The sequence below is a fragment of the Pseudomonas wadenswilerensis genome, from assembly GCF_900497695.1.
GTDB lineage: Bacteria > Pseudomonadota > Gammaproteobacteria > Pseudomonadales > Pseudomonadaceae > Aquipseudomonas > Aquipseudomonas wadenswilerensis.
The window spans coordinates 59592-173746 of record NZ_UIDD01000012.1 but is presented as its reverse complement, the minus strand read 5'-3'; the positions used below and the strand labels follow the sequence as shown (position 1 = coordinate 173746).

At 63.3% G+C, this 114155-nt stretch carries 100 protein-coding genes, 2 tRNA genes and 1 pseudogene (2 of these 103 cut by a window edge); 51 read left to right on the top strand and 52 right to left on the bottom strand.

The genetic code is table 11. The features are described from left to right. Positions 1–800, bottom strand: partial view of a tRNA epoxyqueuosine(34) reductase QueG gene (gene queG / locus CCOS864_RS25575; RefSeq protein ID WP_115089107.1) — the 5' portion only. The gene continues 274 nt to the left of window position 1, outside the view; only the first 800 of its 1074 coding nucleotides appear in the window; it begins with the start codon at positions 798–800; its stop codon lies beyond the left edge, outside the window. Between the two features lie 62 nt (positions 801–862). Between queG and CCOS864_RS25570 the strand changes: the two genes are divergently transcribed. The 13 genes and pseudogenes from CCOS864_RS25570 (at position 863) to CCOS864_RS28865 (ending at position 15160) form a co-directional block, all read left to right on the top strand. After that, a complete protein-coding gene (locus CCOS864_RS25570) occupies positions 863–1723 on the top strand; it encodes an NAD(P)H-hydrate dehydratase (RefSeq protein WP_115089105.1) in 861 nt (286 codons plus the stop codon). Further along, positions 1711–2181, top strand: a complete 471-nt coding sequence (tsaE, locus tag CCOS864_RS25565; RefSeq protein WP_115089103.1) for a tRNA (adenosine(37)-N6)-threonylcarbamoyltransferase complex ATPase subunit type 1 TsaE — start codon at positions 1711–1713, stop codon at positions 2179–2181. The genes CCOS864_RS25570 and tsaE overlap by 13 nt, the downstream gene beginning before the upstream one ends. A gap of 3 nt (positions 2182–2184) precedes the next feature. Further along, positions 2185–3609 carry an N-acetylmuramoyl-L-alanine amidase gene (locus CCOS864_RS25560; protein ID WP_205125920.1) on the top strand — a complete coding sequence of 475 codons (1425 nt, stop codon included), beginning with the start codon at positions 2185–2187 and terminating at the stop codon, positions 3607–3609. Then, complete coding sequence (gene mutL / locus CCOS864_RS25555; protein WP_115089099.1) at positions 3606–5507, top strand: DNA mismatch repair endonuclease MutL; 1902 nt, start codon at positions 3606–3608, stop codon at positions 5505–5507. The genes CCOS864_RS25560 and mutL overlap by 4 nt, the downstream gene beginning before the upstream one ends. A 1-nt stretch (position 5508) precedes the next feature. Then, positions 5509–6480 (top strand): tRNA (adenosine(37)-N6)-dimethylallyltransferase MiaA, encoded by a 972-nt coding sequence (gene miaA, locus CCOS864_RS25550; RefSeq protein ID WP_115089097.1) that lies wholly within the window; start codon positions 5509–5511, stop codon positions 6478–6480. Positions 6481–6576: 96 nt separating this feature from the next. Further along, positions 6577–6837 carry an RNA chaperone Hfq gene (hfq, locus tag CCOS864_RS25545; protein ID WP_010221594.1) on the top strand — a complete coding sequence of 87 codons (261 nt, stop codon included), beginning with the start codon at positions 6577–6579 and terminating at the stop codon, positions 6835–6837. Between the two features lie 12 nt (positions 6838–6849). Beyond that, on the top strand, positions 6850–8151 hold the full coding sequence (gene hflX / locus CCOS864_RS25540) for a ribosome rescue GTPase HflX (RefSeq protein ID WP_010221595.1): 1302 nt from the start codon (positions 6850–6852) through the stop codon (positions 8149–8151). 96 nt (positions 8152–8247) lie between these two features. Then, the gene (gene hflK, locus CCOS864_RS25535) at positions 8248–9408 is read left to right on the top strand and encodes an FtsH protease activity modulator HflK (protein ID WP_115089095.1); all 1161 of its coding nucleotides are present in this window, start codon (positions 8248–8250) and stop codon (positions 9406–9408) included. Further along, positions 9408–10277, top strand: a complete 870-nt coding sequence (hflC, locus tag CCOS864_RS25530; protein WP_010221597.1) for a protease modulator HflC — start codon at positions 9408–9410, stop codon at positions 10275–10277. Before hflK ends, hflC begins: the two co-directional genes overlap by 1 nt. A 275-nt stretch (positions 10278–10552) precedes the next feature. Further along, positions 10553–11740, top strand: coding sequence for an ATP phosphoribosyltransferase regulatory subunit (locus tag CCOS864_RS25525; RefSeq protein WP_038997444.1), 1188 nt, complete (start codon positions 10553–10555; stop codon positions 11738–11740). 54 nt (positions 11741–11794) lie between these two features. Then, positions 11795–13087, top strand: a complete 1293-nt coding sequence (locus CCOS864_RS25520) for an adenylosuccinate synthase (protein WP_010221599.1) — start codon at positions 11795–11797, stop codon at positions 13085–13087. Positions 13088–13198: 111 nt separating this feature from the next. Further along, positions 13199–14254, top strand: a pseudogene (locus tag CCOS864_RS28870) (methyl-accepting chemotaxis protein); the annotation flags it as partial. 21 nt (positions 14255–14275) lie between these two features. After that, positions 14276–15160, top strand: coding sequence for a methyl-accepting chemotaxis protein (locus CCOS864_RS28865; RefSeq protein ID WP_415842493.1), 885 nt, complete (start codon positions 14276–14278; stop codon positions 15158–15160). A 180-nt stretch (positions 15161–15340) separates the two neighbouring features. On the opposite strand, the gene CCOS864_RS25510 is transcribed toward CCOS864_RS28865, so the two are convergent. The 4 genes from CCOS864_RS25510 to CCOS864_RS25495 all read right to left on the bottom strand — a co-directional run bounded on the left by CCOS864_RS25510 (position 15341) and on the right by CCOS864_RS25495 (position 18359). Continuing rightward, positions 15341–16909 carry an ABC transporter permease gene (locus tag CCOS864_RS25510; RefSeq protein ID WP_115089093.1) on the bottom strand — a complete coding sequence of 523 codons (1569 nt, stop codon included), beginning with the start codon at positions 16907–16909 and terminating at the stop codon, positions 15341–15343. Further along, a complete protein-coding gene (locus CCOS864_RS25505) occupies positions 16909–17922 on the bottom strand; it encodes an extracellular solute-binding protein (RefSeq protein WP_115089091.1) in 1014 nt (337 codons plus the stop codon). The genes CCOS864_RS25510 and CCOS864_RS25505 overlap by 1 nt, the downstream gene beginning before the upstream one ends. Before the next feature lie 176 nt (positions 17923–18098). Further along, positions 18099–18185: transfer RNA gene (locus CCOS864_RS25500), tRNA-Leu, on the bottom strand. A gap of 87 nt (positions 18186–18272) precedes the next feature. Next, positions 18273–18359, bottom strand: a tRNA-Leu gene (locus tag CCOS864_RS25495). Positions 18360–18625: 266 nt separating this feature from the next. Between CCOS864_RS25495 and rnr the strand changes: the two genes are divergently transcribed. The 7 genes from rnr (at position 18626) to dnaB (ending at position 25846) form a co-directional block, all read left to right on the top strand. Beyond that, positions 18626–21223 carry a ribonuclease R gene (rnr, locus tag CCOS864_RS25490; protein ID WP_115089090.1) on the top strand — a complete coding sequence of 866 codons (2598 nt, stop codon included), beginning with the start codon at positions 18626–18628 and terminating at the stop codon, positions 21221–21223. Then, on the top strand, positions 21220–21972 hold the full coding sequence (gene rlmB, locus CCOS864_RS25485) for a 23S rRNA (guanosine(2251)-2'-O)-methyltransferase RlmB (RefSeq protein WP_115089088.1): 753 nt from the start codon (positions 21220–21222) through the stop codon (positions 21970–21972). Before rnr ends, rlmB begins: the two co-directional genes overlap by 4 nt. A gap of 277 nt (positions 21973–22249) precedes the next feature. Continuing rightward, entirely contained in the window at positions 22250–22675 is a 426-nt protein-coding gene (gene rpsF / locus CCOS864_RS25480) for a 30S ribosomal protein S6 (RefSeq protein ID WP_115089086.1), read from the top strand. 28 nt (positions 22676–22703) lie between these two features. Continuing rightward, a complete protein-coding gene (gene rpsR, locus CCOS864_RS25475; RefSeq protein ID WP_009403887.1) occupies positions 22704–22934 on the top strand; it encodes a 30S ribosomal protein S18 in 231 nt (76 codons plus the stop codon). 36 nt (positions 22935–22970) lie between these two features. Next, positions 22971–23870, top strand: a complete 900-nt coding sequence (locus CCOS864_RS25470; RefSeq protein WP_115089084.1) for a hypothetical protein — start codon at positions 22971–22973, stop codon at positions 23868–23870. A gap of 21 nt (positions 23871–23891) precedes the next feature. Then, positions 23892–24338, top strand: coding sequence for a 50S ribosomal protein L9 (rplI, locus tag CCOS864_RS25465; protein WP_045196876.1), 447 nt, complete (start codon positions 23892–23894; stop codon positions 24336–24338). A 110-nt stretch (positions 24339–24448) separates the two neighbouring features. After that, positions 24449–25846: a replicative DNA helicase gene (dnaB, locus tag CCOS864_RS25460; protein WP_115089082.1), complete on the top strand. Its 1398-nt coding sequence runs from the start codon at positions 24449–24451 to the stop codon at positions 25844–25846. 5 nt (positions 25847–25851) lie between these two features. Here dnaB and CCOS864_RS25455 read toward each other — a convergent pair whose 3' ends face one another. Continuing rightward, positions 25852–30381: a hypothetical protein gene (locus CCOS864_RS25455; protein WP_115089080.1), complete on the bottom strand. Its 4530-nt coding sequence runs from the start codon at positions 30379–30381 to the stop codon at positions 25852–25854. Positions 30382–30549: 168 nt separating this feature from the next. Here CCOS864_RS25455 and CCOS864_RS25450 point away from each other — a divergent pair, with 168 nt between their 5' ends. The 4 genes from CCOS864_RS25450 to CCOS864_RS25435 all read left to right on the top strand — a co-directional run bounded on the left by CCOS864_RS25450 (position 30550) and on the right by CCOS864_RS25435 (position 39781). Beyond that, positions 30550–32853: a YgiQ family radical SAM protein gene (locus CCOS864_RS25450; RefSeq protein WP_115089078.1), complete on the top strand. Its 2304-nt coding sequence runs from the start codon at positions 30550–30552 to the stop codon at positions 32851–32853. Between the two features lie 200 nt (positions 32854–33053). Further along, complete coding sequence (locus CCOS864_RS25445; RefSeq protein WP_115089076.1) at positions 33054–36338, top strand: transglutaminase family protein; 3285 nt, start codon at positions 33054–33056, stop codon at positions 36336–36338. Between the two features lie 39 nt (positions 36339–36377). Continuing rightward, on the top strand, positions 36378–38864 hold the full coding sequence (locus CCOS864_RS25440; protein WP_115089515.1) for a circularly permuted type 2 ATP-grasp protein: 2487 nt from the start codon (positions 36378–36380) through the stop codon (positions 38862–38864). Beyond that, positions 38864–39781 carry a transglutaminase family protein gene (locus CCOS864_RS25435; RefSeq protein ID WP_115089073.1) on the top strand — a complete coding sequence of 306 codons (918 nt, stop codon included), beginning with the start codon at positions 38864–38866 and terminating at the stop codon, positions 39779–39781. The genes CCOS864_RS25440 and CCOS864_RS25435 overlap by 1 nt, the downstream gene beginning before the upstream one ends. A 116-nt stretch (positions 39782–39897) precedes the next feature. On the opposite strand, the gene CCOS864_RS25430 is transcribed toward CCOS864_RS25435, so the two are convergent. Further along, positions 39898–40485 (bottom strand): LOG family protein, encoded by a 588-nt coding sequence (locus tag CCOS864_RS25430; protein ID WP_115089071.1) that lies wholly within the window; start codon positions 40483–40485, stop codon positions 39898–39900. 354 nt (positions 40486–40839) lie between these two features. On the opposite strand from CCOS864_RS25430, the gene azu reads away from it, so the two are divergent. Beyond that, a complete protein-coding gene (gene azu, locus CCOS864_RS25425) occupies positions 40840–41286 on the top strand; it encodes an azurin (RefSeq protein WP_115089069.1) in 447 nt (148 codons plus the stop codon). 95 nt (positions 41287–41381) lie between these two features. On the opposite strand, the gene nadE is transcribed toward azu, so the two are convergent. Both nadE and pncB read right to left on the bottom strand, forming a co-directional pair. Continuing rightward, on the bottom strand, positions 41382–42209 hold the full coding sequence (gene nadE, locus CCOS864_RS25420) for an ammonia-dependent NAD(+) synthetase (protein WP_115089067.1): 828 nt from the start codon (positions 42207–42209) through the stop codon (positions 41382–41384). Positions 42210–42212: 3 nt separating this feature from the next. Then, entirely contained in the window at positions 42213–43415 is a 1203-nt protein-coding gene (pncB, locus tag CCOS864_RS25415; protein ID WP_038997430.1) for a nicotinate phosphoribosyltransferase, read from the bottom strand. Positions 43416–43885: 470 nt separating this feature from the next. Here pncB and CCOS864_RS25410 point away from each other — a divergent pair, with 470 nt between their 5' ends. The 7 genes from CCOS864_RS25410 (at position 43886) to CCOS864_RS25380 (ending at position 50412) form a co-directional block, all read left to right on the top strand. Then, complete coding sequence (locus CCOS864_RS25410) at positions 43886–45022, top strand: branched-chain amino acid ABC transporter substrate-binding protein (protein WP_115089065.1); 1137 nt, start codon at positions 43886–43888, stop codon at positions 45020–45022. Positions 45023–45182: 160 nt separating this feature from the next. After that, the gene (locus CCOS864_RS25405) at positions 45183–46097 is read left to right on the top strand and encodes an ABC transporter permease subunit (protein ID WP_010221625.1); all 915 of its coding nucleotides are present in this window, start codon (positions 45183–45185) and stop codon (positions 46095–46097) included. A gap of 2 nt (positions 46098–46099) precedes the next feature. Beyond that, positions 46100–47383: a high-affinity branched-chain amino acid ABC transporter permease LivM gene (gene livM, locus CCOS864_RS25400; protein WP_115089064.1), complete on the top strand. Its 1284-nt coding sequence runs from the start codon at positions 46100–46102 to the stop codon at positions 47381–47383. Continuing rightward, positions 47380–48255 carry an ABC transporter ATP-binding protein gene (locus CCOS864_RS25395; RefSeq protein WP_038997426.1) on the top strand — a complete coding sequence of 292 codons (876 nt, stop codon included), beginning with the start codon at positions 47380–47382 and terminating at the stop codon, positions 48253–48255. The genes livM and CCOS864_RS25395 overlap by 4 nt, the downstream gene beginning before the upstream one ends. Next, positions 48252–48968 carry an ABC transporter ATP-binding protein gene (locus CCOS864_RS25390; protein ID WP_115089062.1) on the top strand — a complete coding sequence of 239 codons (717 nt, stop codon included), beginning with the start codon at positions 48252–48254 and terminating at the stop codon, positions 48966–48968. Before CCOS864_RS25395 ends, CCOS864_RS25390 begins: the two co-directional genes overlap by 4 nt. A 383-nt stretch (positions 48969–49351) precedes the next feature. Further along, positions 49352–49621 carry a hypothetical protein gene (locus CCOS864_RS25385; protein ID WP_115089060.1) on the top strand — a complete coding sequence of 90 codons (270 nt, stop codon included), beginning with the start codon at positions 49352–49354 and terminating at the stop codon, positions 49619–49621. A 23-nt stretch (positions 49622–49644) separates the two neighbouring features. Next, a complete protein-coding gene (locus CCOS864_RS25380) occupies positions 49645–50412 on the top strand; it encodes an SDR family oxidoreductase (RefSeq protein ID WP_115089514.1) in 768 nt (255 codons plus the stop codon). A gap of 83 nt (positions 50413–50495) precedes the next feature. Here CCOS864_RS25380 and CCOS864_RS25375 read toward each other — a convergent pair whose 3' ends face one another. The 3 genes from CCOS864_RS25375 to CCOS864_RS25365 all read right to left on the bottom strand — a co-directional run bounded on the left by CCOS864_RS25375 (position 50496) and on the right by CCOS864_RS25365 (position 52948). After that, the gene (locus CCOS864_RS25375; protein ID WP_115089058.1) at positions 50496–51605 is read right to left on the bottom strand and encodes an AGE family epimerase/isomerase; all 1110 of its coding nucleotides are present in this window, start codon (positions 51603–51605) and stop codon (positions 50496–50498) included. Between the two features lie 177 nt (positions 51606–51782). Beyond that, on the bottom strand, positions 51783–52412 hold the full coding sequence (locus CCOS864_RS25370) for a TetR family transcriptional regulator (RefSeq protein ID WP_115089055.1): 630 nt from the start codon (positions 52410–52412) through the stop codon (positions 51783–51785). A gap of 134 nt (positions 52413–52546) precedes the next feature. Then, the gene (locus CCOS864_RS25365; protein ID WP_115089053.1) at positions 52547–52948 is read right to left on the bottom strand and encodes a hypothetical protein; all 402 of its coding nucleotides are present in this window, start codon (positions 52946–52948) and stop codon (positions 52547–52549) included. 341 nt (positions 52949–53289) lie between these two features. Here CCOS864_RS25365 and CCOS864_RS25360 point away from each other — a divergent pair, with 341 nt between their 5' ends. Continuing rightward, the gene (locus tag CCOS864_RS25360; RefSeq protein WP_115089051.1) at positions 53290–55350 is read left to right on the top strand and encodes an AsmA family protein; all 2061 of its coding nucleotides are present in this window, start codon (positions 53290–53292) and stop codon (positions 55348–55350) included. Positions 55351–55451: 101 nt separating this feature from the next. On the opposite strand, the gene CCOS864_RS25355 is transcribed toward CCOS864_RS25360, so the two are convergent. After that, complete coding sequence (locus tag CCOS864_RS25355; RefSeq protein WP_010221634.1) at positions 55452–55982, bottom strand: ferritin-like domain-containing protein; 531 nt, start codon at positions 55980–55982, stop codon at positions 55452–55454. Between the two features lie 90 nt (positions 55983–56072). Beyond that, complete coding sequence (gene osmE, locus CCOS864_RS25350; protein ID WP_038997418.1) at positions 56073–56426, bottom strand: osmotically-inducible lipoprotein OsmE; 354 nt, start codon at positions 56424–56426, stop codon at positions 56073–56075. A 123-nt stretch (positions 56427–56549) separates the two neighbouring features. On the opposite strand from osmE, the gene CCOS864_RS25345 reads away from it, so the two are divergent. Further along, the gene (locus CCOS864_RS25345) at positions 56550–57440 is read left to right on the top strand and encodes a lipase family alpha/beta hydrolase (RefSeq protein ID WP_115089049.1); all 891 of its coding nucleotides are present in this window, start codon (positions 56550–56552) and stop codon (positions 57438–57440) included. Here CCOS864_RS25345 and CCOS864_RS25340 read toward each other — a convergent pair. Continuing rightward, positions 57421–58314, bottom strand: coding sequence for a DMT family transporter (locus CCOS864_RS25340; protein WP_115089047.1), 894 nt, complete (start codon positions 58312–58314; stop codon positions 57421–57423). The genes CCOS864_RS25345 and CCOS864_RS25340 overlap by 20 nt on opposite strands. Before the next feature lie 98 nt (positions 58315–58412). On the opposite strand from CCOS864_RS25340, the gene CCOS864_RS25335 reads away from it, so the two are divergent. The 3 genes from CCOS864_RS25335 (at position 58413) to CCOS864_RS25325 (ending at position 60070) form a co-directional block, all read left to right on the top strand. Then, positions 58413–59204 carry an AraC family transcriptional regulator gene (locus tag CCOS864_RS25335; RefSeq protein WP_115089045.1) on the top strand — a complete coding sequence of 264 codons (792 nt, stop codon included), beginning with the start codon at positions 58413–58415 and terminating at the stop codon, positions 59202–59204. A gap of 62 nt (positions 59205–59266) precedes the next feature. Continuing rightward, entirely contained in the window at positions 59267–59548 is a 282-nt protein-coding gene (locus CCOS864_RS25330; RefSeq protein WP_115089043.1) for a PsiF family protein, read from the top strand. Positions 59549–59659: 111 nt separating this feature from the next. Then, the gene (locus CCOS864_RS25325) at positions 59660–60070 is read left to right on the top strand and encodes a hypothetical protein (RefSeq protein ID WP_115089041.1); all 411 of its coding nucleotides are present in this window, start codon (positions 59660–59662) and stop codon (positions 60068–60070) included. Here the strand turns inward: CCOS864_RS25325 and CCOS864_RS25320 are convergent. Beyond that, on the bottom strand, positions 60052–60978 hold the full coding sequence (locus CCOS864_RS25320; protein ID WP_148708574.1) for a hypothetical protein: 927 nt from the start codon (positions 60976–60978) through the stop codon (positions 60052–60054). The two genes, CCOS864_RS25325 and CCOS864_RS25320, sit on opposite strands and share 19 nt — an antisense overlap. Before the next feature lie 219 nt (positions 60979–61197). On the opposite strand from CCOS864_RS25320, the gene CCOS864_RS25315 reads away from it, so the two are divergent. Beyond that, positions 61198–62205, top strand: a complete 1008-nt coding sequence (locus CCOS864_RS25315) for an AI-2E family transporter (protein ID WP_115089037.1) — start codon at positions 61198–61200, stop codon at positions 62203–62205. Positions 62206–62313: 108 nt separating this feature from the next. Here the strand turns inward: CCOS864_RS25315 and CCOS864_RS25310 are convergent, their stop codons facing one another. Continuing rightward, positions 62314–63579 carry an Hsp70 family protein gene (locus tag CCOS864_RS25310; protein ID WP_115089035.1) on the bottom strand — a complete coding sequence of 422 codons (1266 nt, stop codon included), beginning with the start codon at positions 63577–63579 and terminating at the stop codon, positions 62314–62316. Between the two features lie 159 nt (positions 63580–63738). Between CCOS864_RS25310 and cbpA the strand changes: the two genes are divergently transcribed. Continuing rightward, entirely contained in the window at positions 63739–64698 is a 960-nt protein-coding gene (gene cbpA, locus CCOS864_RS25305; protein WP_115089032.1) for a curved DNA-binding protein, read from the top strand. Positions 64699–64700: 2 nt separating this feature from the next. Beyond that, the gene (locus CCOS864_RS25300; RefSeq protein WP_045196932.1) at positions 64701–65006 is read left to right on the top strand and encodes a chaperone modulator CbpM; all 306 of its coding nucleotides are present in this window, start codon (positions 64701–64703) and stop codon (positions 65004–65006) included. Between the two features lie 111 nt (positions 65007–65117). Here CCOS864_RS25300 and CCOS864_RS25295 read toward each other — a convergent pair whose 3' ends face one another. From CCOS864_RS25295 to urtA, 7 genes are all read right to left on the bottom strand, one after another. Beyond that, entirely contained in the window at positions 65118–65639 is a 522-nt protein-coding gene (locus CCOS864_RS25295) for a GNAT family N-acetyltransferase (protein WP_115089030.1), read from the bottom strand. A 5-nt stretch (positions 65640–65644) separates the two neighbouring features. Beyond that, positions 65645–66172 carry a GNAT family N-acetyltransferase gene (locus CCOS864_RS25290; RefSeq protein WP_115089028.1) on the bottom strand — a complete coding sequence of 176 codons (528 nt, stop codon included), beginning with the start codon at positions 66170–66172 and terminating at the stop codon, positions 65645–65647. A 38-nt stretch (positions 66173–66210) separates the two neighbouring features. Then, complete coding sequence (gene urtE, locus CCOS864_RS25285) at positions 66211–66909, bottom strand: urea ABC transporter ATP-binding subunit UrtE (RefSeq protein ID WP_115089026.1); 699 nt, start codon at positions 66907–66909, stop codon at positions 66211–66213. 69 nt (positions 66910–66978) lie between these two features. Beyond that, positions 66979–67800: an urea ABC transporter ATP-binding protein UrtD gene (gene urtD / locus CCOS864_RS25280; protein WP_115089024.1), complete on the bottom strand. Its 822-nt coding sequence runs from the start codon at positions 67798–67800 to the stop codon at positions 66979–66981. A 35-nt stretch (positions 67801–67835) separates the two neighbouring features. Continuing rightward, the gene (gene urtC / locus CCOS864_RS25275; protein ID WP_115089023.1) at positions 67836–68915 is read right to left on the bottom strand and encodes an urea ABC transporter permease subunit UrtC; all 1080 of its coding nucleotides are present in this window, start codon (positions 68913–68915) and stop codon (positions 67836–67838) included. Beyond that, on the bottom strand, positions 68915–70414 hold the full coding sequence (urtB, locus tag CCOS864_RS25270) for an urea ABC transporter permease subunit UrtB (RefSeq protein ID WP_115089021.1): 1500 nt from the start codon (positions 70412–70414) through the stop codon (positions 68915–68917). The genes urtC and urtB overlap by 1 nt, the downstream gene beginning before the upstream one ends. 144 nt (positions 70415–70558) lie before the next feature. After that, positions 70559–71824 carry an urea ABC transporter substrate-binding protein gene (gene urtA / locus CCOS864_RS25265; RefSeq protein WP_115089019.1) on the bottom strand — a complete coding sequence of 422 codons (1266 nt, stop codon included), beginning with the start codon at positions 71822–71824 and terminating at the stop codon, positions 70559–70561. A 245-nt stretch (positions 71825–72069) separates the two neighbouring features. Between urtA and CCOS864_RS25260 the strand changes: the two genes are divergently transcribed. Next, positions 72070–72645: a hypothetical protein gene (locus tag CCOS864_RS25260; RefSeq protein ID WP_233673523.1), complete on the top strand. Its 576-nt coding sequence runs from the start codon at positions 72070–72072 to the stop codon at positions 72643–72645. On the opposite strand, the gene cycA is transcribed toward CCOS864_RS25260, so the two are convergent. From cycA to cbiE, 14 genes are all read right to left on the bottom strand, one after another. Then, positions 72646–74073: a D-serine/D-alanine/glycine transporter gene (cycA, locus tag CCOS864_RS25255; RefSeq protein WP_115089015.1), complete on the bottom strand. Its 1428-nt coding sequence runs from the start codon at positions 74071–74073 to the stop codon at positions 72646–72648. Positions 74074–74183: 110 nt separating this feature from the next. Continuing rightward, complete coding sequence (locus CCOS864_RS25250; protein ID WP_115089013.1) at positions 74184–75206, bottom strand: FecCD family ABC transporter permease; 1023 nt, start codon at positions 75204–75206, stop codon at positions 74184–74186. Continuing rightward, positions 75203–76153 carry an ABC transporter substrate-binding protein gene (locus CCOS864_RS25245; RefSeq protein WP_115089010.1) on the bottom strand — a complete coding sequence of 317 codons (951 nt, stop codon included), beginning with the start codon at positions 76151–76153 and terminating at the stop codon, positions 75203–75205. Before CCOS864_RS25245 ends, CCOS864_RS25250 begins: the two co-directional genes overlap by 4 nt. After that, positions 76150–76938, bottom strand: a complete 789-nt coding sequence (locus CCOS864_RS25240; RefSeq protein ID WP_115089007.1) for an ABC transporter ATP-binding protein — start codon at positions 76936–76938, stop codon at positions 76150–76152. Before CCOS864_RS25240 ends, CCOS864_RS25245 begins: the two co-directional genes overlap by 4 nt. Positions 76939–76999: 61 nt before the next feature. Next, on the bottom strand, positions 77000–78367 hold the full coding sequence (locus tag CCOS864_RS25235; RefSeq protein ID WP_115089006.1) for a PepSY-associated TM helix domain-containing protein: 1368 nt from the start codon (positions 78365–78367) through the stop codon (positions 77000–77002). Between the two features lie 56 nt (positions 78368–78423). Beyond that, positions 78424–80490: a TonB-dependent copper receptor gene (locus tag CCOS864_RS25230; protein ID WP_115089004.1), complete on the bottom strand. Its 2067-nt coding sequence runs from the start codon at positions 80488–80490 to the stop codon at positions 78424–78426. Between the two features lie 78 nt (positions 80491–80568). Beyond that, positions 80569–80991: a DUF2946 domain-containing protein gene (locus CCOS864_RS25225; RefSeq protein WP_115089002.1), complete on the bottom strand. Its 423-nt coding sequence runs from the start codon at positions 80989–80991 to the stop codon at positions 80569–80571. 22 nt (positions 80992–81013) lie between these two features. Then, entirely contained in the window at positions 81014–81484 is a 471-nt protein-coding gene (locus CCOS864_RS25220; RefSeq protein ID WP_115089001.1) for a copper chaperone PCu(A)C, read from the bottom strand. 47 nt (positions 81485–81531) lie between these two features. Continuing rightward, positions 81532–81924 (bottom strand): DUF2946 domain-containing protein, encoded by a 393-nt coding sequence (locus tag CCOS864_RS25215; RefSeq protein ID WP_115088999.1) that lies wholly within the window; start codon positions 81922–81924, stop codon positions 81532–81534. Positions 81925–82020: 96 nt separating this feature from the next. Next, on the bottom strand, positions 82021–82878 hold the full coding sequence (locus CCOS864_RS25210; RefSeq protein ID WP_115088997.1) for an SPFH domain-containing protein: 858 nt from the start codon (positions 82876–82878) through the stop codon (positions 82021–82023). Between the two features lie 25 nt (positions 82879–82903). Then, positions 82904–83341 carry an NfeD family protein gene (locus CCOS864_RS25205; RefSeq protein WP_115088995.1) on the bottom strand — a complete coding sequence of 146 codons (438 nt, stop codon included), beginning with the start codon at positions 83339–83341 and terminating at the stop codon, positions 82904–82906. Between the two features lie 140 nt (positions 83342–83481). Further along, positions 83482–84195 carry a cobalt-precorrin-6A reductase gene (locus CCOS864_RS25200; protein WP_115088993.1) on the bottom strand — a complete coding sequence of 238 codons (714 nt, stop codon included), beginning with the start codon at positions 84193–84195 and terminating at the stop codon, positions 83482–83484. After that, positions 84192–85289, bottom strand: a complete 1098-nt coding sequence (locus tag CCOS864_RS25195; protein WP_115088991.1) for a cobalt-precorrin-5B (C(1))-methyltransferase — start codon at positions 85287–85289, stop codon at positions 84192–84194. Before CCOS864_RS25195 ends, CCOS864_RS25200 begins: the two co-directional genes overlap by 4 nt. Then, on the bottom strand, positions 85282–86493 hold the full coding sequence (cbiE, locus tag CCOS864_RS25190) for a precorrin-6y C5,15-methyltransferase (decarboxylating) subunit CbiE (RefSeq protein ID WP_115088989.1): 1212 nt from the start codon (positions 86491–86493) through the stop codon (positions 85282–85284). Before cbiE ends, CCOS864_RS25195 begins: the two co-directional genes overlap by 8 nt. A 116-nt stretch (positions 86494–86609) precedes the next feature. Between cbiE and cobG the strand changes: the two genes are divergently transcribed. The 7 genes from cobG to CCOS864_RS25155 all read left to right on the top strand — a co-directional run bounded on the left by cobG (position 86610) and on the right by CCOS864_RS25155 (position 93141). Next, positions 86610–87944 (top strand): precorrin-3B synthase, encoded by a 1335-nt coding sequence (gene cobG, locus CCOS864_RS25185; RefSeq protein ID WP_276330497.1) that lies wholly within the window; start codon positions 86610–86612, stop codon positions 87942–87944. Continuing rightward, positions 87937–88563 (top strand): precorrin-8X methylmutase, encoded by a 627-nt coding sequence (locus tag CCOS864_RS25180; protein WP_115088987.1) that lies wholly within the window; start codon positions 87937–87939, stop codon positions 88561–88563. Before cobG ends, CCOS864_RS25180 begins: the two co-directional genes overlap by 8 nt. Further along, a complete protein-coding gene (locus CCOS864_RS25175) occupies positions 88560–89294 on the top strand; it encodes a precorrin-2 C(20)-methyltransferase (protein WP_374045236.1) in 735 nt (244 codons plus the stop codon). The genes CCOS864_RS25180 and CCOS864_RS25175 overlap by 4 nt, the downstream gene beginning before the upstream one ends. Continuing rightward, a complete protein-coding gene (gene cobJ, locus CCOS864_RS25170; protein ID WP_115088984.1) occupies positions 89294–90994 on the top strand; it encodes a precorrin-3B C(17)-methyltransferase in 1701 nt (566 codons plus the stop codon). The genes CCOS864_RS25175 and cobJ overlap by 1 nt, the downstream gene beginning before the upstream one ends. A gap of 103 nt (positions 90995–91097) precedes the next feature. Then, positions 91098–91787, top strand: coding sequence for a hypothetical protein (locus tag CCOS864_RS25165; RefSeq protein ID WP_115088982.1), 690 nt, complete (start codon positions 91098–91100; stop codon positions 91785–91787). A 54-nt stretch (positions 91788–91841) separates the two neighbouring features. Beyond that, positions 91842–92525 (top strand): hypothetical protein, encoded by a 684-nt coding sequence (locus tag CCOS864_RS25160; protein ID WP_115088981.1) that lies wholly within the window; start codon positions 91842–91844, stop codon positions 92523–92525. After that, positions 92518–93141 (top strand): hypothetical protein, encoded by a 624-nt coding sequence (locus CCOS864_RS25155; RefSeq protein ID WP_115088978.1) that lies wholly within the window; start codon positions 92518–92520, stop codon positions 93139–93141. Before CCOS864_RS25160 ends, CCOS864_RS25155 begins: the two co-directional genes overlap by 8 nt. Here CCOS864_RS25155 and CCOS864_RS25150 read toward each other — a convergent pair. The 14 genes from CCOS864_RS25150 to CCOS864_RS25085 form a co-directional block, all read right to left on the bottom strand. Then, on the bottom strand, positions 93138–93734 hold the full coding sequence (locus CCOS864_RS25150; RefSeq protein WP_115088976.1) for a MarC family protein: 597 nt from the start codon (positions 93732–93734) through the stop codon (positions 93138–93140). The genes CCOS864_RS25155 and CCOS864_RS25150 overlap by 4 nt on opposite strands. Before the next feature lie 45 nt (positions 93735–93779). Next, positions 93780–96551 (bottom strand): hybrid sensor histidine kinase/response regulator, encoded by a 2772-nt coding sequence (locus tag CCOS864_RS25145; protein ID WP_115088974.1) that lies wholly within the window; start codon positions 96549–96551, stop codon positions 93780–93782. Positions 96552–96686: 135 nt separating this feature from the next. Further along, positions 96687–97982 carry a phosphoribosylamine--glycine ligase gene (gene purD, locus CCOS864_RS25140; RefSeq protein WP_115088973.1) on the bottom strand — a complete coding sequence of 432 codons (1296 nt, stop codon included), beginning with the start codon at positions 97980–97982 and terminating at the stop codon, positions 96687–96689. Between the two features lie 168 nt (positions 97983–98150). Beyond that, positions 98151–99758 (bottom strand): bifunctional phosphoribosylaminoimidazolecarboxamide formyltransferase/IMP cyclohydrolase, encoded by a 1608-nt coding sequence (gene purH / locus CCOS864_RS25135; protein ID WP_115088971.1) that lies wholly within the window; start codon positions 99756–99758, stop codon positions 98151–98153. 82 nt (positions 99759–99840) lie between these two features. Then, positions 99841–100161 (bottom strand): DNA-binding transcriptional regulator Fis, encoded by a 321-nt coding sequence (fis, locus tag CCOS864_RS25130; RefSeq protein ID WP_003186237.1) that lies wholly within the window; start codon positions 100159–100161, stop codon positions 99841–99843. Further along, a complete protein-coding gene (gene dusB, locus CCOS864_RS25125; protein WP_115088970.1) occupies positions 100158–101171 on the bottom strand; it encodes a tRNA dihydrouridine synthase DusB in 1014 nt (337 codons plus the stop codon). The genes fis and dusB overlap by 4 nt, the downstream gene beginning before the upstream one ends. Positions 101172–101384: 213 nt before the next feature. After that, positions 101385–102650 carry a DUF3426 domain-containing protein gene (locus CCOS864_RS25120; RefSeq protein WP_115088968.1) on the bottom strand — a complete coding sequence of 422 codons (1266 nt, stop codon included), beginning with the start codon at positions 102648–102650 and terminating at the stop codon, positions 101385–101387. A 40-nt stretch (positions 102651–102690) separates the two neighbouring features. Further along, positions 102691–103569 (bottom strand): 50S ribosomal protein L11 methyltransferase, encoded by an 879-nt coding sequence (prmA, locus tag CCOS864_RS25115; RefSeq protein WP_115088967.1) that lies wholly within the window; start codon positions 103567–103569, stop codon positions 102691–102693. A 153-nt stretch (positions 103570–103722) separates the two neighbouring features. Further along, positions 103723–105078, bottom strand: coding sequence for an acetyl-CoA carboxylase biotin carboxylase subunit (accC, locus tag CCOS864_RS25110; RefSeq protein WP_038997371.1), 1356 nt, complete (start codon positions 105076–105078; stop codon positions 103723–103725). Between the two features lie 17 nt (positions 105079–105095). Continuing rightward, a complete protein-coding gene (gene accB, locus CCOS864_RS25105; RefSeq protein ID WP_093376528.1) occupies positions 105096–105554 on the bottom strand; it encodes an acetyl-CoA carboxylase biotin carboxyl carrier protein in 459 nt (152 codons plus the stop codon). A 99-nt stretch (positions 105555–105653) separates the two neighbouring features. Then, entirely contained in the window at positions 105654–106106 is a 453-nt protein-coding gene (gene aroQ, locus CCOS864_RS25100; RefSeq protein WP_045182308.1) for a type II 3-dehydroquinate dehydratase, read from the bottom strand. A gap of 171 nt (positions 106107–106277) precedes the next feature. Beyond that, positions 106278–108068, bottom strand: a complete 1791-nt coding sequence (locus tag CCOS864_RS25095) for a protein-disulfide reductase DsbD (RefSeq protein WP_115088965.1) — start codon at positions 108066–108068, stop codon at positions 106278–106280. Between the two features lie 164 nt (positions 108069–108232). Then, positions 108233–109012: a methyl-accepting chemotaxis protein gene (locus tag CCOS864_RS28860; protein WP_415842512.1), complete on the bottom strand. Its 780-nt coding sequence runs from the start codon at positions 109010–109012 to the stop codon at positions 108233–108235. Between the two features lie 1290 nt (positions 109013–110302). Next, the gene (locus tag CCOS864_RS25085; RefSeq protein WP_115088963.1) at positions 110303–111919 is read right to left on the bottom strand and encodes a response regulator; all 1617 of its coding nucleotides are present in this window, start codon (positions 111917–111919) and stop codon (positions 110303–110305) included. Positions 111920–112201: 282 nt separating this feature from the next. On the opposite strand from CCOS864_RS25085, the gene CCOS864_RS25080 reads away from it, so the two are divergent. From CCOS864_RS25080 to CCOS864_RS25070, 3 genes are all read left to right on the top strand, one after another. Then, complete coding sequence (locus CCOS864_RS25080; RefSeq protein ID WP_115088962.1) at positions 112202–113275, top strand: DUF2333 family protein; 1074 nt, start codon at positions 112202–112204, stop codon at positions 113273–113275. A gap of 4 nt (positions 113276–113279) precedes the next feature. Beyond that, complete coding sequence (locus CCOS864_RS25075; protein WP_115088961.1) at positions 113280–113816, top strand: NUDIX hydrolase; 537 nt, start codon at positions 113280–113282, stop codon at positions 113814–113816. 194 nt (positions 113817–114010) lie between these two features. Next, positions 114011–114155, top strand: the 5' portion of a protein-coding gene (locus CCOS864_RS25070; protein WP_010221702.1) for a translation initiation factor Sui1. Its footprint extends 227 nt past the window's final position; only the first 145 of its 372 coding nucleotides appear in the window; it begins with the start codon at positions 114011–114013; the stop codon falls past the right edge of the window.

The following is a 114155-nucleotide window of genomic DNA, read 5'->3' as shown; positions in this document are numbered from 1 at the left end:
CTCTCGCCGGTAGGGCGGGCAAAACGGTTCCACGGGCAGACAATCTGGCAGTCGTCGCAACCGAACACCCGATTACCGATCAACGGTCGCAGCTCTTCGGGGATCGCGCTTTTCAGCTCGATGGTCAGGTACGAGATACAGCGCCTGGCATCCAGCACATACGGGCCAACAAAGGCCTGGGTCGGGCAGATGTCCAGGCAGGCGCTGCAGCGCCCGCAATGTTCGCTGGCCTGCGGTGGGTCGACCGGCAGCGGCATATCGACGAACAGTTCGGCGAGAAAGAAGTAACTCCCGGCCTTGCGATTGAGCAGCAGGGTGTTCTTGCCGATCCAGCCCAGCCCGGCCTGCTCGGCAATGGCCTTTTCCAGCACCGGGGCGCTGTCGACAAAAGCACGAAAGCCAAACGGGCCTATGTCCTTCTGGATGCGCTCGGCCAGGTGTTGCACGCGTTTGCGCACCAGCTTGTGGTAATCGCGACCCAGGGCGTAACGGGAGATGTAGGCCTTCTCCGGTTGGGCCAGTTGCTGGGCCATGCGCGTGTCGCCCGGCAGGTAGTCCATGCGCAGCGAGACCACGCGCAAGGTGCCTGGCACCAGCTCATCCGGGTGCGAGCGCTTGCTGCCGTGGGCGCCCATGTAGTCCATTTCGCCGTGGTAGCCGGCTTCGAGCCAGCGTTCCAGGTGTTTTTCGTGCTCGCCCAGGTCTACCCCGGCGATGCCGACATGGGCAAAGCCAAGCTCTCGGCCCCAATCCTTGATCGATTGGGCCAGCGTGGGTAGGTCGGGGGCGGAAGCAGACATGGGAATAAGGCAATACGGACTCAGGTGCGTATAATTCTGCCAGACATCAGAGCCTTTGACCCATGCCTCAGACCAAACACCCCACAAACGAGCCGCATCGGCTCACCAGCGTCACCCTTGCGCCCCTGGCACCACGTCATGCCGGCGCTCATAAAGGCGACTTCGGCCATGTGCTGGTGGTCGGTGGTGATCGCGGTACCGGCGGCGCGGCGCTGCTCAGTGCCGAAGCCGCTTTGCGCTGCGGCGCCGGGCTGGTGTCGCTGGTCACCCGGCCTGAGCATGTGCCCGCGGCCATGGCCCGCTTGCCCGAGGTGATGAGCCTGGGCGTGCATTCGGCCAATCAATTGATGACGCCGATCGAGCGGGCTTCGGTGCTGGTGGTTGGCCCTGGCCTCGGCCAAGCGGCCTGGGGGCGCAGCCTGTTGTCGGCGGTGGCCAGCAGCCAGGTGCCACAGGTGTGGGACGCCGATGCCCTCAACCTGCTGGCTTGCACGCCCTTGCCGCTGCCCAAAGGCAGCATCATTACCCCGCATCCGGGGGAGGCCGCTCGTCTGCTTGGTGTATCCACCGAAGCCGTGCAGGCCGACCGGCCTGGCGCGGCGCGCAAACTCGCGCGTAAATATGCGGTCGTATGTGTGCTGAAAGGCTCTGGCTCCCTGGTGGCCGATCCGGCGGGGCAACTGGCGCTCTGCTCGCGCGGTCATCCGGCGATGGCTGGCGCCGGCCTGGGTGATGTGCTCAGTGGTGTGCTCGGCGCCTTGCTGGCCCAGGGCATGTCGGCCTGGGAAGCGGCCTGCCTGGGCGTCTGGCTGCATGCCTGCGCCGGCGAGCGCCTGGGCGTTCAGGGCCGTGGCCTGGCGGCCAGCGACATGGTCCCGGCAATTCGTCAGTTATTGGAGGAGCATTCAGCGTGTCTGGCATAACCCTGTTTTTGGCCGATGAAGAGGCCATGGTCCACTTCGGCAACCGCATTGCCGAAGTGACCCAAGGTCACGGCGTGATTTTTCTTGAAGGGGACCTGGGGGCCGGCAAGACCACCCTGTCGCGAGGCATTATTCGTGGCCTTGGGCACCAAGGCGCAGTAAAAAGTCCTACCTTTACAGTGGTTGAGCCTTACGAGATTGGCGACATCCGCGCCTTCCATTTCGACCTCTACCGTCTGGTCGATCCGGAGGAGCTGGAGTTCATGGGCATCCGCGATTACTTCGAAGATGACGCCCTGTGCCTGTTCGAATGGCCCCAAAAAGGGGCGGGCATTTTGCCAAAGCCCGACCTGACCATTACCATAAGCCCCCAGGCGAGCGGTCGTTCGCTCAACCTGTCGCCGCAGGGGGCACGTGGCGAAGCCTGGTGTGCCGCTCTGGCCTTGGAATTCAAATAGAAAATGGGGATAGGTATGCGCATTCGCGCACTGGTTTCTGTCGTAGGACTGCTGCTTACGGCAGTAGCCGTGGACGCTCTGGCCGTTACGCAAGTCAAAAGTATGCGTTTATGGCGAGCGCCGGATAACACACGGCTGGTCTTCGACCTCTCGGGCCCTGTGCAGCACAGCGTATTTACCCTGACCGCCCCGGATCGCCTGGTGATCGACATCAATGGCGCGACCCTGGCCGCGCCGCTTTCAGTGTCCACCTCCAACACCCCGATTACCAGCGTGCGCTCGGCCCAGCGTACGCCCACCGACCTGCGCGTGGTGGTTGACCTCAAGAAGTCGGTGACGCCCAAGAGCTTCACCCTGGCGCCCAACGCGCAGTACGGCAACCGCCTGGTGGTCGATCTGTTCGACCAGGAGGCCGACGCCGTCACCCCGCCGCCGACCCCGCCGGTCGCCACCACGCCTGCGGTGCCGGTGACCCCGGCGCAACCGGCGATCAAGCTGACCCCGGTGCCCAATGGCAAGCGTGACATCGTCATCGCCATCGACGCCGGTCACGGCGGTGAAGACCCGGGGGCTTCCGGCTCGCGCGGCCAACACGAAAAAGACATCGTCCTGGCCATCGCCAAGGAACTGCAGCGCCAGATCAACTCCGAGAAGGGCTTCCGCGCCGAGCTGACGCGTACCGGCGACTACTTCATCCCGCTGCGTAAACGCACCGAGATTGCCCGCAAGAAGGGCGCCGACCTGTTCATTTCGATCCACGCTGACGCCGCGCCGTCCAAGGCCGCGTTTGGTGCCTCGGTGTTCGCCTTGTCCGATCGCGGTGCCACCTCGGAAACCGCGCGCTGGCTGGCCGACAGCGAAAACCGCTCCGACCTGATCGGTGGTGCCGGCAACGTCAGCCTCGATGACAAGGACCGCATGCTCGCCGGTGTGCTGCTCGACCTGTCGATGACCGCTTCGCTGAGCTCCAGCCTCAACGTCGGGCAGAAGGTCCTGGGCAACATGGGCCGTATCACGCCGCTGCACAAGCAGCGCGTCGAACAGGCCGGGTTCATGGTGCTGAAATCGCCGGACATCCCGTCGATCCTGGTGGAAACCGGCTTTATCTCCAACGCCAACGAGGCCGCCAAGCTGGCGACCCCGAGCCACCAGCAGTCCCTCGCCCGCTCGATTCACAGTGGCGTGCGCCAGTTCTTCCAGCAGAACCCGCCGCCGGGCACTTATGTCGCCTGGCTGCGTGACAGCGGCAAGATTGCCCAGGGCCCACGCGAGCATTCGGTGCGCCCGGGCGAGACCTTGGCGATGATCGCCGTGCGCTATCAGGTCAGCGTTGCCAGCCTGCGCAGTGCCAACAGCCTGAAGACCGATGAGCTGAAAGTCGGCCAGCACCTGAACATCCCGACCACGGCACTGGCGGCCCAGCAATGAGCAGCAGTGCCCGGATCGAGCTGCTCAGCCCGCGGCTGGCCAACCAGATTGCTGCTGGTGAGGTAGTCGAGCGCCCGGCTTCGGTAATCAAGGAGCTGCTGGAAAACAGCCTGGACTCCGGTGCCAAACGCATCGACGTCGAAGTCGAGCAGGGCGGCGTCAAGTTGCTGCGGGTGCGCGACGACGGTGGTGGTATCGCTGCCGATGACCTGCCGCTGGCCCTGGCCCGGCACGCCACCAGCAAGATCCGCGACCTGGAAGACCTCGAGCGGGTCATGAGCCTGGGCTTTCGTGGTGAGGCCCTGGCCTCGATCAGTTCGGTCGCCCGCCTGACCCTGACCTCGCGCACCCGTGACGCCGAGCAGGCCTGGCAGGTGGAAACCGAAGGCCGCGACATGGCCCCGCGGGTGCAGCCTGCGGCGCATCCGGTCGGCACCTCGGTGGAAGTGCGCGACCTGTTCTTCAATACTCCAGCCCGGCGCAAGTTCCTCAAGACCGAGAAAACTGAATTCGATCACCTGCAGGAAGTGATCCGGCGCCTGGCGCTGGCGCGTTTCGACGTGGGTTTTCACCTGCGTCACAACGGCAAAAGCATTCTCAGCCTGCACGAAGCCCATGACGACACTGCTCGCGCTCGCCGCGTAGCCGCTATTTGTGGCCCGGGCTTCCTTGAGCAGGCGCTGCCGATCGAAGTCGAGCGCAACGGCTTGCACCTGTGGGGCTGGGTCGGCCTGCCGACCTTCTCGCGCAGTCAGGCCGACCTTCAGTACTTCTTCGTCAACGGCCGCGCAGTGCGCGACAAGCTAGTCGCCCACGCCGTGCGCCAGGCTTATCGCGACGTGCTGTTCAACGGTCGGCACCCGACCTTTGTGCTGTTTCTCGAAGTCGACCCGACAGGCGTCGACGTCAACGTGCACCCGACCAAGCACGAAGTGCGCTTCCGTGACGGGCGCATGGTTCACGACTTTCTATACGGCACCTTGCACCGCGCCCTGGCCGATGTGCGCCCGGAAGACCAGTTGGCCGCGCCTGCTGCGACCGGCGAGATCGTCCGTCCCAGCGGCATTCAGGCGGGTGAGTTCGGACCTCAGGGCGAGATGCGCCTGGCCGCCAATCTGCTCGAGCAGCCGCCTGCCGAGCCAGGCCTGCGCCCGTCCCTGGGCAGCAATGGCAGTGGTGCTGGCTATCAGTATCAGTACACACCGCGGCCAGCCCAGGCATTGCCTGCGGCCGAAGCCCAGGGTGTGTACCGTGAGTTCTTTGCCCCACTGAACGATGCCGCGCCTGCTGCATTGCCCGAAGGCCAGGGCGACATCCCGCCTCTGGGTTACGCCCTGGCTCAGCTCAAGGGCATCTATATCCTTGCCGAAAACGCCGTCGGCCTGGTGCTGGTTGACATGCACGCCGCCCATGAGCGGATCATGTACGAGCGCCTCAAGGTGGCCATGGCCAGCGAAGGCCTCAGCGGCCAACCGCTGCTGGTGCCGGAATCCCTGGCTTTGAGCCAGCGCGAAGCCGATTGCGCCGAAGAGCACGCCGAGTGGTTCCAGCGCCTGGGCTTCGAGTTGCAGCGCCTGGGCCCGGAAAGCCTGGCGATCCGGCAGATTCCGGCGCTGCTCAAGCAAGCCGAGGCCAATCGCCTGGTTCAGGATGTACTGGCGGACCTGATGGAATACGGCACCAGCGACCGTATTCAGGCGCACCTGAACGAACTGCTCGGGACCATGGCCTGCCACGGCGCGATCCGCGCCAACCGGCGCCTGGCCATCCCGGAAATGAACGGCCTGCTGCGCGACATGGAAAACACCGAGCGCAGCGGTCAATGCAACCATGGCCGACCGACCTGGACCCAGATGGGCCTGGACGATCTGGACAAACTGTTCCTGCGCGGTCGATGACATGAGTGGCAAACCTCCAGCGATATTCCTCATGGGCCCGACTGCGGCGGGCAAGACCGACCTTGCCATCGAGCTGACCAAGGTCCTGCCATGCGAGCTGATCAGTGTCGACTCGGCGCTGGTCTACTGTGGCATGGACATTGGCACCGCCAAGCCATCCAAAGAGATTCTGGCTGCCCATCCGCATCGCTTGATCGACATCCTTGACCCGGCTGAAAGCTATTCGGCCGCCGATTTTCGTCGCGATGCGCTGGAGGCCATGGCCGATATCACCGCGCGCGGCAAAATCCCCCTGCTGGTCGGCGGCACCATGCTTTATTACAAGGCATTGCTCGAAGGCCTGGCAGACATGCCGGCGGCTGACCCGCAGGTGCGTGCCGAACTCGAAGACGAGGTCCAGCGCCTCGGCTTGCACGCCCTGCACCAGCAACTGGCGGCGGTCGATCCGGAATCGGCGGCGCGTATTCATCCCAATGACCCGCAGCGGCTGATCCGCGCGCTGGAGGTCTACCGGGTCAGCGGCCTGACGATGACGTCACATCGCCAGCGTCAATCCGCGGAAAGTAGCGCCGCAGGCACGTCCGCAGCGGGCCAATTGCCCTATACTGTCGCCAGCCTGGCCATTGCGCCTGCCGATCGACACGTATTGCACGAGCGGATTGCGCTAAGATTCGGGCAAATGCTGGAACAGGGCTTCGTTGACGAGGTCCGATTGCTGCGAGCCAGAAGTGACTTGCATGCGGGGCTGCCGTCTATACGGGCGGTTGGTTATCGCCAGGTCTGGGATCACCTTGATGGCAAGTTGACTTCAGTGGAAATGCAGGAGCGCGGCATTATTGCCACTCGCCAATTGGCGAAGCGGCAGTTCACCTGGTTGCGTAGTTGGGCTGACCTGCACTGGTTGGACAGCCTGGCCTGCGACAATCTGTCTCGCACCTTGAAATACCTTGGATCGGTCTCCATATTGAGCTGAGTCCTTGCAATAGCCGTCTATCCTTGGGGTGGGGCGGCTTGAGCCATCAGTTTTTCTTTGATTTTTTTACTATTGATCCTTACAGGAGTGCGGCATATGTCAAAAGGGCATTCGCTACAAGACCCTTACTTGAATACTTTGAGAAAAGAAAAAGTTGGGGTTTCGATCTATCTGGTTAACGGTATCAAGCTGCAAGGCACGATCGAATCCTTCGACCAGTTCGTGATTCTGCTGAAGAACACCGTCAGCCAGATGGTTTACAAGCACGCCATCTCGACAGTTGTCCCTGTGCGTCCGATCCGTCTGCCTAGCGCAACCGAATCAGAGCAAGGCGACGCTGAGCCAGGTAACGCCTGATAGGAGTCTGCTTTGTTCTTTGAGCGCCACGGTGGTGGTGAACGGGCAGTCCTCGTTCACTTGGAAGGTCAGAACCCTGAGGCGCGCGAAGATCCGCAGGAGTTTCAGGAGCTGGCACTGTCGGCTGGGGCCGATATTGTCGCGTTCGCCAATGTGGCGCGACATCAGCCCACCGCCAAATACCTGATTGGCAGCGGCAAGGTCGAAGAGTTACGCGACCTGGTCAACGCCGAACAGGTAGATTTGGTGATTTTCAATCACACCCTCACCCCCAGTCAGGAACGTAACCTCGAACGAGTCTTCGAGTGTCGCGTGCTTGACCGCACCGGTCTGATTCTCGACATCTTCGCCCAGCGGGCGCGTACCCATGAAGGCAAGCTGCAGGTCGAACTGGCCCAGCTCGAGCACATGAGCACGCGGCTGGTGCGTGGCTGGACTCACCTTGAGCGGCAAAAAGGCGGTATCGGCCTGCGCGGCCCGGGTGAAACCCAGCTGGAAACCGACCGCCGCCTGCTGCGGGTACGCCTGCGCCAGATCAAGGCGCGCCTGGAGAAGGTCCGCAGCCAGCGTGAACAAGCTCGCCGTGGCCGTAAACGGGCGGATATCCCCTCGGTTTCCCTGGTCGGCTACACCAACGCCGGCAAGTCCACCCTGTTCAACGCCCTGACCCAGTCCGAGGTCTATGCCGCCGACCAGTTGTTCGCGACCCTCGACCCGACCCTGCGCCGGCTTGAGCTCGACGACCTCGGGCCGATCGTGCTGGCCGACACCGTGGGCTTCATTCGTCACCTGCCGCACAAGCTGGTCGAGGCATTTCGGGCTACGCTCGAAGAGTCGAGCAACTCCGACCTGCTGCTGCACGTGATCGACGCCCATGAGCCTGAGCGCATGGCGCAGATCGAGCAGGTCATGGCGGTACTGGGAGAGATCGGTGCAGAAGGCTTGCCGATCCTCGAGGTCTATAACAAACTCGACCTGCTTGAAGGTGTCGAGCCGCAGATTCAGCGCGATGCCGATGGCAAGCCGCAACGGGTCTGGGTCTCGGCCCGCGATGGTCGGGGGCTGGAGCTGGTGGGGCAGGCGGTCGCCGAATTGCTGGGGGATGACCTGTTTGTCGGTACCTTGCGCCTTGAGCAGCGTTTCGCCCGGCTGCGCGCGCAGTTCTTTGAACTGGGTGCGGTGCAGAGCGAAGAGCATGACGATGAAGGCAGCAGCCTGCTGGCTGTGCGATTGCCGCGGGTGGAGTTGAACCGCCTGGTCAGCCGCGAAGGTTTGCAGCCGCTGGAGTTCATCGAGCAACATACTTTGCAATAAATGCCCGGCGACGCGGTCGGGCAGCCGTGACAGGCATTCTGTAGCATTGGACGGCGCGCCGTGGGCGCGTCTTTGCTTTATCAGATGGAGAGCGCTATGGCTTGGAATGAGCCGGGTGGCAACTCGAACAATCAGGATCCGTGGGGCGGGCGCCGTGGTGGCGACAAGAAAGGGCCACCGGATCTCGACGAGGCCTTCCGCAAGCTGCAGGACAGCCTGAACGGCATGTTCGGCAGTGGCAAGAAACGCGGTGGTGATGGCGGCATCGGCAAGGGCGGTGGCTTCGGCCTGCTCGGTATCGGTCTCGCCGTGCTTGCAGCTATCTGGCTGTACAGCGCCGTGTACGTGGTCGACGAACAGGAGCAGGCAGTCGTGCTGCGCTTCGGCAAATACTACGAAACCGTAGGGCCGGGCCTGAACATCTACTTCCCGCCGATCGATCGCAAGTACATGGAGAACGTTACTCGCGAACGTGCCTATACCAAGCAGGGGCAGATGCTGACCGAAGACGAGAACATCGTCGAGGTGCCGCTGACCGTGCAGTACAAGATCACCAACCTGCAGGATTTCGTGCTGAACGTTGATCAGCCTGAAATCAGCCTGCAGCACGCGACCGACAGTGCCTTGCGTCACGTGGTGGGTTCCACCGCGATGGACAAGGTGCTGACCGAAGGTCGTGAGCAGATGGCCGTGGAAATCAAGGAGCGCCTGCAGCGTTTCCTCGATACCTACCGTACCGGTATCACCGTCACCCAGGTCAACGTACAGAGCGCGGCAGCCCCGCGTGAAGTGCAGGAAGCCTTCGATGACGTGATCCGTGCCCGTGAAGACGAGCAGCGTGCCCGCAACCAGGCCGAGTCCTACGCCAATGGCGTGGTGCCGGAAGCCCGTGGTCAGGCCCAGCGGATCATCGAGGATGCCAACGGTTACCGCGACGAAGTCGTCTCGCGCGCCAAGGGTGAGGCCGACCGCTTCACCAAACTGGTCGCCGAGTACCGCAAGGCCCCTGAAGTGACCCGTCAGCGCCTGTACCTGGACACCATGCAGGAAGTCTACAGCAACACCAGCAAGGTCCTGGTTTCCGGCAAGGACGGCCAGAGCAACCTGCTGTACCTGCCGCTGGACAAGATGGTGCAGGGCAGCCGTTCCGGCTCTGCCCCGGTCACCGTTGCGCCGTCGGCCAACGCCGATGCGGCCAACCGCGCGGCGGAGCTGCAACAGCAGCAAACACAGTTGCGTACTAGGGAGAGCCGCTGATGAGCAATAAATCGCTGATCGCCCTGATCGTGGCCGTGGTGCTGGCGATCGTGGCCTGGAACAGCTTCTACATCGTGGCCCAGACCGAGCGTGCGGTACTCCTGCAATTTGGTCGTGTGGTCCAGGCTGATGTCCAGCCCGGCCTGCATGTGAAGGTTCCTTACGTCAACCAGGTGCGCAAGTTCGACGCCCGCCTGATGACCCTGGACGCCCCGACCCAGCGCTTCCTGACCCTGGAAAAGAAAGCGGTGATGGTCGACGCCTACGCCAAATGGCGGGTCAAGGACGCCGAGCGCTTCTATACCGCGACCTCGGGCCTCAAGCAGATCGCCGACGAACGTCTGTCGCGCCGTCTGGAAAGCGGCCTGCGTGACCAGTTCGGTAAGCGCACCCTGCACGAAGTGGTCTCCGGTGAACGTGACGCGCTGATGGCTGACATCACTGCATCGCTGAACCGCATGGCCAGCAAGGAACTGGGTATCGAAGTGGTCGACGTTCGCGTCAAGGCCATCGACCTGCCCAAGGAAGTCAACCGCAGCGTGTTCGAGCGGATGAGCACCGAGCGTGAGCGTGAAGCCCGCGAGCACCGCGCCAAGGGTAACGAGCTGGCCGAAGGCATCCGTGCCGACGCCGATCGTCAGCGCCGTGTACTGCTGGCTGAAGCCTACCGGGAATCGGAAGAAACCCGCGGTGACGGCGATGCCCAGGCCGCGTCGATCTACGCCAAGGCCTACGGTCAGGACCAGGAGTTCTACGCGTTCTACCGTAGCCTCAAGGCCTACCGCGAGAGCTTTGCCGACAAGAGCGATGTACTGGTGCTTGATCCGAGCAGCGAGTTCTTCCGCTTCATGGGCAAGACCAAGCCATAAGCATCTACCCCGCCGGGCGGCTAAAACGCCTGGCGGGGTGATCCCGCGAGAAAACGGGTGTATGATGCGGCAGCCGGGAAATTCCCGGCTTTTTTGCGTCTGCAAGATCGAACGGTTCAAACCCGGCTCGGGTCTACAGAGCAGCCCAAGGTATTCGAGGGTATAGGCACGGCGGTAGCGCTGGAATCGGTGCTGCGCGCCATTGTTTGCCGATACCTGCTTCACTCAAGGCTCGCCCGCGGGCAGGCCGCCCGGACCATAGGGGAAATGGCGAAATGGCAACGGTAGACCGCTGGCTGCTGCCAGATGGCATCGAAGAAGTACTGCCACCTGAGGCGGCGCGCATCGAGATCGCGCGTCGGCAGGTGTTGGATCTGTTCCAGAGCTGGGGTTATGACTTCGTCGTGACCCCGCATATCGAGTACCTGGAATCGCTGCTCACCGGTGCCGGCCAGGACCTGGACCTGCGGACCTTCAAGGTCATCGACCCGCAATCGGGCCGGCAGATGGGTTTCCGTGCCGACATCACCCCGCAGGTTGCGCGCATCGATGCGCACACCCTGCGTCGTGAAGGGCCGAGCCGCCTGTGCTATGCCGGCAGCGTGCTGCACGCTTTGCCGCGGGCGCTGTCGACTTCGCGCAGCCCGATCCAGCTCGGTGCCGAGCTGTACGGCGACGCCAGCCCGGTCAGCGACGTCGAGGTGATCAGCCTGATGCTGGCCATGCTGCAACTGGCCGATGTGCCGGATGTGCACATGGACCTTGGCCATGTCGGTATCTACCGTGGCCTGGCCCGTGCTGCCGGCCTGTCGGGTGCGATCGAGCAACAACTGTTCGATGCCTTGCAGCGCAAGGCCGTCGACGAAGTGATCGAGCTGACCGCCAAGCTGCCAGCGGACCTGGCCGGCATGCTGCGCTCGCTCACCGAGCTGTGCGGTGGCCGTGAAGTGCTGGCCGAGGCGCGTGTGCGTCTTGGCCGTGCACCGGCTGCGGTACTGGCGGCACTGGATGACCTGATGGCGATCGCCGAGCGGCTGGCCACGCGTTACCCCGAGCTGCCACTGTATTTTGACCTGGGCGAGTTGCGTGGCTACCACTACCACACCGGTGTGGTGTTTGCCGCGTTCGTCCCGGGTGTCGGTCAGTCGATCGCCCAGGGCGGTCGTTACGACGACATCGGAGCGGACTTTGGCCGGGCACGCCCGGCTACCGGTTTCTCCACGGATTTGAAGACCCTGGTCACACTGGGGCGAGCCGAGGTGGTATTGCCGTCTGGCGGGATCTGGATGCCCGACAGCAGCGATGCGGCACTCTGGCAGTTGGTCTGCCAATTGCGCAGTGAAGGTCAGCGGGTGGTTCAGGCCTTGCCTGGGCAGCCATTGACTGCCGCCGTCGAGGCGGATTGCGATCGGCAATTGATTCAGCAAAACGGGCTTTGGCAGGTTCTGCCGCTGGCCATTTGAGATTCCCCGCCGGTACGAGCCGGCGCCAAGTTTGCGCGAATGAGGACAAGTGTTATGGGTAAGAATGTCGTAGTCCTGGGCACCCAGTGGGGTGATGAGGGCAAAGGCAAGATCGTTGATCTGCTGACCGAACATGCTGCCGCCGTAGTGCGCTACCAGGGTGGCCACAACGCTGGTCACACCCTGGTGATCGACGGTGAGAAAACCGTGCTGCACCTGATCCCTTCGGGCGTGCTGCGCGAAGGCGTGCAGTGCCTGATCGGCAACGGCGTGGTGGTTGCACCTGACGCCCTGCTGCGTGAAATCAACAAGCTGGAAGAGAAAGGCGTACCGGTGCGCGAGCGCCTGCGCATCAGCCCTTCCTGCCCGCTGATCCTGTCCTACCACGTGGCCCTCGACCAGGCTCGTGAAAAAGCCCGTGGCGAGCAGAAGATCGGCACCACCGGTCGCGGCATCGGCCCGGCCTACGAAGACAAGGTTGCCCGTCGGGGCCTGCGCATCGGTGACCTGTTCCACCGCGAGCGTTTCGCTGCCAAGCTCGGCGAGCTGCTGGACTACCACAACTTCGTGCTGGTCAATTACTACAAAGAGCCTGCAATCGACTTCCAGAAGACCCTGGACGAGTGCATGGAATACGCCGAGCTGCTCAAGCCGATGATGCTCGACGTCACCGCCGAGCTGCACAACCTGCGTCGCGCTGGCAAGGACATCATGTTCGAAGGCGCCCAGGGCTCGCTGCTGGACATCGACCACGGTACCTACCCGTTCGTGACCAGCTCCAACACCACCGCTGGCGGCATCGCTACCGGTTCGGGCGTTGGCCCTATGTACCTGGACTACATCCTCGGTATCACCAAGGCCTACACCACCCGCGTTGGCTCGGGCCCTTTCCCGACCGAACTGTTCGATGACGTCGGTGCCTTCCTGGCCAAGCGTGGTCACGAGTTCGGCGCCACCACCGGTCGTGCCCGTCGTTGCGGCTGGTTCGATGCCGTGATCCTGCGTCGCGCCATCGACGTCAACAGCATCTCCGGCCTGTGCCTGACCAAGCTGGACGTGCTCGACGGCCTGGAAACCATCCGTATCTGCGTTGGCTACAAGAACGAGAACGGTGCCGTTATCGATGCCCCGACCGACGCCGACAGCTACATCGGCCTGGAGCCGGTGTACGAAGAAATGCCGGGCTGGAGCGAGTCGACCCTGGGTGCCAAGACCCTGGAAGAACTGCCGGCCAACGCCCGTGCCTACATCAAGCGTGTGGAAGAGCTGGTCGGCGCGCCGATCGACATCATCTCCACCGGCCCGGACCGCAACGAGACCATCGTGCTGCGTCATCCGTTCGCCTGATCCGCGACTGATGTAAAGACAAAGGCCCCTTGATAGGGGCCTTTGTCGTTTCTGTCGGCTGATCGGCACAACCTTTGCTGTAAGAATCACTCCAGCGGTGCCATCACTTTAATGGCCCCAGAAGTAGAGGGTTCTTTCGTGTCCGCCGTTCTCTCACTGTTACGAAGCCGCCTGTTGCGGCCTGTCTTTGTTGCTCTCGGTATCGCTCTTTTGGTGCAGGTGCTGGTCGCGGTCGCGCTGACCCGGAGCACGGTGACTGCCCTGGAGGCCGATCTGGGCAACCGTCTGGCTGCCGACAGCCAGAAGCTTTCTGCCGAACTCGAGCAGGCCGGCCAGGAGGTAAGCTCCGGGCTCGACAGCTTGTCTGCCAGTACCCGCCAGCGTCTGGCTGCAGGCCTTTCCACGCGCCTGCAGGATGAGCAGGCGCAGTTGCGGGCAACGCTGGAGAAGAATCTCAAGGATTCGGCCAACGACATGGCTGAGTTGCTTGCCTCGGTGGCGCCGCGGGCCATGTGGGACAACGACGTGCCGACCCTGTCGGAGTTTTCCCGTCGGGCCCAGCGCAACCCTAACGTGCTGTTCGTCATCTACGACGACGCCCAGGGGCAGCACCTGACCCGTTATCTCAACCGGCAGAACCCGATCAACCAGGCGCTGCTGGAAAAGGGCAAGGGTGAGCGGGCGCTGGACAAGGTGCTGGATGCTGCGCGCAACGATCCGTCGGTGTATTTCGTCGAGGCCCCTATCAACCCCAATGGTGTCGAGATCGGCAAGGTGCTGATGGGCGTTTCCACTGCCGTGGTCGACCACGAGCTGGTGGCGCTGGACAAACGCTTCTCGGCGTTGATTGCCAGTGGCGATCAGCTGGTCGGCGACAGCCTGGTGGGCGCCGCGGCAGACAGCAACAAGGCCCTGCGCGCGCGTCTGGAGGCGGCTCAGGCCAGCGCTGCCGGCATGCAGGCCAATACCTCGCAAAGCGTCCAGGACGCCGCGGCAACCCTGCGCTGGAACATCGGTGTGGGGCTGGCCCTGGTCGGCCTGGGTGTACTGCTGGTGGTCGCGGTGGTGCTCGGCCGGCGCGTGGTCAACAAGCTGCGCCTGTTGATCGCTGCGCTGAACGACCTGGCGGCGGGTGAGGGTGACCTGACCAAGCGCGTTTCCATCGACAGTCGCGACGAGATCGGCGACATGGCTGCGGCGGTCAACCAGTTCGTTGCCAAGCTGCAGCCTATCGTGCGCGAAGCCGGTGAGGTGGCTCAGCGTACTGGCATCGAGATCGGTGCCATGACCCAGCGCAATGCCGGCGCCGACGCCGCTGCCGAACTGCAGCGCGACGAAGTCGCTGCCAGCCTGCGCGACCTGTCGAGCATGGCCGATGAGGCTCAGGCCGAAAGCCAGGCCATGCAATCGGCCTTGCAGCAAGTGGTGGATATTCGCCAGGCCACCGACGAGAACAGCCGTACTTCAACCCAGGTGGCCAAGCTCATCGAAGACCTGGCCGGACAGGTCGAGACCGGCTCCAAGGTCATCGAACGCCTGGCCCAGCAGAGCGAGCAGATCGAGGTGGTGCTGACGGTGATCCACGGTATTGCCGAGCAGACCAACCTATTGGCACTCAACGCCGCCATCGAAGCGGCGCGGGCCGGGGAAACCGGGCGTGGCTTTGCCGTGGTGGCCGATGAAGTCAGGGCGCTGGCGAGCAAGACCCAGAGTTCGACCGGTGACATCCAGGCGCATATCGGTGCCTTGCAGCAAGGAGCAAAAGAAGCGGTGGCGGCAATCAGCCTGGCTGGGCGCCAGGCCAGCGAAGGCTTGCTGGTGCTGCGCGACAATGCGCGGGTGCAGCAGTCGGTGCAGGCTTCGGTGGAGCAGGTGCATGCGGCTATCGGCCTGGCTACCCGTGCGGCTGAGCAGCAGGCGCATGGGGCGCAGGCGGTGCGTGGCAGGGTGCAGACCATCCATGCTCAGGCCGAGCGGGCTGCCGAAGTGGTGATGCAAACCACCGCCAGCAGCAAGGTGCTCGACGACCTGGCGGCGCAGCTCAAGGCCAGCCTGGGGCAGTTCCGGGCCTAGTGTGGGAGCCGGCCTAGCCGGCGATGAGTTCGGTGCAGCCAGCACATCATGTGTTGCCTGAATTACGACCGCTTCGCGCTCGATTGCTGGCAAGTGCAGCTCCCACGGGTCTGTTGCATGCAGGTCCATTGTGGGAGCCGGCCTTGCCGGCGATGGGCTGCGAAAGCAGCCCCAAAGGCCTCACGCGCGGTTCAGGTACATCCGCGTAGTGAGCAGATACACCGGCAACCCCGAGACCAGAATCAGCAATGCCGCATACGGCGCTGCCGCTGCGAACTCGACGTTGGCGGTATGCGCCCACACCTCGGTCGCCAGGGTGGTCATGCCGGTCGGGCTGAGCAGCAGGGTTGCCGTCAGCTCCTTCATGGCATCCAGGAACACCAGCGCGAACGCCGCCGCCAGGGCCGGGAAGATGATCGGCAGGGTCACCCGGCAGAACGCCGTGAACTGCGTCGCGCCAAGGGTGCGCGCTGCTTCTTCAAGCTGCGGCGCCGCCTTGTTCAAGGCTGTGCGCACCGGTGCCTGGGCCAGCGGCAGGAACAACAGGGCGTAGGCCAGCAACAGCAAACCGGTGGTCTGGTACAGCGCCGGCACATAGTGCAGGGCGAAGTACACCAGGGTCAGTGCAATCACCAGGCCGGGCAGGGCATGCAGCAGGTACGGCAGGCGCTCGGCCCAGATCGCCAGACGACCTTTGTAGCGCACCACCAGGAAGCTTACCGGCAGCGCCAGCAACAAGCTCAAGCCGGCGCCACCCAGTGACAGCGACAGCGACGAGAACAGGGCGCGGCTGATATCAGCCACCGGAAAGGCTGCCGACGAACCAACGCTCAGCCAGTAGCCGAGCATGCCCAGCGGAATGCCGCTGCCCAGCAGGGCCAGGATCAGGCAGTACAGCTGCCCTGCCGGCATCCATGCCCGCAGGCGAATCGGCGCACCGCGCCGGGCCACGCCCTGGCCGATCCGCACATGCCGGGCCTTGCCGCGCACGCGCAGTTCCAGCCAGAGCATCAGCAGGCACATGAACAGCAGCACCGCCGAGAGCATGGCGGCGTTGGCGTTGCTGAACTCCAGTTCGAACTGCTGGTAGATCGCCGTGGTGAACGTCTGCAGGCCGAGAATCGACAGGGCGCCGAACTCCACCAGCATGTGCAGGGCAATCAGCAGGCTGCCGCCAATGATCGACGGCCACAGCAGCGGCAGGGTGATGCGCCAGAACACGCCCCAGCGCGTCTGCCCCAGGGTGCGCGCCGACTCTTCCAGCGAGGTATCGAGGTTACGCAGGGTCGCGGCTACCGGCAGGAACACCAGCGGGTACTTGGACAGGCTCATCACCAGGATGGCGCCGCCCAGGCCTTCGAAGCGCGGGCTCAGCGACACCCAGGTAAAGCCGCTGACAAAGGCCGGCACGGCGAACGGCAGGCACAGGATCACACCCCACAGGCGCCGCCCGGGCAGGTCACTGCGCTCCAGCAGCCAGGCCAGGGATACGCCCAGGGCCATGCAGGCCAGGGTGACTCCGGCCATCAGCATCAGGGTGTTGCGCATCAGGCCCCAAACGAAAGGGCGCCAGAGCAGGTGCAAGGCTTCGCGCCAGCCGGCTTCCCAGGTTTTCAAGGCCACATACAGCAGGGGTAACAGGCTTAGCCCGACCAGCAGCAACACTGGCAGTACCACCCAGATCGACGGGCGCTTGCGCTTGGGGATGTAGCGGCTGGCCAGTGCTGCCGCGGGCAGGGCTGCGCTCATTACAGCAGGCCAACTTCGCGTTCGAGCTCCAGGGCTTCTTCGGCATTACCCAGGTCGGCCGGAGTGATTTTCGGCGGGCGCAGGTCTTCGAATGGTTTCAGGCCCTGATCCGAGACCATGCCTTTATGCAGCGGATACTCTGCAGTGGTCTGGGTGATTACCCGCTGGCCTTCTTCGCTGGCCATCCAGGCCAGCAGGGCCTGGGCTTCTTTCGGGTGTTTGCTGGCTTTTACCGCAGCGGCGCTGGAAATGGTCACCAAGCCACCGACGTCGCCATCGGCCAGGTAGTAGAGCTTCGAATCCAGCTGGCCGCGCTCTTTCTTCAGGGCGTACCAGTAGTAGTTGTTCACCAGCACGGCAGCCACTTCGCCATTTTCGACGGCTTTGAGCGCAACCATGTTGTTGGTGTAGGTCTTGCCGAAGGCCTTGAGGCCGGTCAGCCATTCTTCGGCGGCGTCACGGCCGTGCAGCTTGAGGATGGCCACGGCCTGTTCCTGGAACGCGCCGCTGGTCGGCACGAAGCCGATCTTGCCGTCCCATTGTGGGTCGGCGAAATCCATCACTGAGGGCGGCAGGTCTTTTTCGTCGATCACCTTGGGGTTGAAAGCGACCACGCGGGTGCGTGCGGTGACGCCCATCCAGCTGCCGTTGGCGGCGACGTATTCCTTGGGCAGGACCTGCAGGGTCGAGTCATCGATCTTGGCCAGCAGGCCCAGTTCGCCGAGGTTGTTCAGCGGTGGCGACTCTTCGGTGTAGATGACATCGGCAGGGGAGCGATCACCCTCTTCGATGATCTGGCTGGCCAGCTGGTTGCTGCTGCCCTTGCGAATATTGATGTGGATGCCGGTCTTGGCCTCGTAGGCCTTGGCGATGGCTTCACCGATTTCCTTGTGCTGGCCGTTGTACAGGGTCAGCGCCACAGGGTCGGCGGCCATGGCGGCTGGCGTACCCAGCACCATGGCAAAAACAGAAACGGCCAGGCCGCGCAACAGGGGGTTATTGCGGAACGTCATGCGGGTGCTTCCTCGCTTGCGGCTACATATCTGGAAACAATGATAATCGATATTGCTTCTCAAATGCCCTTGTGAGGGAAAATTCATGAGCAGGCTATCGGTCGTTTCTGGATTGCAGGCGAGGAAAAGGGGAGGGCAGAAACGAAAAAACCCGCTTTCGCGGGTTTGATCTGAATTGGTGCCCAGAAGAAGACTCGAACTTCCACGACCGTAAGGTCACCAGCACCTGAAGCTGGCGTGTCTACCAATTTCACCATCTGGGCAAAATGAAGCGGTGTAGCTTGTAATGAAAACAGTGTAGCGTGTTGCAGTAAATCTCAGATGCCGGAGGCGATTCTAAGATTTGAAATTGGTGCCCAGAAGAAGACTCGAACTTCCACGACCGTAAGGTCACCAGCACCTGAAGCTGGCGTGTCTACCAATTTCACCATCTGGGCATTTCGCTGAGGAACATGATGCTTCACATCGTGCTGCATCTCAACTATAACGACGGTGTCCGTCGTTGTGGTGCGCACTATACGGATGCCTCTGAGAGCTGTAAACCCCCGTTCTGAAAAAATCTTAAAAAATTCAAGTCGTTGTTCCTTATGATGGTTTTGGCAGCATCCAGGGGGCTCTGACAGGGCTGTCCAAGCCTGAAATTTCCGGTTTCAATACGCCTATGCCAAACTAACCCTTATATAGACAAGGTGAACCCCTCCTAATGGCCGATTGGCAGACCCTCGATCCCGAGGCCGCTCGTGAAGCGGAAAAATACGAAAACCCTATTCCTAGCCGTGAGCTGATCCTCCAGCGTCTGGACGAGCGCGGTTCGCCGGCAGCCCGTGAGCAGCTGGTCGAAGAGTTCGGCCTGACCACCGAAGACCAGATCGAAGCCCTGCGCCGCCGCCTGCGCGCGATGGAGCGTGACGGCCAGCTGATCTATACCCGGCGCGGCACTTATGCCCCGGTAGACAAGCTCGACCTGATCCTCGGCCGCATCGCCGGCCACCGCGACGGCTTCGGTTTCCTGATCCCGGATGACGGCAGCGACGACCTGTTCCTCAGCCCCGCGCAAATGCGCCTGGTGTTCGACGGCGACCGCGCCCTGGCCCGGGTTTCCGGCCTGGATCGCCGTGGCCGCCGCGAAGGCGTGGTGGTCGAAGTAATCTCCCGTGCCCACGAAAGCATCGTTGGCCGCTACTTCGAAGAAGGCGGTATCGGCTTTGTCACCCCCGACAACCCCAAGGTCCAGCAAGAAGTGCTGATCACCCCGGGTCGCAACGGCGGTGCCCGGGTCGGTCAGTTCGTCGAGGTCAAGATCACCCACTGGCCGACCCCGCGCTTCCAGCCTCAGGGCGACGTTACCGAAGTGATCGGCAACTACATGGCCCCGGGTATGGAAATCGACGTTGCCCTGCGCAGCTACGATATTCCGCACGTCTGGCCAGAAGCCGTGATCAAGGAAGCGCGCAAGCTCAAGCCGGAAGTCGAAGATAAAGACAAAGAGCACCGCGTCGACCTGCGCCATCTGCCGTTCGTCACCATCGACGGTGAAGATGCCCGCGACTTCGACGATGCGGTGTACTGCGAGAGCCTGGGCAAATTGCGCCTGTTCTCCGGTGGCTGGCGCCTGTACGTGGCGATCGCCGACGTCTCCAGCTACGTGCGCCTGGGTTCTGCCCTGGATGCCGAAGCCCAGGTGCGCGGCAACTCGGTGTACTTCCCCGAGCGCGTGGTGCCGATGCTGCCCGAAGAGCTGTCCAACGGCCTGTGCTCGCTGAACCCGCACGTCGACCGCCTGGCGATGGTCTGTGAAATGACCATCAACAAGTCCGGGCAGATGGTCGATTACCAGTTCTACGAAGCGGTGATCCACTCCCATGCGCGCCTGACCTACAACAAGGTCAGCAGCATGCTCGAGCACGCCCGTACCCGCGAAGGCAAGGCACTGCGCGAGCAGTACAGCGAAGTGGTGCCGGACCTCAAGCAGCTCTATGCGCTGTACAAGGTGCTGCTGGCGGCCCGTCATACCCGTGGCGCGATCGACTTCGAAACCCAGGAAACCCGGATCATCTTCGGTGCCGAGCGCAAGATCGCCGAAATCCGGCCGACCGTGCGCAACGACGCGCACAAGCTGATCGAGGAATGCATGCTGGCGGCCAACGTGGCCACCGCCGAGTTCCTCAAGAAGCACGAAATCCCGGCCCTGTACCGTGTTCACGACGGTCCGCCACCGGAGCGTCTGGAAAAACTGCGGGCCTTCCTTGGCGAGCTGGGCCTGTCCCTGCACAAGGGCAAGGATGGTCCGTCGCCGAAGGATTACCAGGCGCTGCTGGCGAGCATCGCCGACCGCCCGGATTTCCACCTGATCCAGACCGTGATGCTGCGCTCCCTGAGCCAGGCGGTGTACAGCGCCGACAACAATGGCCACTTCGGTCTGAACTACGAGGCATACACCCACTTCACGTCGCCGATTCGTCGCTACCCGGACCTGCTGACCCACCGGGCCATCCGCAGCGTGATCCGTTCGCGCCAGGAAACCCCGCACGTCAAGCGTGCCGGTGCGATGAGCATCCCCAAGGCGCGCATCTACCCGTACGACGAGGCGACCCTGGAGCAGCTCGGCGAGCAATGCTCGATGAGCGAGCGGCGTGCCGACGAGGCCACCCGCGACGTGGTCAACTGGCTCAAGTGCGAGTACATGAAAGACCGCGTCGGCGAGAGCTTCCCGGGTGTGATCACCGCGGTGACCGGTTTTGGCCTGTTCGTCGAGCTGACCGACATCTACGTCGAAGGCATGGTCCATGTCAGCGCGTTGCCGGGCGACTACTACCACTTCGACCCTGTGCACCATCGCCTGGCCGGTGAGCGTACCGGTCGCAGCTTCCGCCTGGGCGATACCGTTGAAGTACGGGTAATGCGCGTTGACCTCGAGCAGCGCAAGATCGACTTCGAGATGGCCGAGAACACCCTGAAGGCGCCGATTGGTCGCAAGCAGCGAGGCGAAGGCGTGCGTCCGCAAGACGGCAAGCCGGTACCGGTGCTCGACAAGAAGGCTGAAGCGTCGCCCAAGGCTGCAGAGCCTGCGCGCCGGAGCAAGAAGAACGAAACCGCCGAAGCCTATTTCCCTTCCCATGCCGCGGCGAAAAACGCCGAAGTGCGCAAGAGCCGGGAAATGAAAAAGGCCTTGATGACCGACGCCAAGCACGCAGGCAGCAAGCCGGCGGCCAAGTCGGGCAAGTCGGAAAAACCGAGCAAGCACCGTAAAGGGCCGCCGAAAGCTGGCTCCGCGTCACGTAAACCCAAGGCCAAGTCATGAGTCAGTTGGAAAAGATCTACGGCGTACATGCCGTGGAAGCCCTGTTGCGTCATCACCCCAAGCGGGTCAAGCAGATCTGGTTGTCCGAAGGGCGCAGCGAACCGCGCCTGCAGCCGCTGCTCGAGCTTGCCGCGCAGAACCGCGTGGCGGTCGGCCAAGCCGAGCGTCGCGAGATGGATGCCTGGGTTGAGGGCGTGCACCAGGGCGTGGTGGCTGAAGTCAGCCCGAGCCAGGTCTGGGGCGAGGCAATGCTCGAAGAGCTGCTCGATCGCACCGAGGGCGCACCGCTGATTCTGGTGCTCGATGGCGTTACCGACCCGCACAACCTCGGCGCCTGCCTGCGCACCGCCGATGCGGCCGGTGCCCTGGCGGTGGTCGTGCCCAAGGACAAGTCGGCGACCCTGACCCCCGCGGTACGTAAAGTGGCCTGCGGCGCGGCCGAAGTCATCCCGCTGGTAGCGGTCACCAACCTGGCGCGGACCCTGGAGAAACTCCAGCAACGCGGCCTGTGGGTGGTCGGTACCGCTGGCGAGGCCGAGCAGGAGTTGTATCAGCAGGACCTGACCGGGCCGACCATCCTGATCATGGGCGCCGAGGGCAAGGGCATGCGCCGCTTGACCCGCGAGCACTGTGATTTTCTGGTCAAGCTGCCGATGGCCGGTAGCGTCAGCAGCCTCAACGTGTCGGTGGCGACAGGCGTGTGCCTGTTCGAGGCCGTTCGTCAGCGGCAGGCTAAAGCCAAGGGCTGATCTCTGCGGGGCTGCTTCTCAGCCCATCGCCGGCAAGGCCGGCTCCCACAGGTGTTGTGCCAGTCTGTGGGAGCCGGCCTTGCCGGCGATTGCAGCACCGCGGTGCTGCTCAATAATTCACCAATTACCTTGCTTGTCCCCCGGGGCTTCTCTACAATTGCGCCCCTTGCCATGTTGGCAGGCGTTCATGCGCCTTTTCCCAGGGCAAGACATACAAGTGTCATTCACTCCTTGTCTGACCACTCTGGTGGCAGACTACAACCCGTAAGGAGCATTCATGCGTCATTACGAAATCATCTTTCTGGTCCACCCTGACCAGAGCGAGCAAGTCGGCGGCATGGTTGAGCGTTACACCAAGCTGATCGAAGAAGACGGCGGCAAAATCCACCGTCTGGAAGATTGGGGCCGTCGTCAACTGGCCTACGCAATCAACAATGTTCACAAGGCTCACTACGTGATGCTGAACGTTGAGTGCACCGGCAAGGCCCTGGCCGAGCTGGAAGACAACTTCCGCTACAACGATGCCGTGATCCGTAACCTGGTCATCCGTCGCGACGAAGCCGTTACCGGCCAGTCCGAGATGCTCAAGGCTGAAGAAAACCGCAGTGAGCGCCGTGAGCGTCGCGACCGTCCTGAGCATGCTGATGGCGCCGAAGGCGACGACAGCAATGACAGCGACAACAGCGATAACGCTGACGAGTAATCCACGGACCTTTTGAGGAGCCTATTACATGGCACGTTTCTTCCGTCGTCGTAAATTCTGCCGCTTCACTGCTGAAGACGTGAAAGAGATCGATTACAAAGATCTCAACACCCTGAAAGCTTACGTATCCGAAACCGGCAAAATCGTTCCAAGCCGTATCACCGGTACCAAAGCTCGTTATCAGCGTCAGCTGGCTACCGCTATCAAGCGCGCCCGCTTCCTGGCCCTGCTGCCCTACACCGACAGCCACGGCCGCTGAGACCGGGTCGTCGACAAGTAGCAAAGGATAAAATGCATGCGCGCCTTGGCTGATTTCATCATGCGCGGTCGCGTGCAGGCCACCCTCGTGGTGGTGGGTTGTGCGGCATTGCCGCTGTTGTTCTGGTTGAGTGCCGCCGCCGGGAGCCTGGTGTTCCTGCGGCGCGGTTTCAAGGATGCCTCCGGTGTCCTCGCCTGGGCTTTGTTGCCGGCGATGGCCTGGTGGTTCTTCGGCGAGCCGCGCACCTTGATGGTGTTGCTGGGTACGCTGGGTCTGGCTGCGCTGTTGCGCGCCGGGCAGTCCTGGAACCGGGTGCTGTTGTTCAGCATCGGCATGGGCCTGGTGTATGGGGTTGTACTGGGTTCGGTGTTCCGCGAACCGATTGAAGCTCTGGCTGGAGCGCTTGAAAAAGCCCTGCCGCAGATGCTCGACGGTCTCTACCAACAGTTATCGGTAGAGGAGCGGGCCCGCCTTGGTGGCCTGATTGCGCCAGTGCTCGTTGGCCTGATAGCGGCGTTGTTGCAAGCCGTCAGTGTGCTGGCCCTGATGTTGGGTCGTTACTGGCAGGCGTCGTTGTATAACCCGGGTGGTTTTGGTCGCGAGTTTCAAGCGGTCAGGCTCCCCCTGGTGCCGGCGCTGGTACTGTTGGTGCTCATGCTGGTGGGGCCGAACTTCGGTCCTGAACTGGCGATGTTGACGCCACTGTGCAGCGTACCGCTGATGTTTGCAGGGCTTGCCCTGATGCATGGGCTGGTGGCGCAAGGTCGATTGGCCAAATTCTGGCTGGTCGGGTTGTACGTGACGCTGGTGCTGTTCATGCAGCTGACTTATCCGTTGCTCGTGGTCCTGGCCATTGTCGACAGCCTGATTGATTTTCGCGGTCGCAAGGTACCCCCCAAAGGTGCCGATAACGATTCCGCGAACGGTGAAGGTTAAAAGTTAAGAGGTTATTACCAAATGGAACTGATCCTGCTGGAAAAAGTCGCCAACCTGGGCAACCTGGGCGACAAGGTAAATGTTAAGGCCGGTTACGGTCGTAACTTCCTGCTGCCATTCGGCAAAGCCACCGCTGCTACCGCTGCCAACCTGGCTGCGTTCGAAGAGCGTCGTGCTGAGCTGGAAAAACTGGCTGCAGAGAAAAAAGCTTCGGCTGAAACCCGCGCTGCCCAACTGGCCGAGCTGGAAGTGACCATCACTGCCACCGCCGGTGACGAAGGCAAGCTGTTCGGTTCGATCGGCACCCACGACATCGCTGACGCCCTGACCGCCTCCGGCGTTGAAGTGGCCAAAGCTGAAGTTCGTCTGCCGAACGGCACCATCCGTAACGTCGGCGAATACGACGTTGCCGTGCACCTGCACAGCGACGTTGAAGCCACCGTTCGCGTGGTTGTTGTCGCAGCCTAAGCTGTACCGATCGGCTGGCACCTTGGGTGTCAGCCGGTTAACATCGGGCACGATCCTGCTTTGCAGGTCGTGCCCTTTGTCTTTTTCATCACCCTGATTCCTGCGTGGCCATGAACGAGATAACCGCCCCCGAGCAATATGATCTGCAAACCGCTGCCCTGAAGGTGCCGCCGCATTCCATCGAGGCCGAACAGGCCGTGCTCGGTGGCTTGATGCTGGACAACAACGCCTGGGAGCGGGTGCTTGATCAAGTCTCCGATGGCGACTTCTACCGGCATGACCACCGCCTGATCTTCCGCGCCATCCACAAGCTCGCCGACCAGAACGCCCCGTTCGACGTGGTGACACTGCACGAACAACTGGACAAGGAAGGGCTGAGCTCGCAAATCGGCGGCCTCGGCTACCTCGGCGAGCTGGCCAAGAACACCCCGTCGGTGGCCAACATCAAGGCCTATGCGGGGATCATCCGCGAGCGGGCGACCCTGCGCCAGCTGATCAGCATCAGCAACGAGATCGCCGACAGCGCCTTCAACCCCCAAGGGCGCAATGCCGCGGAGATCCTCGATGAAGCCGAACGGCAGATCTTCCAGATCGCCGAAGCACGGCCGAAAACCGGCGGCCCGGTGGGCGTCAACGACCTGCTGACCAAGGCCATCGACCGTATTGACACGCTGTTCAACACCGACAGCGCGATCACCGGCCTGTCCACCGGCTACACCGACCTTGACGAGAAGACCAGCGGCCTGCAGCCAGCCGACCTGATCATCGTCGCCGGCCGTCCATCGATGGGTAAGACCACCTTCGCCATGAACCTGGTGGAAAACGCGGTACTGCGCAGCGACAAGGCGGTACTGGTGTACTCCCTGGAGATGCCAGGCGAATCGCTGATCATGCGTATGCTGTCCTCGCTCGGCCGCATCGACCAGACCAAAGTACGTTCCGGCCAGCTGGAAGACGACGACTGGCCGCGCCTGACCTCGGCGGTCAACCTGCTCAACGACCGCAAGCTGTTCATCGACGATACCGCCGGCATCAGCCCGTCGGAAATGCGCGCGCGGACCCGCCGCCTGGTGCGCGAGCACGGCGAAGTCGGCCTGATCATGATCGACTACCTGCAGCTGATGCAGATCCCGGGCTCCAGCGGCGACAACCGCACCAACGAGATTTCCGAGATTTCCCGCTCGCTCAAGGCCCTGGCCAAAGAGTTCAACTGCCCGGTAGTGGCCCTGTCGCAGCTCAACCGCTCCCTCGAGCAGCGGCCGAACAAGCGCCCGGTGAACTCCGACTTGCGTGAATCCGGTGCAATCGAGCAGGACGCCGACGTGATCATGTTCGTTTACCGGGATGAGGTGTACCACCCGGAGACCGAGCACAAAGGCATTGCCGAAATCATCATCGGCAAGCAGCGGAACGGCCCGATCGGCTTTATCCGCCTGGCCTTCATCGGCAAGTACACCCGCTTCGAAAACCTCGCGCCGGGCAGTTACAACTTCGACGACGACGAGTAAACCGCTCAGCCATCACTGGCGGCCCTGAACAGTTCACGCGCCGCTTGAGGGCTAAAAGCGGCACGCCAGATCGGCACATGGGCTTGCCCTTCACGCTCGGCCTGAGCCTGTGATGCCGCGCCCAGGCGGCTTTGTGCCAAGGTCTTCAAGTGCGCGCCCTTGAGCTGGAACTGGTCCAGGGCGGTCGTTGTCGCATCGTAGTGAAAATGCGCCTCCCAAAGCGTTGAGCGACTGCCTTGGGCGTCGCGGATCTGGTAAATGTCGAGGAAGTACTTGTTCCGCCCTTTACCGCGTGGCGCTCGCATCAGTGTCTTGTGCACGCTCACTTGCCGGTGCTCGATCAGGTACAGCAGACGATTGATGTCGAGTGTTTCCGGTGATTTGTACAGCATCAGGCGCAATGCCTCGCCATGCTGGCGCAAGCGCTGGGCGGCGCCGTGCAGGCGATCGAGCAGGGAACTTTGTTCAGCCGCCGTGCTTGATGACTCAATGCCTTGTGCCAACACCTCCAGAGCCCCGGCGTGACGTTCAAGGGCTTCGACGATGTTGGTCGGGTTTTGTTTTTTCGCGGCATCCTGGCGTGCGCTGTCCAGTTGCTGCTCGACGTTGCCCAGTAACGTATTGGCCTGGGACAGCTGCGTTGCCAGCGACGCAGCGCCGCCAACCTGGCGTTCAGTGGCAAGCGGCTGCCAGTAGCCGGCCACTGGGTTGACATAGCGTTGCACCCGGGGGGCGGAAACGATGCCAGGGCTGATGATATCGACCACCTCCCGACCCTGCTCGTCGGTGTGTGCTTCCCCCACCTTAAATGCCGTAGTGCCCTGCTGCCTGACTTTGATCACCCGCTTGCGTGGCCCGGCGACAGGCTGCTGCAGCGACAGGGCGGGCAGAAAATCAGTGTCCAGGGCCTGCGAGTCAAGGCTCAACAGGGTATTGCTGGTCAGGTCTTGGTACATCGACTCAAGTCGCTGTTGTATCTGCTGCACCAGGTTGACCAGCGCCTGGTCGATGTCGCGCAGATGGGCTTTATCCAGCATGGCAGCGGTGTCCTGCATGGATTTGAGCCCTTGCTGGTGGTTGTCGAATTGGCGTTGCAGGTCATCGAGCAGTGACAGCTGATAGTGTTCCGGGAGGCTGTCCAGGTCGGTATAGGTGCTCAGGGCGTCGTGCAGTTGCACCAGGCGCAGCGCCGCCTCGGTATTGAGCTGGATCGGGGCTTGCGGGTCCGGGGTGTCGCTGATAACCAGCAAGTCCATCTTGAACAGGATCACCGCCGCTTGGTGCATCAGCACAGTTGCGGGGAAATGTTCCCTGGCCCGGGCGAGATAGGCGTCGGTGCGAGGGCCGGGAAAGCTGCTGGTGAGGGCTTTGATATAGGCCGCGTGCTTGTCGAGGAAGGGGCGCTTTTCGTCCAGGTGCTGGAGGATACGCCGGTGTTGCAGGCGATAGCGGCCATGCTCGCCCTGATGGGGGTCGGCCAGCAACTCCCCGGTTTCACTGGTGAAGGCGAGGTCCTGGCTGAGCATGATCTTTTCCAGGCAGTGAAGGCGATATTCGTGCATCTCTCGTTGCTGACTCAGTGTCTGCGGCTCGCCCAGGGTTTCAAGCAGGTCGATCTTCGTCGAAATGTATTTGATGGTTTTCCAGTAGGTCAGGACCAGGGCAGAGATGGCTTGTAGCTGTGCGTCTGAGCCACTAATCGTGGCGTTGACCCGGGCAGTCGCTTGCGTCATCTGGCCGGCGGTCGTCAGCAGTGCCTGGTTGACTTCAAGGAGTTGCTGGCGAGTGTTGTATTGCTGCTGAAATTGGGCATCACGCTCGGCTGTGGCGGCTGCACGGTTCTGCTCCTGCATTTGCGCCAGACGCCCGCCTCGGCGGGGCATGCCGGCGGCGCCAGGAACCTGGGCGTAGTACCAGTGCTGGCGATACAGCACAATCGCAGGGCTATCGGCGCGTGGACCATCTGCCAGTCGCCATACCCGCCATTCTGGAGTTGATGCCGAGGCCTCAGGCACTATCGGGTATGCGGCTCCCTCGATCATGGCGTAGGTCGTTCCCTGGTAACGATGAATGCCGCTCCCAGGCGGGCTGGCAGTACCGGCCAATGGATGGGCGCTAACCCTCAAACGTCCGGCTGAGACCGCCTGCAGCGGGGGCTCGGCCAGCAGTGCCGGCAGCAGGTCACGGTTACGCAGCGCGATGTCGAGCAGATGTTCGCGCAACATGGCAACGCTATTGTCTTTGGCTAACGGGTTGTGCGGGTGCTCGTGCAAGGCCTGCAGTAACCCAACACCTGGCATGTCCTGGAAGTGATAGCGGCTACCGGTGCGGGTCAGGCTCAGGTAGCCCGTGGTGTCGGGTGAACCGAAGTGTTGAACGGGCACTGCGGGGGTGAAGCCTGTGCCTGGCGGGGCTTGAAGGTTCTCTTCGATGCGGATGCCTAATGTAGCTGGCCACTCAGGGCGGGTGGCGAACAACTGGCAGCACAGGGCTTCGAGATCCCGGTCGGGGCCAGCCCGTTCATCGTCCAGTTTGCACAGTGCCAACAGGCTGCGGCTTTCCTGCGCAAGCCCGAGCAAGGTCGAAATGGGGCCGGGTTCGATGAGACTGTCCGTTGCTAGCCGCATCAGCTCGGGGTGGCGGCGCAGCGCTTCGCGCGCGGCCGCAACAGACAAACCGGGGAAGCGCAGGGTCAGGGCGGCAATGGCCGGGTTGCCCTCTGCGTTGGCCGATGGTTGCCCTTCAATCACGCAGCGCAGTTGCCAAGGCAGCTCCGCCCCCGCGCTCCATGCCGCCTCCAGCTGTTCGCGCGTTACACCGCTCAGCCGCACTACGGAGGTAGCGGACTTGGTAGGGAGCTGAGGCTGCAGGTGTTCCAGCAACCTGGCGTCGCTCCAGTTTCGCGAATCCAGCTGCTGCGCTATTCGTGCCTCAATTGCCGGTGCACGGCCAAGGGCTGCCACCAGGTGCCTTGAGCGGCGAGCCGAGAGCCGTGCGCCGAGGCCCTGAAGCCTGGCGCTGATGATCAGGTCGGCGATATCGGCCGCGGCCTGGACTGCTTCGTTGATGCGACCGGACAGCAGTGCGTTGGCTGCTGAAATCGACTGAAAACCAAGGCTGGCGAAGGTGGCGGTGAGCATGGCGCGGTTGAGGCCGGTAACGCCGCCGGGAACCGAGAGTGTCAGCAACTCCAGCACCTCGCTGACCACGAACAGTGCGCCTCTCTGGAAGGTGTCGAAATCCACGCTGTTGTTGCTGATCGCCATCAGCGCCAGGTCGGCGGCAATCCCGTGCTGCTGTTCCTGGGCGATAACCTGGAGCAGTGATTGCGATTTCCACGGGCTGTTCGGGTTCTCGACGACATCGAGCAGGGCGGTGGAGGGCTGGTTGGCAAAGGTGTCGTACAGTAATTTGGCCAACGTATTGAGCTGGTTGCGGTCAACGTTGTCAGGCTTGAGCAGTGCCGAGAGCTTTTGTTGTAGCGCAAGCGGCAGCCATTGATAGAGCCAATGCAATGCGCTGGTGTTTTGGCCCTCGTGGATCTGCTGGCGTAACGAGTCCACAGCGTCGACGGCCGAGGCGTGAGAGCGCCAGGCGCCGCCCGGGCGTTCGGGAAAATAGCTGAAAATCCCATCGCCCAACTTGACCACGAAAAACGGCAGCGGAATCAAGTTACCCATCAGGGTCTGGCTCATGCGTTGGCTGGCCACTGAGTCCAGTGCCTGTTTCAGTGGCCTGAACAACGGCTGAGACCCGGCCAGCCCGAGCAGATGTTCGATGACCCCGTCCGGCAACTTCAGGCTGAAGTATTTCCACTGCAGGGCCCCCGGTCGCTCGCAGGCTGTTTGCAAGCTGGCCAGTTGCTCACGGTTGAACTCGTGGTCTTCGGTGCTGCGATAGGCTTCCAGCAGGGCAAATTGCAACAGGGCACGCTGATAGTCGTTGACCGCTGGTGCGCTCAGGGCGGGCAGCTTTTGCTGCAAGTCGTCTTGCAAGCGCTTGCCCAGGTTCAAATTGCGCACGACATCGACGAAGGTGCTCACCGGGATCAGCGAATGACGCCCGCCAGGCTCGCGGGTGTTGATGCTACTGGCCTTGAGGAAGTCCTGCCCTGAGCCGCTTTGCAGCGCAATGTTAAAGCCAAAATTGTCCTGGGCTGCCTGCCAGAGACTGCGAGTCTGCAGGTGTTCGACTTCCTGGTGGGGGAACTCGTGCTGAACCTCCAGCGAGTAGGTGTGCAGGTAGGTGCTCAGAGGGTCCAGCGCCTGGCCGGACGCCAGGGCCAGTTGTTGGCGCAGGTCATTCAGAGCCTGGTGCTCGAAAGCACTGCGAAACTGGTGCAGGGCGTCACTCAGACGCTGGCGCAGTTGCGGGCCGAGACGGGCCAGTAGCAGGTAGCGGCGCTGCTCATGTTCATCCAGGGTGTGCAAACTTTGCTTCAGATGCTCTTCGATCAGCTCCAGGGTCAGGCGATCTGACCAGCGTTGCAGGTCGTTGGCTGCCAGTGGGACCTGGTCGACAATTGAGGGGGGCATGGTGTGCGTCTCCATTGGTGGAAAACGCAGATCAGAGCGCGGCGCTGGCGGCGATGGGCGGTAAATAATTGTCGGGGGCGGATTCCGACCACCACCGTCGGATTTGGTCAATTTTTGTGCTATATTCCGCGCCCGCGATTTTTCATCGATTAGCCACCGGTCACTGACATGCAAGCAGCCAAACCACTTTTCGACTATCCCAAATACTGGGCCGAATGCTTCGGGCCAGCACCGTTCCTGCCGATGAGCAGGGAGGAGATGGATCAGCTCGGCTGGGATTCCTGCGACATCATCATCGTGACCGGTGATGCCTACGTCGACCATCCGTCGTTCGGCATGGCCATTATCGGCCGCCTGCTGGAAGCCCAGGGTTTCCGCGTGGGCATCATTGCCCAGCCGAACTGGCAGTCCAAAGACGACTTCATGAAGCTCGGCGAGCCAAACCTGTTCTTCGGCGTCGCGGCCGGCAACATGGACTCGATGATCAACCGCTACACCGCCGACAAGAAGATCCGCTCCGACGACGCCTATACTCCGAGTGGCCTGGCCGGCAAGCGTCCGGATCGCGCCAGCCTGGTCTACAGCCAGCGCTGCAAGGAAGCCTACAAGCATGTGCCAATCGTCCTTGGCGGCATTGAAGCTTCTCTGCGCCGTATCGCTCACTACGACTACTGGCAGGACAAGGTCCGTCATTCGATCCTGATCGACGCCTGCGCCGACATCCTGCTGTATGGCAACGCCGAGCGGGCCATTGTCGAAGTGGCCCAGCGCCTGTCTTTTGGCCAGAAGATTGAAGACATTACCGACATCCGCGGTACTGCTTTCATTCGCCGTGACACGCCGCAAGGCTGGTACGAGGTCGACTCGACCCGTATCGACCGTCCGGGCAAGATCGACAAGATCATCAACCCGTACGTCAACACCCAGGACACCCAGGCCTGCGCCATCGAGCAGGAGAAGGGCGAGGTCGAGGACCCGAACGAAGCCAAGGTTGTGCAGATTCTCGCCAGCCCGCGCATGACCCGTGACAAGACGGTCATCCGCCTGCCGTCGTTCGAGAAGGTCCGTGGTGATGCCGTGCTCTATGCCCACGCCAACCGCGTGTTGCACCTGGAGACCAACCCGGGCAACGCCCGTGCCCTGGTGCAGAAGCATGGCGAAGTGGACGTGTGGTTCAACCCGCCACCCATTCCGATGACCACCGAAGAAATGGACTACGTGTTCGGCATGCCCTATGCGCGCATCCCGCACCCGGCGTACGGCAAGGAGAAAATTCCGGCCTACGACATGATCCGTTTCTCGGTGAACATCATGCGCGGCTGCTTCGGTGGTTGTACCTTCTGCTCGATCACCGAGCACGAAGGGCGCATCATCCAGAACCGTTCGCACGAGTCGATCATTCGCGAAATCGAAGAGATCCGCGACAAGGTGCCGGGCTTTACCGGCGTCATCTCCGACCTTGGCGGCCCGACCGCGAACATGTACCGCATTGCCTGCAAGAGCCCCGAGATCGAATCGGCGTGCCGCAAGCCATCGTGCGTGTTCCCGGGCATCTGCCCGAACCTGAACACCGACCACTCGGCGCTGATCAAGCTGTACCGCAGCGCCCGTGACCTGCCGGGAGTGAAGAAGATCCTCATCGCTTCGGGTCTGCGTTACGACCTGGCGGTGGAATCGCCGGAGTACGTCAAGGAACTGGTGACCCACCACGTCGGCGGTTACCTGAAGATTGCCCCGGAGCACACCGAGGAAGGCCCGCTGAATCAGATGATGAAGCCGGGCATCGGTAGCTATGACCGCTTCAAGCGCATGTTCGAGAAGTATTCGAAAGAGGCGGGCAAGGAGCAGTACCTGATCCCGTACTTCATCGCCGCGCACCCGGGCACTACCGACGAAGACATGATGAACCTGGCCTTGTGGCTCAAGGGCAACGGTTTCCGCGCCGACCAGGTGCAGGCGTTCTACCCCTCGCCAATGGCGTCGGCCACGGCCATGTACCACTCGGGCAAGAACCCGCTGCGCAAGGTCACCTACAAGAGCGACCCGGTGACCATCGTCAAGAGCGAGCAACAGCGTCGCCTGCACAAGGCGTTCTTGCGTTACCACGATCCGAAGGGCTGGCCGATGCTGCGTGAAGCCCTGGAACGCATGGGCCGTGCCGACTTGATCGGCCCGGGCAAGCACCAGCTGATCCCGCTGCACCAGCCGGCGACCGACAGCTACCAGAGTGCCCGGCGCAAGAACTCGACCCCGGCCGGCAGCCACAAGGTGGCCAAGGAACAGAAGATCCTCACCCAGCACAACGGCTTGCCGCCGCGTGCCAGCGACGGTTCCAAGCCGTGGGACAAGCGCGAACAGGCCAAGGCTGCGGCGTTTGCCCGCAACCAGGAAGCGGCCAAGGCGCGCAAGGATGCCGCCAAGGGCGGCAAGGGCAAGAAAAAGCCCGCCCGCCAGCCGGCGCTGCCGCGCTAACTGAAACGCCAGCCTTCGGGCTGGCGTTTTTGTTTGTGTCGCTGGCAAAGCCTCAAATCTGTGCAAGGCTTGCACGGCGGCCTCGCTACGGTGCGCTTTTGCTGCGACCGTAGGGGCTGCATGCAGGGAATCGCAGGCCTGGGCCCATGGCACAAGTCTTGCGCGGTTCCGCTACCGCCCAGGCTCGCAGGAGGCCCGCCGTGTCGATTCATGTCGCCTTGCACCATGTCACCGAGTACCGCTACGACCGTGCAGTTGAACTGGGCCCGCAAATCGTTCGCCTGCGCCCGGCCGCCCACAGCCGTACACGGATCCTCTCCTACGCGCTGAAGGTGCAGCCGGGTGGGCATTTCATTAATTGGCAGCAGGACCCACAGGGCAATTACCTGGCGCGCCTGGTGTTCCCGGAGAAAACCGACAGCCTGCGGGTGGAAGTCGACCTGGTCGCCGAGATGGCGGTGTTCAACCCGTTCGACTTCTTCCTCGAACCCTACGCCGAGCAGATGCCCTTCAGTTATGGCCGTGACGAACGCCACGAACTGCTGCCCTACCTGGAGCAACTGCCGCTGACGCCGAAGTTCGCCACCTACCTGGACAGCATCGAGCGTACGCCGCAAGCCAGCGTCGATTTCCTGGTTGCCCTGAACCAGCGCCTGAGCGAAGACATCAGTTACCTGATCCGCCTCGAACCTGGTGTGCAAACCCCGGAGCAAACCCTGGAACTGGGCTCCGGCTCTTGCCGTGATTCGGCCTGGCTGCTGGTGCAGTTGCTGCGTCACCTGGGCCTGGCGGCGCGGTTTGTCTCCGGCTATCTGATTCAACTGACCGCCGACATCAAGTCGCTGGACGGGCCGGCGGGTACCGAAGAAGATTTCACCGACCTGCATGCCTGGTGCGAGGTGTACCTGCCCGGCGCCGGCTGGATCGGCCTGGATGCCACCTCAGGGCTGTTTGCCGGCGAAGGTCATATCCCATTGGCCTGTAGCCCCGATCCGACTTCAGCGGCGCCGATCAGCGGCTTGGTCGAGCCCTGCGAATGCACCTTTGAACATGAAATGAGCGTCGAGCGCCTGTGGGAATCACCACGGGTGACGCTGCCCTACAGCGATGAGCAATGGCAGGCCATCGTCGCCCTCGGGCGCCAGGTGGATAGCGATCTGAAAGCGGCGGATGTGCGCCTGACCATGGGCGGCGAGCCGACCTTCGTTGCCATCGACGACCCTGACGGCGCCGAGTGGAACACGGCAGCGTTGGGCGCGAACAAGCGGCGCCTCGCTGGCGAGCTGTTCCAGCGTCTGTACAAGCATTACGCGCCCAGCGCCCTGGTGCATTTCGGTCAGGGCAAGTGGTACCCGGGTGAGCAGTTGCCGCGCTGGTCGCTCAACTGCTTCTGGCGGCGTGACGGTGTGCCGCTGTGGAGCAACCCGGCGTTGATTGCCGACGAACAGGAAGACCTTGGCGCCGACAGCGACTTGGCCGGGCGCTTCCTGGCCAGCGTTGCCGAGCGTTTGAAGTTGCCGCCGCGCTATGTCTTCGCCGCCTACGAGGACCAGCTCTATTACCTGTGGCGCGAGGGCGGCCTGCCGTCCAATGTGCGCGTCGACGATGCACGGCTGGACGACGAGATGGAGCGCGCTCGATTGCGCAAAGTGTTCAGCCAGGGCCTGGACAAGGTCATCGGCCAGGTTCTGCCGTTGGCTCGCAGTGCCGACGAAGAGCGCTGGCAAAGCGGGCGCTGGTACTTGCGCGATGAGCATTGCCGGTTGGTGCCTGGCGATTCACCACTGGGTTACCGCCTGCCGCTGGCCGCGCAGCCCTGGGTCAAGGCCGCTGAATACCCCTATGTGCATCCGACCGACCCGAACCAGGTGCTGGGCGATTTGCCCGCCGGCGATGCGTTGGCCCGGGCGAGCGCTGGGCATGCAGTGGACGAAAAGGAACGCACAGCCCCCGAGATCGATGCCTCGGCCGACTGGCTGACCCGAACGGCCCTGTGCGCCGAACCGCGTGAAGGGCGCCTGTACCTGTTCATGCCGCCGTTATCACGGCTGGAGGATTACCTGGAGCTGGTCACGGCGATCGAAGCCACCGCCGCCGAGCTGCATTGCCCGGTCATCCTCGAAGGCTACGAACCGCCGGCCGACCCGCGCCTGGCCAACTTCAAGATCACGCCAGATCCCGGTGTCATTGAGGTCAACGTGCAGCCTTCGGCCAGTTGGGACGAGTTGGTGGAGCGTACCGAGTTCCTCTACGAACAGGCGCGCCTGAGCCGCCTGAGCAGCGAAAAATTCATGATCGACGGTCGCCACACCGGTACCGGCGGCGGCAACCATTTTGTGCTCGGCGGCGCGACTCCGGCCGACTCGCCGTTCCTGCGCCGGCCCGATCTGCTACGCAGCCTGATCAGCTATTGGCACAACCATCCATCGCTGTCCTACCTGTTTTCCGGCCTGTTCATCGGTCCGACTTCCCAGGCGCCGCGGGTGGATGAAGCGCGTAACGACGCCCTCTATGAACTGGAAATTGCCTTCGCGCAGATGCCCGCGCCTGACGAGGAGTGTCCGCCCTGGCTGGTCGACCGGCTACTGCGTAACCTGCTGATCGACGTCACCGGCAATACCCACCGCGCCGAGTTCTGCATCGACAAGCTGTACTCCCCGGATGGTCCGGCCGGGCGCCTGGGGTTGCTGGAACTGCGCGCCTTCGAGATGCCGCCTCATGCGCGCATGAGCCTGGTCCAGCAGCTTTTGCTGCGCGCCTTGGTCGCGCGTTTCTGGCGTGAACCCTATGCGCCCAAGCGCCTGGCCCGCTGGGGGACCGAGCTGCACGACCGCTTCATGCTGCCGTACTTTATCGAGCAGGACTTCGCTGATGTACTGGTCGAGCTCAATGCCGCAGGCTACCCGCTGCGTGCCGAGTGGTTCGCAGCGCACCTGGAGTTTCGCTTTCCCAAGGTCGGCGACTATGCCGTCAACGGTATCGAGCTGGAGCTGCGCCAGGCCCTGGAGCCCTGGCATGTATTGGGCGAGGAGGGCAGTGGCGGTGCCACCGTACGTTATGTCGATTCGTCGCTGGAACGCCTGCAGGTCAAGGTCAGCGGCATGCCGCCGGAGCGTTATCAGCTGACTTGTAATGGCCGGGCGCTACCCTTGCAGCCAACCGGGCGGGTCGGTGAGTTTGTCGCCGCCGTGCGTTATCGCGCCTGGCAGCCGGCCAATTGTTTGCAGCCGACCATCGCGGTGCATGCGCCGCTGGTGTTCGACCTGCTCGACACCTGGATGGGCCGGTCGCTGGGCGGCTGCCAATACCATGTCGCCCATCCGGGCGGGCGCAATTACCAGACCCTGCCGGTCAATGCCAACGAAGCCCAGAGCCGGCGTCAGGCGCGCTTTTTCCGCCTTGGGCATAGCCCGGGCGTAGTGGACGTACCTGTGCTGCAGGTAAACCCGGAACTACCCTTTACCCTGGATTTGCGCCGCAGCTGAGCGTTACTCTGAACTGACTTGTGGCCTTCGAGCATTGCCATGCCTGACCTGTTTGATGCTTACCCGCTGAGTGCGGGGACCTATCACGAGATGCTCGAAAGCCAAGGCGCGGTGCGTGAGCATTGGCAGCCCTTGTGTGCCTACCTGCAGCGCAGCGGGCCGGCGCAACTGGCCCAGCGCCAGGCCTCGTTGACCCGCCAGTTACGCGAGAACGGCGTCACCTACAATGTCTATGCCGACCCCAAGGGTGCCGACCGGCCGTGGGAGCTGGACCTGTTGCCGCACCTGCTGCCCGCCGCCGAATGGCAGCAGCTGGCGGCGGGTGTTGAACAGCGCGCACGATTGCTCAATGCGGTGCTGGCCGATATCTACGGGCCGCAACAGTTGATCCGTGAAGGCCTGCTGCCGGCCGAACTGGTCTATGGCCATAACAATTTTCTCTGGCCCTGCCAGGGTATCGCTCCACCTGAAGGGACCTATCTGCATGTCTATGCGGTGGACCTTGCCCGCGCCCCGGACGGTCGCTGGTGGGTCACTGCCGACCGTACCCAGGCGCCGTCGGGCGCAGGTTTCGCGCTGGAGAACCGCACCATCGTCTCGCGAGCCCTGCCCGAGCTGTACCGCGACCTGCAGGTGCAGCACCTGGCTGGTTTTTTCCGTACCCTGCAACAGACCCTGGCGCGGCTGGCGCCCAGTGCCAAGGACGCGCCGCTGGTGGTGTTGCTGACCCCGGGGCGCTTCAACGAGAGCTATTTCGAGCACCTGTACCTGGCCCGGCAACTGGGTTATCCACTGGTCGAGGGCAGCGACCTGACCGTGCGCGATGCCACGGTGTACCTCAAGACCTTGAGCGGCCTGCGCCGGGTGCACGCGATCATGCGGCGTCTGGACGATGATTTCTGCGACCCACTGGAGCTGCGCACCGATTCGGCCCTGGGCGTGCCCGGTTTGCTTGATGCCGTGCGCCAGGGCCGGGTACTGGTGGCCAATGCGCTGGGCAGCGGCGTGCTCGAGTCGCCAGGGCTGCTCGGCTTTTTACCGGCGATCAACCAGCGCCTGTTCGCTGAAGACCTGAGCCTGCCGTCCATCGCCACCTGGTGGTGCGGTGAGCCACCGGTGATGGCGCGGGCGCTGGAGCAGTTGCCCAAGCTGTTGGTCAAGCCGGCGTTCCCCTCGCAGAGCTTCAGCCCGGTATTCGGTCGTGATCTCGACCCGGCCCAGCGCCAGGCCCTGGCCGCTCGCATCCAGGCCCGGCCGTACGCCTACGTGGCCCAGGAGCTGGCACAACTGTCCCAGGCGCCGGTATGGCAGGCCGAGAAGGGCCAGTTGCAGCCGCGGGCCATCGGCATGCGCGTGTACGCCGTGGCCTCGGCCGAGGGTTATCGGGTACTGCCCGGTGGCCTGACCCGGGTTGCCGCCCAGGCCGATGCCGAAGTGGTGTCGATGCAGCGCGGTGGTGCCAGCAAGGACACCTGGGTGCTTGGCGACGCTGTGCCAGCGGGCGAGCAATGGCGGACCCAGCGCAGCATCGGCGTGGCCGAGCTGATCCGCCAGGACCCTTATCTGCCGTCACGGGTAGTGGAGAACCTGTACTGGTTCGGGCGTTACTGCGAGCGCTGCGATGCCAGTGCGCGTTTGCTGCGGATCATTCTCACCCGTTACCTGGACGGCGACGACCCGCTGGCCTTGCAGGCCGCGGTGGAACTGGCCGATGAGTTGTCGTTGTTGCCGGAGGAGGGCGAATTGCCCGAGCGCCTGCGTGCGGCGCTGGATGATGCCGACTGGGCCTTCAGCCTGCGCGCCAACTTGCAGCGCCTGCAATGGGCGGCCTCCCAGGTGCGCGGCAAGCTCTCGCGGGAGAACTGGCAGGCGCTGGTCGAGCTGCAGCGTGAGGCGCAATGCCTGGAGGATGCCGAGGCGGATTTCGGTGAGCGGGTGGATTTTCTCAACCGCCTGGTGATGTCGCTGGCGGCACTGTCGGGTTTTGCCCTCGACGACATGACCCGCGACGAGGGCTGGCGTTTCTTGATGATCGGTCGACGCATCGAGCGCCTGCAGTCGCTGTGCAGCAGCCTGGCGGCGTTTCTGCGCGGGCCGGCGGTGTACGACCAGGCCGGGCTCGAATGGTTGCTGGAGCTGGGCAACAGCAGCATCACCTATCGTTCGCGCTATCTGGCCGTCGCGCAGTTGATCCCGGTGCTCGATTTGCTCCTGCTCGATGAACAGAACCCCCATGCCGTGCTGTTTCAGCTCAAGCTGCTGGTGCGCGCCAATCAGCGCTTGAGCGAGGAGTTCGACAGCCCCTGCGATCCGGCCCTGGCCCTGCTGGCCGAGCAGTTGCGTCACTTCGACCTGCGCAGCCTGGAAGATCCCTTGTTCGGCAGCGCCAGCGTGCAGGCAGTGCTGTCCGGCCTTGCCGATCTGCTGCAAGCGGTCGCCCTCGCCAGTGGCGAGATCTCCGAGCGCCTGGCCTTGCGCCATTTCGCTCACGTCGATGATGTCAGCCAACAGACGGTGTCACTGTGATGAGTGCGCACTACCAGATCATTCACGACACCCATTACCGCTACGACAGCCCGGTGTCCCTGGCCCAGCAGCTGGCGCACCTGTGGCCACGGCCTTGCGCCTGGCAACGCTGCACGGCCCAGGCCCTGCAGGTCAGCCCGCAGCCAACCCAGCGGCGTGATGAGTGGGATGTATTCGGCAACCCGCTGACCCGCCTGGCCTTCGAGCGCCAGCATGAGCAATTGCGGGTGGTGGCGCGCTTGCAGGTTGAAGTGCTGGAGCGGGACGCGCCGGACTTTGCCGCCTCGCCCGCCTGGGAGCGGGTGCGCGATGCCCTGACCTATGCCAGTCAGCCGTTGGTGGCGGAGTTTTTCGAAGCCTGTCGCTACCGTTTTGAGTCGCCTTATGTGCGTCTCAAGCAGCGCTTCGTTGTTTTCAGCGAATCCTGTTTCGAACCCGGGCGGGCGTTGCTGGAAGGCGTGCAGGCGTTGATGGAGAAGATCTTCAGCGAATTCACCTTCGACGCCGACGCCACCCAGGTCGCCACGCCACTGGTAGAGGTGCTGGAGCGCCGTCGCGGGGTGTGCCAGGATTTTGCCCACCTGATGCTCGCCTGCCTGCGTTCGCGTGGTCTGGCTGCGCGTTATGTCAGCGGCTACCTGTTGACCCGACCGCCACCTGGTCAGCCTCGGCTGATTGGCGCCGATGCCTCGCATGCGTGGGTTTCGGTGTTCTGCCCGGGGCAGGGCTGGATTGATTTCGACCCCACCAACAACCTGCGGCCGGCGCTGGAGCACATCACCCTGGCCTGGGGCCGGGATTTTTCCGATGTGTCGCCGTTGCGCGGGGTGATCCTTGGAGGCGGCAGCCATGACCCGGAGGTGCAGGTCACGGTGATGCCGCTGGATGAAGCTGCTGCTTTGCAGGAGCGGGCTTGACCCGCGATGAAGCCATGTCGCCTGGATAGCGACCGCTTCGCGCTCGATCGCGGGCAAGTCCCGCTCCCACAGGATCTGCGCGGTGTGGGAGCTGGCTTGCCAGCGATGAGGCCGGGTCAATCAGGCTTCTTGTCGACCCACTTGGGTAGCACGGGGGCTTCGAAGCTGTCCATGGCGTCGAGCAACTCGGCCGGTGAGTCGGCCAGTTGCAGCATGGCGCGGTGTTGCGGGCGCACGAAGCCTTCTTCCACCACATGGTCAAGGAAGCTGCCCAGCTTGCTGTAGAAGCCGTTGACGTCGAGCAGGCCCAGCGGCTTGGCGTGGTAGCCCAACTGGCCCCAGGTCCAGACTTCGAACAATTCTTCCAGGGTGCCCAGGCCACCTGGCAAGGCGACGAAGGCGTCGCTCAGCTCGGCCATGCGCGCTTTGCGCGCGTGCATGCCGTCGACCACTTCCAGGCGGGTCAGGCCGGTGTGGCCAATCTCGGCGTTTTTCAGCGCCTCGGGAATGATGCCGATCACCTCGCCACCCGCAGCCATGGCCGCATCGGCAACGATACCCATCAGGCCCACGGCGCCACCGCCGTAGACCAGGGTCAGGCCGCGCGCGGCGATGGCCTGGCCGAGGGCGATGGCCGCCTCGCGGTAGGCTGGGTTGACGCCGGTGCTGGCGCCACAGAACACACAAACGGAACGTACGGGCATTGCTTCTCTCCGGTTACAAGCGCACACAGAGTAAGGCGCTGGCCGCTCGCTTCCAAGCCCGCAGCATTCATTCTGGCCGGGCAAACTCGCACGACGCGCCCGCAGCACCGCAGGCGTAGGCGGCCAGGAGGCCGTTGAGGAAAGTACCAAAGGACATGATCATTTACTCCTAAATGAGAGGTTGTCTCATCCTCCCTCAAAGGTGCATGATGGGCACTTAGATTTCCTGTATACAATCCATAGAACAAATTTACTGCCTGGCTCTTCGGCCAGCGCTTGACCCACATCATGGGCCGGCCTTGCGGTTTCAGGCAGTCTTCAAACTGATAAAAACCCCTGCCATGGAGATTCACGATGTTTGCCAAAGTTGTTGCAGTATCCTTGCTGACCCTCGCCAGCACTCAGGTATTTGCCGCTGAGTGCAAGGCGACGATCGACTCCACCGACCAGATGTCGTTCAACACCAAGGCTCTGGAAATCGACAAGAGCTGCAAGACCTTCACCGTCGAGCTGACCCACTCCGGTTCGTTGCCGAAGAACGTCATGGGCCACAACCTGGTCATCAGCAAAGAAGCTGACATGCAGCCGATCGCCACCGAAGGCCTGGCTGCCGGCATCGACAAGAGCTACCTGAAAGAAGGCGACGCGCGCGTGATCGCCCACACCAAGATCATTGGCGCTGGCGAGAAGGATTCGCTGACCATCGACGTGTCCAAGCTCAAGGCGGACGAGAAGTACGGCTTCTTCTGCTCGTTCCCTGGCCACATCTCGATGATGAAAGGCACCATTACCCTGAAGTAATTGCCCTGGGGCTGCTTTGCAGCCCATCGCCGGCAACGCCGGCTCCCACACCGATTACCGTGGGAGCCGGCGTTGCCGGCGATTCAATCAGCGCCTCAAGGCGCGAATGGCATCTCGCGCTTGTGCTGGGTCTTGCGGTACGTGGCACTGATGATGTCGAAGGCTTCCTGGCTCACCGGCTCGCCATGCAAAAACGCATCGATCTGCGCATAGGTCACGCCGTGGGACGCTTCGTCCGGCTTGCCGGGCGCCAGGTCTTCCAGGTCTGCGGTCGGGACCTTCTCCACCAGTGATTCCGGCGTGCCAAAGCTGCGGGCGATGGCCCGTACCTGGTTCTTCACCAGGCCACTGAGCGGCGCCAGGTCGCAGGAACCATCACCAAATTTGGTAAAGAAACCCATCACCGCTTCGGCGGCATGGTCGGTGCCGATCACCAGGCCCTGACGGGCGCCGGCGATGGTGTACTGGGCAACCATGCGCATGCGCGCCTTGGTGTTGCCGACGACGAAGTCGACCATCGCCGGCGAGCCGTTCTCCAGGGCCTTGACCTCGGCTGCCAGGGCGCGCACGGCTGGGGCGATGTCGACGGTGTGCACCTCGTCGGCCTTGATCACCTCCAGGCAGGCCTGGGCGTCGTGTTCGTCGTGCTGCACCTGATAGGGCAGGCGCACGGCAATGAAGCGGTACTGCGCGTCACCGCTCTCGCTGCGCAATTCATTGATCGCCCGTTGTGCCATCAGCGCGGCGGTCAGCGAGTCGACGCCGCCACTGATGCCCAGCACCAGGGTCTTTAGCCGTGCGTTGTTCAGGCAGGTCTTGATGAAGGCCACGCGCCGGGTCACTTCGGCTTCGAGCGCGGCGCTGTCGGCGAACGGCGGCTGGACCTTGAGCGCTTGGGCAATCTCTCGCTGGACGGCTTGCATGAATTACTCCTTGGACACTTTGAAGACGTGGCGCAGGTAGGCGACGAAGTTTTCGTCGCGGCATTGGGTCTTGGCCGCCTCATCGGAAATCTTGGCGACGGGCTGGCCGTTACAGTCGGTCATTTTAAGCACGATGCTCATCGGCGCCACCCCGGGCAGGTCGCAGGTGAGGTTGGTGCCGATGCCGAAGCTGACGTTGATCCGCCCGCGCAGGGCACGGAAGATCTCCAGCGACTTGGTCAGGTTCAGGCCGTCGGAGAACACCAGGGTCTTGGTCATCGGGTCGATTCCCAGCTTGCGGTAGTGGGCGATGGCCTTTTCCGCCCATTGCACCGGGTCGCCCGAGTCATGGCGCAGGCCATCGAACAGTTTGGCGAAGTACAGGTCGAAATCGGTCAGGAAGGCATCCATGGTGATGCAATCGGTCAGGGCGATGCCAAGCAGTCCGCGGTATTCGCGCACCCAGCAGTCGAGCGCGGCGATCTGGCTGTCGATCAGCCGCGGCCCCAGTTGCTGGTGGGCCATGATCCATTCATGGGCCATGGTCCCCAGCGGCTTGATATCCAGTTTCCGTGCCAGGTGCACGTTGCTGGTGCCGACGAAGCGCGCCGGGAAATCATCCTTGAGTACCCGTACCACTTCTTCCTGAACCTTGTAGGAGAAGCGTCGGCGGGTGCCGAAGTCGGCCACCTGCAGCTCGGCCAGTTCCTCGCTGCTGGCATTGGCCTTGAGCCAGTCGAACTTGCGATACAACTGGTCGCGGGCATCGCTCAGTTTTGCCTGGGGATGACGATGGCGGTTGCGCACTTCGCTGATGATCGCCAGCAATGGCACTTCAAACAGGATCACGTGCAGCCAGGGCCCGCGCAGGCGCAGGTACAGCTGATCGTTCTCGACCCCCAGTTGCAGGTAGCGCAGGTTGAAGCGAAACAGCCCGAGAAAGCGCAGGAAGTCCGGCTTCATGAAGCTGATCTGTTCAAGGAAGCCCAGCTGGCCATTACCCAGGCTCAGTTCGCACAGCTGCTCGATCTGTTCGCGGATCTGCGCCAGATAAGGGCGCAGGTCTTCACCGTTGCGGCAGCGGAATTCCCACTCGACGTCGACGTTGGGGTAGTTGTGCAGCACGGCCTGCATCATGGTCAGCTTGTAGAAATCGGTGTCGAGCAGGTTCTGCACGATGCGATCGGCAAATGCACTCTCGCTCATAGGGGGCTCCAAAGGGGGCGCACGCCATCACCGCCAGTGATGACGCACAGACTTGCGCATTGTGCCAGCCTTTGTCGCCATGAGGGCAGGCCGGGGCAGGGGTAATTCGGTAGCAGGCTACAGGTAGCGGCGCTTTTAGCGGTCAGCGACTAGCCTGTAATGGTGCCCGCTGTAGCAGTCGCGCACCAAGGATGTGCAGTTCGGTTACGCATCCTGTTACAGGCTGGTTGCACGTAACCAAAACCCAGGGTTGCAATGATGGCACTTCGTGGTTGCTCTTTTTTGTCGGGGCGGGTGGCGCTTTCCGTAAGGCAGACGGTTGCACGACCAGTAAAAAAAGGCCGCGAATCCTTGCTGCGCAACTTGTTCACGAGTTTTTCCAGAATAAAAAACCAATGGCACGGCCCTTGCTCAGAGCAATTGCTGAAAGTTGTAGTGCCAACCAAAAAAAACTCCAGGAGCACCACCTCATGTCGCAGACGTTTTACAAGAAAGGCTTTCTGGCCCTCGCCGTGGCTACGGCGCTGGGCATTTCTTCGTATGTTCAGGCCGACATCAAGATCGGCGTAGCAGGCCCGATGACCGGTGCCAACGCAGCGTTTGGCGAGCAGTACATGAAAGGTGCACAGGCGGCAGCCGACAAGGTCAATGCCGCGGGCGGGGTCAACGGCGAGAAGATCGTGCTGGTCAAGGGTGACGACGCCTGCGAGCCGAAACAGGCCGTGGCCGTGGCCAACCGCCTGGTTGACCAGGACAAGGTCATCGGTGTGGTCGGGCACTTCTGCTCGTCCAACACCATTCCGGCCTCTGAGGTGTATGACGAGGCCGGTGTCATCGCAATCACCCCGGGTTCGACCAACCCGGCAGTTACCGAACGCGGCCTGACCGGCATGTTCCGCATGTGCGGGCGTGACGATCAGCAGGGTATCGTCGCCGGCGACTACATCGTCGACGTGCTCAAAGGCAAGAAGGTCGTGGTCCTGCATGACAAGGACACTTACGGCCAGGGCCTGGCGGATGCCACCAAGGCCCAGCTTGAGAAGCGTGGCGTGAAACCCGTTCTTTACGAAGGCCTGACCCGGGGCGAGAAAGACTTCAGTGCCGTGGTCACCAAGATTCGCGGCGCTGGTGCCGATGTCGTCTACTTCGGTGGCCTGCATCCGGAAGCGGGTCCTCTGGTGCGGCAACTACGTGAGGCGGGTCTGAAAGACGTCAAGTTCATGTCCGATGACGGCATCGTAACCGACGAACTGGTCTCCACCGCTGGTGGCCCACAGTACGTCGATGGCGTGTACATGACCTTCGGCGCCGACCCGCGCCTGCTGCCAGACAGCAAGGCCGTGGTCGAGGAGTTCCGCAAAGGCGGTACCGAGCCAGAAGGCTACACCCTGTACGCCTACGCCTCGGTCCAGGCCCTGGCTGCAGCGTTCAACGGCGCCAAGTCGAACAAGGGCGAAGACGCTGCCAAGTGGCTCAAGGCCAATCCGGTGCAAACCGTGATGGGCGAGAAGAAGTGGGACACCAAGGGCGACCTGACGGTCTCCGACTACGTGGTCTACCAGTGGGACAAGGACGGCAAGTATCACCAACTGGAAAAACAAAAATAACAACGGTAGGCGACCCGGGCTTGTGCCCGGGTCGCTACCCGGTTTTGCGCCGTACCTGTCTTTTCTCGTAGATCTGCACAACCCTGCGCTGCGAGGGCCGCTTCATCCGGGGCTCACCGTAGTCGGCGCTTGTGCAATCTCAAATACGTGAGATTGCGTTATGGATGGTATTTTCCTGCAGCAACTGGTCAACGGGCTGACCCTCGGGTCTGTCTATGGCCTGATCGCCATCGGCTACACAATGGTCTATGGCATTATCGGCATGATCAACTTCGCGCACGGCGAGGTGTATATGATTTCCGCGTATCTCGCGGCAATCAGCCTGGCATTGCTGGCGTATTTCGGTATCGAATCCTTCCCCTTGCTGATGCTCGGGACGCTGATCTTCACGGTGGTGGTCACCGGTGTCTACGGCTGGACCATCGAACGCATCGCCTACAAACCCCTGCGTAACTCCACCCGCCTGGCGCCGCTGATCAGTGCCATCGGCATCTCGCTGATCCTGCAGAACTACGCGCAGATCAGCCAGGGCGCACGCCAGCAAGGCGTACCGACCCTGCTCGAAGGCGCCTGGCGCGTCGAGGTGGGCACCGGATTCGTCCAACTGACCTACACCAAGATCTTCATCCTGGTGGCAGCCTTCGTCGGCATGGCCGCACTCACCTACATCATCAAGTTCACCAAGCTCGGGCGCATGTGCCGGGCCACCCAGCAGGATCGCAAGATGGCCTCGATCCTCGGTATCAACACTGACCGGGTGATCTCCTATGTGTTTGTCATCGGTGCAGTCATGGCGGCCCTGGCCGGCGTGCTGATCACCATGAACTATGGCACCTTCGACTTCTATGCCGGCTTCATCATCGGCATCAAGGCCTTCACCGCTGCGGTCCTCGGTGGCATCGGCTCATTACCGGGCGCCATGCTCGGCGGGATCATCCTCGGGATTTCCGAGTCGTTGTTCTCCGGGCTGATCAACTCCGACTACAAGGACGTGTTCAGCTTCTCGCTGCTGGTGCTGATTCTGATCTTCCGTCCCCAAGGCCTGCTGGGTCGCCCACTCGTGGCGAAGGTGTAAGTATGTCTGCTGCCAATACAACTACATTCGATATCAAGCGCAGCCTGATCGATGCGATTCTCGCCGGGCTGATTTCCCTGATCGTATTCGGGCCCATCGTCGGCGTGGTGCTCGACGGCTACAGCTTCAACCTTGAACCCACCCGCGTTGCCTGGCTGGTGGCCGGGGTCATGGCCGGGCGTTTCTTGCTCAGCTTGTTCCTGCAGACACCCAAGGGCCAGTCGATCCTCCAGGGCTTCGAGGGCAGCGGCTCCGGCGTGCACGTGCTGGCGCCAGACTACAAATCGCGGCTGCGCTGGATCATCCCGGCACTGATCGTGATTGCCATCGTCTTTCCGTTCTTCGCCAACAAGTACCTGCTGACCGTGGTCATCCTCGGCCTGATCTACGTGCTGCTGGGCCTGGGCCTGAACATCGTGGTGGGCCTTGCCGGCCTGCTCGACCTGGGCTACGTGGCCTTCTACGCCATCGGCGCCTATGGCCTGGCCCTGGGTTACCAGTACCTGGGCCTGGGCTTCTGGACTGTGTTGCCACTGGCGGCGATCGCGGCGGCGCTGGCCGGGTGCATATTGGGCTTTCCGGTGCTGAGGATGCATGGCGACTACCTGGCCATCGTCACCCTGGGCTTTGGCGAAATCATCCGGCTGATACTGAACAACTGGTTGTCGTTTACCGGTGGCCCCAATGGCATGCCGGTGCCGTCGCCAACGTTCATGGGCCTGGAGTTTGGCCGCCGGGCCAAGGACGGCGGGGTGCCTTTCCATGAGTTTTTCGGCATCGCCTACAACCCCAATGTGAAATTCCTGTTCATCTACATCGTGCTGTTCCTGGTGGTGCTGGCGGTGCTGTACATCAAGCACCGGCTGACCCGCATGCCGGTCGGCCGCGCCTGGGAAGCGTTGCGCGAAGATGAGATCGCCTGCCGCTCCATGGGCTTGAATCATGTGTTGGTGAAACTCTCGGCCTTCACCCTCGGCGCCTCCACCGCCGGCCTTGCCGGGGTGTTCTTTGCCAGTTACCAGGGTTTCGTCAACCCGTCGTCGTTCACCTTTTTCGAGTCGGCGCTGATCCTCGCCATTGTCGTGCTCGGCGGCATGGGCTCGACCGTCGGCGTGGTGATCGCCGCGTTCGTGCTGACGGTGGCGCCGGAACTGCTGCGCAGCTTCTCCGAATACCGGGTGCTGCTGTTCGGCGTGCTGATGGTGTTGATGATGATCTGGAGACCGCGCGGCCTGATTCGCATCAGCCGTACCGGTGTAGTCCCGCGTAAAGGAGTGGCGCCATGAGCGATGACGTGATTCTCTCGGTTGAAAACCTGATGATGCAGTTCGGCGGCATCAAGGCGCTCAGCGATGTCAGCCTCAAGGTCAGACGCAACCAGATCTTCGCCCTGATCGGCCCCAACGGTGCAGGCAAGACCACGGTGTTCAACTGCCTGACCGGCTTCTACAAGGCCAGTGGCGGCAAGATCGAACTGAACCTGCGCGGCACCCGCACCAACGTCATCCAGCTGTTGGGCGAACGCTTCCAGCTGGGCGATTTCGTCTCGCCCAAGCGCTTCATCAACCGCCTGCACTACAAGATGTTCGGCGGTACCCACCTGGTCAACCGCGCCGGGCTGGCGCGGACCTTCCAGAACATCCGCCTGTTCCGGGAAATGTCGGTGGTCGAGAACCTGCTGGTGGCCCAGCACATGTGGGTCAACCGCAACCTGCTGGCCGGCGTGCTCAACACCAAGGGCTACCGCAAGGCCGAAAGCGATGCCCTGGACCATGCCTTCTACTGGCTGGAAGTGGTCGACCTGGTCGACTGTGCCAACCGCCTGGCCGGTGAGCTGTCGTACGGGCAGCAACGTCGCCTGGAAATTGCCCGGGCCATGTGCACGCGCCCGCAGATCATCTGCCTGGACGAACCGGCCGCCGGCCTCAACCCGCAGGAAACCGAAGCGCTGAGCAAGATGATCCGTGTGCTGCGCGACGAGCATGACCTGACCGTGGTGCTGATCGAGCACGACATGGGCATGGTCATGAGCATTTCCGACCATATCGTGGTGCTTGACCACGGCAACGTGATCGCTGAGGGCGCGCCACAGGACATCCGTCACAACCCGACGGTGATTGCCGCCTACCTGGGCGCCGATGAAGAGGAACTGGTATGAGTACACCGATCCTCGAACTGAAAGAGATCGACGTGTTCTACGGGCCGATCCAGGCCCTGAAGAAAGTCTCGCTGCACATCGATGAAGGTGAAACGGTGAGCCTGATCGGCTCCAACGGCGCCGGCAAGTCGACCCTGCTGATGTCGATCTTCGGCCAGCCGCGGGCAGCGGCCGGGCAGATCATCTACCGTGGCACCGACATTACCCACAAGTCATCGCACTACATCGCTTCCAACGGTATTGCCCAGTCGCCGGAAGGCCGCCGGGTGTTCCCCGATATGTCGGTGGAAGAGAACCTGATGATGGGCACCATCCCCATTGGCGACAAGTTCGCCAGCGAGGACATGCAGCGTATGTTCGAGCTGTTCCCGCGGCTCAAAGAGCGGCGCAACCAGCGCGCCATGACCATGTCCGGCGGCGAGCAGCAAATGCTCGCCATCGCCCGGGCGCTGATGAGCCGGCCCAAGTTGCTGCTGCTCGATGAGCCGTCGCTGGGCCTGGCACCGATTGTGGTCAAGCAGATCTTTTCCACCTTGCGTGAGCTGGCGCAGACCGGCATGACCATCTTCCTGGTGGAGCAGAACGCCAACCATGCGCTGAAACTCTCGGACCGCGCCTACGTGATGGTCAACGGCCATATCCGTATGACCGGCACGGGCAAGGAGCTGTTGGTCAACGAGGAGGTGCGTAACGCCTATCTGGGCGGGCACTGATCGGTAGCTGAAAAAAACGCCCCGCTTGACGGGGCGTTTTTTTGTCCACAGTTTTGTGGAAAACCTTGCGGCGACTTTCTTTTGGGCGCGACAGAAAGTCGCTTTAACTGGCTGTTTTATCAGCTTTTGAGTTGTCCACTATTGGTGTGGAAGCGACTGTGGGTAACTTGGGTGCAGCTTGCTGGAAGCCTTTATCTACAAGGCTTTCAGGCTTGTGATTGTTTTTTGATCAGGTTTTTTTCCGGCGTTCGCATCGGGGTTTGTCAAGTGTTTTGTCCTTAGCGCAAATGGCGATTAAACGGCTCCAACAGCCTGTGGATAACTCTGTGGGCAAGCCTTGGAAAGATCGACGTAGACAGCGTCGTTACAGGCCTGGAGCCATCATGGAAATCCGCGCCTTGGGCGACTGCTACCACCCTGAGGTCAAGGCCAGCGCCCAAGGTCAAGGAAAATACTTGCTCAAGGCCCGGATTACGCGGCTTGCAGGGTTTTCAAGTTGCCCCCGGATTTTGTGGAAGGGCTTGTGGATAAGATGCGCAAAGCTTGCTACAGGCCGCCTATACCGGGGCTTACACAGGTTTGATCGTTTTTTGTACAGTGTCCTGAATGGCTTGCTGCCGAACGCGGCGGCGGGCATGCTGCAAACCCTGTGATCAGCCTCATCAAGGAGACCCGCATGACCTCTACCGTATTCATCACTGGCGCAACCTCCGGCTTCGGCGAAGCCTGCGCCCGTCGTTTTGCTGAAGCCGGCTGGTCGCTGGTGCTGACCGGTCGCCGTCAGGAGCGCCTGGAAGCGCTGTGTGCCGAGCTGTCGCAACAAACCGAAGTGCACGGCCTGGTGCTCGATGTGCGTGACCGCAAGGCCATGGAAGAGGCCATCGCCAACCTGCCACCGGCGTTCGCCAAGCTGCGCGGGCTGATCAACAACGCAGGCCTGGCCCTGGGCGCTGACCCGGCGCCCAAGTGCGACCTCGATGACTGGGAAACCATGGTCGACACCAACATCAAGGGCCTGATGTACAGCACCCGCCTGCTGCTGCCACGGCTGATCGCCCATGGCCGTGGCGCGACCATCCTCAACGTCGGCTCGGTGGCGGGTAACTATCCGTATCCGGGCAGTCATGTGTATGGCGGCACCAAGGCGTTTGTCGGGCAGTTCTCGCTGAGCCTGCGCTGCGACCTGCAGGGGACTGGCGTGCGGGTGAGCAATATCGAGCCGGGCCTGTGCGAGAGCGAGTTCTCGCTGGTGCGTTTCGGTGGTGACCAGGCGCGTTACGACGCCACCTATGCCGGGGCCGAGCCGATTCAGCCGCAGGATATCGCCGAGACCATCTTCTGGATCATGAACCAGCCGGCGCACATCAACATCAACAGCCTCGAGCTGATGCCGGTGAGTCAGGCGTGGGCGGGTTTTTCGATCGATCGTTCAGGCAAGGCTTGAGGGCCTCTCGCTGGCAAGCCAGCTCCCACACGGATTTCAGGCCACCAGGGCCATTGCGGGAGCCGGCCTTGCCGGCGATAGCGTCAAAGCTGACGCTGCAGCCCTTCCAGGCAAGTCGCCAGATGGTAAGGCGTAGTCGACGGCATATCGAAGCGGCTGACCTTGCCATTGGCATCCCGGCACTCATACCAGCCTCCGGCATGCAGGAAATTCTGCTGCAGCGCCTTGAACTGGGCCAGCACCGTGGCGGCGCTCGCCGGGCGCAAGGTCAGGGCGCGCAGGTATTCGGCCTGGGCCCAGATGCGCTGGGTTGCGTCGCGCACCTGGCCATCGGCGCTGAGCATTGCCAGCACCGCCGTGTCTTTCACGCCGCAGTGTTCGGCATAGGCGAATGCCCGGCTGAGCGACCCATGCAACTCGCCACCGCGTAACAGCGGCGAAGACTCCAGCAAGTAGAACCATTCGAACTGGTGACCCGGTTCGAACCAGTTATCCACAGCCCCGCGCGGCTTTTCCAGCATCACCCCGTGTTCAGGGTCGATGAAGTGCGTCTGCATGGCCGCTGCCAGGGTTTCCAGCGCTTGCTGAACAGTTTCATCGTCACGCACCGACAGGGTGGCGAGGAAGGCTTCGGCTAGGTGCATCAGCGGGTTCTGCAGCGGGCCGCTGGCCAGGTCCGACCAGTCTTCGCCAAGGCTCGCCTCGTACAGGCCGTCATCACGGGCGAACTGCACGGCCACCACTTCCAGCGCAGCGTTGAGGGTCGACTCGACCAGCGGCTCGCGGACCTTGCCCCAGTAATGCGCGCAGGCGAAGACGATAAAGGCGTGGGTGTAGAGGTCCTTGCGTCGGTCCAGCGGCTTGCCCTGGGCATCGATGCTGTAGAACCAGCCGCCGTGCTCGGCATCATGGAAGTGCCGCTGCAAGGAGCGAAACAGAGCCGCGGCGCGCTCGCTGGCGCCGGGCTGCTCGATACGGCTGCTGAACAGGTACAGCTGGCGTGCGCAGGCCATGGCCCGGTAGCGCTGCACCGGCATGGGTTGCTGCTGTGGGTCGAGGGCTTCGAAGGGCAGGGCCATGTCTGCATTCCAGCCCGGGCCTTGCCACAGCGGCACGATGCGCTGGTCAAAGTGCGTCTGGACCTCGGCGAGCAGGGCGGGCAGTTCAGGCTGGGCAGTACGAAGGTCGGGCATGGAAAAAGTTCGTCGCGGTCGGTGCGTTTGCGCGCAATGGTAGCAGGAAACGGCGGCGACTTTGCCGGCCTCATCGCTGGCAAGGCCAGCTCCCACAGGACTTCGGTGGGGTCAGTGATCTCTGTGGGAGCCGGCCTTGCCGGCGATGGGCTGCGAAGCAGCCCCGGAACAGACTGCCTACAGGGTGCTGAGCCCCTGCCAGTGCTTGGCGCCGACAAAGATGAAGCGCAGCTGCTGGGTGATTTTTTCCTGGGCGCTGATCGGTTCGACGGCGCTGGCGCTTGGTTCGTCGATCAGTTCCGGCAGGGTGGCGAACACGGTTTTCACCACCAGGTCGGCCATCACCGCCAGGGCTGCGGCGTCCAGGTGCTGCCAGCGCGGCATGCGCGCAAGGTCGGTGGCCAGGTCCGAGCTGATGCCCTGGCGCAGGGTACCGATAGCCTGGCGTACCGGCTGCGAACCACCATATTGCTCGCGGGCCAGGAACAGGAACTGGGCGCGGTTGGCCGCCACCACGTCGAGAAAGATCCGCACCGAGGCATCGGTGATGCCGCCGAGCTCGAATTCGTTCTGGCGCACCAGGCGGATGGTCTGGCGAAAGGTTTCGCCGACTTCATTGACCAGGGCCAGGCCCAGTTGGTCCATGTCGGAGAAATGCCGGTAAAAGCCGGTAGGGACGATGCCTGCGGTTTTCGCCACTTCGCGCAGGCTGATGCTGCCGAAGCCTCGACCGCTTTCCATCAGGTGGCGGGCGGCATCCAGCAGGGCGTGGCGGGTCTGTTGCTTTTGTTCGGCGCGCGGCAGCATGGCAAGTATCGGCAGGCAGTGAAACAGCCCTGCACTCTAATAGCCTGGCGCCAGAAAAACAAAGCCCGGTCAATGGACCGGGCTGGGAGGGGAGCTACTACAGCGCTGGTGTCTCTTGTTGTCTGGCATAGGCTTCAGCTCGCGCGTTGGATTTCGATCAGACGATCAGAACCACCTTCTGCGACCTCGAAGCGTGCTTTCAGACGGTCAGAACCACCTTCGGCTACCTTGTAGTACTGTTTCAGGCGATCAGCACCACCCTCGGCAACCTTGACCCGGTCATTCAGGCGATCAGCACCACCTTCGGCAACGCGGTTGTTGCGGTCAAGTACGCGATCCGAGCCACCTTCGGCAACACGGTTGTTGCGCTCCAGCAGTCGATCCGAACCGCCTTCGGCCAGCGGGTTCAGCGGTTGCGAAATCACCGTCGAGCTGGAACGCGATTCGGCGGTCAGGGCTTGTTCGGCGGCGGGAACGGCAAAGGCGTTGGCGGCCAGGATGGACAGGGACAGGCTCAGCAGTAATTGGCGTTTCATGATTCGGTGCTCCTCGGCGGGGCTGGAAAGTGGGTACGGAGCCAATGCTACGCCGGGAAACGCCAGATAAAAGTTCATAAAGATAATGGTAACAATCAACGGAATTGATGCTTTGCAGCGGCCGCTCTAAACCGCAGTTTACGGCGCGATGAGCGACGGCGCCGAGGTCGTTACCGGGGCAGCCGGATGAGGTAACGATCGACAAAAGTTGAGAAAAAGGTCAGAAAAAACCTCGTTATCATGGCTGATCAATTAAACCCCTCGGGTTTTCATCAGTCCGAAGAGATAAGTGCCATCAACGCGCCCGCTTTTTGCCATGCAGTCATCAGGAGAATCGTGCAATGACGCGCCCCGCCAAAATCATCACCTGGACCCTCGCCAGCCTGCTGCTGGTCCTGGCCGTAGTGGTGATCGTCATCGCCACCTTCGACTGGAACCGGGTCAAGCCCACCCTCAATGCCAAGGTCTCCGAAGCACTGCATCGGCCCTTCGCCATCAACGGCAACCTGGCGGTGCGTTGGCAGCGTGAGCCGGAGCAAGGCGGTTGGCGCGCCTGGCTGCCATGGCCGCACTTCATCGCCGAAGACCTGACCCTGGGCAACCCCGATTGGCTCAAGGAGCCGCAGATGGTCGGCCTCAAGCGCGTCGAGTTCCGCCTGGCGCCGCTGCCGCTGCTGGTGCAGCAGATCGTCATTCCACGCATCGATCTCAACCAGCCGACCGCCAGCCTCAAGCGCCTGGCCGATGGCCGTGCCAACTGGACCTTCGACTTCGGCCCCAAGGACGAGCAGGCCGAACCGTCGAAATGGGTGCTCGACATCGGCGCCATCGGCTTTGACAAGGGCCAGGTAAGTCTCGATGACCAGACCCTGAAAACCCGCCTGGAGGTGTTGATCGACCCGTTGGGCAAGCCGATCCCGTTCAGCGACATCGTCGGCAAGGCCTCGGCGCAGAAGGCCGGTGCTGCCCAGGACTACGCCTTCGGCCTCAAGGTCAAGGGCCGCTACAAAGGCCAGGCGCTGGCCGGCACCGGCAAGATCGGCGGCCTGCTGGCCCTGCAGGACGCTTCGCAGCCGTTCCCGCTGCAGGCCGACATGGCCATTGGCGAAACCCGCATCGCCGTCGCCGGCACCCTGACCGACCCGCGCAATCTCGGCGCCCTCGACCTGCGCCTGCGTCTGTCAGGAGCGAGCCTGGGCAACCTGTATCCGCTCACCGGCGTGACCCTGCCCGATTCACCGCCCTATGCCACCGATGGTCATCTCACGGCCAAACTGCATGAACCTGGCGGCGCGGCGTTTCGCTATGAAGGCTTCAACGGCAAGATCGGCGACAGCGATATCCATGGTGACCTGGCGTTCGTCGCCAGCCAGCCGCGGCCAAAGCTGAGCGGCAAGCTGGTTTCCAACCAATTGCTGTTCAAGGACCTGGCGCCGCTGATCGGGGCCGACTCCAATGCCCAACAGAAAGCCCGAGGCGGTGCCAGCAAGCAACCCGCGGGCAAGGTGTTGCCGGTCGAGGAATTTCGCACCGAACGCTGGCGGACCATGGACGCGGACGTGACCTTCAGCGGCAAGCGCATCGTGCACAGTGCCGAGCTGCCGTTCACCGATCTTTCCAGCCACTTCGTCCTCGAGGATGGCGTGCTGCGCCTGGCACCACTGCGCTTTGGCATCGCCGGCGGCAAGCTCGACGCCCAGGTGCGCCTCGATGGCCGTAGCGTGCCGTTGCAGGGACGGGCGCAACTGAGTGCGCGTAACTTCAAGCTCAAGCAGCTGTTCCCGACCTTCGAGCCGATGAAGACCAGCTTCGGCGAACTCAATGGCGACGCCGACCTGAGTGGTCGTGGCAACTCGGTGGCAGCGCTGCTGGCGACCGCCAATGGCGACTTGAAAATGCTGATCAACGATGGCGCCATCAGCCGTGGATTGATGGAGATCGCCGGGCTCAACGTTGGCAACTATGTGGTCGGCAAGCTGTTTGGTGACAAGGAAGTGAAGATCAATTGCGCGGCAGCCGACTTCGGTATCAAGGATGGCCTGGCGACAACGCGGGTGTTCGTCTTCGATACCGAGAACGCGATCATCTACATCAACGGTACCGCCAACTTCGCCAGCGAGCAGCTGGATTTGAAGATCAACCCCGAGTCCAAGGGCGTGCGCCTTATTTCGCTGCGCTCGCCGCTGTATGTGCGCGGGCCGTTCGCCAAGCCAAGCGCTGGCGTACAGGCCTTGCCGCTGGCCTTGCGTGGGGTGGGGATGGTGGCTCTGGGGGTGACAGTGGGGCCGGCGGCGGGGTTGCTGGCACTGATAGCGCCAAGTGGGGATGTGCCGAACCAGTGCACGCCGTTGCTGGAGCAAATGAAGGCTGGCAAGGCGCCGCGAGCAGTGAAGGCGGGTTGAGAGGAAGCAATCGCGGGTCAAGTCGAGCCGTCGCACCGCCGCTCCCACAATGGAACTGTGTGCACCAGACCTGTGGGAGCGGGCTTGACCCGCGATAAGGTCTACAGGCCTTGCAGCAAATCCGCCATGTCGTCGGCGTGCTCCTCTTCCTGGGCCAGGATGTCTTCGAAGATCCGCCGCGTGGTCGGGTCGCTCTCGCCGATGTACTGGATGATCTCGCGGTAGCTGTCGATGGCAATCCGCTCGGCGATCAGGTCTTCCAGGACCATCTCCTTGAGGTTGCTGCCGGCGACGTACTGGGCATGGGAATTCTTGCTCAGGTTGTCCGGGTTCAGGTCCGGTTCGCCGCCCAGCTGGACGATGCGTTCGGCCAGTTTATCGGCGTGCTCCAGCTCCTGGGTGGCGTGCTCGAGGAATTCGTCAGCTGCGACACTGGCCTTGATCCCGCTGGCCATGTAGTAGTGGCGCTTGTAGCGCAGGGCGCAGACCCACTCGGTGGCCAGCGACTCGTTGAGCAGGCGCAGGATTTTTTCCCGGTCGGCGCTGTAGCCTTCGGTCACGGCGCCCTGCTCGACATGCTGGCGGGCGCGCTCACGCAGGGTTTTAACATCGGTCAGTTCAACGTTGCTCATCATCATCTCCAGGCTGAAAACGGATAGATCTTCACGCTCTGTCGGCGCGCTGGTTACTAAAGCTGTGAGTCGCCAGCACGGGGAAAAGTTTTATAGCTTGGCCTTGGCCTTTTCGACGGCCTCGTCATCGACCTGGCGTTGTTCGCAGGTCTTGAAGCCCTTGGCGTCGACATGGCCGGTGGCATCGAAGCGCACGTAATAGGCCTGCTGCTTTCCGTCACGGTTGAGGATGTAGTTGTTGCAGGTACCGCCGTGGGGCAGGTCGATCACCGTCGATGGGCTGCCGCCAATGGCAATCACCCGCTGCATGGTCATGCCGTTCTCGACCTGCTTGACCAGCGGCTCTTCGTGATAGGTGACGTAGTCCACCGGGTTTTCCGGGCGGCTGCCGCAGGCGGCCAGGGTGGCGGTGGTCAGGAGGATGGCCAGGGTCTGTTTGTACATGGTTGAGCTCCTTGCTGAGGGTCTATTGGCTTGGAACCCCAGCGAGCGGCGGGAGTTCGATTGCGATTGCCATCGAAGAGCCTGTAGTGTTGGGCGACTGTCCACGGAACGGGGAATGCAGCCATGGCCCAAGGGCTCGCCACGCGTTATCCACTGGTGCTGGTGCCAGGCATGCTCGGGTTTGTCCGCCTGCTGCTGTATCCCTACTGGTTCGGGATCGTTTCGGCGTTGCGCCGGGGCGGGGCGACGGTGTTTGCCGTGCAGGTGTCGCCGCTCAACTCCTGCGAGGTGCGCGGCGAGCAGTTGTTGCTGATCATCGAGGACCTGCGTCGGCGCACTGGCGCCGACAAGGTCAACCTGCTTGGCCACAGCCAGGGCGCCCTGACGGCGCGCTATGCGGCCGCCAAACGGCCGGAATGGGTGGCGTCCGTCACCTCGATTGCCGGGCCCAATCACGGCTCGGAGCTGGCCGATCACCTGCATGACTATTACCCCGCCGACTCCGCGCGCGGCCGTGTGCTCAAGGCTCTGCTGCATGGGCTGGGGGTTTTGATGGGCTGGCTGGAGACCGGCTGGCGCGGGCCGAAACTGCCGATTGACGTCCACGCCTCGCACCAGTCGCTCACCAGTGCCGGCGTGGCGCGCTTCAACCAGGCTTATCCACAGGGCCTGCCGACCACCTGGGGCGGCGAGGGACCGGCCGAGGTGAATGGCGTGCGTTACTACTCCTGGTCCGGCACCCTGCAACCGGGCCGGACCGATCGCGGCCTCAACCGCCTGGACGGCAGCAATCGCTTCTGCCGCCTGTTCGCCCGCACCTTCGTGCGGGAAAAGGGCCAGTGCGACGGCATGGTCGGGCGCTTCAGCTCGCACCTGGGCCAGGTGATCGGCGATGACTATCCGCTCGATCACCTGGACATCGTCAATCAGTCGCTAGGTGCGGTGGGCAAGGGCGCAGAGCCTGTGCGGCTGTTCACCGAACATGCTGCCAGGCTCAAGGCTGCGGGACTGTAGCGCTGCGGCGCAGGGGTGTTTTCCAGCGTTCGGCGAGGATCACCCCGACCAGGGTCAGCACCCCGCCCACCAGGTGATAGAGGGCCAGCTGCTCGCCCAGCACCATGGCAGCGATCACCGCTGTCACCGCTGGCAGCAGGTTAAAGAACAGCGTCGTGCGACTCGGGCCCAGACGGCTGACCCCCTGCATCCAGGCCAGCGGCGCGATCATCGAGGCCAGTACGCAGGCGTAGATCACCAGGCCGATGTTGCCCGCGCCCAGGCCGGTCTTTTCCGAGAACAGGAACAGCGGAAACAGCACGATGATCGCCACCAGCACCTGCAGATACAGCAGCTGCAGCGGTGGGATGCGCAACTGCCACTTTTTCAGCAGGGTGCTGTACACCGCATAAGCCAGGGTGGCGATCAGCATCAGCGCATCACCGCCGTTGACCCCGTGTTGCACCAGCACCGCCAGATCGCCAGCCGACACCACAACCAGCACGCCGATGAACGACACCACCGCGCCAATCAGCGCACCGATGGTCAGGCGCTGGCCGAGGCTGATGATTGCCAAGGCCAGGGACATCAGCGGCATCAGCGAGAGGATGATGCCCATGTTGGTAGCGCTGGTGATGGCGGCGGCGAAGTAGGCCAGGCTCTGGTACACCGCCATGCCGAGTACGCCGAGAATGAAAATCTTGCCCAGGTTCGGGCCAATCGCCGCCCAGTTGCGCAACACCGGCCGCAAAAGAAAGGGCGTGAACAGCAGGCCGGCGAGCAGCCAGCGATAGAAGCCGATCTCGGCCGGGAAGATCGCCCCGGCAGACATCTTGGTGACCACGGTATTGCCGGCCCAGATGAAGATTGCCAGCAATGGAAACGCATAATTCATGAAACAGGAACTCTTGAGGGTACAGGCAGCTATTATCCGCTTGTCTGTCTTGTTGTTTATACTTGCATCCAGACAACCTGCCCATAGATCCAGACAGCATGTCGATAAAGTACGTAAAAATTCCGCAATTCGAGGCTTTGCCGGCCCCGGTGTATTTTCGCTACGACGAGTTCGGCGCCGATACCCACAGCGCCGCCCATCGGCATGCCTGGGGCCAGCTCAACTATGCGGCGCACGGCATCATGCACCTGGATATCGACGGCCAGCGCTTCATCTCGCCGCCGCATTATGCGGTGTGGGTGCCGCCCGATACCGAGCACAGCTGCTACAACCCGCAGGCCATCGTCTATCGCTCGGTGTACCTGGATCGCGCCCTGTGCCAGGGCCTGCCTGGCGAACCGTGCACCCTGGTGATCAGCGACATTCTCAAGGCCATTCTTGGCGATTTTGCCGCCCGTGACGTCAAGGTCCCTGAAGATGAAGCCGACCAGCGCCTGGCCCGGGTGCTGGTCGACCAGTTGCGCCGCGCACCGACCCAGACCTGCTACCTGCCCTACGCACGCAGTGCCGGTCTGGGCGATGTGCTGCAGGCTCTGCATGCCGAGCCCGGCGACAATCGCCCGCTCGGCCATTGGGCCGCCAGCGTCCATGTCAGCGAACGCACCCTGGCCCGGCAGTTCATCCGCGAGCTGGGCATGAGCTTTGGCGAGTGGCGCCTGCGCCTGCGATTTCTGCGCGCCATCGAGGCGCTGGAGCAGAACCTGCCGATCCAGCAGATTGCCTTCGATCTGGGTTACAGCAGCGCCTCGGCGTTCATCGCCATGTTCCAGCGCCAGGCCCACTGCACGCCTGAGCAGTACCGGCGCCGGGCTCGCGCTGGAGGTTTGTAAGAGTATTTGTCTACACTCTCGCCAAGGCTGCGCGTGGTGCGCGGCGACCAGGAGAAAACGCCATGAAGATGGTGCGTGTGCCGTTGCTGTTGCTGGGATTGCTGATGTGTTCCCAAGGTTTTGCCGCTACGGCGCAACAGGAAAAAATGAAGACCTGTAACGCCGACGCCACGGCCAAGGCGCTCAAGGGCGATGAACGCAAGGCGTTCATGAGCACCTGCCTGAAAGCCAAACCTGCGACCCAGCAGGACAAAATGAAAACCTGCAACGCCGACGCCACCACCAAGGCGCTCAAGGGCGACGAGCGCAAGGCGTACATGAGCGACTGCCTGAAGAAAAAGTAACGTCTGCTGCTGGCGGCAGGCCCGCGGTTCTTGCGAGCCTGTCGCCACCCCCCTATGATCCGCGGCCCGGGCAGGGTGGTTCATCCTGCACACTTCATCGCCAGGATCTTCATGAAAACGGACTTCAACTTCTCGCGCCAGCATCTGTTGCTCGGCTGCTCGGCGTTCTTTGCCGCAGCGTTTTTCCTCTACTCGATTGCCACGATCAACTACTGGATCGACGGCAGGGACCTGGCCTTTTTCAGCCTGCTGACCCTGTTGTCGGTCACCGCGCTGTTCAACATGATCTGCGGCAAGGAGATTGCCACCAGCCTGAGCCTGGAAGAGGGCAAGGTGCACTATTTCGACGGCAAACAGTACCGGGTGGCGGTGCCGGTGGAGGAGATCACCGAGGTCAAGGTGCAGAACCTGTTGCTGTGCAATCGCCTGATCGTCGACTTCAGCGGCTCGCGCCGCCTCAGTCGCTTCAATGTCGAGAACGCCGAAGCCTTTCGCGACCAGCTTCAGTCGTCGGCGGCGTAAGTCACCGACTCGAGCCGGTCCAGGCCCTCGCCGATAAACAGCGAGAACGGCCGGCCGGCGCGGTTGGCCAGGTCCCGGCAGTCGCTCTGGAGCATGCCGATACGCAGGTCCTTGCCCGGATTCAAGTTCAGGCTCTGCTTGCCCAGCGAGCCGATCTCGAAGGCCATCTCGAAGGGGCGCCACGGGCTGCGCTGCGGCGTCCCCTCGGCTTGCCAGGCCTTGACCTGGCCGTTGTGGATTCTCTCCCGCAGGGTCGGGTCCTTGAAGTCGAAGCGTGCCGGCAGTTGGGCGAAATGCATCGGCGCGTACTCGATAATGACCTGCGCGCGTTCCGGCGGGCCATCGTCGCGCTGCACGATCGACCTGAACTTGAATGGGCCACCGGACACCTCGGCCAGCACGTGACAGGTGATGATGCTCGACACTTCACTGTTGTTCTCGGCGGCAAGCGTGCGCTCGCGCAGCGTGGCACTGGAAAGCGCTTCGATACGATTGCCAAGCTTGAGCTGCAGGGTGACTGGCCCCTGGATGCTTTTGACCGCCTCGCTAAAACCGTCGAACCTGGCGCCCGGCGCGTGCGGTTCAAGGGTGACATCGACTTCCCAGGAAGCGGCGGCACGAGCCCGGGGAATTTCGTCGAACAACTCGCGCAGGGCTTGGCGCTTACCGGCATCGAGCGAGCGTGAGACGTTGATCCGCAAGTTCTGCCGGTGGTCATCGTCAAGCTCGACCTCGATGTCTTTTGGATCGATTTTCAGTGCCAGGATGGCCTGGTACAGGTCATCGCCGTATTGCGGCCTGAGGTCGCCATAGTAGGCGCTTACCGGCTGCGCGAAATGCAGGGTGGCGAAATCTTCCGAACAGCCGCCAAGCAGCATCAGCGGAAGCAGGACAAGCAGTTTGCGCATGGTCTGGAACTCTTTGCCTTGAAGGTGGGAAGGCACAGAGGGATTCCTGTTTCGCCTACCTGCGAAAGCGCCTGCGCGGCGCCACCATTCCATTGGGGGCGGCAATCATAGAAACATCACAACGGCATTGCCAGCCGCAGCGCCGCTGCGTGCCACTATGCCTGCCGGACGAAGGCTGGCAGACTGCCGGTTTTCCATGCCGTCGCCTTTCGAGGTTGTATGACCTTTACTCAGCGCCAGATCACCCTGGCCAGTTGGATCATCGTCTTCACCGGCCTGTTGCTGGTGTTGCCGCTCAAGTTGTTGCCGAGCCTGCTGGCCGGGCTGCTGGTGTTCGAACTGGTCAACATGCTCACCCCCAAGCTGCAGCACCTGATTGCCGGGCAACGGGCACGCTGGCTGGCGGTAGCGTTGCTGGGCACCCTGGTGGTCAGCACCCTGACGTTGCTGTTCGCCGGTGCCATCAGCTTCCTGCTGCACGAAGCAGAAAACCCCGGGGCGTCCCTGGACAAGTTCATGTTGTTGGTGGATCAGGCTCGCGGACAGCTGCCGCCGTTCATCGACGCCTACCTGCCGGCCAGTGCCTCCGAGTTCAAGGTAGCCATCGGCGACTGGCTCAAAACCCACCTGGGTGAGCTGCAACTGGTGGGCAAGGGCGCGGCGCACATGTTCGTCACCCTGCTGATCGGCATGATCCTCGGCGCCATCGTCGCGCTGCAGCGTATTCCCGACATCTCCAAGCGCAAGCCCCTGGCGGCGGCGCTGTTCAACCGCTTGGCGCTGCTGGTGCAGGCGTTTCGCAACATCGTCTTCGCGCAGATCAAGATTTCCCTGCTCAACACCTTCTTCACCGGCATCTTCCTCGCCGTGGTGCTGCCGCTGTTCGGCGTGCATCTGCCACTGACCAAGACCCTGATCGTGCTGACCTTCCTGCTCGGCTTGCTACCGGTGATCGGCAACCTGATGTCCAACACCCTGATCACCATCGTCGGCCTGTCGTTGTCGATCTGGGTGGCGATGGCGGCGCTGGGCTATCTGATTGTTATCCACAAGGTCGAGTACTTCCTCAACGCGCGGATCGTTGGCGGGCAGATCAGCGCCAAGTCGTGGGAGCTACTGTTGGCGATGCTGGTGTGCGAGGCGGCGTTCGGACTGCCTGGGGTAGTGGCGGGGCCGATCTATTACGCCTATCTGAAGAGTGAGTTGCGCCAGCAAGAGCTGGTGTGAACTGAAGGCTATCGCCGGCAAGGCCGGCTCCCACAGGGATAGTGTGCAGCAATACTTTGTGGGAGCCGGCGTTGCCGGCGAAAGGGCCGCAACGCGGCCCCGGCTATCTCAACCGTAACGCTTGCGCGCCTCGATCGCCAAACCGCTGCCAATGCTGCCAAAGATGTTGCCTTCGACATGCCGGGCATTCGGCAGCATCGCCGCCACGCTCTGGCGCAATGCCGGGATGCCGCTGGAACCGCCGGTGAAGAACACCGTATCGACCTGCGCGACACCCACGCCAGCCTTGGTCAGCAGTTCGCTGACACTGCCGCGCACGCGCTCGAGCAGGTTGTCGATCGACTCTTCGAACAGCGCCCGGCTCAGTTCGACGCTGAGCCCCGGCTCGACCCGCTTGAGATCGACCAGGCGGCGATCGTTGTGGGTCAGTTCGATCTTGGTCTCTTCCACTTCCATCGCCAGCCAGTGCCCGGCGCGCTGCTCGATCAGCTTGAACAGGCGGTCGATGCCGTCGGTGTCTTCGATGTCGTAGCGCATGCTGCCCAGGGCCAGCTGGGATTTTTGCGAGTACACCGAGTTGATGGTGTGCCAGGTGGCCAGGTTCATGTGGTGGCTGGTCGGCATGAAGGCACCGCTCTTCATCCGGCTGCCGTAGCCGAACAGCGGCATCACGCCCTGCAGGCTCAGCTGCTTGTCGAAGTCGGTACCGCCGATGTGCACGCCGCCGGTGGCGAGGATGTCCTGCTGGCGGTCGTCGAGCATGTGCCGCTCAGGGGCCAGGCGCACCAGCGAGAAGTCCGAAGTACCACCGCCGATGTCGACGATCAGCACCAGCTCTTCGCCCTGGATGTTCGACTCGTAGTCGAAGGCCGCGGCAATCGGTTCGTACTGGAAGGAGACTTCCTTGAAGCCGATTTTCTTTGCCACTTCGGCCAGGGTGTCTTCGGCTTCCTGGTCGGCGGCCTGGTCGTCATCGACGAAATGCACCGGGCGGCCCAGCACCACCTCGTCGAAGGCGCGGCCGGCGTTGGCTTCGGCGCGCTTTTTCAGCTCGCCGATGAACATCCCCAGCAGGTCCTTGAACGGCAGCGCGGTGCCCAGCACGCTGGTGTCGTGCTTGATCAGCTTGGACCCCAGCAGGCTCTTGAGCGAGCGCATCAGGCGGCCTTCATAGCCTTCGAGGTATTCGTGCAGGGCCAGGCGGCCGTACACCGGGCGGCGCTCCTCGATATTGAAGAACACCACCGACGGCAGGGTGATCTTGCCGTCTTCCAGGGCGATCAACGACTCCACGCCCGGGCGATGCCAGCCGACGGTGGAGTTGGAGGTGCCGAAGTCGATGCCGCAGGCACGGGCCGGGGATGCTTGACTCATGGATTGTACTTCCGGGGGAAAAACGGCCGCGCAGTTTATGCCAGCTGGCAGCAGAATCAAGACCGATTATCTGCTTTGCAGCAAACCCATGAGCACCTTGAAAGGCTATGCTTGACCCCAATCTACAAAGCATTCGATTAACCCATGGTGATTCCTTAGATGGACTTCAAAGACTATTACAAGATTCTTGGCGTAGAGCCCACTGCGGATGACAAGGCGATCAAGACCGCCTACCGCAAGCTCGCGCGCAAGTATCACCCCGACGTCAGCAAAGAGCGTGACGCCGAGGAGAAATTCAAGGAGGCCAACGAGGCCTATGAAGCCCTGAGCAATCCGGAAAAACGCGCCGAGTACGACGAGCTGCGCAAATACGGCCAGCATGGCCGGCCGTTCCAGGGCCCGCCGGGCTGGGAAAGCCGCGGCTCGGCCGGTGCCGGCGGTTTTGGCGACGGTGGCGATTTTTCCGATTTCTTCAGCTCGATCTTCGGTTCGCGCGGTGGCAACGGCAATCCTTTTGGCCGCGGCCAGCAACGCAGCGCCGGACGGCGGGGGCAGGACGTGGAAATGGAACTGGCGATTTTCCTTGAGGAAACCCTGTCCAGCGAATCCAAGCAGATCAGCTTCCAGGTGCCGCAGCACAACGCCCACGGCCAGCGCACGGGCTTTACCACCAAGACCCTGAACGTGAAGATCCCGGCCGGCGTCAGCGACGGCGAGAAGATCCGCCTCAAGGGCCAGGGCGCGCCGGGCGTCGGTGGCGGCGCCAATGGCGACCTGTTCCTGACCATTCGCATGGCACCGCACCCGCTGTTCGATGTCGAAGGTCATGACTTGATCATCACCGTGCCGCTGGCACCGTGGGAGGCCGCCCTGGGCACCAAGGTGGCGATGCCGACCCTGACCGGCAAGGTCAACCTGACCATCCGTCCGGACAGCCAGAACGGCCAGCGCCTGCGCATCAAGGGCATGGGCCTGAGCAACAAGCAGGGCCAGCGTGGCGACCTGTATGCGCAATTGAAAGTGGTGATGCCGAGCCACTCCGATGCCGCAGCCCGTGAGCTGTGGACCAAGCTGTCGGAAAAGGCCGCGTTCAACCCGAGGACACAATGGAGTAGCTGATCATGAGCAGTACCCTGATCGTTCAACTGGACATGCAGACCCTCTGTCAGGAAGCCGATCTGCCGGCGGCCTACGTGATCGAAATCGTCGAACACGGCATTGTCGAGCCTTCTGGGCGAACGCCGGAAGACTGGCTGTTTGACGATCAGGCGCCGGTGCTGGCCAAGCGCGCGGCGAAGCTGCATCACGATCTGCAACTGGAGTGGGAAGGGGTGGCGCTGGCCCTGGAGCTGCTGGAGGAAGTGCAGCAACTGCGCAGCGAGAACAGCATGCTCAGGCAACGTTTGGGGCGGTTTGTGCAGGGCTGAGTTCATTGCGTCCGCTGCGCGACCGATCGCCGGCAACGCCGGCTCCCACACTGGCCCTGTGCATGCAGTACCCTGTGGGAGCCGGCCTTGCCGGCGATTGGCCCTGAAGACCTAGAGCAACTTGTAGTACAACGCCGTCGCCCGATAAACCCCGTCCGGCCCGCAGGCGTAATCCGGAATCTCGCCCGCCTTGCTGTAGCCCAGCGATCGATAAAAAGCTTCGGCCCCCGAGCCGGCCTCGGTATCCAGGTAAAGCATGCCGCGTTGCTTCTGTCGCGCCGCCAGTTCCAGCGCGTGCATCAACTGCTGGCCCAGGCCACGGCGCCGTGCCGCGCTATGCACCAGCAGCTTCTGTACTTCCGCCCGGTTCAAACCGTTGGGCTTGAGGCACAAGCCCAGCTGGACACTGCCCAGCACTTCCTTGTCCTTGCCCACCACCCACAGCAACAGCTCGCCGCTGACCAGGCGCTGCCTTACCTCCTCGAAGTAACGCTCGGCCTGCTGCACATCGATAGCCGCCAGAAACCCCACCGAGGCGCCGTGTTGCACGGCATCAAGCAGCAACGCCACCAGGCCGTCGCGGTAATAGGCAAGGCTTTCATGGGTTACACGATTAAGCTGCGCAGCATTCACAGGCGTCACTCCATTGTCGGGGGCAGGGCATCCGGGTTGAGGATCAACTGCATGAAGGTCAGGTCCAGCCAGCGGCCAAACTTCACCCCGACCTGGGGCATCTGCCCGTTGAGGGTGAAGCCCAGGCGCTGGTGCAGGCGAATCGAGGCGGCGTTGCCGCTTTCGATGGCAGCGACCATCACGTGTTTGTTGCAGGCGCGGGCCCGTTCGATCAGCGCGTGCATCAGCTTGGGGCCCAGGCCGTTGCCGCGCTGGTCGTTGCGGATGTACACCGAATGCTCGACGGTATGGCGAAAACCTTCGAACGGCCGCCAGTCGCCAAACGAAGCATAGCCGAGGACTTGATCGGCAGCGTCCACCGCCACCAGGATCGGATAACCCTGGGCCTGGCGGGCTTCGAACCAGGCCTGGCGGTTGCCCAGGTCGACCGCTTGCTCGTTCCAGATCGCCGTGGTGTTGAGCACGGCATCGTTGTAGATCTCGCGAATGCCCGGCAGGTCGGCAGGCACGGCATCGCGCAGCAGGTAAGTCATGGCAGGTTCTCGAACAGGGGCACGGTGATCGGCTCAGGTTAAATGGTTACCAGGCCGCGCACACCCTCGGCTTCCATATTTTCGCCACGCCCGGACTGGATGATTTCACCGCGCGACATCACCAGGTACTGGTCGGCAAGCTCAGCGGCAAAGTCGTAGAACTGCTCGACCAACAGGATGGCCATGTCGCCCCGGGCGGCAAGTTTGCCGATCACCGCGCCGATCTCCTTGATAACCGAAGGCTGAATGCCCTCGGTGGGCTCGTCGAGGATCAACAAGCGTGGCTGGCTGGCCAGGGCGCGGCCGATGGCCAGTTGTTGTTGCTGGCCGCCGGAGAGGTCGCCGCCACGGCGCTGTTTCATCTGCAGCAGCACCGGGAACAGCTCGTAGATGAAGCCCGGCACGCTTTTGGCCTGGCTGGCGCCAAAGCGCGACAGGCCCATCAGCAGGTTCTCCTCGACGCTCAGGCGCGGGAAGATCTCGCGGCCCTGGGGCACGTAGGCGATGCCGGCGTGCACCCGCTGGTGCGGCTTGAGTGCGGTGATCGCCTGGCCTTCCCAGTGCACGCTGCCTTCGCGGGTGGGCAGCAGGCCCATCAGGCAGCGCAGCAGGGTGGTCTTGCCGACGCCGTTACGGCCGAGCAGGCAGGTGACTTCACCGACCCTGGCCTCGAAGGACAGGCCGCGCAGGATGTGACTGCCGCCGTAGTATTGGTGCAGGGAGTCGATTTTCAGCATGTCTGATGTCCTTTGTTGGTCTTATCGCGGGGCCTGTGGGAGCGGGCTTGCCCCGCGATGCTCTGCAAGTCACCTTCCCAGATAAACCTCGATCACCCGGTCATCCGCCTGCACCTGCTCCAGCGACCCTTCAGCCAGCACACCCCCCTGATGCAGCACGGTGACGTGGTCGGCGATGCTGCCGACAAAGCCCATGTCATGCTCGACCACCATCAGCGAATGCTTGCCGGCCAGGCTTTTGAACAGTTCGGCGGTGAATTCGGTTTCGGCATCGGTCATGCCCGCGACCGGTTCATCGAGCAGCAGCAATTGCGGGTCCTGCATCAGCAGCATGCCGATCTCCAGGAACTGCTTCTGGCCGTGGGACAGCAAGCCGGCCTGACGCTGGGCCGAGCCGCTCAGGCGAATGGTCTGCAGGATCTCGTCGATGCGGTCGCGCTGCTCGCCACTCAGGCGCGCAACCAGGCTGGCCAGCACTGACTTGTCGGCTTTCTGCGCCAGCTCCAGGTTCTCGAACACGCTCAAGGCCTCGAACACCGTCGGCTTTTGGAATTTGCGACCGATCCCGGCCTGGGCGATCTGCACCTCGCTCATGCGCGTCAGGTCCAGGGTGTCGCCGAACCAGGCCTTGCCGCTGGTGGGGCGAGTCTTGCCGGTGATCACATCCATCAGCGTGGTCTTGCCGGCGCCGTTGGGGCCGATGATGCAGCGCAGTTCACCGACGCCGATGTACAGGTTGAGGCTGTTCAGTGCCTTGAAGCCGTCGAAGCTGACGTTGATGTCTTCCAGGGTCAGCACCGTGCCGTGGCGCACGTCCAGGCCTTCGCCGCGGCGCTGGCCAAGGCCGATGGCATCGCGGCCGCTGCCGGCGTCGAGGATCGGTTCAAGCATGAATTCCGGGTGCACCGGCGGTAGCGGGATGGCTCTCATTGTTCGCCCCTTTTCTTCAGCAGACCGACCACGCCCCGTGGCAGGTACAGGGTCACCAGGATGAACAGCGCACCGAGGCAGAACAACCAGTACTCGGGAAAGGCCACGGTGAACCAGCTCTTCATGCCGTTGACCAGGCCGGCGCCCAGCAGCGGTCCGATCAGCGTGCCGCGCCCGCCGAGAGCGACCCACACTGCGGCTTCGATGGAGTTGGTCGGCGACATTTCGCTGGGGTTGATGATGCCCACCTGCGGCACGTACAAGGCCCCGGCCAGACCGCACAGCACCGCGCTCAAGACCCAGACGAACAACTTGAAACCGCGCGGGTCGTAGCCGCAGAACATCAGGCGGTTCTCGGCATCGCGCAGGGCAGTCAGCACCCGGCCGAACTTGCTCCGGGCCAGGCGCCAGCCCAGGTACAGGCTGGCTACCAGCAAGGCGACGGTGAGCAGGAACAGCACCGCACGGGTGCTTTGCGCGGTGATTTCAAAGCCGAGGATGCTGCGAAAATGGGTGAAACCGTTGTTGCCGCCAAAGCCGGTCTCGTTGCGAAAGAACAGCAGCATGCCGGCGAAAGTCAGGGCCTGGGTCATGATCGAGAAGTACACGCCCTTGATCCGCGAGCGGAAGGCAAAGAAGCCGAACACCAGCGCCAGCAGCCCCGGCGCCAGCACCACCAGGCACAGGGCCCAGGCAAAGTGCTGGGTGCCGACCCAGTACCAGGGCAGCTCGCTCCACGACAGGAAGGTCATGAATGCTGGCAGGCCATCACCAGACGCTTCGCGCATCAGGTACATGCCCATGGCATAGCCGCCGATGGCGAAGAACAGGCCGTGACCCAGCGACAGCAGCCCGGCATAGCCCCAGACCAGGTCCAGGGCCAGGGCGACGATGGCGTAGCAGAGGATCTTGCCGACCAGGGTCAGGGTGTAGGCCGAGACCTGCAGGCTGTGCCCGGCCGGCAGCAGCGACAGCAGTGGCAGGGCCAGCAGCACCAGCAGTACCACGGCGCCGATAGCCAGGGTCCAGCGCGGGCCGGCCTTCTGGCTGGCGGTAACAAGCAGAGGCTGGTTCATCAGTCGATTACCCGTCCCTTGAGCGCGAAGAGGCCTTGCGGGCGTTTCTGGATGAACAGAATGATCAGCGCAAGGATGAGGATCTTGCCGAGCACCGCACCGATCTGCGGCTCCAGCAGCTTGTTGGCGATGCCGAGGCCAAAGGCCGCCCAGAGGCTGCCGGCCAGCTGGCCGACGCCGCCAAGCACCACCACCAGGAACGAGTCGATGATGTAGCTCTGGCCCAGGTCCGGGCCGACGTTGCCGATCTGGCTCAGGGCCACGCCACCGAGCCCGGCGATACCGGAGCCGAGGCCAAAGGCAAGCATGTCCACCCGCCCGGTAGGCACGCCGCAGCAGGCGGCCATGTTGCGGTTCTGGGTGACTGCACGCACGTTCAGGCCCAGGCGCGTGCGGTTGAGCAGCAACCAGGTCAGCAGCACCACGAACAGGGCGAAGGCGATGATCACCAGGCGGCTGTAGGGCAGCACCAGGTTGGGCAGCACCTGGAGGCCACCGGAGAGCCAGGCCGGGTTGGCCACTTCGACGTTCTGTGCGCCGAACAGCAGGCGGATGGCCTGGATCAGGATCAGGCTGATACCCCAGGTGGCCAGCAGGGTTTCCAGCGGGCGGCCGTACAGGTGGCGGATCACTGTGCGCTCCAGGAGCATGCCGACCCCGGCGCTGACGGCGAAGGCCACCGGCAGGGCGATCAGCGGGTAGAACTCGATGGCCCCGGGCGCGTAGCGTTGCACCAGGATCTGCACCACGTAAGTGGCATAGGCGCCGAGCATGAGCATCTCGCCGTGGGCCATGTTGATCACTCCGAGCAGGCCGAAAGTGATGGCCAGGCCCAGGGCGGCAAGCAACAGGATCGAACCCAGCGACAGGCCGCTGAAGGCCTGGCCGAGCAGCTCGCCGAACAGCAGCTTGCGTTTGACCTGGGCCAGGCTGGTTTCGGCGGCGGTGCGCACGCCGGCGTTGCTTTCGACACCGGGTTCGAGCAGGGCTTGCAGACGCGTGCGGGCCATGGGGTCGCCGGTTTCGCCGAGCAGGCGCACCGCAGCCAGGCGTACGGCCGGATCGCTGTCGACCAGTTGCAGGTTGGCCAGTGCCAGGCCGAGGGCGGCATGCACGGCGGCGTCGGCTTCGCTGGCGAAGCGCCGGTCGAGGAAGGCGACCTGTGCCGGCTGGGCGCTTTTTTGCAGTTGCTGGGCAGCAGCCAGGCGCACCTCGGCATCGGCACTGAGCAACTGATGGCTGGCCAGGGCGTTATCCACAAGTCCGCGCAGGCGGTTGTTCAGGCGCAGATTGCGGGTGTCGTCGGGGGCAATGCGGCCTTGTTGCAGGGAACTCAGCAGTTCAAGGCGGGCCGGGTCCGGTTGCGCCGCCCAGTCCTGGAGCAGGCGCGCCTGCTCATTGGCCTTGGCGGCGATGAAGTAGTCGGCGTCGGCTGCCTGGGCGGCTAGCGGCAAGAGCAGGAGCAAGCCGAGGAAGAGGCGCTGGAGGGCCTTGGGCATAGCGGGATCCGTCGCGGTTGTGGAATGTCTCAGGGCCTCATCGCTGGCAAGCCAGCTCCCACAGGCATTGCAGTGTCTGTGGGTATGCGCGGTCCTTGTGGGAGCTGGCTTGCCAGCGATGGGCCGCAAAGCGGCCCCGACAACTCAGTTGCCCTTCACCGCATAATCCGGCCGCTTGTCGTTGCCCGGAATGAACGGGCTCCACGGCTGTGCGCGCAGCGGTTGTTCGGTTTCCCAGACCACATTGAACTGCCCGTCATCCTGGATCTCGCCGATCATCACCGGCTTGTGCAAGTGGTGATTGGTCTTGTCCATGGTCAGGGTGTAGCCGGACGGCGCCTTGAAGGTCTGCCCGGCCAGGGCCTCGCGGACTTTGTCGACATCGGTGGACTTGGCCTTCTCCGCCGCCTGGGCCCACATGTGGATGCCGACGTAGGTGGCTTCCATCGGGTCGTTGGTCACCGCCTTGTCGGCGCCCGGCAGGTTCTTGGCCTTGGCGTAGGCCTTCCAGTCGGCGACGAACTGGCTGTTGACCGGGTTATCCACCGATTCGAAGTAGTTCCACGCCGCCAGGTGCCCCACCAGCGGCTTGGTGTCGATGCCGCGCAGTTCCTCCTCGCCTACCGAGAAGGCCACCACCGGCACGTCGGTGGCTTTCAGGCCCTGGTTGGCCAGCTCCTTGTAGAACGGCACGTTGGAGTCGCCGTTGACCGTGGAGATGACCGCGGTCTTGCCGCCGGCGGAGAACTTCTTGATGTTGGCGACGATGGTCTGGTAATCGCTGTGGCCAAACGGCGTGTAGACCTCTTCGATGTCCTTGTCGGCCACGCCCTTGCTGTGCAGGAAGGCGCGCAGGATCTTGTTGGTGGTGCGCGGGTAGACGTAGTCGGTACCCAGCAGGAAGTAGCGCTTGGCGGCGCCGCCGTCTTCGCTCATCAGGTATTCCACTGCCGGGATCGCCTGCTGGTTGGGCGCGGCACCGGTGTAGAAGACGTTCGGCGACATCTCTTCGCCCTCATACTGCACCGGGTAGAACAGCAGGCCGTTGAGCTCTTCGAACACCGGCAGTACCGACTTGCGCGACACCGAGGTCCAGCAGCCGAACACCACCGCGACCTTGTCCTGGGTCAGCAGCTGGCGGCCCTTCTCGGCGAACAGCGGCCAGTTCGATGCGGGGTCGACCACCACCGGCTCCAGCAGCTTGCCGTTGACCCCGCCCTTGGCATTGATCTGTTCGATGGTCATCAGGGCCATGTCCTTGAGCGAGGTCTCGGAAATCGCCATGGTCCCCGACAGCGAATGCAGGATACCGACCTTGATGGTCTCGGCGGCCTGGATGCTCCAGCTCAGGCCCATCGCCGCGATGGACGCGCTGAGGGTAAAGGCCTTGATCAGACTGCGACGCTTCATAGTGCTCTCTCCATGGAATCGGATGTTCTGTTGGGCAGATGGCGACTTCGCCAAGAGCGTTAGCAAGGGCTGTGCCGAGTGGTGCGAGGCGCTCTGGGGCGCGGTTTGCACGATGAATCGCGGCTGCTGGCAAGCAGGCTTGCACCGTGATGGCGCTGTGGCCGGTGCGCGGCAAACGGGTCTGCACAGCTTTGGTTCGTGCAGGTATCATCGCCGCCTTCGAAAGCAGTTCAGGGACGACGACAGTGAGCAAGCTCGCGTGTGCAGGGATGATGATGGCCGGCGTGTGGGCCGCAATGGGGCAGGTGCAGGCCAGCGAGCCGTCCTCGCTGTATTTTCGTTGCACCATGACCGCTGCCCAGTACGCCGAGGTCAAGGCCGCGCCGCCGGGTGGTGCGCCAGCCTTCGACGATTGGCAGCAATGGTTCGACAGCCAGGGGATGTATGGCCCGGGCAAGGTCAGGAGTGAAGACCTGCGGCCGCTGGTAGCGCGAAACCTGAGCGAGCTGGTCGGTGTCAGTGGCTGGGGCACGTACTCCGAGTACGACGAGAAGGCGGGCGCCTGGCGCTTCGCCCTGTTGCAGTTCAGCGAGAACTACGGCGAGATGATCTCGCTACTGGCGCCACTGCGCAGCGTCGCGCCGTACTGCGCCGCCGACTCCGACAGCTTCATGCTGGTCTATTCGTACATCTGGGGCGACGGCGATAACGCCTACCTGACCCTCAACGGCCGCAGCCAGTTCGCCAAGGCACCGACGCCGGCCCAGCGCGAGGAGGCCGACGCGGTGCTGGCCGAACTGCTCAAGGCCAGCGAGGGTTGATCAGCCCTGGCGGGAGCTGACGCTTTCAAGCTGGGCTTGACGATTGCGCCGCACGAACTGGTAAGTGACGGTCAGCAGCACGAACCACAAAGGCGTGACAATCAGCGCCTGGCGGGTATCGTGCTCAAGGCTCAGCAGCACCAGGATGAAGGCGAAGAACGCCAGGCACACCCAGCACATCAAACGCCCGCCGGGCATCTTGTACTTCGAGGCCTGGTGCAGCGCGGCGCGCTGTTTGCGGTAGTTCAGGTACGACAGCAAGATCAGCGACCAGACGAACATGAACAGGATCGCCGACACCGTGGTCACCAGGGTGAAGGCTTCGACCAGATCCGGAATCACGTACATCAGCAGCGCCCCGGCCAGCAGGCAGGTGCACGAGAACAGCAGGCCGCTGGCCGGCACGCTGCGCTTGGACAGCTGCTCGAAACGCTTAGGCGCATTACCCTGCTGGGCCAGGCCGAAGAGCATGCGGCTGGTGGAGAACACGCCGCTGTTGGCCGACGAGGCCGCCGAGGTCAGCACCACGAAGTTGATGATGCTGGCCGCCGCCGGCAGGCCGGCAAGCACGAACAGTTCCACGAACGGGCTCTTGCCCGGCACCACGTCACGCCACGGTGTCACCGCCATGATGGTGATCAGCGCCAGCACGTAGAAGACGATGATGCGGATCGGGATCGAGTTGATTGCCCGCGGCAGGTTGCGCTCCGGGTTCTTCGCTTCGGCAGCGGTGGTGCCCACCAGTTCGATGCCGACGAAGGCGAACACGGCAATCTGGAAGCCGGCAAAAAAGCCCATCAGGCCATGGGGGAACATGCCCTGGTCGTTCCACAGGTTGGCAAGGTCGGCGGTGCGCCCGGCGGGCGACTGGAAGCCGGCCATGACCATGTACAGGCCGGTGCCGACCAGGGCGACGATGGCGATGATCTTGATCATGGCGAACCAGAACTCGATCTCGCCGAACATCTTCACCGTGATCAGGTTCAGCGACAGCAGCAGGCCGACACAGGCAATCGCCGGCGCCCACTGCGGCAGGTCGGGGAACCAGAACTGCGAATAGGCCGAGATCGCGATGACGTCGGCGATGCCGGTGATGATCCAGCAGAACCAGTAGGTCCAGCCGGTGAAGTAGCCGGCCCAGGGGCCGAGCAGGTCGGCGGAGAAATCGATGAACGACTTGTAGTTGAGGTTCGACAGCAGCAGTTCGCCCATGGCACGCATGACGAAGAACAGCATGAAACCGATGATCATGTAGACAAAGATGATCGACGGGCCGGCCAGGCTGATGGTCTTGCCCGAACCCATGAACAGCCCGGTGCCGATGGCGCCACCGATGGCGATCAGCTGGATGTGGCGGTTGGACAGGCTGCGTTGCAGGTGGTCATGGTCAGTGGGTGCGGGGTGTTGCGGGGGCAGGTTCGCGGTCATAGGCAGGCATTCCGTTGAGGTCGGTCTTGTTGTGCGCCGCTAGGCTAACACGCGCCTTCCTGGCGCTAGCGCGACAATACGTCTCAAGGCGCGGGCGGTGTTGACCGTGATCAACGTCGGCGCATCAGGCCGATAAAGAACAAGCCGCCAATGGCCGCGGTGGCGATGCCGATGGGCAGGTCCTCGGGCGAAATCAGCGTGCGCGCGGCAACGTCGACCCAGATCAGGAACAGGCTGCCCAGCAGCAGGCACACCGGAAGCAGGCGGCTGTGCTCGGCACCGACCAGGCGCCGGGCGATGTGCGGCACCATCAGGCCGACAAAGCCGATCGAGCCGCTGATCGCCACCAGCACGCCGGTCAGCAACGAACAGATCAGAAACGCCAGCAGGCGCACCTTGCGTGCATTCAGGCCAAGGGTCACGGCGGTCTGCTCGCCGGCCATCAACGCGTTCAGCGAGCGGGCCATGCCCAGCAGCAAGGCCAGGCCCAGCAACACGCTGATGGCCGGGATCGGCAGCAGCTCCCAGCGCGCCAGGCCCAGGCCGCCGAGCATCCAGAACATCACCGCCGAGCTTGCCCGGTGATCACCGAGAAACAGCAGCAGATTGGCCGCCGCCATCATCACAAAGGCCACCGCCACGCCGCACAGCAGCAGGCGGTCGCTGTCCAGGCGGCCGTGGCGGCTGGCGATGGCCAGCACCAGCAGCATGCTGCACAGCGCGCCGATAAAGGCTGCCAGGGGCAAGGTCAGCACCCCGAGCAGCTCGCCGATATGCAGCACCACCAGCACTGCCCCCAGGGTCGCCCCGGAGGTGACGCCGAGCAGGTGCGGGTCGGCCAGTGGGTTGCGTGTCACTGCCTGCAGTACCGCGCCGATCATTGCCAGACCGCCGCCGACCAGTGCCGCCAGGAGCATGCGCGGCACCCGAATCAGCCAGACGATATGCTCCTGGCCGGTGCTCCATGCAGGGGTGTCGGGCGTAATGCCGAACACCTTGAACAGCAACACGCGCCAGACCACCTCGACCGGCACCGGCGCCGAACCGAAGCCCAGGGAGACCACGCAGGACACCAGCAGCAGGCCGAACAGCCCGAGCAGCAACAGCCGATGACGGGAGCTTGCGGACCTCATGCGCCGTGCAGGCTCGCGGCGATGGTCTCGATGGCTTCGACGTTCTCAAGGCTTGGCGTGGCTGCTACGTAAGGGATGACCACGAAGCGCTTGTTGCGGATCGCAGCCACCGATTGCAGTGCCGGGTGTTGTTCGAGGAACGCCTGCTTCTGCGCGGCGCTGACTTCGCCATAGTCGACGATGACGATCACCTCGGGGTTGCGCTCGACCACGCTCTCCCAGTTGACCCGGGTCCAGCTGGCCTCGATGTCGTCAAGTACATTGCGCCCGCCCGCAGCGGCGATCAGCGCTTCGGGCATGCCCAGGCGCCCGGAGGTCATGGCCCGGTCTTCGCCGCTGTCGTAGAGGAACACACGTGGACGTTGTGCCGGCAAGTGCTGTTGCACCACGGCGACGCGCTCCTGCATCTGGCCGACCAACTGTTCGGCGCGGTCCTGCACGTCGAAGATCCTGCCGAGGTTGCGCAGGTCGGTATAGGTGTCGTCCAGGCTGGCTGCCGGGCGCTTCATGACAAAGGCGCAGGATTCGGTCAACTCATAGACCGGGATGCCCAGCGGCGCCAGGCTCTGTGGCGTCAGGTCGCCGCCGACGCGCATGCCGTAATCCCAGCCGGCGAAGAGGAAGTCGACATTGGCGTTGAGCAGGGTTTCCACCGACGGGTACTTGGCCGCCAGTTCCGGCAGGCCGGCGAGTTGCTTGCGCAACTGCGGGGTCACCGCCTTCCAGCCGCTGACGCCGCTGTAGCCGACCATGCGCGAGCGCAGGCCGAGGGCGAGCATCATCTGGGTCATGTTGATGTCGTGGCTCAGGGCATGCTCCGGGGCCTTGGTGAAGGTCACCTGGCGGTTGCAGCTCTGCACCGTCAACGGGTATTGGGTGGCCTCGGCGAAAGCGCCGGGGCTGGCCAGCAGCAAGGCCAGGCCGAGCAACAGGATGGATCGAATCATCGCTGGGTTATCCAGGTAAGGCGAGGGTGGTCAGCCAGAGGGTGGCGGTCGATCAGCGCTTGTACGCCGAAAACCTCGTGCAGCAATTCGGCGGTCAGCACCTGATCAGGCGTGCCGCTGGCGACGATGCGCCCGTGGTCGAGCACGTACAGGCGATCACAGAAGGCCGCGGCCAGGTTCAGGTCATGGATGCTCGCCAGGGTACCGATGCCCAGGCGGCGCACCTGCTGCAGCAGTTCCAGCTGATAGCGCGGGTCGAGGTGGTTGGTCGGCTCATCGAGGATCAGCACCTGGGGTTGCTGGACCAGGGCGCGGGCGAGGATCACCCGCTGCTTCTCGCCGCCGGACAGGCTGGCGAAAGTGTGGTCGTCAAAGCCCTGCAGGCCGACTGCCTGCAAGGCCTGTTGCACCAACTGGCGATCCTCGTGGCTGTCGCCGTCGAACAGGCTTTTGTGCGGGATGCGGCCCATGGCGACCACTTCCTCGACATTCAGGCCGAAGGCATCGGGAAACTCCTGCAGCACCACGGCGATGCGCTGGGCGCACCAGCGCGACGACTGCTGCCACAGGTCATGCTCGCCCAGGCGCACCCGGCCGCGCTCCGGTTTGTTGAAGCGGTAGGCGCAGCGCAGCAGGCTGGTTTTGCCGCTGCCGTTGGGGCCGATCAGACCGACGAATTCGCCGGCACCGACCTGCAGCTCAACGTCGCGCAGCTGGAACTGGTGGTGGCAGTGGCCGTGGCCCAGGGGCGACCAGTGCAGGTCGCTGATACTCAGGGTGCTCATCAAGGTCCTGCGGGCCTGCGGGCGATGACGCCGAAAACAGGCCCGTATCGAAAACGGGCGCTCATGTTAGCGGATTTGTCCGGGCCAGCGGTTGTGCATAACGATCAACCAACCACACCAGCAGCATCGAGCCACCCACCAGCGGGAATGCCGCACCCAGGATCAGCATGATTACTGTCGCGGTCTTCCAGCGCGGCAGGTCATGACGCAGTGGCGGCACGCCGAGGCCGCCTTCGGGACGGCGCTTCCACCACATCACCAGGCCGCTGACCGAGCCGAGCAGAATCATCAGGCAGATCAGCAGGACAACAATCTGGTTCAGCGGACCGAACATCTTGCCCTCGTGCAGCATCACCCCGAGCTCGGTGGCGCGGGCGACATTGTTGTAATCCTGCCAGCGCACATCCACCAGGACCTTGCCGGTGTACTGGTCGACATGCAGGGTGGCGTCGTTGCGCGGGTCATCGGCGAACACGGCGATGGTGTACACGCCTTCGGCGCTGGTCGGCAGGGTGATGCTGTAGCCAGGTTCGACGCGGCGGGTGTTGGCCAACTCTTCGATCTGTTGCAGGCTGACCTGCGGTGCTGGCGCTGCGCCGGAGCCCATGCTGTGGCCGGCATGCTCGGCGTGGGCCCCGGATTGCGGCATCGGTGTGTTTTCCATGGCCCAGGGCACTGTCTGGCGGCTGGCGTTGTTCAGCGCCCGGGCTTGCTGGTCGGATTGCGGTACGTCGTTCCACATCGCCGCCGGAAAGCGGTTCCACAGGTCAGCGTATTGCTTGCCCCAGAAGCCGGTCCAGGTCATGCCGCTGAGCAGCATCAACAGCAGCAGGGCCGAGCCCCAGAAGCCGGTGACCGCATGCAGGTCGCGCCACAGCAGGCGCCCGCGCGCGTTCCGGCGTGGCCACAGCACGCCGCCCGTACGTTTGCCACGCGGCCACCAGAGGTACAGGCCGGAGACCACCAGCACCACGCCCCAGCCGGCAGCCAGCTCCACCAGGCGATCGCCGGTGGTGCCGATCATCAGTTCGCCATGCAGGGCGCGGGCGACGGCCTGCAGGTTGTTCTGCGCGTCCTGCGCGCCGAGCAGCTTGCCGCTGTAGGGGTCGACGAACACGTTTAATTCACGGCCATCGTTGTGCACCACGAACTGCGCACTGCGGTCATTGGCCAACGCCGGCAGGTACTGGCTGACCTGACCTTTGGGGTAGGCCTGTTGCACCTGTTGCAGCAGGCTGTCGGCGTTTTGCCGGTGATGCCCGGCCTCGACCACCATCAAGTCGCGGTACAGCAGCGGGTCGAGCTGCGGCTTGAACAGGTAGATGATCCCGGTGATCGCCAGCAGGATCATGAACGGCGCGACGAACAACCCGGCGTAAAAGTGCCAGCGCCAGGCCAGGTTGTAGAAGGATACTTGCGGTTTGCCCATGGAGCGCTCCCGTGTTGCCTGGGTAGGGCGCGATCAGTGATCGCGCCCGGGTTGGATCAGAAACTCAGGTCGACCTTGGTCCAGAACGTACGCCCTGGTTCGTTGATCGGCTGCGGGTCGGTGGCCGGGTAGCCGAAGCCGGCGTTGCCCGCCAGGTTCAGGTGTTCGGCGTAAGCCTTGTCGAACAGGTTGTCGACCCCGGCACTGAGCTTGAGGTTGTTGCTGACCTTGTAGGCGCCGTTGAGCGAGAACACGCCGAAACCACCGCTTTTTTCGTAGTCCTTGCCCACTACGTTGCCGGAGTTCTCGGCGATGCGGTTCTGCGCCGCCACCAGGCGCCACAAGGCGCCAGCGCTCCACACATCACGGCTGTAGGTCAGACCCAGGCGGCTTTCCAGCGGTGGCATCTGCGGCAGTGCCTTGCCGTCGCTGCTGTTCTTGCCCCAAGCGTAGGCCAGGGTGGCGTCAGCTTTCCAGTTGCTGGTCAACTTGTACGCCGCGCCCAGTTCGCCGCCCATGATCCGCGCGTCGATGTTCTGCGCTTGCGAGCTGGGCATGCCCATCATCCCCGGCCGGTAGTCGAAGAGGATGTAGTCGCGGATCTGCCCGACATAGCCCGACGCCCAGGCGTCGACGGTATCGGTCTGGTACTGGATGCCGAAGTCGAGCTGGGTGGTTTTCTCCGGCTTGATGCTGTCGAAGGCGTTGACTGAGCCGGCCGGGCCGGATTTGGGCGAGAACAGCTCCCAGTAGTCGGGGAAGCGCTGGGCGTGGCCGAGGCCGACGTAGGTGGTGGCGGGGATATCCACCAGGTCATGCTCGTAGCGGATAAAACCGCTGGGCAAGGTATCGGCGCGGGTGTCGCCGCGGGTGGCGCTGGTGGCCCGATAGTCCTTGGCCGAGGCGCGGTCCAGGCGGGCACCGGTGATCAGCCGGTCCTGTTCGGCGGCGTACCAGGTCAGTTCGCCGAACACCCCGTAGTTGTGGAAGTCGGCGTCCTTGGTCCAGGCCATGTGCTTGTGTGCATCGACGCCCATGCCGCCGCGCTGGCGGTGCTCGTTGGTTTGCGCGTCGATGCCGCTGATCAGTTGCAGGTCATCCCAGCGCCAGGTGCCCTTGATCCGCCCGCCGAGGGTGCGACGGTCGACGTTGCTGACCATGGGCATGCCCATCATGCCCATGCCCGAGGGCGTGCGCAGGCTGTAGTTGTCCATCACGTGGTCGGCGTAGTTGTAGTAGACCTGGGCTTCGAGCTTGTCGAAGACCTCGCCGATGTTGGACTTCTCGAAGCGCAGGCCAAGGCTTTCGCGCTTGAACTGCGAACCGTCCATGCCACGGCCGGCATAGCGGGCCTCGCCGTCGCCCTTGCCGGCGGTCAGTTCCACCAGGGTATCGGCGTCCGGGGTCCAGCCCAGGGCCACGTCGCCGTTCCACTTGTCCCAGCGCGACGGCACGGTGTCGCCATTGCCGTCTTCATAGTCGTCGGAGCGCGACTGGTTGCCGACGAAGCGCGCATAGCCGTAGCGGTTGCCCGCTGCGGCATCCAGCACCTTGTCGAAGCGGCCGTTGGAGCCGCCCAGCAGGCTGGCATTGACCCGGCTGCCAAGCTCGCCGAATTTCTCCGGCTCGCGATCGAAGAGGATGGTCCCGGCCGAGGCGCCCGGGCCCCAGATCACGCTTTGCGGACCCTTGATCACGGTCAGGCGGTCATAGGTTTCCGGCGAGATGTACGAGGTGGGGGCGTCCATGCGGTTGGGGCAGGCGCCGAGCATCACGCCGCCGTTGGTGAGGATGTTCAGGCGTGAGCCGAACATGCCGCGCAGTACCGGGTCGCCATTGGTGCCGCCGGCGCGAATCGCCGAGAAGCCGGGGATGGTCTTCAGGTAATCGGCGCCATCACTGGCCGGTACCGGCTGGCGTGGGTCCTTGGGGTTGGTGACGATGGTCAGCGGCGAGCTGGGGGCGACGGCGGTGATCACCGTCGGGCTCAGCTCGTTATGCTCATGCAGGTGCTCGTCATGGCCCTGGCTGGCGGCCAGGACCAGGGGGCTGAGCAGGGTGCCGCAAATCACGGCGATGGTCCCTTGCAGGGACAGACGAAAAACAGCGGTGCAGCCGGACATAATGATTCCAACATCGATCAGTCGTAAGGGTGCGCGCAGTCGACGGCAGATACCGGACTTCGGGCGCGGGTAGTGGGTTCAGACGACGATGAAGGCGGGTGGCGCGCGGCTGCGGGCGCCGGGGAATACCGTCTGCCGGGCATGCCCCTGGCGCGGGTGAACGAGCAGTTGGCTGTTGGCGGGGACGGCTTCAGTGTTGAGCAGGCTCAGCGCCTGGGGCAATGCCGGGCAATGGAAGAACAGGCTGCAATAGCCGCACTTCTCCCAGATTACCTTTAGCGACGGGCTGCTGCCGTGATGGCTGTCGGCATGGCAATCGGCGGCGCTGTCCATGGCCATGCTCATGCCGGCTGGCATGGCACGGTGATCCATCGGCATCGACTGGGAAACCAGTGGGCCGATAAAGATCATCAACATGGCGAACAGGCTCAGCCAGCTGCCGCGAACCGTCCTGGACTCAGGACGCGCGGGGCGGGTGAACCTGCTGCGGGCGCTAGTCACGCCGGGCAGCTTTCTTCAGCACTCAGTGGCTGTGGGCGGCTTCCTCGGGTGCATTTTTTTGCACCGCGACCTCGACGGTGATGTCACCGGCGTTCTTGAAGTGCAGGGTCAGCGGGAAGCGCTTGCCGTCAGCCAGCAGGCTGCGGTCCTTGGGCTGCATCAGCATCACATGGTAGGCGCCGGGGGCGAACTTCAGCTCACCGTCCGCTGGTACTTCGACACTTTGGACCTGCTGCATTTTCATCAGGCCATCTTTGTGCACATGCTCGTGCAACTGGGCGTCGTCGCTGATCGGGCTGTCGACGCTGAGCAGGGTGTCGGCAGTCTTGCCGTTGTTATGCACGACGAAATAGGCCGCGACGTTGGGCGCGTTCGGTGGCAGTTCCTGCGACCACGGGTGCGCGATGTGCAGCTCGCCGACGGTGTATTCATGGGCAGTGGCAAAGGTCGCCGGCAGCATCAGCGCGGCCAGCAGCAGGGCGTTCTTGAACATGGTGATTCTCCAGTCGAGTCAGGTTCGCAGCAGTTAGCGTAGTGAACTCAGACCAGAGGGGAGGCGCGGGGGTTGAGGGCCGGCCACTGTTGGCGTGGCGTGGGTTGATAGGCCGTCAGCAGCGGTTCGAGCCCGATCGACAGGGCCAGCGGTTTGCTCAGCTGCGGGGTATGCCCGGGAAGCGCCAGCAATGGCGCAGCACCAGAGCAGCACCAGCAGTGCTGCATGTTGGAGTGATCATCGCCTTGCTGGCCGAGGTCGATCTTGCCCAGGGCGATGATTTCAGCCTTGGCCTTGCCGCCGACACTCGAACAGAAGGCGCCCCACAGCAGTTGTTCGGCCGGCCCCTTGGGAGCTGCGGACGCCAACGGCATGGCCAGCAGATTGAACAGCACTGCGAAGCAGGCGATCCAGGCGATGGCGGGCCGATATGGGGACATGGAAAGATCCGGTCAGGAATCAGAGGTGGCTATTGTAGCGCCCAGTATAGGAAAAATTACCGGGGGTGCGGTGAAGTGCCGCACTCCCGGTTCGCATCAGGCCTGCTTGTTGCGGCCCATCAGCCCGCGCACGGTTTCCTGGAGGTCGGCGGGCAGCACCACGACCTTGGCGTTGTCGCTGCTGGCAAGGCTCTCCATGGCGCCGATATAGCGCTCGCCAAGCAGGTACATGGCCGGGGTGATCTCGGTACCGACCGCGTCCTTGACCAGGGTGATCGAACGCGCCGAGGCTTCGGCGAGGTTGATCTGCGCCTCGGCGTCGAGCTTGGCTGCCTGCTGGCGCGCTTCGGCTTCGAGGATGGCCGCCTGCTTGGCGCCTTCGGCACGGGTCACGTCGGCTTTACGCTCGCGTTCGGCGGCAGCCTGGCGCTCCATGGCGGCCTGCATGTTCTGCGACGGCTTGATGTCCTGGATCTCTACCGAGCGCACGGTCACGCCCCAGTCTTCGGTCTGCTCGGACATGGCTTCGCGCAGGCGCGCCTTGATCTGTTCGCGGCTCGACAGCGCTTCGTCCAGGTCCATGGCGCCGACGATGGCGCGCAGCGAGGTCATGGTCAGGCTGGTCACTGCGAAGGAGAAGTCCTGCACACCGTAGGCGGCCTTCTGCGGGTCGACGACCTTGGCGAAGCACAGGGCGTTGGCGACGATCACTGCATTGTCGCGGGTGATGATTTCCTGCTGCTGCACGTCGAGGATGATGTCCTTGGTCGGCAGGCGGTAGGCAACCACGTCCATGTACGGGATCAGCAGGTTCAGGCCCGGCTTGAGGGTGCTGTGGTAGCGGCCCAGGCGCTCGACGATCCACTCCTCGCCCTGAGGCACGATGCGCACCCCCTTGAACAGGGTGATGAGGACGAACGCGGCGATAGTCCCGACGACGATAAGGCTGGTCATGAGTCAAAGCTTCCTTTTTTGCTGATCAGGCCCGGGTAACCCGGGCGGTATTGCCTTCGATGGCGGTGATGCGCACGCGCTCGCCCGAGGGGATTTCGGCATCGGCAACGCAGATCCACTCCTCGTTGCCCAGGACGGGTTTCTGGAAGCGCACGCGGCCTTTCTGGAATTCAGAGACCGTGGCGGTGAGCAGGCCGACCTCGCCGATTACGCTGTCGGCGGTCCAGCGGGTGTCGGGCTGTTTCTTGCGAAACACCTTGAACCACAGCAGCGTGGTAATCGACGAGAACACCACCCAGAGCAGCACCTGCATGTCGAGTTGCAGACTTGGCGCCAAAAAGGCAATGAGCGAAACCAGCACGGCACCGATGCCGAACCAGAGGATGAAGAAGGTTGGCAGGACCAGTTCGAGCACTACGAGGCCGAAACCGAATACCAGCCAGATCCACCATTGCATTTCCATATGGGTGAAGTCTTCCGGGGGGAGGAGGGGTGTAGTGTAAGGCAGAGGGGTGGGGACGGGGCAAATCAACCCAGTAAGAAATTTCTTAAAATCTGGTTTGTATGGCTATGCGCCCACAGGTTGTGGTGTAAACAAATCCATCAAGGCAAGTCTGCCAGCAGCTTTGCAGGACTGAAGAATTCCCTGTCGACTTGCGGCAGCACTGGTCGCTTGAGGATCAACACCGGCACTTGCCGTTGCCTGGCGATTTCAAGTTTGGGCTCGGTCGCCCCGCTGCCACTGTTCTTGCTGATCAGCACATCGATATGCCGGCGCTCGAACAGCGCGCGTTCGTCTTCCAGGTGAAACGGCCCGCGGGCGCCGATCACTTCGCAGCGCTCATTGCCCGGGCAGGCCTCAAGGGCGCGCAAGGTCCAGAACTGATGGGCGGGAATCTCGTGCAGATGCTGCAGCGGCTCACGGCCGAGGGTAAACAGCGGGCGTTGGAACGGGCGCAGCGCGTCGATCAGCTCGGCCCAGTCGGCCACCTCGCGCCAGTCATCCCCAGCCTGGGCTTGCCAGGCCGGGCGGCGCAAAGCCCAGCACGGCACGCCGGTGAGCTGCGCGGCGCGGGCGGCATTGGCGCTGATCTGCGCGGCATAGGGGTGGGTGGCGTCGATCAGCAGTTCGATGTTTTGCGCGCGCAGGTAAGCGGCCAGACCCTCGGCGCCACCAAACCCTCCCACCCGTACCTGGCAGTTCAGGTCAGTGGGCACCCGGCCGATCCCGGCCAGGCTGTAGACGTGCTGCGGGCCCAGGGTGCGGGCAATGGCCAGCGCCTCGGTAACGCCGCCGAGCAACAGGATGCGCTTCATGCAAAGCCCCCCGCATGGCCAACGATGCCACCCTGGCGATCAATGGCAAACACCTCCACCTGCACCTGCGCCGGCACGACGCTGCGGGCAAAGGCCAGGGCGTGGGCGCAGACGGCATCGCCCAGGGCAATCCCGGCGGCGCTGGCCAGGGCCAGGGCCTGCTGGCTGGTGTTGGCCTGGCGAATCGAGTCTTGCAAGGCGTCATCGGCACCAATGGCCGCGGCCCATTCGGCCAATTGCGGCAGGTCGATGCTCGAATGACGGCTGTGCAGGTCCATGTGTCCGGCGGCCAGCTTGCTGATCTTGCCAAAGCCGCCGCACAGGCTGAGTTTATCCACAGGCACCTTGCGCAGGTGCTTGAGCACCGCGCCGACAAAATCGCCCATTTCGATCAAGGCGATTTCCGGCAGGTTGTAGACCCGGCGCATGGTGTCTTCGCTGGCGTTGCCGGTGCAGGCGGCGATGTGCTGGTAGCCGTTGGTCTTCGCCACGTCGATGCCCTGGTGGATCGAGGCGATGTAGGCCGAGCAGGAAAACGGCCGGACGATGCCGCTGGTGCCGAGGATCGACAGGCCGCCAAGAATGCCCAGGCGCGGGTTCATGGTTTTCAGCGCCAGGCTTTCACCGTCCTGGACGTTCACCGTGACCTCGAAACCGCCGCCGTAGGCGTGTTCGGCAGCCAGGCGCTGCAGGTGCTCGGTCATCATCCGCCGTGGTACCGGGTTGATTGCCGGCTCGCCGACCGCCAGTACCAGCCCGGGGCGGGTCACCGTACCGACACCCTTGCCGGCAACGAAGCGCACGCCGGGCTCTGCCTGCAAGCGCACCTGGCTGTAGAGCAGGGCGCCGTGGGTAACGTCCGGGTCATCGCCGGCATCCTTGAGGGTGCCGGCCTCGGCGCCATTCTCCAGCAGGCGGCAGAACTCCAGACGCATCTGCACCACCTTGCCCTTGGGCAGGGTGATGTGCACGGCGTCATCGCCTTGGCCCGCAAGCAGCAGGCGGGCCGCTGCGAGGCTGGTGGCGGTGGCGCAACTGCCGGTGGTCAGACCGCTGCGCAGCGGGGCGGGTTGTTCCCGGGTTTCGTCACGCATCGACAGGCTTGACCGCTTCTAGCAGGGTGATCGGCAGGGCCTGGCGCCAGGTGTCGAACTCGCCCAGGGGCTGCGCCTGGGCGATATGGATACGGCTCAGCTCGCCGCCATGCTGCTCGCGCCAGTTGACCAGGGCCAGCTCGCTTTGCAGGGTCACGGCATTGGCCACCAGGCGCCCACCCGGGCGCAGTTGCTCCCAGCAATGCTGCAGCACGCCTTCGCGGGTTACGCCGCCGCCGATGAAGATCGCATCAGGGCGCTCCAGGCCCTGCAGGGCCATCGGCGCACGGCCGCGGATCAACTGCAGGCCAGGCACGCCGAGGGCATCGCGGTTGTGTTCGATCAACTGCTGGCGGCCCGCATCGGACTCGATGGCCAGCGCCCGGCAACTGGGGTGGGCACGCATCCACTCGATGCCGATCGAGCCGCTGCCGGCGCCGACATCCCAGAGCAGTTCACCCGGTCGCGGCGCCAGGCGCGCCAGGGTAATGGCACGCACATCGCGCTTGGTCAGCTGGCCGTCGTGCTTGAAGGCGCTGTCCGGCAGACCGGCCAGGGGCGACAGGCGCGGCGCATCGGGCGCGGCCAGGCACTCGATGGCGATCAGGTTCAAGTCGGCAATCTGCGTGTGCGGCCAGTGCTCGGCAGTGCCATCGAGACGACGTTCGGCGCTGCCGCCAAGGTGCTCGAAGACCTGCAGCCGGCTCGGCCCGAAGCCACGTTCATGTAGCAATGCGGCGATGGCTGCCGGGCTGTAGCCATCGTTGCTCAGCACCAACAGGCGCACGCCGCTGTACAGATGGGCGTTCAACGCAGCGATTGGCCGGGCCACCACAGAAAGCGTCAGCACCTCCTGCAACGGCCAGCCCAGGCGGGCGGCGGCCAGGGCGCAAGAGGAGGGCATCGGCAGCACGCTCATCTCACTGACATCGAGCTGCCGGGCCAGGCTGGCCCCCACGCCATAGAACATCGGGTCGCCGCTGGCCAGTACGCACACCGCTTCGCCACGCAGGGCCAGTACCGGCGCCAGGGAAAAAGGGCTGGGCCAGAGCAGGCGTTCGCCAGTGATGCAATGCGGTAGCAGATCCAGCTGGCGCTGGCCGCCAAACACCCGTGAGGCGCCCAGTAGCGCGCGCCGGGCATGCTTGCCCAGGCCACTGAAACCGTCTTCACCGATACCTACTACTGTCAGCCAGGGCGACATGGATTTCCTCAATTCAACGCAATCCGACCGGCAGGCTTTTCATGCCTTCGGACAAAGCAGGCATAATACCGCGCCTTCTACACTGAAGTGCCTTTTCACGATTGCCGGGTGACCTTTTGAACCAGCCTGTATCGGCCCACCAGCCCCAAGCTTCGCTGCGTCCCTCGGCCTGTCCGGGGTTGTGGCGCATCGTCCAGGCGCTGGACGGCGGCATCTGCCGGATCAAGCTGGCAGGCGGTGCGCTGACGGCTGATCAGGCCGATGCCGTTGCCACTGCGGCCGAGCGCTATGCGGGGGGTGAAATAGAAGTCACCAACCGCGGCAACCTGCAGATTCGCGGCATTGCTGGCGAGCATGGCGCTCTGATAGAAGGGCTGCTGGCGGCGGGCCTGGGCCCGCGTGATGCGGCCGGCGATGATGTGCGTAACCTGATGCTCAGCCCCGTGGCCGGCCTTGATCCGCAGTTGCTGTTCGACACCCGGCCCTTGGCGCAGCAACTGCTGCAGTCGCTGGAAACCACTCCGCGTTTTCATCAGTTGTCGGCCAAGTTCGCCGTGCAACTGGATGGCGGTGAAGCCCTGGCGATGCTCGAACATCCCCATGACTTATGGCTCAGCCCCCTGAACCTGGACGGCGAACTGTGGCTGGCATTCGGCCTGGCCGGGTGCCCGGCCAAGGATGCGCCGTTGGGCGCTGTGCCCCTGACGCGGGGGCATGAGCTGGTGCTGGCGGTGCTCAATCGTTTTCTCGACCTGGCCCGGCCAGAACAGACGCGGATGCGCCAGTTGCTGAGCGAGCATGCGCCAGAGGTGTTTATCGCCGGGTTGGGCTTGCCGATCCGGGCTGACGCAGCGGTCTGCCAATGGCGCCGCTCGCTGACCGCGGCCAGCTATCTGGGCATTTATCCCCAGTTGCAAACCGGCCTGAGCGCTGTCGGTGCCGCAGCGCCGCTGGGCCGCCTGAACCCTTCGATGCTGCGCGGCGCGGCCCGGCTTGCACGTGAACAGGGCGACGGCACCCTGCGCATGACACCCTGGCAAAGCCTGTTGCTGCCCGCTATTGCCCAGCGCCATGCCGAGCGGGTCAGCGAGGGTCTGGCCCAACTGGGGCTGCTGGTCTCTGCGAGTGAGCAACTGTCCCGTCTGGTCGCCTGCACCGGTTCCGCCGGCTGTGCCAAGGGCCAGGCCGAAACCAAGGGAGATGCCCGCCTGCTGGCGACCCTGCTGGCCCCCGGTGCCCCGGCCAGCGTGCACCTGAGTGGCTGCCCGCGCTCTTGCGCCATGGCCCACGTGGCCCCGGCGACCTTGCTGGCGCAGAGCCCCGGCCACTACGACTTGTATCTGCGTGACGATGCCCAGCCAGGCTTCGGCCAGCTGCACGCACGCAACCTCACACTAAAAGAAGCCGGCGCATTGCTAGACGCCTGCTCACGGAGCACCCTTGATGATTGATTACATCCGCGATGGTCAGGAGATCTATCGCAATTCCTTCGCGATCATTCGAGAGGAAGCCCGGCTCGATCGCATCCCGGCCGATCTGGAAAAACTCGCGGTCCGCGTGATTCACGCCTGCGGCATGGTCGATGCGATCGATGGCCTGCAGTTTTCCGCGGGCGCCGGCAAGGCCGGGCGCGATGCCCTGGCCGCTGGGGCGCCGATCCTCTGCGATGCGCGGATGGTCTCCGAGGGTATTACCCGCGCGCGCCTGCCGGCCAGCAACCCGGTGATCTGCACCTTGCGCGACGAACAGGTGCCGGAGCTTGCCCGCGAACTGGGCAACACCCGCTCGGCGGTGGCCCTGGAGCTGTGGCGGCCGCACCTGGAAGGCAGTGTGGTGGTCATCGGCAACGCGCCGACGGCACTGTTCTACCTGCTGGAAATGCTCGACGCCGGCGCGCCTAAACCCGCGTTGATCCTCGGCTTCCCGGTGGGCTTTGTCGGCGCTGCGGAGTCCAAGGCGATGCTCGCCGCCGACAGCCGTGGCGTGCCGTTCGTGATCATGCAGGGGCGCCTGGGCGGTAGCGCCATGGCCGCAGCGGCGGTCAATGCCCTGGCCACGGAGGTCGAATGATGCAGGCTCGTGGACGTTTGCTGGGCCTGGGCGTCGGCCCTGGCGACCCGGAACTGATCACCGTCAAGGCGCTGCGCCTGCTGCGCGAATCGCCGGTGGTGGCCTACTTCGTCGCCAAGGGCAAGCGTGGCAACGCCTTTGGCATCATCGAGAGCCATTTGCAGGAGGCCCAGACCTTGCTGCCCCTGGTGTACCCGGTGACCACCGAAGTGCTGCCGGCGCCGTTGTCCTATGAACAGGTCATCAGCGACTTTTACGATGCCGCCAGCCTTGAGGTTGCCGCGCACCTGGATGCCGGCCGCGATGTGGCGGTTATCTGCGAAGGTGATCCGTTCTTCTACGGCTCCTACATGTACCTGCACGACCGCCTCGCCGAGCGCTACGAAGCGCAGGTGATCCCGGGTGTCTGCTCGATGCTCGGCGGTGCCTCGGTGCTCGGTGCGCCGCTGGTCTACCGCAACCAGAGCCTGTCGGTGCTCTCCGGCGTGCTGCCCCACGATGAACTCAAGCGCCGCCTGGCCGATGCCGATGCCGCGGTGATCATGAAGCTTGGACGCAACTTCCCCAAGGTCCGCGATGTGTTGGCCGAACTCGGCCTGGCCGAGCGCGCGCTGTACGTGGAACGGGCGACCATGGCCAACCAGAAGATCGTGGCGCTGGATGAGGTCGACCCGCAGTCGTCACCGTACTTCTCGCTGATCATCGTTCCCGGTGAAAGGTGGCAAGGCTGATGATCCGTAAAGCCCCGGCCATCGTCATTCTTGGCAAAGGCAGCCTGGCCACTGCCCGCAAGATCCAGCAGCTGTACCCGGACGCACTGATCCATGGCCTTGAAGGCCGGGTCGAAGGCGCCGACCGCAGTTACCAGGAGTTTGGCGCGACCTTGCGCCAGCTCTACCAGCAAGACACGCCGATCATCGCGCTGTGCGCTGCCGGCATCGTCATCCGCACCCTGGCCGGCCTGTTGCTGGAGAAGGGCGCCGAGCCGCCGGTACTGGCGGTGGCCGAGGATGGCAGCGCCGTGGTACCGCTGCTCGGTGGCCTGGGCGGGGTCAATGTCATGGCCCGGGAAATCGCGGCCGGCCTGGGTGTGGCGGCGGCGATTACCACCAGCGGCGAGCTGCGCTTTGGTACCTGCCTGCTCAACCCGCCCAGCGGCTATGCCCTGGCGGACCTGGAACTGGGCAAGCGCTTCGTTTCCGACCTGCTGGCCGGTGAAAGCGTGCGCATCGACGGCGCCGCGCCCTGGCTGGAACAGGCGCAGTTGCCACAGAGCGAGCAGGCGCAGCTGGCGATTCATGTCGGTTGTGATGCCCGTGAAGCCTCGGCCAATGAGCTGGTGATCTATCCGCGTTGTGTGATGGTTGCGGTCAGTGAAGTGCCGCCGGAACTGGCCCAGGCTATTCGTGATGCGCTGCAGGCTGCACGGATTGCCGAGCCGGCGCTGGCCTGCCTGCTGGCAGCAGACGAGCACATGGCCAACCCGGCCCTGCACGCTGCTGCGGCCGAGCTGGGCGTGGCCCTGCGCTTTGCTCCGGGCGCCGGTGATGCCAGTGCCCTGGCCGCTCTGGTAATGCCGCAATTGCTGCCACCGCAGGCGGTGACCGATGGCCTGGCCATCGTGGTCGCGAACCAGCCGATCGATCCGCAACAGATCGGCCGCGCCCGTGGTCGTCTGGCAGTGATCGGCCTCGGGCCTGGCGCTGCCGACCTGATGGTGCCTGCGGTCAAGGCCGAGCTGGCACGGGCCAACGATGTGCTCGGCTATGAAACCTATGTGCGCATGGCCGGGCCGTTCCGTGCCGACCAGGTGCTGCACTGCACCGACAACCGCGAAGAGATGCAGCGTGCCCGGCATGCCTTCGAGCTGGCGGCGCAAGGGCGTTCGGTGGTGGTGGTGTCCTCGGGCGATCCAGGTGTGTTCGCCATGGCCGCGGCAGTGCTCGAAGCGCTGCACGAGTCGAGCGATCCGCACTGGCACGCGGTGGAGCTGGAAATGCTGCCCGGCGTTTCGGCCTCCCTGGCGACCGCGGCGCAGGCGGGCGCACCCTTGGGCCATGACTTCTGTGTGCTGTCGCTGTCGGACAACCTCAAGCCCTGGTCGATCATCGAGAAACGCCTGGACCTGGCCTGCCAGGCCGACCTGGCATTGGCCTTCTACAATCCGATCTCGCGCTCGCGTCCCTGGCAGCTTGGTCGGGCCCTGGAGATTGTTCGCCAGCACCGCGCCGCGCCGACCCCTGTAGTCCTTGGCCGCGACATCGGTAGGCCGGGGCAGACGCTGAGGGTGGTCACGCTCGGCGAGCTGCAACCGGACATGGTCGATATGCGTACCATGGTGCTGGTCGGCTCCTCGACTACCTGCGAGTTTGCCCGCGCCGACGGTGGGCAGTGGGTCTATACCCCACGCTGGTATCCGGCGCAGGATTGAATCTGTAGTGGAAGGCTTTCGGTCCTGATTGAAACGGCCATCTCGAATAGCGTGAAAACCCCTGTCGATAGCGACCGGGGCTTCATGAAAAGGACTATTCGAGATGAACGACACCACCGAAATTCTGAGCACCAATACCGCTGCAGTTCTGGAACAATCGCTGATGGCATTTGGTGCCGGCATGTCAGTGCAAAGCCGCACCGACGTGAAAAACTCTTACCAGTTCGCATCCCTGGTGGCCAGCAAGCTGTATGACCAGGAAGGCCAGGGTGAAGCCTGGTTCAAGCAGTTTCTTAAAGTTCTGCAGGACTGTGGCTGGGTCACCGCACGTCGTAGCTATGAGCGCGAATTTACTTCCTCCAAGACGCTGACTGTCGGCGCCGTCGCCTCCAAGGCGCTGGGCGCGATAGGCACTGCGGTGATGGGCGGTCCCGTCGGTGTGGCGCTGAACAAGCTGACTAACGATGCGCTGGCGAAGCTGGGGCAGGTTGAGCAGGCGCAGAAGCTGTTTGATCGCAACGTCAAAAACAAAAAAACCGCCACCATCGGTCTGGCCTCCTGTATCGAAACCTCCGACGGTGAAGTGGTCCTGGCCATGAGCTGCATCCATTCGGACACCTCTGCCAAGGACCTGGATGTCTTCGTTCTGGAATGGAACAGCAGTTCCGCCGAGTTCTATACCGGCGCTGCGGCGCTGTCGTTCAACAAGCCGGTGTACGAGCGGGTGCGCGCCACTATCGAGAGCAAACTGGGCGACCGCAGCCTCGGCAACGTGCTCGACTACGAGATCTGACCGCCCGGGGTGGCTCGCTCGCCGGGCCATCCTGGCATTTCAGGAGCAAGGATCATGGAAACGGACGACTACTCGGTATGGACGGCTGGCGGCACCCTGCTGCTGATTGCCGCCGGGGTAACGCCTGCCCAGCGCCAGGCAGTACTCGATTCGCTGTTGTACTGCCAGTTGCGGGCCAACAAGGTTGTGGGCTCGCGTTTTCTGGACTATCCACCGTGGTATGGGCGATACCGCAAGGAGCTTTCCGAGCGCGGCTGGATCATTACCCAGTTCTTCCACGATACGCAGTCTGCCGGTGCATGTTCATTGCTCGCACCCATCCAGCCTTTACGGCTGTGGCTGGACAGCCAGTTCCCCTCGGCGGACAACGTCATCGAGCAGGGTCTGGTCAGGCTGAACCGGGCACAGAGCAGCCTGGACGGCTTTCGCGGTTTCACCTTCGAAAGCAGTCAGTGCGGTACGCGGCTTGCGTTGGAGATTGGACTGGTCCACCCGGGGCCGGTGATCAACCTGTGCAGTATCGCCTTGCACACCAGCGAAGCTGTAGAGCGGGTGAATTTCGAGGGACCGTTGCTGGCAAGGGCGTTGCAGGGGGAGGTTGTGGTCAAGGGGCTGTCGGCGCAACTGGACGTTGAACGCTTCGAGCTCCAGCGTGCCCAGTTGCGAACCTTGATCGAGCACAAGCAACAGGAGCGAGGCGACTTGTTGCACAGAGTGCCAGGAGATGCTCATGAATAAGCCACAGGCAACAGTGGTGGGCGCCGGCCTGATGTCGTTCATGCCCGGCCTGACTCCTGCGCAACGCAGCTCGGTGAAGCTTGCAGTATTGCAAGCCGAACGGGAAACCCGCTTTGTCCATGAACAGGGCCAGGTGCAGAACTGGTACAGCTACTACAAGAACAAACTGAAGTTCTATGGCTGGGACGCGGTGCCGCCTAGCGAGGTCCATTGGCCGGGCAACGAACGCTCGGATATTGTCGATAGCGCGCTAAAGGCCATCTCGGCCGTCGCCGGCAGCCAGTATGCAAGTTCGACGGAGTTGGCCATGCGGGGGCTCAAGCAGGACGCCAGGGCCTTGGTACAGTTTGAGCGGCGTACGCGTGAGCAGGGCGTGTTTCAGTTGTTGCCGTGTGCGCCGGGCCGAAATGGCGCGGTGGACATGGTGCTGTATTACGAAGAGCTTGAGCAATCGCAAGTCGCCGCCGGCTTTCTGTTTCGTAAACGCAGACACCAGCAGGTCAGGGCCGAGCTGGTGCGCTTTAACACCCGTCTGTTCGATCAACAGTTCAGAAGCAAGGTGGAGCGGAGCCTGGAGACTATCGCCCTGCGGGAAATCCTTGAACTGGAACTCTAGGGCACCAGGTAGCCCTTGATCCCGGTAAAGATGATCTGCGCCGCCAGGGCGCAGACGAACAAGCCCATCAAGCGACTAACGATCTGCAAACCCTGATCCCCGAGAATCCGCTCGATACGGTTCGACAGGTACAGCACCAGGCCAACCGTGAAGCTGGCCAGGGCGATACTGACGATGGCCAGCAGTTTGTCGTCCCAGTGTGGCTGGCCAACACCCATCACCAGCAGCGCACCGATGGTGCCTGGGCCGACGGTCAGGGGGATGGTCAGCGGCACGATGGTCACGTCCTGCTGCACGTTGTCGGTCTGCACCGCCGATTTTCCCTGGGCCATGCCCAGCGCGGAAATGAACAGCACGCTACCGGCGCCGATGCGAAAAGCATCCACCGTAATTCCGAATATGCCGAAGATCGCCCTCCCGAACAGGTACAGCAATACGCTGGCAACCAGCACGGCGATTGCGACGCGCCACGCCAGTTGCTTGCGCTCCTTGCTGGAGTAGCCGCGAGTCAGGCTGATAAAGCAGGAGAGCACGAAGAACGGGCTGTAGAGCACGAGCATTTTCAGGTAGACGCTGAATAACTCATGAAGCATGGTCGAGGCTCGCGGCAAGGGTGACGAGAGGGAAGTGTATGCGAATTACGGGGTCGGAATCTGACTTGATTCGGCTTCGCGGCGCGCCACCCAATGTTCGATCAGTTCACGCAGTTGCGACAGCTCTACCGGTTTGGACATGTGCCCGTCCATGCCCGCCAGGCGCGCGCGCTCCTTGTGCTCGGCGAGGATGTGCGCGGTCAGGGCTACCACAGGCGTGCGCCGGCGCTGGTTGCTGACTTCCCAGATGCGCAACTGCTGGGTGGCGGAAAAACCGTCGAGCACCGGCATTTCACAGTCCATCAACACCAGGTCGTAATGGTTGGCCTTCATCGCCTGCAAGGCCTCCTCGCCGTTGCTGGCGGTGTCTGGCTCCAGGCTCAACTTGCCGAGCATGCCGCGGATCACCTTGGTCGAGATGTTGTTGTCTTCGGCCACCAGGATGCGGAAATCGCTGGGCAGGTTCAATGGCGCTGACAGGCTGGCCTGCATCGGTATGCTCGGCTGGCCCTTGCTGCGCTGGGCCAGCTCTTCGGCCAGGGTGGTCTTGAGGGTGTAGCCGGCCACCGGTTTGGCCAGGATACGCTTGACCCCGGCATTGCGGGCGATGACCTTGCTCGGCGCATTGCTGATGCCGGTGAGCATCACCAGCAGGATGTCGTGGTTGAGGCTCGGGTCTTCCTTGATCTTCGCCGCCAGCTGCATGCCGGTCATGCCGGGCATGTTCTGATCGAGCAGCACCGCATCGAAGTAGTCGCGCAGGTGCGCCTTGGTGCGCAGCAGAGCCAGGGCTTCCTTGCCCGAAGGCACGGCGCTGACGTTCATGCCCCAGGCGCTGCACTGCTGTACCAGAACCTTGCGGCAGGTGTCGTTGTCGTCGACCACCAGCACCCGGGCGCCGCGCAGCGGGCCGTCGAGGTCGGCGGGCGGTTGTTCGAGACGCAATGGGTCGAGCGGCAGGGTCATCCACAGGGTGTTGCCCATGCTGTGGCTGGTCTTGATGCCGAACTCGCCCTGCATCAGGGTGATCAGCTGCTTGGCGATCACCAGCCCCAGGTGGCCGCCGAGCTTGTTGCTGGAAAGGAAATGCTTGCTGTGCAGTTCTGCCTGCAGCAGCGCTTCGCGCTCACCCGGCGGAATCGGTTCGCCGCTGTCCTGCACGGCAATGCGCAGGCGCGGGCTGTCACCGCGTTGATCGAGGGCGACCACCAGCAGGATCTCGCCCTGGTCGGTTTTCTTCAGGGCGTTTTCCAGCAGGCTCAGCAAGGCCTGGCGCAGGCGTGTCGGGTCGCCACTGATGACCCGCGGCACCTGCGGCTGGGTGAAGCTGATCAGTTCGATGTTCTGTTGTTCGGCCTTGGCCCGGAAGATACTCAGGCAATCTTCGATCAAGGCATTGAGGTCGAACTGCACGTCATCCAGTTCGATCTGCCCGGATTCGAGCTTGGAGATGTCGAGGATCTCGTTGATCAGGGTCAGCAGCTCGTTGCCGGCGCTGTGGATGGTTTGCACGTAATCACGTTGCTTGACCGACAACGGGGTGCCGAGCAGCAGCTCGGTCATGCCCAGTACGCCGTTCATGGGCGTGCGGATCTCGTGGCTGATCTTGGCCAGGAACTCGGCCTTGGCATTGATCTCGGCGTTGCTGGCAGCCAGCTCGCGGCTGGCGCTGAAGCGTTCTTCACTGATGCGCCGCAAACGCTCGCTGACCGCGAGGTTGAGCAACAGGCCACTGACGCTGGTCAGCCCAAGGAGTATGAACAACAGCCATTGGGTTGGCGTGCGGGTCAGGCCAAGCAGGGCCGGCAACACCACCAGGCAGCCGATATTGAACACCAGCATGGCCACGGCGAACAGCCGCGCCGGGGCGTAGCCCTTGTACCAGTGGTAGCTGGACACCAGCAGCATGGTCAGGCTGCCCAAGGCCATCAGCGCGTAGGTCATCAGGTTCAGCGGCAGGGTATCGACGAACAACAGCAGCAGGCCGCAGAGCGCGACGACAAGCATTTCCACCTGCAGCAGGCGGCTCAGGCGCGGTTGTTCGCAGGGCGTGAAGAAGCGCAGGGTGAAGGTCAGGCCGGCCAGCGATGCCAACAGGGCGGTGAGGTAGGCCGCCGGTGTTTGCGCCGAATGCCAGAGGCTCCACCAGGGGCCGCTGAGGTTGAGCAAAATCAGCGCGCTGAGCAGCATCAGCGCATGGTAGACCGCCAGGGCCAGGCTGGTGCTGGAGCGTGAATAGGCGAAGCGGATCAGGTTGTGCAGCATCAGCATCAGCAGGCAGCCGAACAACAGGCCGAAGAACAGCGGCTGGCGCTGGTCGGCGGCGGCCTGGGCGGCAGGCTCGAGGCTGATGGCCGGACGCAGCTGGTGCTCTGACACCAGGCGCAGGTAGACGTCCAGCGGTTGCGCGCTGTTGGGCAGGGCCAGGACATGGTCGCTGCTGCGCAGGTAAGGGTCACCGCTGTCGTTCTGGCGACCGTTGTGGATCTGCTTGATCAGTCGATCGCCGTTGAGGGCGTAAAGGTCCAGGCGCGACAGGTCGGGGGCGAAGACCCGCAGCAGTTTTTCCTGCTGTCCGGGCTCCAGCCGGTAGTGCAGCCACAACGCCTGGTCGGGCGTGGCAGCGTTGAGTTCGTTGAGTTCGAGGGGGCTGAACTGGTTGCGGTAGCGTTCGGAACGTACATCGCTCAATTGCAGGCTGGCCTGATCGTCAAGCAATACCGCCCATCCACTGCCTTGTTCGGCCGCAGCCGGGAACAGGCAGAGCAGGGTCAGCAAGCTGACGGTGAGACCAATGGCAATCCTGAGCCAACGCAAGACGAAATCCCTTCTTAGCCAAATGCCGGATGGTAACTATGCGCGGCGCGCCAAGCCGAAGGCAAGGCCCATGGCGGGCCCTGTCGACGAGCCGGGGGCAGGACGCTTGCCGCGTCGCTGCCTCCAGGCACCTGTTTACTGCTGGTGTTCACCGCGTTCGCGGGCAATGGCGCGGTAGCCGATGTCCTTGCGGTAGAAGCTGCCGTCCCAGTTGATCTCGGCAGCCAGGCGGTAGGCTTGTTGCTGCGCGGACTCGACGCTGTTGCCCAGGGCGGTGGCGCAGAGCACGCGGCCGCCAGTGGCAACCACCTGGCCATCCTTGAGCGCGGTGCCGGCGTGGAAGACTTTGCCTTCGAGCTTCGCGGCAGCGTCCAGGCCATTGATCGCAGCACCCTTGCTGTAGTCGCCCGGGTAGCCACCGGCAGCCAGGACTACACCCAGGCTCGGGCGCGGGTCCCACTGTGCTTCGACCTTGTCCAGGGCCTTGGCGAAGGCGGCTTCGATCAGCAGCACCAGGCTCGATTCCAGGCGTAGCATGACCGGCTGGGTTTCCGGGTCGCCGAAGCGGCAGTTGAACTCGATGACTTTCGGGTTGCCGGCTTTGTCGATCATCAGGCCGGCATAGAGGAAGCCGGTGTAGACGTTGCCTTCCTCGGCCATGCCGCGCACGGTTGGCCAGATCACCAGGTCCATCACGCGCTGGTGCACGTCGGCGGTGACCACTGGCGCTGGCGAGTAGGCGCCCATGCCGCCGGTGTTCGGGCCGGTGTCGCCGTCGCCGACACGTTTGTGGTCCTGGCTGGTGGCCATTGGCAGCACGTTGTGGCCGTCGACCATGACGATGAAGCTGGCTTCCTCGCCGTCGAGGAACTCTTCGATCACCACGCGCGAACCGGCGTCACCAAAGGCGTTGCCGGCGAGCATGTCGCGTACGGCATCTTCGGCTTCGGTCAGGGTCATGGCGACGATCACGCCTTTACCGGCGGCCAGGCCGTCGGCCTTGATCACGATCGGCGCGCCTTTTTCACGCAGATAAGCCAGCGCTGGCTCGATCTCGGTGAAGTTCTGGTAGTCGGCGGTCGGGATCTTGTGGCGCGCCAGGAAGTCCTTGGTGAAAGCCTTGGAGCCTTCCAGCTGGGCTGCGCCCTTGGTTGGGCCAAAGCAGTCCAGGCCGCGGCTGCGGAACAGGTCGACGACACCGGCAACCAGCGGGCCTTCAGGGCCGACGATGGTCAGGGCGACATTCTTCTCGGCGAAATCGGCCAGTTGCTCCAGGGCGCTGACGTCGATGTCGACGTTCTCGCACTTGGCTTCAGTGGCGGTGCCGGCGTTGCCCGGGGCAACGAAGACTTTCTCGACCCGAGGGTCCTGAGCGACTTTCCAGGCCAGGGCGTGTTCACGACCGCCGCTACCGATAATCAAAATTTTCATGAAGGCTCCTTCGGAGAAGCTGCAAGCTGCAAGCTACAAGAAAAAGCAGCCAGTGCTGCCCTTTGCGTAGCTTGCAACTCTGAAATTTAAGGGGCTGCAACTGCAAGAGGATGCGACTCGATGCGCTTTTTCTTGCAGCTTGCAGCTTGGAGCTTGTCGCTGCTTCACTCAGTGCCGGAAGTGACGCATGCCGGTGAAGACCATGGCGATGCCGGCTTCGTCAGCGGCTGCGATGACTTCGGCATCGCGCATCGAGCCACCCGGCTGGATTACCGCAGTGATGCCCACTTTGGCAGCGTTGTCGATGCCATCACGGAACGGGAAGAACGCATCCGATGCCATGACCGCGCCCTGCACCTGCAGGCCAGCGTGCTCGGCTTTGATTGCCGCGATACGGGCGGAGTTGACGCGGCTCATCTGGCCGGCGCCGACACCGATGGTCTGGCGGTTTTTGGCGTAGACGATGGCGTTGGACTTGACGTGCTTGGCCACTTTCCAGGCGAAGATCAGGTCGTGGATCTCTTGCTCGGTCGGCGCGCGCTTGGTGACCACTTTCAGGTCGCCCGCGGTGATCATGCCGATGTCGCGGCTCTGCACCAGCAGGCCGCCAGTGACGCGCTTGAAGTCCCAGGCAGCGGCACGTTCAGCCGACCACTCGCCGCAGGCCAGCAGGCGTACGTTGGCCTTGGCAGCTACTACGGCGCGAGCTTCGTCGCTGACGCTCGGGGCGATGATCACTTCGACGAACTGGCGCTCGACGATGGCCTTGGCGGTTTCAGCGTCCAGCTCGCGGTTGAAGGCGATGATGCCGCCGAAGGCCGACTCGGTGTCGGTGGCATAGGCCAGTTCGTAGGCCTGGCGGATACCGCCTTCGGCGTCCGGGCTGACGGCCACGCCGCACGGGTTGGCGTGCTTGACGATGACGCAGGCCGGCTTGACGAAGCTCTTCACGCATTCCAGCGCGGCGTCGGTATCGGCCACGTTGTTGTACGAAAGCTCTTTGCCCTGCAGCTGTACGGCGGTGGCGATGCCGGCTTCGGCAGGCTTGGCCTCGACATAGAACGCCGCGCTCTGGTGCGGGTTCTCGCCGTAGCGCATTTCCTGGGCCTTGACGAACTGGCTGTTGAAGGTGCGCGGGAACTCACTGCGACCGGAGGTCGAAAGGCTCTCGGCAGCCTGGTTCACGGTGCCCATGTAGTTGGCGATCATGCCGTCGTAGGCGGCGGTGTGCTCGAACGCCTTGAGCATCAGGTCGAAGCGCTGGGCGTAGGTCAGGCCGCCGGCCTTGAGGTTTTCCAGAACCTGGCCGTAGTCGCTGGCGTTGACCACGATGGCGACGTCTTTGTGGTTCTTGGCCGCCGAGCGGACCATGGTCGGGCCGCCGATGTCGATGTTCTCGATAGCGGTCGGCAGGTCACAGCCAGGCTTGGAGATGGTGGCTTCGAACGGGTACAGGTTGACCGCGACCAGATCGATCGGCTTGATCCCGTGTTCGGCCATGATGGCGTCATCGGTACCGCGACGGCCGAGGATGCCGCCGTGGATTTTCGGGTGCAGGGTCTTGACCCGGCCGTCCATCATTTCAGCGAAGCCGGTGTAATCGGCAACTTCCACCGCGGCAACGCCATTGTCCTGGAGCAACTTGAAGGTGCCGCCGGTGGACAGGATCTCGACGCCGAGCTGTTGCAGCTCACGGGCGAATTCAAGGATCCCGGTCTTGTCGGAGACGCTGATCAAGGCGCGGCGGATCGGCAGGCGGGTAGTCTGGTCGGTCATTTCAGATTCCATAACGCGGTGGAGTCAGCAAAAAAGGCGACCTCATCGAATGGGAGCCGCCTTTTCTGGTTTGGATGCTTGCTTACAATAAATCGTACTGCTTGAGTTTCTTGCGCAAGGTGCCGCGGTTGAGCCCGAGCAGCTCGCTGGCCTTGGTCTGGTTACCCTTGACGTAGTTCATTACGCTTTCGAGCAACGGCGCTTCGACTTCCGAGAGCACCAGGTTGTACACGTCCGTGACGGCCGCGCCCTCAAGATGGGCGAAATAGTTGTGCAGCGCCTTTTCCACACTGCCGCGAAGGGTCTGACCCTCTTCGCTCGGCGTATTCAGGTGCTGTTTCAGGTTGACGTTGTCGCTCACGGGCGTTGTTCCACTCACTAAAGTCTCGGTCATCATCGTCATGCGGCCACCCCTTGTCCGTCCTCTGTCTCAAGGCTCTGTTCACGTTCGCTGAAGAAGCTGCGAACGTTGGCGCACTGCGCTTGCGTGTCTTCCAAACGGTTGAACTGGGCGCGAAACTCCTTGGCGCCCGGTAGCGTTGCCAGGTACCAACCAACGTGCTTGCGGGCGATACGTACGCCCATCACATCGCCGTAGAAGGCGTGCAACGCGGTCAGGTGCTCCAGCAGAATTCGTTCCACTTCGTCCAGATGCGGCGCCGGCAGTTTTTCGCCGGTGCGCAGGTAATGCTCGATCTCGCGAAAGATCCATGGCCGCCCCTGGGCAGCCCGGCCAATCAGCAGACCGTCGGCCCCGGTGGCATCCAGCACCGCCCGGGCCTTTTCTGGCGAAGTGATATCGCCATTGGCAAAAACCGGGATCGACACCGCCTGCTTGATCGCCGCGATGGTGTCGTATTCGGCTTCACCGGTGTAGAGGTCGGCGCGTGTGCGTCCATGTACCGCCAGTGCCTGGATCCCGGCCTGCTCGGCGATCCTCGCCACAGTCAGGCCGTTCTTGTTGGCCCTGTCCCAGCCGGTACGGATCTTCAGCGTGACCGGCACGTCCACGGCGGCAACCACCGCGTGGAGGATTTCGCTGACCAGGGCTTCATCTTTCAATAAAGCAGAGCCTGCGGCCTTGTTGCAGACTTTTTTTGCCGGGCAGCCCATGTTGATGTCGATGATCTGTGCGCCGGCCTCGACATTGGCCCGGGCCGCTGCTGCGAGCATCTGCGCGTCACCACCGGCGATCTGTACCGAGCGTGGCTCGGGATCACCTTCGTGAATCATGCGCAGGCGCGACTTGCGGCTGTTCCACAGGCTCATGTCGCTGCTGACCATCTCCGACACCACCAGGCCTGCACCCATTCGCCGGCACAACTGACGAAAGGGCTGGTCCGTGACCCCGGCCATCGGCGCGAGGATCAGGGCGTTCTGCAGTGTGTATGGGCCGATGCGTACCGCCGACATAGGAGTTCCCTGTTGTGGGGCCGGATCATTAGAGTTCGAAAAAGGGTTGGCATGATACCCGCTCTCGGTGACCGGATAAAGATGGATTTGGATAAAATCTGAACAGTTGGCTTTAAGCCTCAAGCTGCAAGCTTCAAGCCGCAAGTAAAAACGGATCAGCGTATGGGGCTGCTTTTCCTTGTGGCTTGAAGCTTGCAGCTTGCCGCTCGCCTGTTATTCCGGGGACCGGAATGACAGGCTGTAGTTGACTGCCTTGGGGCCCGGGTCGAGGATGTCCAGGGCGATGTGGATCGGCGTCTGGCTGGGCATTTCGCCCTTGCCGGCCAACTCGCCGCTGAGGTACTCGGTGGGCTTGAAGCGGCGGCTGGCGATCAACTGGCCATTGAGGTCGGCAAAGCGCAGTTCCAGCAGCGGGAACGGCTGGGAGAAGGGCGCACGGTTGTAGATGATCGCGTCGACGATCAATGCACCGTTGAAGTCCGGGTGGCTGCGCACCACCAGGTTGCTGCTCTTGATCCGGGCAATGTCGACCCGCGACGGCACCTGGCAACCGACGGTCGGGCAGATCGTCTGGAACCATGGACGGTAACGGTCCTGGCGGGCCAGTTCGTCGAACTGGTACCAGATGTACTGGCCGGCCAGCGCCGCGGCAGCCAGCAGGATCAGCAAGATCCACAGTAGGCGCTTGCCCCAGTTGACCTTGGGTTTCTGCCAGCCGAGCTGAATCGGGTCGTCGACCAGGTCGAGCAGCGGCTCCTTGCGGTCAGCGCGGCGGCCGCTCGGGCCCAGGCCTGGTTCGCGGCGTTCGACCAGCTCAGGCTCGGGGTTGTCCAGGTCGTCGTCAGGCTCCCGGGCCGACAAACGTTCGCCGGGCAGTTCGTCATCATCGGCATGCAGCGGCTGCGCGGGTGGTGCCGGGGCATCGAGATCGTCGTCGAGTACATCCAGCGACAGCGAAGGCTCGGTGCGCTCGCCCGGTGCCGGCGCGAGGTCCAGGGCTTCCTGTTCGATCAGCGGTGGCTGTGGCTCGTCGAGCTCGGCAATGAGTTGTTCGCGCTCGGAGGCCGGGCTGCTGAACAGGCTGTCGGGCCAGTGCTGGTCGTCCTGCTCGGGGCTGTCGCGGTGCGCGCTGAGGCTGTCTTCGCGCGGGGCGGCGGCCTTGAACTCGGTCGTCGGCTGGATTTCGCGCTGTTCCAGGCGCGCCAGTTCCTGATCCAGATCGAGCTGGTCGAGGTCCAGTTCTGCGGCGCTCCACTCGTGCTGGCTGGGCGCTTGCGCGGGCTCCACCACAGGCTCGACCGGCGCCGGCTGCGCAGGCGGGTTCTGCGCCGCGCTTTGCTCCAGCAGTTGCCGGGCGGCGTTGAACACTTGCAGGCAGGCGCCGCAACGCACCACACCGCGGGCCACGCTCAGCTGATTGTGGCTGACGCGAAAGCTGGTCTGGCAATGCGGGCACTGGGTGACGAAACTGTCGGTCATGCGGCGGTCCGGGTTATGCAGAAGGTTATTCTAGGCGCACTTAGCGGCGGCGACCACTGATGCGTACCCAGCCATCGCGTACGGCGATCGGGTCGAGGTCGAAGTCCTTGGCGTAGGCCGCGGCGACTTCTTCACCCTGTTCGGCGAGAATCCCCGACAGCGCCAGCAGGCCACCCGGACGTACCAGCCCGGACAGTTGCGGGGCCAGCGATACCAGCGGGCCGGCCAGAATGTTGGCAACCAGCACGTCGGCCTGCATGGCCGGCATGTGCTCGGGCAGGTACAGGGCGAATTTCTCGTCGGCGATGCCGTTGCGCCCGGCGTTGTCGCGCGAGGCTTCCAGGGCCTGCACGTCGATGTCGGTACCGACCGCTTCGCGGGCGCCCAGCAGCAACGCGGCAATGGCGAGGATGCCTGAACCGCAACCGAAATCGAGCACCTGAGTGCCGTTCAGGTCCTGGCCGTCGAGCCATTCCAGGCACAAGGCGGTGGTTGGGTGGGTGCCGGTGCCGAAGGCCAGGCCCGGATCAAGCAGCAGGTTGACCGCCTCGGGCTCGGGCGCCGCATGCCAGCTTGGCACGATCCACAGGCGCTGGCCGAAACGCATCGGCTGGAAGTTGTCCATCCAGCTGCGTTCCCAGTCCTGGTCCTCGATGACTTCGGCCTGGTGCTCCGGCAGTTCGGCGCCGGTCAGCAACTGCAGGTGGGCGAACACCGCGCTGGCGTCGGTATCGGCTTCGAACAGTGCCAGCAGATGGGTATGCGACCACAGCGGGGTGGTGTTGAGGTCCGGTTCGAAGATCGGCTGATCTTCGGCATCCATGAAGGTGACCGAAACGGCGCCTACTTCGAGCAGGGCATCTTCATAGGTTTCGGCTTGTTCCGGGCTGATGGCCAGACGTACTTGCAGCCAAGGCATGGCGGGCACCTTTGGAAAAATCTACAGGGGCAGCCCGAGGCTGCGAGAAGCCCGCCAGTTTACTTGAGTACGAGGGGTTTGTGGGAACCCTGTGGGAGCCCCAAAAAAAGACCCCGGTCACGGGACCGGGGTCTTTTTTACATCACTGCCGAATCACTCCTGGTTAGCCAGTTTGTGTTCCAGATAGTGAATGTTGACGCCGCCTTTGCAGAAACCTTCATCACGCACCAGGTCGCGGTGCAGCGGGATGTTGGTCTTGATGCCGTCGACGACGATCTCGTCCAGGGCATTGCGCATGCGCGCCATGGCTTCGTCGCGGTCCTTGCCATAGGTGATCAGCTTGCCGATCAGCGAGTCGTAGTTCGGGGGAACCGCGTAACCGCTGTACAGGTGCGAATCGACGCGAACGCCGTTGCCACCCGGGGCGTGGAAATGCTTGACCGTGCCTGGGCTCGGGATGAACTTCTTCGGGTCTTCGGCGTTGATCCGGCACTCCAGGGAGTGACCACGAATCACCACGTCATCCTGGGTGAACGACAGCTTGTTGCCAGCGGCGATGCTGAGCATCTCCTTGACGATGTCGATACCGGTGACCATCTCCGAAACCGGGTGCTCCACCTGAACACGGGTGTTCATTTCGATGAAGTAGAAACTGCCGTTTTCGTAGAGGAACTCGAAGGTGCCAGCGCCACGGTAGCCGATCTCGATGCAGGCATCGACGCAGCGCTTGAAGACTTCCTGGCGGGCTTTCTCGTCGATACCTGGGGCCGGTGCTTCTTCCAGTACCTTCTGGTGGCGGCGCTGCAACGAGCAGTCGCGGTCACCCAGGTGCACGGCATTGCCCTGGCCGTCGGACAGGACCTGGACTTCCACGTGACGTGGGTTGGTCAGGAACTTCTCGAGGTAGACCATCGGGTTGCCGAACGCGGCGCCGGCTTCGGTGCGGGTCAGCTTGGCCGAGGCGATCAGGTCCTCTTCCTTGTGCACCACGCGCATGCCGCGACCACCACCGCCACCGGCGGCCTTGATGATCACCGGGTAGCCGACTTCACGGCCAATGCGCAGGGCTTCTTCTTCGTCTTCCGGCAGCGGGCCGTCGGAACCCGGTACGGTCGGAACGCCGGTTTTGATCATCGCGTCCTTGGCCGATACCTTGTCGCCCATCAGGCGAATGGTGTCGGCTTTCGGGCCGATGAAGGCAAAGCCGGAGTTCTCGACCTGCTCGGCGAAGTCGGCGTTTTCCGCGAGGAAACCATAGCCTGGGTGAATGGCGGTAGCGCCGGTCACTTCGGCCGCGGCGATGATCGCCGGGATGTGCAGGTAGGACTGGCTGGCCGAAGCCGGACCGATGCAGACCGACTCGTCTGCCAGGCCCAGGTGCATCAGTTCGCGGTCAGCCGTGGAGTGTACGGCGACGGTCTTGATGCCCAGCTCTTTGCAGGCACGCAGGATCCGCAGGGCAATTTCCCCGCGGTTGGCAATCAGGACTTTTTCCAGCTTCGCAGACATCGTTGGCTCTCCGCGGTTCAAACGATGGTGAACAGCGGCTGGTCGAACTCAACCGGCTGACCGTCTTCTACCAGGATGGACTCGATCACACCGCTGGTTTCAGCTTCGATGTGGTTCATCATCTTCATGGCTTCGACGATGCACAGGGTGTCGCCTTTCTTCACGGTCTGGCCGACTTCAACGAAGGCTGGCGAGGCAGGCGAGGCTTTGCGGTAGAAGGTACCGACCATTGGCGAACGGGCAACGGTGCCGTTCAGTTTTGGTGCGGCGGCTTCGGCTGGAGCGGCGGCAGCGGCCGGGGCGGCGGCTGGTGCGGCAACAGGAGCGGCGACTGGAGCCGGAGCGTAGTACTGCTGGGCTGGAGTCTTGCTGTGGCGGCTGATCCGTACGGATTCTTCGCCTTCCTTGATCTCCAGCTCGTCGATGCCAGACTCTTCCAGCAGTTCGATCAGTTTCTTGACTTTACGGATATCCATTAATCATCAACTCCCAAGGTTCGGTCAGGGGCGTAAATATAAAAACGTGTTAGCAAACGTTTCTTGTGAGCCCCGGCCTTACAGGCCAGGTTCTCGTCATCAGGGCTTTGCGTTAGCAGCCAGGTGTTCCAGGGCAGACTCCAGGGCCAGGCGGTAGCCAGTGGCGCCCAGGCCGCAAATCACTCCTACGGCGACATCAGAGAAGTAGGAGTGATGGCGAAAAGGTTCGCGTTTGTGCACGTTGGACAGATGCACTTCGATGAATGGGATGCTCACCGCCAGCAACGCGTCACGTAATGCGACACTTGTATGTGTGAAAGCCGCCGGATTGATCAGAATGAAGTCCACGCCTTCGCTGCGCGCCGCGTGGATACGGTCGATCAATTCGTACTCGGCATTGCTTTGCAGGTACTGCAGGTGATGGCCGGCGGCGCGTGCGCGCTGCTCCAGGTCCTGGTTGATCTGGGCCAGGGTCACGGCGCCATAGACGCCCGGTTCGCGGGTGCCGAGCAGGTTCAGGTTGGGGCCGTGGAGCACCAGTAGCGTTGCCATCTGTGGTTCCTTTTTATCGTTAGGAAACTTTGCGCGGCGACTATGCCGTAAACCGGCGGGCACTGTCCAGTTGCCGGCAATAGCCAGCACGATGACCGATATTCACGCTAAATATGTGACTAATTTATTAATTTCGGTCATCGAAGCCGGCTTTTTAGCGGCCAGAGGAAGTTATAGACCCAGATCGGCGCGAATGCGCGTCAGATGCTCGGCGAATTCGCCGGCGTTTATCTCGCCAACTAGCCGATCGGCGCTGATTTCGCTGCCGTTCGCGGCAAAGAACAGCAGCGCAGGCGGGCCGAACAGTTGGTAGCGGTCGAGCAGGGCACGCTGCTCGGCATTGCTCTCGGTAATATCGAAGCGCAACAGCTTGTAATCCTTGAGCTGCGGCTGCACCGCCGGAGCATTGAGTACTTCGTGCTCGATCACTTTGCAGCTGATGCACCAGTCGGCATACCAGTCCAGCAGCACCGGCTGGCCGGCGGCCTTGGCTGCGGCCAGCGCGCTGTCCAGCGCCGCCGGGGTGGTGATGGTCTGCCAGTCGCTGGCGCTGCTGGCCTGGGAGGTTGCGCCGGTGCTGGCAATCCCAGCCTGAGGCAGCGGACGCAGCGGGTCGGTCTGCCCGCTCAAGGCACCGTACCAGCAGGCCAGGGCGTAGAACAGCAGAGCCAGGCCAAGCAGTTGTGCCAGGCGCTGGCGGGTGGTTTTCACGGTGAACTCCAGGGCGCCGAGGAACACCGCGGTACCGGCGGCCAGCAGGCCGACCAGCAACAGCGTAACCTGCCCCGGCAGCACGCGGCTGAGCAGGCCGATGGCCAGGCCCAGCAACAGTACGCCGATAGCGTTTTTCACCGTCACCAGCCACGGTCCGCTTTTTGGCAGCCAGGCAGCGCCGCCAGTGGCGATCAGCAGCAGCGGCGCACCCATGCCCAGGCCCAGGGCGAACAGTTTCAGCGCGCCGCCCAACGCGTCGCCACTGGCGCTGATATACAGCAGCGCGCCGGCCAGTGGCGCCGACACGCACGGCGATACCAGCAGGCTGGAGAACACCCCGAGGATCGCCGCACCGATCAGCGAACCGCCCTTGGTCTGGCCCACCAGGCGCTCCAGGCGGCTGCTGATGGCATGGGGCAGCTTGAGCTCGAACAGGCCGAACATGGCCAGGGCGAACAGCACGAAGAACAGCGAAAACGGCACCAGCACCCAGGCCGACTGCAGGCGCGCCTGCAGGTTGAGGCCGGCGCCGAACAGGCCCATCAGCGCGCCCAGCAGGGCGAAGCAGGCGGCCATTGGCAGTACATAGGCCAGCGACAGGGCAAACCCGCGCACGCCGCCGACCTGGCCGCGCAACACCACGCCGGAGAGGATCGGCAGCATCGGCAACACGCACGGCGTGAAGGTCAGGCCGACGCCGGCGAGGAAGAACAGCAGCAGGCTTTTCCAGTCCCAACCGGCTTTGTCGGCGGCGTCAGCGGCTGGCGTCGCACTGCCGGCGGCGCCATCGATGCTCAGTCGTGCGGTTTCCGGCGGGTAGCACAGGCCCTTGTCGGCGCAGCCCTGGTAGCCCACCAGCAGGGTGAAGGGGCGTTGTTCGTTGGCCGGGCGGGGGATCTCGATGTCGAGGATGCCGTGGTAGACCTCGACATCGCCGAAGAACTCGTCGTGCTTGGCTTCACCGGGCGGAATCTGCGCGGTACCCAGGGCGATGTCGGCAGGCTCGCTGCGGAACTGGAAACGGTGGCGGTACAGGTAGTAGCCGTCGGCGGCGACGAAGCGCAGCTTCAGGGTTTGTCCTTCATCCTGCACCAGGCTCAGCTTGAAGGCTTCGTGCACCGGCAGAAAATCGGCGCTGTTGTTCAGCGACGCTGCGCCCAGGGTGGCGCTGGGGCGATTGTCGAGCAGGCCAGCGCCGACGGCGGGCAAGGCCAGGAGCAGAAACAGGAGGCAAAGCAGGCGGCGCATGGCGGTCTCGCAGGACAAAAGTGCCTGCATGATAACGGACTGAGCCGCTACGTGCAGTTGCGCGGCGCCTGCATCGCTGGCAAGGCCAGCTCCCACAGGTTCGGAGTACACACATCCCCTGTGGGAGCCGGCCTTGCCGGCGATGGTGGCGTCACCGTCTCGGATCAGAGTCGAAACGCCCGCACCGCCGTATTCAGCTCACCCCCCAGCCTGAGCAACTGCTCACCCTGCTCACGGCCTTCACCAATACGCTGCAAGTTGTCTTCACCCAACCCATGAATCCGCTCGCTGTGATCGCGAATTTCGCTCACCGCGCCGCTTTGCTGGGCGGTGACATCGGCAATCCTTACCGCCGTGGCAGAGATGGTCTGGATCGCCGCGACAATTTCATCCAGCGCGCCATCCGCGGCCTGGGCCTGATCGGCGGTGATTTGCGCATGTTCGAGCTGGGCGCGCATGCCTTCAACCGATTCACGAGCAGCCTGCTGCAAGCGGCCGATCAACGTCTGGATCTCACCGGTAGCGCCGGTAGTGCGTTGCGCCAGGGAGCGCACCTCTTCGGCGACCACGGCAAACCCACGACCCATTTCTCCGGCCCGCGCCGCCTCGATCGCGGCATTCAGGGCCAGCAGGTTGGTCTGTTCGGCAATCGAGCGGATCACCGTCAGCACGCCGCCGATGGTTGCCGACTCTTCGGCCAACTGTTCGATACTCTGCGCGTTGCCCTGCACCTCGTCGACCAGCGCCCGCAGCCCGGTCAGGCTCTGGCCGATCACTGCCTGGCCTTGCTCGACCGCCCGCCCGGCATCGTGGCTGGCGTCGGCAGCCTGACTGGCATCGCCGGCCACCTGGAGGATGGTCGCCTCCAGCTCGCCCAGGGCATCGCGGATCTGCGCGGTATCGCCGGCCTGGCGTTCGGCGCCATCGTGCAGGGCGCTGCTCATGCCGGCCAGGGCATGGCTGCTGCCGGCGACCTGCTCGGCGTTGTGGCGGATGGTGCCGACCAGCTCGACCAGATAAACACGCAGGCGGTTGAGCGAGTCCTGGATGTCATGCATTTCACGGTTGCTCCTGCCCAGGGCAATGGCCTGGCTGAAGTCGCCCTCAGCCCAGGACGACAGCGCCGGCGCCAGGTTGGTCAGCACCCGTGCCAGGCGTCGTTGCAGGGTGTCGATGAGCAGGGCGATCAGCAGAATCAGGCCGATCATCAGGCCCTGGATCACCCGCACTTCGCCCTGAATGGCGGCATGCTGACTGCGCACACTCGGTTCAAGCTCGGCGATGGCCTGCTGTACGGCGGCGATGCGCTCGAAGGTGCTGCTCGCCAGCGCGCTACGCTGCTGGATCTGCTCGCGGGTACGCTGCAGTTCGCCCGGGTAGCGTTTGATCAGGCTGTTGAGCTCGCGCTTGAGCGCCACACCGTTGTCTTCGGCCTCGGTGCTGGCCTGGGTTTCCAGGCCCATCAGGGCGGCAAAGTCATCGGCGCTCGAGGCGTTGGCGGCGGTCACGCCCAGCAGCGGCAACTGATCGAGCAGTTGGGCCTGGGCGGCAATCTGCTGCAGTTCGCGCTCGACTTCGTCGGCCAGTTCGCTACGGCCGCTGCTGACCAGTTTGTCGCGGGCCAGGGACAGCCGCGACAGATGCAGGGAGGCATTGAACAGCGCCGGGGCGTAGCGCCCGGCGTCGGCACGGGCGCTGCTCTGGGCATAGTTGGCCAGTTGTTCGAGGCTGGCGCCCAGTTCGCGTTCGGCCTGGAGCAGCAGGGCCTGGGGATCGCCGGCCAGCTTGCCGGCGCCAAGCAGTTCGTTGGCGGTGAAGCGCTGCAGGTTGTCCAGGCTCGGGCGCAGGCGCGCCGAAAGGTCTGCCGGCAATTTTTCGAGTTCGCCCTGCAAGGCTGCGGTGGCCTGCAGCGCCGTGGCATGGCGCAGGGCGTCGCCGCTGCTCAGGTAGTCCTGGATATTGCGTGCCGCCTGGTTCTGGAATTGCTGCGACAGCGACAGGTAGCGCTCCATCAATAGATAGGGGCGCTCCAGGGCACGCTGCGACCACCACAGGGTCGCGCCCAGGGCGATGCACACGGTAACCAGCAACAGGGTATTGAAATTGGTGAGCAGCTTCAGGCGCATGTCCGGTGTCTACCAACGGCCGAATGGTAAGCGCCTGAAGTTATTGCGTTTTTATGACCAGGTTATGACGAAGCGGGCAGGTCGGTGAAAAAAACTGGCACATTGCCTTTATGCTTCAACCCGCTGTACGCAGTTGCGCCCGGCACCCTTGGCCCGGTACAGCGCCTCGTCGGCGGCGGTAGCCATGCTCAGGGCATCCAGGCCTTCGCTCAACTGCACAATCCCCGCGCTGAAGGTGCAGGACAGGTCGCGGGGCTGGGCCGGGTAGTGGATCTCGGCAAAGCGCCGACGGATTTCATCGAGCACCTTGTGCGCCGAGCCCAGGTCGGTGTTGGGCATGACGATGGCGAATTCTTCACCGCCATAACGGCCGATGAAGTCGGTCTTGCGCAGGCGCTGTTTAAGAAACAGCGCCAGGCTCTTGATTACCCGGTCGCCCATGGGGTGGCCGTGGCTGTCGTTGACCTTCTTGAAGTGGTCGATATCGAGCATGGCGAAGCTCAGCGGCTGTTCTTCGCGGCGCGCGCGAAAGCTGCAGTCTTCGAGCAGTTGCAGGATGTGGGTGTGGTTGTACAGCCCGGTGAGGCTGTCGCGAACCATGCGCGCCTTGAGATTGCGCGCACGGGCAGCGCGGTTGCGCACGGTGGTGATCAGGTGCCGCGAGCGGATCGGCTTGGTCAAAAAGTCATCGCCGCCTTCGCTCATGGCGTCGAGCTGTTTATCCAGGTCGTCCTCGGCCGACAGGTAGATGATCGGCACGCTGACATATCGGTCGTTGTGGCGGATCACCTTGGCCAGCTCCGTGCCGGTGCAGGCGGGCATGTACATGTCGAGGATGATCAGGTCGGGCTGGAAGTCGGCAAGCTCGGCCATGGTCTGGATCGGGTCGATCAGGGTGCGGGTGACGATCCCGGCGCTGTTGAGCAGGCGCTCGGTGTGCAGGGCCTGGGCCCGCGAGTCGTCGATGATCAGCACTTTGAAAGGCTCGTACTGGGTGACGCTGGTCAGCAGCTCGACTTTCTCCAGCAGGCTCGAGGCCTCCAGGGTGCCGGTGAGAAATTCCTGGCCGCCGGCGCGCACGGCGGCCAGGCGGGTCGGGGTATCGGTTTCGTGCAGGCTGAAAAACAGCAACGGCACCCGCTGTTCCAGGCCCTGCTGGGCCTGGGCGGCCAGTTGCAGGCCGACACCGGGGCCGGTGAAGTCGACGTCCATGACGATCGCCGAGGGCAGTCGCTCGCTCATGGTCGCCTGGAAGGCGGCGGCGCTGTACAAGGCCTGTACACCCAAGCCGAAGAATTCCAGCTGCTGGGCCAGGCGTTCGGCGCGGTCGTGGTCCTGGAGCATGATGTACACCGGCTTGCGCAGCGGCGGCAGCGGTACTTGCTCAAGCTGGTCGCCCTGGCGCAGGCCGGTGCGCGACAGGCGCTGCATCAGCCGGTTGAGTTCGCTGATCAGTTGGCTGCTCAGGCGCGCGCTGTTGGCCTCGACCGCCTCCAGGGCATGACCGATGGCTTCGGCCAGCTGGCTATGCTCGGGCTGCTCGAAGCGCTCGGCATAGCGTTGCAGGCGCAGGTTGGCTTCGCACAGCTCACCCAGGTCGCCAGTGGACCACTCGCTGCGCTGCAGGCGCTGCCAGATCTCTAGGATTTGCCGGGCCTGATGGATGACCCGCTGGGCAAAGTGTTGCTTGAGGCGCTCACGACTGGGGTCTTCTGGCTCGGTCATGTCCTGACTACTTATAAGGGTGAGGCTGAGGTCGAGTGATGGCTCTATGCTAGCACCACTTTCCCGGCAATCGAGTGCCTTGTATCAATTAACTGTACAAGTCCGTTTATTCATTTGCTGACCCAATAGTCGCTTATGCGAAGCGCCGTGCTTGATTTATAGTGCAGCGATACTTGCCGACCCCGGCAGGTGGCGCGCGGCACAAAATGCCCATCGCGCTGGCACGAAGCCCGGGGGTTGCGGTCGAACCCCTTGAACCGACGTGACTGAAAGGACAACGCCATGCTGGACTGGAAAAACCGTACAGGCAAAGCCGAGGCGCGTGAGCGGGTCGAACCGCGCACTGCCGCTACCCGCAGTTATTTCGGCGGGTTGCTGTTCAGCCGTGCCCTGGGCTCGCTGATCGGCCTGTACCTGCTGGTGTGCGTGGGCCTGGGCTGGTACTGGAGCGCCGAGCCCGACCTGTTCCCGGTGCAGCAGAACGCCCAGGCGGCTGCAGAAAAGACCGGCAAGCAGATGGTTGTCGGCTACACCACCATCGAAACCCTCAAGACCGTGGCCGGTACCCTGCTCAACAAGCCCGGTGGCTACATTTCCAACGACCGCTTCCCGCCAGGCCTGTGGATGGACAACATGCCCAGCTGGGAATACGGCGTGCTGGTCCAGGTGCGTGACCTGAGCCGCGCCCTGCGCAAGGACTTCGCCCGCTCGCAGTCGCAGTCCACCGAAGACGCCGATCTGGCCAAGGCCGAGCCGCGCTTCAACTTCGACAACAAGAGCTGGATCCTGCCGTCGAGCGAATCCGAGTTCCAGGAAGGCATCAACTCGCTGACCCGCTACCAGAACCGCCTGTCCTCGCCGGATCAGCAGGGCGCACTGTTCTACACCCGCGCCGACAACCTCAACAACTGGCTGGGTGACGTCGCCACTCGCCTGGGTTCGCTGTCGCAGCGGCTGTCGGCCAGCGTCGGCCGGGTCAAGCTCAACAGCACCCTGAAGACCGAATCGGTGCTGCCGGGCCAGGTGCCGCAGCTTGACGAAGAAGTGGTCGAGACCCCGTGGCTGCAGATCGACAACGTGTTCTACGAAGCCCGCGGCCAGGCCTGGGCGCTGTCGCACCTGCTGCGCGCCATCGAGGTCGACTTCGCCGATGTGCTGGCGAAGAAGAACGCCACGGTCAGCGTGCGCCAGATCATCCGTGAGCTGGAAGCCTCGCAGGAACCGCTGTGGAGCCCGATGGTGCTGAACGGTAGTGGCTTCGGCATGTGGGCCAACCACTCGCTGGTAATGGCTAACTACATCTCGCGGGCCAACGCTGCGGTAATCGACCTGCGTCAACTGCTGACCCAGGGCTGATCCGGTGTCGATCTCCAAGGAGGAGGCGGCGCACCGCGCTGCCTCCGACCTCGAGCTGATTGCCTGGGTGGACGAAGACGACCGCGTGCTCGGCGCCTTGCCTCGGGCTGAGTTGCGCGAGCGCGGGCTGATCGGGCGCGGCACCTACATCCTGTTGTTCAACTCCGCTGGAGAGCTGTGCGTGCACCGGCGCACCGAGAGCAAGGCGATCTACCCGGGTTACTGGGATGTCGCCGCCGGTGGCATGGTCCAGGCCGATGAAAGCTTTGCCGAGTCGGCGGCCCGCGAACTGGAAGAAGAGCTCGGGGTGGGTGGGGTCGAACTCACCGCCCACGAGTGTTTTTTCTTCGACCAGCCCGGCAACCGGCTCTGGTGTGCAGTGTTTTCGGCCGTCTGGGACGGGCCTTTGCGCCTGCAACCGGAGGAGGTCAGCGAGGCGCGCTTCATCCCCGTCGATCAGGCCCTGGCCGACAGCCGGCAACAGCCATATTGCCCCGATTCACTGGCCGCTTTGCAGCGCTACATCGACCGTCAAGCCTGACGTCGCGAATCACATGCAAAATGGCGCAGTTTTGTACTTAGCATTCGCGACATTTATCGTTACACTGCGCGGCCTTTTAAGGCTGCCGCACGCTTCATGCGGCAGTTGCGCTGCCCCTGCCAGAGTGGGGCTTCGCGGTCGGTACCCCGCCAGGGGCGTCGACCAGTTTTTATCCTCACCGTAGAGGATCAAAAGTGGCCAAGAAAGCCGCATCATTCGCCGCCCTGGGTGGCCTGGTGTTCTCCACTGATGCAGGCCGGCATTGCCCGGACTGCAGCAAACCCATAGATGCCTGCATCTGCAAACAGACGCTCATCCCCGAAGGCGATGGCATTGCTC

Bases quoted from the DNA above. Each gene is read 5' to 3' on its own strand.
- CCOS864_RS25455 (WP_115089080.1), bottom strand. From the start codon at position 30,381: ATGCCCCCCTCAATTGTCGACCAGGTCCCACTGGCAGCCAACGACCTG.
- osmE (WP_038997418.1), bottom strand. From the start codon at position 56,426: ATGTACAAACAGACCCTGGCCATCCTCCTGACCACCGCCACCCTGGCC.
- CCOS864_RS25180 (WP_115088987.1), top strand. From the start codon at position 87,937: ATGATTGATTACATCCGCGATGGTCAGGAGATCTATCGCAATTCCTTC.
- miaA (WP_115089097.1), top strand. From the start codon at position 5,509: ATGAGTGGCAAACCTCCAGCGATATTCCTCATGGGCCCGACTGCGGCG.
- CCOS864_RS25405 (WP_010221625.1), top strand. From the start codon at position 45,183: ATGGATGGTATTTTCCTGCAGCAACTGGTCAACGGGCTGACCCTCGGG.
- urtE (WP_115089026.1), bottom strand. From the start codon at position 66,909: ATGCTGAAAATCGACTCCCTGCACCAATACTACGGCGGCAGTCACATC.
- CCOS864_RS25510 (WP_115089093.1), bottom strand. From the start codon at position 16,909: ATGAGCGCAGCCCTGCCCGCGGCAGCACTGGCCAGCCGCTACATCCCC.
- CCOS864_RS25300 (WP_045196932.1), top strand. From the start codon at position 64,701: ATGAGCAGTACCCTGATCGTTCAACTGGACATGCAGACCCTCTGTCAG.
- CCOS864_RS25085 (WP_115088963.1), bottom strand. From the start codon at position 111,919: ATGACCGAGCCAGAAGACCCCAGTCGTGAGCGCCTCAAGCAACACTTT.
- CCOS864_RS25150 (WP_115088976.1), bottom strand. From the start codon at position 93,734: ATGCTTCATGAGTTATTCAGCGTCTACCTGAAAATGCTCGTGCTCTAC.
- CCOS864_RS25335 (WP_115089045.1), top strand. From the start codon at position 58,413: ATGTCGATAAAGTACGTAAAAATTCCGCAATTCGAGGCTTTGCCGGCC.
- pncB (WP_038997430.1), bottom strand. From the start codon at position 43,415: ATGAGCGAGAGTGCATTTGCCGATCGCATCGTGCAGAACCTGCTCGAC.
- CCOS864_RS25195 (WP_115088991.1), bottom strand. From the start codon at position 85,289: ATGCGTGACGAAACCCGGGAACAACCCGCCCCGCTGCGCAGCGGTCTG.
- CCOS864_RS25450 (WP_115089078.1), top strand. From the start codon at position 30,550: ATGCAAGCAGCCAAACCACTTTTCGACTATCCCAAATACTGGGCCGAA.
- CCOS864_RS28865 (WP_415842493.1), top strand. From the start codon at position 14,276: ATGGCTGCGGCGGTCAACCAGTTCGTTGCCAAGCTGCAGCCTATCGTG.
- CCOS864_RS25505 (WP_115089091.1), bottom strand. From the start codon at position 17,922: ATGACGTTCCGCAATAACCCCCTGTTGCGCGGCCTGGCCGTTTCTGTT.
- CCOS864_RS25325 (WP_115089041.1), top strand. From the start codon at position 59,660: ATGAAAACGGACTTCAACTTCTCGCGCCAGCATCTGTTGCTCGGCTGC.
- cycA (WP_115089015.1), bottom strand. From the start codon at position 74,073: ATGACCGCGAACCTGCCCCCGCAACACCCCGCACCCACTGACCATGAC.
- CCOS864_RS25320 (WP_148708574.1), bottom strand. From the start codon at position 60,978: ATGCGCAAACTGCTTGTCCTGCTTCCGCTGATGCTGCTTGGCGGCTGT.
- cbpA (WP_115089032.1), top strand. From the start codon at position 63,739: ATGGACTTCAAAGACTATTACAAGATTCTTGGCGTAGAGCCCACTGCG.
- dnaB (WP_115089082.1), top strand. From the start codon at position 24,449: ATGAACGAGATAACCGCCCCCGAGCAATATGATCTGCAAACCGCTGCC.
- urtA (WP_115089019.1), bottom strand. From the start codon at position 71,824: ATGAAGCGTCGCAGTCTGATCAAGGCCTTTACCCTCAGCGCGTCCATC.
- CCOS864_RS25160 (WP_115088981.1), top strand. From the start codon at position 91,842: ATGGAAACGGACGACTACTCGGTATGGACGGCTGGCGGCACCCTGCTG.
- CCOS864_RS25470 (WP_115089084.1), top strand. From the start codon at position 22,971: ATGCGCGCCTTGGCTGATTTCATCATGCGCGGTCGCGTGCAGGCCACC.
- hfq (WP_010221594.1), top strand. From the start codon at position 6,577: ATGTCAAAAGGGCATTCGCTACAAGACCCTTACTTGAATACTTTGAGA.
- accC (WP_038997371.1), bottom strand. From the start codon at position 105,078: ATGTCTGCGAAGCTGGAAAAAGTCCTGATTGCCAACCGCGGGGAAATT.
- cbiE (WP_115088989.1), bottom strand. From the start codon at position 86,493: ATGTCGCCCTGGCTGACAGTAGTAGGTATCGGTGAAGACGGTTTCAGT.
- CCOS864_RS25345 (WP_115089049.1), top strand. From the start codon at position 56,550: ATGGCCCAAGGGCTCGCCACGCGTTATCCACTGGTGCTGGTGCCAGGC.
- CCOS864_RS25380 (WP_115089514.1), top strand. From the start codon at position 49,645: ATGACCTCTACCGTATTCATCACTGGCGCAACCTCCGGCTTCGGCGAA.
- CCOS864_RS25210 (WP_115088997.1), bottom strand. From the start codon at position 82,878: ATGACCAGCCTTATCGTCGTCGGGACTATCGCCGCGTTCGTCCTCATC.
- rlmB (WP_115089088.1), top strand. From the start codon at position 21,220: ATGAGTCAGTTGGAAAAGATCTACGGCGTACATGCCGTGGAAGCCCTG.
- nadE (WP_115089067.1), bottom strand. From the start codon at position 42,209: ATGCAAGCCGTCCAGCGAGAGATTGCCCAAGCGCTCAAGGTCCAGCCG.
- cobJ (WP_115088984.1), top strand. From the start codon at position 89,294: ATGATCCGTAAAGCCCCGGCCATCGTCATTCTTGGCAAAGGCAGCCTG.
- CCOS864_RS25290 (WP_115089028.1), bottom strand. From the start codon at position 66,172: ATGACTTACCTGCTGCGCGATGCCGTGCCTGCCGACCTGCCGGGCATT.
- urtC (WP_115089023.1), bottom strand. From the start codon at position 68,915: ATGAACCAGCCTCTGCTTGTTACCGCCAGCCAGAAGGCCGGCCCGCGC.
- CCOS864_RS25375 (WP_115089058.1), bottom strand. From the start codon at position 51,605: ATGCCCGACCTTCGTACTGCCCAGCCTGAACTGCCCGCCCTGCTCGCC.
- CCOS864_RS25355 (WP_010221634.1), bottom strand. From the start codon at position 55,982: ATGAGCAACGTTGAACTGACCGATGTTAAAACCCTGCGTGAGCGCGCC.
- CCOS864_RS25430 (WP_115089071.1), bottom strand. From the start codon at position 40,485: ATGCCCGTACGTTCCGTTTGTGTGTTCTGTGGCGCCAGCACCGGCGTC.
- CCOS864_RS25410 (WP_115089065.1), top strand. From the start codon at position 43,886: ATGTCGCAGACGTTTTACAAGAAAGGCTTTCTGGCCCTCGCCGTGGCT.
- urtB (WP_115089021.1), bottom strand. From the start codon at position 70,414: ATGCCCAAGGCCCTCCAGCGCCTCTTCCTCGGCTTGCTCCTGCTCTTG.
- CCOS864_RS25570 (WP_115089105.1), top strand. From the start codon at position 863: ATGCCTCAGACCAAACACCCCACAAACGAGCCGCATCGGCTCACCAGC.
- CCOS864_RS25215 (WP_115088999.1), bottom strand. From the start codon at position 81,924: ATGTCCCCATATCGGCCCGCCATCGCCTGGATCGCCTGCTTCGCAGTG.
- prmA (WP_115088967.1), bottom strand. From the start codon at position 103,569: ATGCCTTGGCTGCAAGTACGTCTGGCCATCAGCCCGGAACAAGCCGAA.
- CCOS864_RS25390 (WP_115089062.1), top strand. From the start codon at position 48,252: ATGAGTACACCGATCCTCGAACTGAAAGAGATCGACGTGTTCTACGGG.
- CCOS864_RS28860 (WP_415842512.1), bottom strand. From the start codon at position 109,012: ATGAGCAGCGCCCTGCACGATGGCGCCGAACGCCAGGCCGGCGATACC.
- CCOS864_RS25230 (WP_115089004.1), bottom strand. From the start codon at position 80,490: ATGTCCGGCTGCACCGCTGTTTTTCGTCTGTCCCTGCAAGGGACCATC.
- CCOS864_RS25120 (WP_115088968.1), bottom strand. From the start codon at position 102,650: ATGACCGACAGTTTCGTCACCCAGTGCCCGCATTGCCAGACCAGCTTT.
- CCOS864_RS25330 (WP_115089043.1), top strand. From the start codon at position 59,267: ATGAAGATGGTGCGTGTGCCGTTGCTGTTGCTGGGATTGCTGATGTGT.
- CCOS864_RS25310 (WP_115089035.1), bottom strand. From the start codon at position 63,579: ATGAGTCAAGCATCCCCGGCCCGTGCCTGCGGCATCGACTTCGGCACC.
- CCOS864_RS25365 (WP_115089053.1), bottom strand. From the start codon at position 52,948: ATGAAACGCCAATTACTGCTGAGCCTGTCCCTGTCCATCCTGGCCGCC.
- rpsR (WP_009403887.1), top strand. From the start codon at position 22,704: ATGGCACGTTTCTTCCGTCGTCGTAAATTCTGCCGCTTCACTGCTGAA.
- CCOS864_RS25235 (WP_115089006.1), bottom strand. From the start codon at position 78,367: ATGGGCAAACCGCAAGTATCCTTCTACAACCTGGCCTGGCGCTGGCAC.
- CCOS864_RS25435 (WP_115089073.1), top strand. From the start codon at position 38,864: ATGAGTGCGCACTACCAGATCATTCACGACACCCATTACCGCTACGAC.
- CCOS864_RS25315 (WP_115089037.1), top strand. From the start codon at position 61,198: ATGACCTTTACTCAGCGCCAGATCACCCTGGCCAGTTGGATCATCGTC.
- purD (WP_115088973.1), bottom strand. From the start codon at position 97,982: ATGAAAATTTTGATTATCGGTAGCGGCGGTCGTGAACACGCCCTGGCC.
- hflK (WP_115089095.1), top strand. From the start codon at position 8,248: ATGGCTTGGAATGAGCCGGGTGGCAACTCGAACAATCAGGATCCGTGG.
- CCOS864_RS25340 (WP_115089047.1), bottom strand. From the start codon at position 58,314: ATGAATTATGCGTTTCCATTGCTGGCAATCTTCATCTGGGCCGGCAAT.
- CCOS864_RS25360 (WP_115089051.1), top strand. From the start codon at position 53,290: ATGACGCGCCCCGCCAAAATCATCACCTGGACCCTCGCCAGCCTGCTG.
- CCOS864_RS25370 (WP_115089055.1), bottom strand. From the start codon at position 52,412: ATGCTGCCGCGCGCCGAACAAAAGCAACAGACCCGCCACGCCCTGCTG.
- CCOS864_RS25155 (WP_115088978.1), top strand. From the start codon at position 92,518: ATGAATAAGCCACAGGCAACAGTGGTGGGCGCCGGCCTGATGTCGTTC.
- azu (WP_115089069.1), top strand. From the start codon at position 40,840: ATGTTTGCCAAAGTTGTTGCAGTATCCTTGCTGACCCTCGCCAGCACT.
- CCOS864_RS25200 (WP_115088993.1), bottom strand. From the start codon at position 84,195: ATGAAGCGCATCCTGTTGCTCGGCGGCGTTACCGAGGCGCTGGCCATT.
- CCOS864_RS25080 (WP_115088962.1), top strand. From the start codon at position 112,202: ATGCTGGACTGGAAAAACCGTACAGGCAAAGCCGAGGCGCGTGAGCGG.
- CCOS864_RS25240 (WP_115089007.1), bottom strand. From the start codon at position 76,938: ATGAGCACCCTGAGTATCAGCGACCTGCACTGGTCGCCCCTGGGCCAC.
- hflC (WP_010221597.1), top strand. From the start codon at position 9,408: ATGAGCAATAAATCGCTGATCGCCCTGATCGTGGCCGTGGTGCTGGCG.
- livM (WP_115089064.1), top strand. From the start codon at position 46,100: ATGTCTGCTGCCAATACAACTACATTCGATATCAAGCGCAGCCTGATC.
- fis (WP_003186237.1), bottom strand. From the start codon at position 100,161: ATGACGATGATGACCGAGACTTTAGTGAGTGGAACAACGCCCGTGAGC.
- aroQ (WP_045182308.1), bottom strand. From the start codon at position 106,106: ATGGCAACGCTACTGGTGCTCCACGGCCCCAACCTGAACCTGCTCGGC.
- CCOS864_RS25245 (WP_115089010.1), bottom strand. From the start codon at position 76,153: ATGATTCGATCCATCCTGTTGCTCGGCCTGGCCTTGCTGCTGGCCAGC.
- rpsF (WP_115089086.1), top strand. From the start codon at position 22,250: ATGCGTCATTACGAAATCATCTTTCTGGTCCACCCTGACCAGAGCGAG.
- CCOS864_RS25250 (WP_115089013.1), bottom strand. From the start codon at position 75,206: ATGAGGTCCGCAAGCTCCCGTCATCGGCTGTTGCTGCTCGGGCTGTTC.
- CCOS864_RS25095 (WP_115088965.1), bottom strand. From the start codon at position 108,068: ATGCGCCGCCTGCTTTGCCTCCTGTTTCTGCTCCTGGCCTTGCCCGCC.
- rplI (WP_045196876.1), top strand. From the start codon at position 23,892: ATGGAACTGATCCTGCTGGAAAAAGTCGCCAACCTGGGCAACCTGGGC.
- CCOS864_RS25440 (WP_115089515.1), top strand. From the start codon at position 36,378: ATGCCTGACCTGTTTGATGCTTACCCGCTGAGTGCGGGGACCTATCAC.
- rnr (WP_115089090.1), top strand. From the start codon at position 18,626: ATGGCCGATTGGCAGACCCTCGATCCCGAGGCCGCTCGTGAAGCGGAA.
- CCOS864_RS25385 (WP_115089060.1), top strand. From the start codon at position 49,352: ATGGAAATCCGCGCCTTGGGCGACTGCTACCACCCTGAGGTCAAGGCC.
- CCOS864_RS25525 (WP_038997444.1), top strand. From the start codon at position 10,553: ATGGCAACGGTAGACCGCTGGCTGCTGCCAGATGGCATCGAAGAAGTA.
- mutL (WP_115089099.1), top strand. From the start codon at position 3,606: ATGAGCAGCAGTGCCCGGATCGAGCTGCTCAGCCCGCGGCTGGCCAAC.
- CCOS864_RS25520 (WP_010221599.1), top strand. From the start codon at position 11,795: ATGGGTAAGAATGTCGTAGTCCTGGGCACCCAGTGGGGTGATGAGGGC.
- urtD (WP_115089024.1), bottom strand. From the start codon at position 67,800: ATGCTTGAACCGATCCTCGACGCCGGCAGCGGCCGCGATGCCATCGGC.
- purH (WP_115088971.1), bottom strand. From the start codon at position 99,758: ATGACCGACCAGACTACCCGCCTGCCGATCCGCCGCGCCTTGATCAGC.
- CCOS864_RS25220 (WP_115089001.1), bottom strand. From the start codon at position 81,484: ATGTTCAAGAACGCCCTGCTGCTGGCCGCGCTGATGCTGCCGGCGACC.
- accB (WP_093376528.1), bottom strand. From the start codon at position 105,554: ATGGATATCCGTAAAGTCAAGAAACTGATCGAACTGCTGGAAGAGTCT.
- CCOS864_RS25165 (WP_115088982.1), top strand. From the start codon at position 91,098: ATGAACGACACCACCGAAATTCTGAGCACCAATACCGCTGCAGTTCTG.
- CCOS864_RS25395 (WP_038997426.1), top strand. From the start codon at position 47,380: ATGAGCGATGACGTGATTCTCTCGGTTGAAAACCTGATGATGCAGTTC.
- CCOS864_RS25175 (WP_374045236.1), top strand. From the start codon at position 88,560: ATGATGCAGGCTCGTGGACGTTTGCTGGGCCTGGGCGTCGGCCCTGGC.
- CCOS864_RS25560 (WP_205125920.1), top strand. From the start codon at position 2,185: ATGGGGATAGGTATGCGCATTCGCGCACTGGTTTCTGTCGTAGGACTG.
- CCOS864_RS25205 (WP_115088995.1), bottom strand. From the start codon at position 83,341: ATGGAAATGCAATGGTGGATCTGGCTGGTATTCGGTTTCGGCCTCGTA.
- dusB (WP_115088970.1), bottom strand. From the start codon at position 101,171: ATGTCGGCGGTACGCATCGGCCCATACACACTGCAGAACGCCCTGATC.